Raw genomic sequence first — 115,343 nt, 5'->3', positions numbered from 1 at the left:
TGACGTGATGCTGCAGGGCCCTGGCGGTGTGCGCATCGTCCCGGCGGCCTCGGGCACCCAGAGCATGGTGCACCTGGCCCCGGCCCAGCATGCCGGGTTGATCCAGGCGTTCAGCGAAATCGGCGACAACCTCGACGTGCTGGTGATCGACACCGCTGCCGGTATTGGTGACTCGGTGGTCAGCTTCGTCCGCGCGGCCCAGGAAGTGCTGCTGGTGGTGTGTGACGAACCCACCTCGATCACCGATGCCTACGCCCTGATCAAGCTGCTCAACCGCGACTACGGCATGAACCGCTTCCGCGTGCTGGCCAACATGGCACAGAGCCCGCAGGAAGGGCGCAACCTGTTTGCCAAGCTGACCAAGGTCACCGACCGCTTCCTCGACGTTGCCCTGCAGTACGTGGGCGCCGTGCCGTATGACGAATGCGTGCGCAAGGCCGTGCAGAAGCAGCGCGCCGTCTACGAAGCCTTCCCTCGCTCCAAGTGCGCCCTGGCATTCAAGGCGATTGCGCAGAAGGTCGACAGCTGGCCGCTGCCGGCCAACCCGCGCGGTCACCTGGAATTCTTTGTCGAGCGCCTGGTGCAACCCACCAGCGCGGGACCCGTGTTATGAATGCGAGTGGTTTCAAGATGTACAGCCGAGCATCGAAAGACGCGCAGTACGAGCTGATCGAGCGCTACGCCCCGTTGGTCAAGCGCATCGCCTACCACCTGTTGGCGCGATTGCCGGCCAACGTGCAGGTCGAGGACCTGATCCAGGCCGGCATGATCGGCCTGCTGGAAGTGGCCAACAAGTACGATGCCAGCAAGGGCGCCAGCTTTGAAACCTACGCCGGTATCCGTATTCGTGGGGCCATGCTCGACGAAGTGCGCAAGGGAGACTGGGCGCCACGTTCGGTGCACCGCAACACGCGCATGGTCAGTGACGCGATGCGTGCCGTGGAGGCCAGAACCGGGCGTGACGCTAAAGATCATGAAGTTGCTGCCGAACTCCAGTTGAGTCTCGATGATTACTACGGGATCTTGAACGATACCCTGGGCAGCCGCCTGTTCAGCTTCGACGACCTGCTGCAGGACGGCGAGCACGAAGGGCTGCATGAGGATGGTGCCAGTGGTCAGGTCGAACCTGCACGTGGCCTGGAGGACGAGCGCTTCCAGGCGGCCCTGACCGAGGCCATCGCCAACCTGCCGGAGCGTGAGCGCCTGGTGCTGGCGCTGTACTACGACGAAGAGCTGAACCTCAAGGAAATCGGTGAGGTGCTTGGGGTCAGCGAGTCGCGAGTCAGCCAGTTGCACAGCCAGTGTGCCGCGCGCCTGCGCAGCCGCCTGGGCGAATGGCGGGCGCGTTGAACCCGGTGTCGTTGCAGTCGTTTTCCACGTTGTACCCAATTGATTGAATGCGTGCTCGGGGCCGAGCGCGTTAGAGACTGCTTGGAGGTCTACTTGAACAAAGACATGAAAATCCTCATCGTTGACGACTTTTCGACGATGCGGCGGATCATCAAGAACCTGTTGCGTGACCTGGGCTTCACCAACACGGAGGAGGCCGATGACGGCATCACGGCGCTGCCGATGCTGGAGAACGGCCACTACGATTTCCTGGTGACCGACTGGAACATGCCCGGCATGTCCGGCATCGACCTGCTGCGCAAGGTGCGTGCCAGCGACAAGCTGAAAGCCATGCCGGTACTGATGGTGACCGCCGAGGCCAAGCGCGACCAGATCATTGAAGCGGCCCAGGCCGGGGTCAATGGCTATGTGGTCAAGCCGTTCACCGCCCAGGTGCTCAAGGAAAAGATCGAGAAGATCTTCGAACGCGTCAACGGCTGAGTCTCGTCAGGGGGGCGCCATGGATTCATCACAAACCTCTTTGGGCGAGTTCGAGTCGACCCTGAAGAAGCATGCCCAGGAACTGGTCGCAAGCCTCGAGCACGGCCGCTTCGGCGAGGCGGTGCAGCTGATCCACGAGCTGAACCAGACCCGCGACCGCGGCCTGTACCAGGAAGTCGGCAAGCTCACCCGTGAGTTGCACAGTGCCATCGTCAGTTTCCAGATCGACCCGACCATGCCGCAGGCCGAGGAGGTGTCGCAGATAACCGACGCCACCGAGCGCCTGTCCTACGTGGTCAGGCTCACCGAGGGCGCGGCCAACCGCACCATGGACCTGGTCGAGGAAAGCACCCCGGTGCTCAACGACCTGGCCAGCGAGGCTGCGGCCCTGAGCAGCGACTGGCAGCGTTTCATGCGTCGTGAAGTGGCTGCGCCGGAGTTTCGCGACCTGGTGAAGCGGGTTGACAGTTTCCTGACGCACAGCGCCGAAGGTAACCGCAAGGTCGCCGGCCACCTCAACGACATTCTGCTGGCCCAGGACTATCAGGACCTGACCGGCCAGGTGATCAAGCGCGTCACCGCGCTGGTGACCGAAGTGGAAAGCAACCTGCTGAAACTGGTGCTGATGGCCAGCCAGGTCGACCGCTTTGCGGGCATCCAGCATGACCACGATCAACTGCGCGCAGAAAAAGATCGAGAAAAACATCCGACTCGGGGTGAAGGTCCGCAGATTCATGCCGATAAGCGTGAAGACGTCGTGTCCGGTCAGGACGATGTCGATGATCTGCTGTCCAGCCTGGGTTTTTAAGGAGCACCTTTGATGAGCTTCGGCGCCGATGAAGAAATCCTCCAGGATTTCCTGGTAGAAGCCGGCGAAATTCTTGAGCAACTGTCCGAGCAACTGGTCGAGCTGGAAAGCCGGCCCGACGATGCCGACCTGCTCAATGCGATCTTTCGCGGTTTCCACACTGTAAAAGGGGGCGCCGGCTTCCTCCAGCTCAACGAGCTGGTGGAGTGCTGCCATATCGCCGAGAACGTGTTCGACATCCTGCGCAAAGGTGAGCGCCGGGTCGATGCGGAACTGATGGATGTGGTGCTCGAGGCACTGGATACGGTCAACAGCATGTTTGGCCAGGTGCGCGAACGCAGCGAAGTGACCCCAGCCACCCCCGAGCTGCTGGCGGCGTTGTCGCGCCTGGCCGAGCCGGGCGCCGCGCAAGAAGCCGAAGCGCCTGCCGCTGCGGCAGCGGAGCCGGTTGTCGAGGCTGCCGCCGAAGAGCAGGACATCACCGACAGCGAGTTCGAGCAGTTGCTCGACTCGCTCGATGCGGTCAAGGCGCAAGCTGCGGCCGACGAGCAGTTGCAGGGCGAGACCGTCAGTGGCGGAGGTGACGAGATCACCGACGCCGAGTTCGAATCGCTGCTCGACCAGTTGCACGGCAAAGGCCAGTTCAGTGCCGAGCTTGCCGCGCCAGCAGTCGCCAGTGCGCCGGAAGCGGCCAGCGACGAGATTACCGACGCCGAATTCGAATCGCTGCTCGACCAGTTGCATGGCAAGGGCACGTTCCAGGCTGATGCCTTGCCGGCCGCCAAGGCCTCGGCGCCTGCCGCCGCTGCCCCTGGCGCCGGTGGTGACGAAATCAGCGAGCACGAGTTCGAGGCGCTGCTGGACCAGTTGCACGGCAAGGGCAAGTTCAGCGGCGAAGTGGCCGCTGCCGAAGCCCCCGCTGCGGCCAAGGTGCAAGCACCGGCTGCGGCCAAGGCCGACAGCCAGCCAGCGGCCAAGCCTGCTGCAGCGCCAGCGCCAGCGCCAGCCCCAGCTGCGGCTCCGGCAGCAGCCAGCAAGCCTGCTGCGGCACCACGCGCGCCGGCCCCGGCTGCCGACAAGCACGGCGCCAGCGAAGCGGAAACCACGGTGCGGGTCGATACCGCGCGCCTGGACGAGATCATGAACATGGTCGGCGAACTGGTGCTGGTGCGTAACCGCCTGGTGCGCCTGGGCCTGAACAGCGGCGACGAGGCCATGTCCAAGGCCGTGTCCAACCTCGACGTGGTCACCGCCGACCTGCAGACCGCGGTGATGAAAACCCGCATGCAGCCGATCAAGAAAGTCTTCGGCCGCTTCCCGCGCCTGGTACGTGACCTGGCCCGCCAGTTGAAGAAAGAGATCAACCTGGAGCTGGTCGGTGAAGAAACCGACCTCGACAAGAACCTGGTCGAGGCCCTGGCCGACCCGTTGGTGCACCTGGTGCGCAACGCGGTCGACCACGGCGTGGAAATGCCTGACGAGCGTGAGGCTGCAGGCAAGCCGCGGATGGGCCGGGTGGTACTGTCGGCGGAACAGGAAGGCGACCACATCCTGTTGTCGATCTCTGACGACGGCAAGGGCATGGACCCCAACATCCTGCGCGCCAAGGCCGTGGAAAAGGGCCTGATGGACAAGGACGCCGCCGATCGCCTGAGCGAATCGGACTGCTACAACCTGATCTTCGCCCCGGGCTTCTCGACCAAGACCGAGATTTCCGACGTGTCCGGCCGTGGTGTCGGCATGGACGTGGTGAAGACCAAGATTTCCCAGCTCAACGGCTCGATCAACATCTTCTCGGCCAAGGGCCAGGGCTCGAAGATCGTCATCAAGGTGCCGCTGACCCTGGCGATCATGCCGACCCTGATGGTGATGCTGGGCAACCAGGCGTTCGCCTTCCCGCTGGTCAACGTCAACGAAATCTTCCACCTCGACCTGTCGCGCACCAACGTGGTCGACGGCCAGGAAGTGGTGATCGTACGCGACAAGGCACTGCCGTTGTTCTACCTCAAGCGCTGGCTGGTCCAGGGCCAGGTGCACGAAGAGCAGCACGAGGGTCATGTGGTGATCCTGTCGGTCGGCACCCAGCGCATCGGCTTTGTCGTCGATCAACTGGTTGGCCAGGAAGAAGTGGTAATCAAGCCGCTGGGCAAGATGCTGCAGGGCACCCCGGGGATGTCCGGGGCCACCATTACCGGCGACGGTCGCATCGCGTTGATTCTCGACGTCCCGAGCATGCTCAAGCGTTACGCCGCACGGCGTATTTGATTTCGGTGGCGCACCCTGGCGGGTTGCGCCACCTAACGGAGTGTTTATGGCAGTCAAGGTCCTGGTGGTGGATGATTCCGGTTTCTTCCGCCGCCGCGTCTCGGAAATCCTCGCGGCGGATCCGACGATCCAGGTGGTGGGTACCGCGACCAACGGCAGGGAAGCAATCGACCAGGCGCTGGCGCTCAAGCCCGATGTCATCACCATGGACTACGAAATGCCCATGATGGACGGCATCACCGCAGTGCGGCACATCATGCAGCGCTGCCCGACGCCGGTGTTGATGTTCTCCTCGCTGACCCATGAAGGCGCCCGCGTCACCCTCGACGCACTGGATGCCGGGGCGGTGGATTACCTGCCGAAGAATTTCGAGGACATCTCGCGCAACCCGGAAAAGGTCAAGCAGCTGCTGTGCGAAAAGGTGCATACCATTTCCCGCAGCAACCGCCGCTTTGGCAGCTACGCCAGCCCCGCGCCAGTGGCTACGCCGGCGCCTGCCAGCAGCTTCGCCAGCCCGGCCCCGGCACGTACGCCGGTAACTACCCGTGCGGCGGCCCCGGTCGCCGCGCCAACGCATGCGCCAGCGCCCAAGCGCAAGCCTTACAAGCTGGTGGCCATCGGCACCTCCACCGGTGGTCCGGTTGCCCTGCAGCGTGTGCTGACCCAGCTGCCAGCCAACTTCCCGGCACCGATCGTGCTGATCCAGCACATGCCGGCGGCGTTCACCAAGGCTTTTGCCGAACGCCTGGACAAGCTGTGCCGCATCAGCGTCAAGGAAGCCGAGGACGGCGACATGCTGCGCCCCGGCCTGGCCCTGCTGGCCCCCGGTGGCAAGCAGATGATGATCGACGGCCGTGGCACGGTGAAGATCCTGCCCGGTGACGAGCGCCTGAACTACAAGCCGTGCGTAGACATCACCTTCGGCTCGGCGGCCAAGTCGTATGGCGACAAGGTGCTGTCGGTGGTGCTCACCGGCATGGGCGCCGATGGCCGTGAAGGCGCACGCCTGCTCAAGCAGGGCGGCAGCACGGTGTGGGCCCAGGATGAAGCCAGCTGCGTGATCTATGGCATGCCCATGGCCATCGTCAAGGCCAACCTTGCCGACGCGGTGTACAGCCTGGACGATATCGGCAAGCACCTGGTGGAGGCGTGCGTCTGATGGACGTGCTCAGCCTGATCGGCCTGATCCTCGCGTTTGTCGCCATCGTCGGTGGCAACTTCCTCGAAGGCGGCCATATTGGCGCGCTGATCAATGGTCCTGCGGCGCTGATCGTGCTCGGCGGCACCCTGGCGGCAGCCTTGCTGCAGTCGCCGCTGGCGTCGTTCAAGCGCGCCTTGCAGATTCTGCGCTGGATCCTGTTTCCGCCACGGGTCGACCTGGCCGGCGGCATCGATCGCGTGGTGAGCTGGAGCCTGACGGCGCGCAAGGAAGGCCTGCTGGGCCTGGAAGGGGTGGCCGATGCCGAGCCCGACCCGTATGCCCGCAAAGGCTTGCAACTGCTGGTGGACGGCGCCGAGCCGGAGGCAATCCGCAGCATCCTCGAGGTCGATTTCCTGACCCAGGAAAGCCGTGATATCCAGGCCGCCAAAGTGTTCGAGAGCATGGGCGGCTACGCGCCGACCATCGGCATCATCGGCGCGGTGATGGGCCTGATTCACGTGATGGGCAACCTGGCGGACCCGTCGCAACTGGGCAACGGCATTGCCGTGGCCTTCGTCGCCACCATCTACGGTGTGGCCAGCGCCAACCTGGTGTTGCTGCCGATCGCCAACAAGCTCAAGGCCATCGTCATGCGCCAGTCGCGCTACCGCGAGATGTTGCTCGAAGGCCTGCTGTCGATTGCCGAAGGCGAGAACCCCCGCTCGATCGAGCTGAAGCTGCAAGGCTTCATGGAGTAACCCATGCGTCGCCGTCGTCATGCCGAGGAACACGAAAACCACGAACGCTGGCTGGTGTCGTACGCCGACTTCATCACCTTGCTGTTCGCCTTCTTCGTGGTGATGTACTCGATTTCCTCGATCAACGAGGGCAAGTACAAGGTCATTTCCCAGGCCTTGCTCGGGGTGTTCAACGACCCCGAACGCAGCATGAAGCCGATCCCCATCGGCGACGAGCGGCCGCTGAGCGTGCGCCCGGCCGAGCCCCTGGTGAAGGACAGCGAACAGACCGATGCGGCCCTGGCGGCGAGCACTGCCGACCCGCTGAAAACCATCAGTGATGATGTGCGCGATGCCTTTGGCGACCTGATCAGCAGCGACCAGATGACCGTGCGCGGCAATGAATTGTGGATCGAGATCGAACTCAATTCCTCGTTGTTGTTCGGCAGCGGCGATGCCATGCCCAGCGACAAGGCATTCGCCATCATCGAAAAGGTCGCCGGCATTCTCAAGCCGTTCGCCAACCCGGTGCACGTCGAAGGCTTTACCGACAACTTGCCGATCCGCACCGCGCAGTACCCGACCAACTGGGAGCTGTCGTCGGCGCGCGCGGCGAGCATCGTGCGCCTGCTGGCCATGGAAGGGGTCGACCCGGCACGCATGGCCTCGGTGGGCTACGGCGAGTACCAGCCGGTGGCCAGCAACGACACGGCCGAAGGCCGCGCGCGTAACCGCCGCGTGGTGCTGGTGATTTCGCGCAACCTCGAAGTGCGCCGCAGCCTGACTGGCTCGGGCAGCGCCAATGCCAAGCCGGACGCGGCATTGCGCCGGGCTGGCACACAAAGTGCACCGGCAACGCCAGCAACGGTGGCGGGGCAGTGATCCGTCAATTCCCCGACGCTGCGACGCACATGATATTGGATGTGGCGCTGTCAGCTGTGGGAGCGGGCGTGCCCGCGAAGCAGGCGATGCGGTGAATGGCACCGTCTGCGCCGGTGTTCGCCGGCTCGCCCGCTCCCACACCGGCCGCGCGAGCTTTCGAATTTTGCGCAAGACAGTTGCCCCCGCAGTGTTCCTGCCAAATCTATAGATAGAGTTTGCTTGATGAGAGTCTGGGCAGTAGCCAATCAAAAAGGTGGCGTCGGCAAGACCACCACTACCATCGCCCTGGCCGGCCTGCTGGCCGAGGCCGGCAAGCGCGTGGTCGTCGTCGACCTCGACCCGCACGGCTCGATGACCAGTTACTTCGGGCACAACCCGGATGCCCTGGAGCACAGCTGCTACGACCTGTTCCTGCACAAGGGCGCGGTGCCCGAAGGCCTGCCCGGGCAATTGCTGCTGCCCACCAGTGACGAGCGCATTTCGCTGTTGCCGTCGAGCACCGCGCTGGCCGTGCTCGAGCGCCAGTCGCCAGGGCAGAACGGCCTGGGCCTGGTCATCGCCAAGAGTCTGGCGCAGCTGTGGCAGGATTTCGACTTCGCCCTGATCGACAGCCCGCCGTTGCTCGGCGTGCTGATGGTCAATGCCCTGGCGGCCAGCCAGCAGCTGGTGATCCCGGTGCAAACCGAGTTTCTCGCGGTCAAGGGCCTGGAGCGCATGGTCGGCACCCTGGCCATGGTCAATCGCTCCCGCAAGCAGGCGCTGCCGTACCAGATCGTGCCGACCCTGTTCGACCGGCGGACCCAGGCCTCGCTGGGTACCCTCAAGCAGCTGCGGGACACTTACGGCCAGCATGTGTGGCAAGGCTATATCCCGGTGGATACGCGCCTGCGCGATGCCAGCCGCAAGGGCGTCACACCCTCGCAATTCGACAGCAAGAGCCGCGGCCTGGTGGCCTACCGGGCGCTGCTCAAGCACCTGCTGACCTACAAGACTGCGGCGCAGGTGGCCTGATGACCCAGACCCGAACAACCAGCAGCCGGCCACAGATGGCCCTGCAATCCTACCTTGACGGCCTGCTGCAGGACGCCACCGAGGCCGAAGAGCTGCTCGCGGCGCCCGCAGCGGCAGATGAATTCGCCGACGCGGTGCGCGAAGAACAGGCGCGTGATGCCCAACAGGCCAGGCCTGCAGCGCTCCAGGCCAGCGCCAGCCCGGCGCTGCGGCCGTTCGCCGAGCCCACGCTGGCGGTATTGCCCAGCGTGATGCCGGTGGACGCCCCGGTGGTGTCGGTGGTCGAGCGCGAGGTCGTGGCCGAGGCCAGCATTCCGGTGCTGATCGAAGAACCCAGCGTGGCGGTGCCATTGGTGGATGTGCACCTGCCGGCGCCCAACCTGCCCGTGCCGCCGACCACTGTCGATGGCCGCCCGGCCTGGGCGGCCGAGCCATTCGAATGCCTGCTGTTCGACGTGGCCGGCCTGACCCTGGCGGTGCCACTGGTGTGCCTGGGCTCGATCTATTCCCTGGCCGGCCAGGAGCTGACGCCCTTGTTCGGCCAGCCTGACTGGTTCCTGGGCATCCTGACCTGCCAGGCCGGCAACCTGAAGGTGCTGGACACGGCGCGTTGGGTCATGCCTGACCGCTACCGCGATGATTTTCGCCAGGGCCTGCAGTACGTGATTTCCGTACAGGGCTATGAATGGGGGTTGGCCGTGCATCAGGTCAGCCGCTCGTTGCGCCTGGACCCGGCCGAGATCAAGTGGCGCAGCCAGCGTGGCCAGCGCCCGTGGCTGGCCGGCACGGTTATCGAACACATGTGTGCATTGCTCGACGTCGCTGCGCTGGCCGAGCTGATCGCCAGCGGTGCAGCCAAGCAATTGCATGCGAAACAGAAATGACACCGAACACACCGCCACTGGCGGATATTGAGGGTAGGGGAATGAAAAAGTCGTCTGCACAAGGTTCCGAAGATCCGATCCTGCAATGGGTTACCTTCCGTCTGGACAACGAGTCCTACGGCATCAATGTGATGCAGGTGCAGGAAGTGTTGCGCTACACCGAGATCGCCCCGGTACCGGGTGCGCCAAGCTACGTGCTGGGCATCATCAACCTGCGTGGCAACGTGGTGACGGTGATCGACACCCGTCAGCGCTTTGGCCTGATGCCGACCGAAGTCACCGACAACACCCGCATCGTCATCATCGAGGCCGACAAGCAAGTGGTCGGCATCCTGGTCGACAGCGTGGCCGAGGTGGTGTACCTGCGCCAGTCCGAGATCGAGACCGCGCCGAACGTGGGCAACGAAGAGTCGGCCAAGTTCATCCAGGGCGTGTGCAACAAGAATGGCGAGCTGCTGATCCTGGTTGAACTGGACAAGATGATGACCGAGGAAGAGTGGTCCGAGCTGGAGAATATCTGAGTTGATCCTAGAGGTTGCTGTCATCTTCCTGGCGCTGGCCTGGGCTGTGAGCCTGTGGTTTTTCCTCAACTACAGCAAGCGCCAGCGCGAGCTGGCCGCACAGCAGGCGGTGGGGGATGCGCTGCGTGACCAGCGTATCAAGGACCTGGCCAAGCGCCTGGACGACTACCAGAACGGTACCGTGCGCATGGGCGAGGCGCTGCACGCGTTGAGCGTGTCGGTTGCGCCACTGCCGGACAGGATCCAGCAGCTGGAGCAGCGCGACCCTGAGAACGTCACCTTCACCCAGGCGGCCAAGCTGGTGGGCATGGGCGCCAGCGTGGCCGAACTGACCGAAAGCTGCGGCCTGACCCAGGCCGAGGCGGAGCTGATGCGCAAGTTGCATCGCGGTGAGTGATTCTTGCTGAGCGAAGGGCGGTTGGCCCGATGCCCGGGTGGGCTCGTTCGCCGGGCATGATGCGTTATAAGTATCTCCGCGAGGAATAAAAGAAGCCAGGGCAATGTCCTGGCTTCGATGCGTTCAATGGCTGAGCCGACTGGCCATGCAAGGTCAGCGCTTGGCAACCGGCTGAACCTTAACTGGCTCGATATGCCCTGGCTCATTTTTTTGCCGTATATCGAAATAGGTTTCTACGCGATCTTGTGTGGCTCTGATGAGTACGTCGACTTTCGGATTCATAAATTGTCCTTCTTTAAAGCGGAAATCCGAACTTGATACATAAGCAGAGATTAGCGCGGGGTCTGTGATTTCATAAGGCTGGTCAAAGTGGATAGTTAGCATTGCGGGGTACGATTCTTTGCCGTGGGCTGGATCAGTTTTCGGGGGAGACGCCACTGCGTTGAGGTAGTATTCCATTTTGACCGCTTTAGCATCGCCTGCCACTATCACATTATCCACCCGACCTCCCACGATTCTGTTGTTAGCCATTACAGTGACCGTGTGACCTGGTTTTATCAGAGCCAGGTACCTGACGGCCTCATCATGACCAGGGATATCGAGAGGCACATCACCAGGAAATAAAAAATGGATGCTCATGATTCACTCTCTTGAGTAGCTAGTGTTAAGGTACAAAACTTGGTTGGCATTTCGATATTTAATATTGTTCATTGGTAGGAGGTCTGCAACTGACAGAAATGATAGTTGCAGTTCAAATGGTTTATGGTAGGGCAAGCAATGGCAGTCGGCTTCGTTCCAGCTACGAAGATGGGGAACCTTGAAAACCTGGAGGGGTGCTGGTTACTTCGTCGACCTGTTCAGGCCTGAGTTCTGTCCCCAAGGCTCTGCACGACAATGATTGATGACGAAGGCGACCACGGGGCCGCCTTTTTTGTGGATGCTCAGGGGCGTGCCCAGGCGTTGAAGCTGCCGATCCGGGCGAAGCGGTTCAGCGGTAGCAGCTCACGCAGCGCGGCGTGGTAGTGGTCGAGGTTGACGAACTGCCAGGAATTGAGGCGTTGGATGGAGTACAGGTTCGTCACCTGGCGCAAGGTCCGCAAGGCCGGCAGGTGCTGGTCGACCACCGCCGTGAGCAGTGCCGGCCCGGTGAGTCGGCTGAGGCGCTGGGCGTAGTCATAGAAGCCATTGGGGTCATCGCGCAGGGCTGGCCGATGGTTGTAGAACTCCGGTTCGGCCTGGTAGCGGGTGCGCATCTCCTCGGCAATTGCAAGCAATGTCGGGTTGCCGCGATGGCTGCCGATCAGGCTGGTGTTGTAGAGGCAATTCATGCTGAGCGCTTCATTGGACATTGGCGGTGACAGCAGCAGGCCATCTGGCGTGGCGAGCAACGGCACCTGGTCAATGGCTTCGCCGGCCTCGGCGGGGGGCAGCAGCGTATCGTCAACATCCATGTACAGGCCCCCTTCGTGGTGCAGCATCGGGTAGCGCAACACGTCTGACGCCGAAGAGTAGTGGCGGGCCACTCCGCCGTTACCGTCCAGGGCCGCCTGGTACTGCGCGTGGTAGGGCCCCTGGCGAAAATCACCGAAGAACGCTTGCTCCTCCAGCGGCAGCACCTGCACGCCGGGCGCCTGTGCGGCCAGCAGGCGCAGGTTTTCGGCGTAGGCGGCAGGCCAGGCGTTGGAGAGCAGCAGGCGCAGGGAGTATTCGCTGTCGGCCAGGCGAGCGGCATTGTTGGCCAGGTTGGCGATCAGGCTCTGGGCGATGACCCGATCGCCCACCCACAGGCAGCTGATCTGCTTCGGGATCGGCGTGCTCTGCTGGCTCAGGGCAGGCAATTCGACCGGTAATGGCAAGTCGATGCCGAGCGCGCGCAGGCTGCGGGTGCGCATGGCGTTGTCGACCTGACGTGGCGCATCGAGCGGGTGCAGGTTGCTGCTTTGCGGGCGGGCAACGTAACCCACCGGCTCGACCTCGTTGATGGCATCTGCCTGGATGAAAAGGTCGGCAGCCATGTCGTAGATCACCCGGGTCTGGTAGCCGCCGATGCTGGTAACGAGGGCGTCCGGGCCGCCATCGTAACGGGGGGTGCGGACGATCGAGCCGGCAATCGCCTGGTCACCGCCGGGCAAGGGGGCGATGGGGTCATGGATGCGGAAGAAGGGGGCGACGTCGAGGTCCGGCAGGTGCGGCGCCATCATCGGGCTCAACGGGTAGCCGATCTGCTCGTTGATGCGGCTGGGCGCCACGAAACGGGCGTTCCTGCTCTCGAACAGGACTTTGCTGCTGGCTGCGCCGTGCAAGACCAGGGGCAGGGCGTTGAACAGCCCCCAGGTGATGTTGGCCGTACCCTGCTGCTTTTCCGTCAGGTCTTTGCCGTTGATGACCTGGTCCAGGCCGAAGCCGAGCTGGGCGATACCGCCCAGTGCAAGCAGCGGTGCCAGGCCCGGCACCACCAGGCTCAGCGGCGCTATCAGGTTGAGCGTGGTGGCCAGATAACCACGCCAGCGCGCCTTGGTGACTGCGCTGTCGGGGGTGATGATGAAGTCGGCGTCATCGTAGCTGCGCTGGCGTTGGCGCTCGGCCAGGGCCTGGAACACATCACCGGTAATTCTCGGGTTGTATCTGCCCGGTCGGTAATTCACGTAGACCTGGGGTGACCACACCCCATCGTCATTGAAAAAGCCGTGCTGCGGTGGCAAGCGATGGCTGTGCGGGTAGTCGGCCAGGCCTTCCAGGGCGGTATCAAGGCCACTGAAGTCCAGGCCCTGTGGGCCGTCGGCCAAGCGGAAGTGCTGCCTGAGTGCCTGGCGCCGTGCGGGGTCCTTGCATTGTTCGCCGACCCAGTCCTTGAGCAGACGTTCGCTGGCGAACTCCAGCAGTGGTGCGCTGTTACCTGGTGCGTAGAGCAGCGTCAGGTCGCTGCTGGCGTCGTTGATATACAGCAGGTCGGTCGCCGCATAGCCATAGATGCTCAAGGTGCTCAGGCGCAGGCCCTCGCCGCGCGGTAGCAGCTCGGCGGCACGCCAGGCCAGCTGGCGCGCGGAATCGCTGAGGCTGCCGTGTGCCACCTGGATATTGCAGGCCGCAATGAAATTGAGCTTGCAGGACAGCCGGTAGGCGTCCAGGTGGTCGCGCCAGTAGCTGTCCAGCATGGCCTTGAATGGCGTATGGAAATCCAGCGTTTCGATGAATTGCTGGAAGGCCTCGGCCGCGATCGGCAGATGTGTCGAAGCGTCATAGCGGGCTGGCTCGGTGCGGCGGAACAGGCCATTGAATACCTGGTAGGCGGCACCGTAGTGGTTGAAGGGCAGTGCTGGCAAGGTCTCGACGATACGCATCGCGCCGTGGGGCAGAGCGCCGGCCCAGGGCGCATCGAACAAGGCGCCGATCAGGTTGTTGGCGGATTCGCCTTGCCAGTTGCCCAGCAACGCCTGGGTCAGGCTCTGCCGCTGAGTTACCGCTGCGAGCGGGGTGCCGAGGCTGTCGGCGCGCCAGTGCAGGGTGACGACGTCGATCTGTTGCGGGTCGAGGTCGAAACCATGCTGCGCGAGCCACCGGCGGATCAGCCGGTTGGCCTCGCGGTCCGGGCGAGGAATGTTGCTCAGGTGGTCACGGACGAATTGCACGCCGCTTGCGTTGATTCTGCTGGTGGACATGCGGTTCACCTTGCTTGGTTGGGGGACTGGCAAGGCTGCGCTGTCGGCGCTCGGGTGTGGCGGTAGATATCTACAGGCTGCGGCGCGGCGGCAAGCACAATAGAGCGGGGAGGGGCTGCAGGTTCTGTCGTCTCCCTGGGGGAGGCCTGTTTTCGAGCGCTGACGTCAGTGTGAATCAGGGGGGCCGGGCGCCACGTGCGACAACCGCTTGACGGCAGGGGTGATCTCGCGTTCGCCAGCGGGCTCGTCGCTGAAGCCAACCGGTACCTTGCCACGCAGTTGCCAGGCAAACGCGATGATTTCGGCAATGGTCAGGTACAGCGCTTCAGGGATCTGCTCGCCCAGTTCCAGGCGTGCCAGCAGCCGCACCAGTTCGGCGTTTTCATAGATCGGCACCTCATGTTCGCGGGCCAGGGCCAGGATTGCCTCGGCCAGGTCGTCGTCACCCTTGGCGGTCAGGGTCGGGGCTTGCTCGCCGTCGTAGCTCAAGGCGATCGCCTGGCGCGGTTGTCTGTCGATCATGCGGTCTCGTCTACCCAGCGTTGTTCGATGCGCGTGTGCGGGCCCTGTGGCGGGATGCCCGGTCGGCATTCCAGGTCGCCGACCTCCAGGCCACGTGCCAGCAGGCGGGCACGCAAGTCGCCGAGCTGGCTCTCGATCAGCCGTGCGGTCTGTTCGCGCTCGGCCCACAATTGGCCGCAGAGGCGTCCCTGTGCCAGCTGCGCCTGGACCTGCAGCGGGCCCAGCGGGGCCAGGTCGAAGGCCAGGTCGACCCGCCACAGTGCCTGCAGCGGGTCGGGCTGTTCACGCTGCTGGCGTTCGGCCTGTTGCTCCGGGGTTTCTTCGCGCTGCAGCTTCACTTGCAGGGGGATGAACTCCTGCCCGTGGCGGACCGGGACTTCGGTCTGCCAGGTAGTCTGCAGGTTGCCGTTTTCCAGCGTGCCGGATTGTTGCAGGCTGCTCAGCGCGTGGCTCTGCAGGCGCGAGATGGCAGCAGCAGCCAGGCGCAGCAACTGTTGCAGGTCGCCTTCGTTCTCCATGGCCTGGAGCAAACGCGATGGCAGCGGGAAGGCACCCGGCGGTGTCCGTGGGCTGACCCGGTCGAGCAAGCCCAGCGCGCTGCGGGCCATGGCCGGCAGTGCCTGGGCCAGGGTCGCCGTGGCGATTACCGGGTTGGCCGGGGCATTGACTGATGCCTGGGCTACCAGCCGCACCAGTTGCGCCTTGAGGTCGGTAGCCACGCTGGCGCTCAGGCCGCCGAGCAGTTTGCCCTCGAGGAAGGCACCGCTGTTGCTGATGGCCTGGGCAAGGGTTTTGCCGTCACTGAGCTGGCGGGCATCCGCCAGGCTGGCGAGCAGGGTATTGGCGGTGCTGCGCAGCTCGCTATCGCTGCCCTGGGCGTTGGCAATCTGCTGCAAGGCGTTCAGCAGGCCGGGCAGGGACGCCTGCCTGCCTTGCTGGGTGAGCAGCTGCTGGGCGATGTTCAATTGTTCCTGGCGACCGCTCAGCGGTACGAAGCGCAGCGACTGGTCACCTTGGACCACGGCGCTGAGCAGGCTGCCGACCGGCAGCGGGCGCGGGCTGTCGATGGTCAGGGTGGCACCGGCCTGGGCGCTGTTGAGCAGGCTGACCAACGAGCGGAAGCTGGCTGTTTCGCCCGCCTGCACCGGCAATGGCTGGTTGGTCAGCACCTTGCCTTGCAGCAGGGTACCGACGGCCACCTGGCTGGTGTCGAGCCGGGTCAGGGTGGCGATATTGCTGGCGTTGGCCTGTTGCACGAGGATGGCCAGGCGGTTGCTTTCAGGCTGGCTGACCGTGACCTGGCTACCCGGCGGAATCGGCTGGCTGGCAGTGGCCTGGACCTGGGTCTGGCTGCCGTTGGCCTGGATCACCTGCAGCACCAGCTGGAAGGTGGCTCCGCTCTGGCGCATCGACAAGACCTCGGCCTGAGCGGCTTCGCCGGGTTTCAGCAGGCCCGGCTGGGTCTCGGTCAGGTCGAGCAGTGCACCGGTCAGCTGGGCCTTGAGCGCCTGCGCATTGACCGCGGTTTGTGCGCCAAGACTATTGATTTCAGTCATGATTGTATACAACCTGTGGAGCCCGCCCTCTTGGCAGCGTGGCCGCACATGCAATAATGCAGGCCGCCCGCCCTAGCCAGTATAACGGCAGCAAGGGGGGCGACTTGAGAAGCATCTAGATAAGGCGAATCCGTGACCCTTCACCTCCAAGCCGTGGGCCTGGCCTGCGAGCGCGACTTGCGCCTGCTGTTCGAGCACCTGGATTTCGAGCTGCGCCCTGGCGACATGCTGCAGATCAGCGGCCCCAACGGCAGCGGCAAGACCAGCCTGCTGCGCCTGCTGGCCGGGCTGATGCAACCCACCGCCGGGCAGATTCTGCTGGGCGGGCAGCCGCTCGGCGAGCAGCGCCATGCCCTGGCCAGCATCCTGCTGTGGATCGGCCATGCGGCGGGCATCAAGGACCTGCTCACCGCCGAGGAGAACCTCAGCTGGCTCGGCGCCCTGCATCAGCCGGCCACCCCCGAGGCCATCTGGGCGGCACTCGCAGCGGTCGGCCTGCGCGGTTTCGAAGATGTGCCCTGCCACACCCTGTCGGCAGGCCAGCAGCGCCGCGTGGCGTTGGCCCGGCTGTACCTGGCCAGCCCGCCGCTATGGATTCTCGATGAACCTTTCACCGCCCTCGACAAGCAAGGCGTGGCGCAGCTTGAAGCGCACCTGGCGGCCCACTGCGAGCAGGGCGGCACGGTGGTGCTGACCACCCACCACACGCTGGCGCGCAAGCCCTCCGGCTACCGTGAACTGAACCTGGGGCAATGGGCGGCATGAGCGTATTCATCCTGTTGTTGCGCCGCGAAGCGCGGCTGCTGTTCCGCCGCCCGGCCGAGCTGGCCAACCCGCTGGTGTTCTTTGCCATCGTGGTGGCGTTGTTCCCGTTGGCGGTCGGCCCGGAAAGCCAATTGTTGCAAACCTTGTCGCCAGGCCTGGTCTGGGTGGCGGCACTGCTCGCGGTATTGCTGTCGCTGGACGGCCTGTTCCGCAGTGATTTCGAGGATGGCTCGCTGGAGCAATGGGTGCTGTCGCCGCATCCACTGGCGTTGCTGGTGCTGGCCAAGGTGCTGGCGCACTGGATCTTTTCCGGGCTGGCACTGGTATTGTTGGCGCCGCTGCTGGCACTGATGCTGGGGCTACCGAGCCATTGCCTGCCGGTGCTGCTCGGCTCGCTGCTGCTGGGCACGCCGGTCCTGAGCCTGCTGGGCGCCGTCGGCGCGGCGCTGACGGTCGGGCTGAAGCGCGGTGGTTTGCTGCTGGCATTGCTGATTCTGCCGTTGTATATCCCTGTATTGATCCTGGGCAGTGGTGCGTTGCAAGCGGCGTTGCAGAATATGCCGGCAACCGGCCACCTGCTCTGGCTGGCCAGCCTCACGGCCCTGGCCGTGACCCTGGCACCCTTTGCGATAGCGGCTGGCCTGAAGATCAGCGTCGGCGAATAACGAGTCCCGGGCTTTCAAGCCCGGCCAATACCCTGGATGTACCCTGATGAAAATAAGCTGGACGTGGTTCCACAAGCTGGGCTCCCCGAAATGGTTCTATGCCATCAGCGGCCGCATGCTGCCGTGGCTTGCTGGCGCTGCCGTGCTGCTGCTGCTGGTCGGCATCACCTGGGGCCTGGCCTTCGCCCCCCAGGACTACCAGCAGGGCAACAGCTTCCGCATCATCTACATCCATGTGCCGGCGGCGATGCTGGCGCAATCCTGCTACGTGCTGCTGGCCGTGGCCGGGGTGGTGGGGCTGGTGTGGAAGATGAAACTGGCCGACGTCGCCCTGCAGTGCGCCGCACCGATTGGCGCCTGGATGACCGCCGTGGCGCTGGTCACCGGTGCCATCTGGGGCAAGCCGACCTGGGGCAGCTGGTGGGTCTGGGATGCCCGGCTGACGTCCATGCTCATCCTGTTGTTCCTGTACTTCGGCATTATTGCGTTGGGCCAGGCGATCAGTAATCGTGACAGTGCAGCCAAGGCCTGCGCGGTGCTGGCGATTGTCGGTGTGGTGAACATCCCGATCATCAAGTATTCGGTGGAGTGGTGGAACACCCTGCATCAGGGTGCCACCTTCACCCTCACGGAAAAACCGGCGATGCCCGCCGAAATGTGGCTGCCGTTGCTGTGCACGGCGCTGGGCTTCTACTGCTTCTTCGGTGCGGTGCTGTTGCTGCGCATGCGCCTCGAAGTGCTCAAGCGCGAGGCGCGCGCCAGTTGGGTCAAGGAGGAAGTATTGAACAGCCTGGGGCGGAGGGCCGCACCATGAGTTTTGCCACCTTCGGTGACTTTCTCGCCATGGGCCAGCATGGCCTGTACGTGTGGACGGCCTATGGCATCTGCCTGGCAGTGCTGGCGCTGAATGTCGCCGCACCCGTGCTGGCCCGCCGTCGCTACCTGCAAGATGAGGCGCGCCGTTTGCGCCGGGAGAACAACCAGTGAATCCGCAGCGCAAGAAACGCCTGTTGCTCATCGTCGGCCTGCTGGTCGGCGTCGGGGTTGCCGTCGGCTTTGCCTTGAGCGCATTGCAGCAGAACATCAACCTGTTCTACACCCCGACCCAGATCGCCAACGGCGAGGCACCGCTGGATACGCGCATTCGCGCTGGCGGCATGGTCGAGAAGGGCTCGGTGCAGCGTTCTGCCGATTCGCTCGACGTGCGCTTCGTGGTCACCGACTTCAACAAGTCCGTGCCGATCACCTACCGCGGCATCCTGCCGGACCTGTTCCGTGAAGGGCAGGGCATCGTCGCCCTCGGCAAGCTCAACGGCGACGGCGTGGTGGTCGCCGACGAAGTGCTGGCCAAGCACGACGAGAAGTACATGCCGCCCGAAGTGACCAAGGCCCTGAAGGAAAGCGGCCAGGCAGCCGGTGGCATGGAGGCCAGGCCATGAACGCGGCGCTGGTGATCCCCGAGCTCGGCCAGCTGGCCATGATCCTGGCGATCTGTTTTGCCGCCGTGCAGGCCACGCTGCCGCTGCTGGGCGCGTGGCGTAACGACAGCCTGTGGATGAGCCTGGCGCGCCCGGCAGCCTGGGGCCAGTTCGCGTTCCTGGCCTTTGCCTTCGCCTGCCTGACCCACGCGTTCATGACCGACAACTTCTCGGTCGCCTACGTGGCCAGCAACTCCAACAGCGCCTTGCCGTGGTACTACAAGTTCAGCGCCGTCTGGGGCGCCCACGAAGGCTCCTTGTTGCTCTGGGCGTTGATCCTCGGCGGCTGGACCTTTGCCGTGTCGATCTTCTCGCGCCAGTTGCCACAGGTGATGCTGGCCCGTGTGCTGGCGGTGATGGGCATGATCAGCGTCGGCTTCCTGAGCTTCCTGATCATCACCTCCAATCCGTTCCAGCGCCTGTTGCCGCAGGTGCCGAGCGATGGCCGCGACCTCAACCCGCTGCTGCAGGACTTCGGCCTGATCGTCCACCCGCCGATGCTGTACATGGGCTACGTCGGTTTCTCGGTGGCCTTTGCCTTTGCCATCGCCGCGCTGCTCGGCGGGCGCCTGGACGCCGCCTGGGCGCGCTGGTCGCGGCCGTGGACCATCGTCGCCTGGGCTTTCCTCGGCGTGGGGATCACCCTGGGTTCGTGGTGGGCCTACTACGAACTGGGCTGGGGCGGCTGGTGGTTCTGGGACCCGGTCGAGAACGCCTCGTTCATGCCTTGGCTGGTGGGCACCGCGTTGATCCACTCGCTGGCGGTGACGGAAAAGCGCGGGGTGTTCAAGAGCTGGACCGTGCTGCTGGCGATTGCCGCGTTCTCGCTGAGCCTGCTGGGTACCTTCCTGGTCCGCTCCGGGGTGTTGACCTCGGTGCACGCGTTTGCCGCCGACCCGGCGCGTGGCGTGTTCATCCTGATCTTCCTGCTGTTCGTGGTCGGCGGTTCGCTGACCTTGTTCGCCGTGCGCGCGCCGGTGGTCAAGAGCCAGGTCGGCTTTGCCCTGTGGTCGCGGGAAACGTTGCTGCTGGCCAACAACCTGATCCTGGTGGTCGCTGCTTCGATGATCCTGCTCGGCACCTTGTACCCGTTGGTACTCGACGCCCTCAGCGGGGCCAAGCTGTCGGTCGGCCCGCCATACTTCGATGCCTTGTTCCTGCCGTTGATGGCGCTGCTGATGGTGGTGCTGGGCGTGGGCGTGGTGGTGCGCTGGAAAGACACCCCGGGCAAGTGGCTGGCGAGCATGATGACCCCGGTATTGATCGGCAGCGCAGTGCTGGCGCCGCTCGCCGGCTTCATCGTCGATGATTTCGACTGGCCAGCGCTGAGCGCCTTCGCCCTGGCTGCCTGGGTGGTGCTCGGCGGGTTGCGCGACATCTTCGACAAGACCCGTCACAAAGGCCTGGTCAAAGGCGTGCTGGGCCTTTCGCGCAGCTACTGGGGCATGCAGCTGGCGCACCTGGGCCTGGCGGTGTGTGCCTTGGGCGTGGTGCTGTCGAGCAACAACAGCGCCGAGCGCGACCTGCGCATGGCGCCGGGCGAAAGCGTCGAGCTGGGCGGTTATCACTTCCTGTTCGAAGGCGCCAGGCACTACGAAGGGCCGAACTTCATCTCCGACAAGGGCACCATCGTGGTCAGCCGCGATGGCCGCGAAGTGACCACCCTGCACCCGGAAAAGCGCCTGTACAGCGTGCAGCAGTCGATGATGACCGAAGCCGGCATCGACGCCGGCTTCACCCGCGACCTGTATGTTGCCCTTGGCGAGCCGCTGGAAAACGGCGCCTGGGCAGTGCGCGTGCACATCAAGCCTTATGTCCGCTGGATCTGGCTGGGCGGTCTGCTGACCGGCCTGGGCGGGTTGCTGGCGGCCCTCGACCGGCGCTACCGCGTCAAGGTCAAGACCCGGGTGCGTGAAGCCCTGGGCGTGTCTGGAGCAGCTGCATGAAGCGTTGGATCATGGTGGTGCCATTGGTGGTGTTCCTGCTGATGGCGGTTGTCCTCTACAAGGGGCTGTTCCTCAAGCCCGACGAGCTGCCGTCGGCAATGATCGGCAAGCCGTTCCCGGCGTTTTCCCTGGCCTCGACCCAGGGCGACCGTACCCTGACCCAGGCTGACTTGCAGGGCCGCCCGGCGCTGGTCAACGTGTGGGCGACCTGGTGCCCGTCGTGCAAGGTCGAACACCCGTACCTCAACCAGCTGGCCGAGCAGGGCGTGGTGATCCACGGCATCAACTACAAGGACGACAACGCCGCCGCACAGAAGTGGCTGGCCGAATTCCACAACCCGTACCAGCTGGACATCCGTGACGAACAGGGCAGCCTGGGCCTGGACCTGGGCGTGTACGGCGCGCCGGAAACCTTCCTGATCGACGCCAAGGGCATCATCCGCTACAAGCACGTCGGCATCGTCGATGCCACGGTATGGCGCGAACAGCTGGCACCGCTGTACCAGGGCCTGGTCGACGAGGCCAGGCCATGAAGCGCTGGTTGGCAGCGGCCGTGCTGGGCATGAGCCTGGCCGGTGTGGCCAAGGCGGCCATCGATACCTACCAGTTCCGCGATGACGCCGAGCGCGAGCGTTACCAGCAGCTGACCAAGGAACTGCGTTGCCCCAAGTGCCAGAACCAGGACATCGCCGACTCCAACGCACCGATCGCCGCCGACCTGCGCCGGGAAATCTTCCGCATGCTCGGTGAAGGCAAGAGCAACCAGCAGATCGTCGACTTCATGGTCGACCGCTATGGCGACTTCGTGCGCTACAAGCCGGCACTCAGTGGCCGCACCTGGTTGCTCTGGTTCGGCCCGGGGATCTTGCTGGTCGGCGGCTTCGTGGTGCTGGCGGTGATCGTGCGCCGTCGCCGTGGTTCGGCCACCCAGGCTGCGCAGGAGCTGTCCTTCGAAGAACGCGAGCGTCTCGCCAAACTGCTGGAAAAAGAACAGACCCATGACTGAATTCTGGCTTAGTGCGGGCCTGCTGCTGCTCGCTGCCATCGGCTTTCTGCTGATCCCGATCCTGCGTGGCCGTCGCCAGCAGCAGGAAGAAGACCGCACCGCCCTGAACGTGGCGCTGTACCAGGAGCGTATCGCCGAACTGGCGGCGCAGCAGGCCGCTGGCGTGCTCGACGACACGCAGATGGCCAAGGGCCGCGACGAAGCCGCCCGCGAGCTGCTGGCGGACACCGAAGGTGCCGAACCTGCGCGCCAGGGCCACCTGGGCAAGGCGTTGCCAGTGCTGGCGGCGCTGCTGGTGCCGCTGATGGCGCTGGGGCTGTACCTGCATTTTGGCGCGGCGGACAAGGTGGCCCTGACCCAGGAATTTGCCGAGGCGCCGAAGTCGATGGAAGAGATGACGACGCGCCTGGAGCGGGTGGTGCAGGCCCAGCCGGATTCGGCCGAGGCGGTGTACTTCCTGGGGCGTGCCTACATGGCCGAACAGCGCCCGGGCGACGCCGCGCGCACCTTCGAGCGCGCGGTGGCCTTGGCCGGGCGCCAGCCTGAATTGCTCGGGCAGTGGGCCCAGGCGTTGTACTTCGCTGCTGGCAAGCAGTGGAGCGGGCAGTTGCAGGCGCTGACGGACGAAGCACTGAAAGCCGACCCCAACGAAGTGACCAGCCTGGGGCTGCGTGGTATCGCTGCGTTCGAGGGCGAGCGTTACCAGGAAGCGATCGATTACTGGAAGCGCTTGCTGGCCCAACTGCCGGAAGGCGACGCATCGCGTGCCGCCCTGCAGGGCGGCATCGACCGCGCTGCCGAGCGCCTGGGTGGCTCGCCGGGCCAGGCCGCGCAAGCCGCGCCGGTGGTGGCGCGCCTGAAGGTGCGGGTGGAGCTGGCTGCGGCGTTGAAAGACAAGGTTCGGGCGAACGACACGGTGTTCATCTTCGCCCGCGCCAGCAATGGGCCGCCGATGCCGTTGGCGGCCAAGCGGGTGACGGTGGCGCAGTTGCCGATCGAGGTGGAATTGTCCGATGCTGACGCAATGATGCCGCAGATGAAACTGTCGGACTTTGCCGAAGTCCAACTGGTTGCACGTGTCTCGCGTGCTGGCCAGCCTACCCATGGCGAGTGGATTGGCCAGGGCGCGCCACTGCCCAGCGCCACGCAGGCCACCCAGCACCTGACCATCGACAGCCCCGACCCGTAAGAGAGCAATGCCATGCACAGCACCGTCCGCCTGACCCTGATCACCCTGGCCCTGGGTTTGTCTGCGTGTACGGTGCATGAGCCGTACGAGCAGCCGGAGCCGCCGATCGAGCGGTTGCCGCAGCAGGGGCCGGTGGTCAAGCCGGTGCCGGGTGGGCAACCGTCCACTGCGCCGAGCAAGCCGGCGGCCATTCCCAAGCCGATGCCGCGTACTTCGGCCAGCTTCGCGCCACCGCCTGGCGGGGCGAGCCATTGGGACCCGAAACTGGGTGTATACGTACTTGAGAAGCAACCCAATACCTTCTACCGCCAGCGTACCTACTACCGGTTCGATAACGGCTGGAGTTGGTCGCTGAGCCCGAATGGGCCTTGGCAGGAAACGGACAGCAGTGGCGTACCGGGTGGCTTGGGACGCGCATTCGCCCAGTAGTTGCAGCGTTAACGTTGCTTTTGCTTTTGCTTTTGCTTTTTGCTCTTGCTTCTAAGCGCGCGATAGTTCAGGCGCCGCCGAATGCGACTTCAGGAGGCCGAGCGAAGGGCTTGCGGAGGGAGGTGACGGGCATGGATGCCCGTCAAGCGCTGAGGCCCCATGGATGGGGCCTGCAGCGCGTCCTCCCGGGAGCAAGCCCGTAGCGAGGGGACCCCGGAGCGCAGCGTAGGGGCCGGATGATGGGAGCCAGCGTTTTTTGGTTACTTTTTGCCGCGTTTGGCAAAAAGTGACCCGCCGTAAGGGCGGAAAGGTGACGAAGCGCCGCCTTCGAAAATGAATGTTGACCTCATTGTTGAAGCCCACGCTTGAAAGCGAAAAGCGAAAAGCGAAAAGCGAAAAGCGAAAAGCGAAAAGCGAAAAGCGAAAAGCGAAAAGCTTGAAGCGGGATAGCGCTGGTTTTTATCGCGCGCAAAGTCCATTGGCGATGGCGACGCTGACTCACCTTTTCGCCCTTACGGCGAGTCACTTTTTGCCAAACGCGGCAAAAAGTAACCAAAAAACGCTGCGCTCCCATCATCCGGCCCCTACGCTTCGCTACGGGGTTCCCTCACTCCGGCCTTGCTCCCGGGAGGACGCGCTGCAGGCCCCATCCATGGGGCCTCAGCGCTTGACGGGCATCCATGCCCGTCACCTCCCTCCGCAAGGCCTACGTTCGGCCTCCTGAAGTCGCGAAGATCAAGATCAAGATCAAGATCAAGATCAAGATCAAGATCAAGATCAAGATCAAAAGCAGAGCAAGAGCAAGAGCAAGACAGGGGCAAGAAGCCATGCTGAGCAGAACAGTGCAGTTTTGCCTCATTATTTCGGTTGACTGTACTGGTCGGTGATTCCGCATAATGCCACCTCGAATTGATCCGGAGGTGGCATGCGCAAGACAGTCCTGGTCCTGGTAGAAACCGTCGACGATTACCTGCCCTTGCTGGAGCAGGCTGGCTATCAGCTGATTCGTGCCCCCACACCGCAACTGCGCGCCGAAGCCATTCGGCACCACGCCGATGAAATCGATGCGGTACTCACCCGCGGCCCGCTGGGCCTGACAGCCGGCGAAATCCAAACCCTGCGCCGTTTACAGATCATCTGCGTGATCGGCGCCGGCTACGAGCAGGTCGATCTGGCCGCCGCAGCCGCCCGCGGCATCACCGTCACCAACGGTGCCGGGGCCAATGCCAACGCGGTCGCTGACCACGCCATGGCATTGATGTTGGCGCTGCTGCGCGACATTCCCCGCGCCGATGCCAGTATCCGCCACGGCGAATGGAACCGAGTGATCAGCCCCTCGGTGACTGGCAAGCGCCTGGGCATTCTCGGCCTCGGTGCGGTCGGGCAGGCTATCGCCAGGCGCGCCCATCAGGGCTTCGACATGCCCATCAGCTACCACAGCCGCACGCCACGCCAGGATCTGCCCTACACCTGGTACGACAGCCCGCTGCACCTGGCCGAGGCCGTCGACATCCTGCTGGTGGCTACCCCCGGCGGTGCCGAGACCCGCCATCTGGTCGATGCCGCGGTGCTCGATGCGCTGGGCGCCAAGGGCTACCTGGTAAACATCGCCCGCGCCAGCGTGGTCGACACCCAGGCGCTGGTTACCGCCCTGCAGCAGGGCCGGCTGGCCGCTGCCGCGCTCGATGTGTTCGATGACGAGCCACAGGTGCCGGATGCGCTCAAGGCCCTCGCCAATACCGTGCTCACGCCCCATGTAGCCGGCCAGTCGCCAGAGGCGGCACGCGACACGGTAGCCTTGGTACTGCGCAACTTGCAGGCGTTCTTTGCCGGTGAGCCGGTGCTCACCCCCGTTCTACCTTGACCCATTCGATATCCCCGGCACTGCCCGGCCCATAAGGAGCGTTTGCATGCAACTCGAGATCTTCCAGGTCGATGCTTTTTCCGCCGAACCCTTCGGTGGCAACCCGGCAGCGGTGATTCCGCTGGACACCTGGCTAGCGGATGACCTACTGCAGCGCATCGCCGAAGAAAACAACCTGTCGGAAACCGCCTATTTCGTGCGCAACGGTGACACGTTCGACCTGCGCTGGTTCACCCCCAGTGTCGAGGTAGACCTGTGCGGCCATGCCACCCTGGCGTCGGCCTACGTGCTGTTCGAGCAGTTGGGCGAGCAGGCGCAGGTGCTGCGCTTCAACACCCGCAGTGGCGAACTGCGTGTCAGCCGCAGCGGCGATGGGCTGCTGGCCATGGACTTTCCAGCCAGGCAACCGGTCGCCGTGGACCTTCCCGCGGGCCTGCTGCAGGCGCTTGGGCTGAGCCAGGCGCAAGCGGTGTTCCGTAGCGATGACTATGTGGTGGTGATCGATGATGCCTTGTTGCTCGATCGTTTGCAGCCGGACTTCGTCGCCCTGGCGCGCTTCGACGTGCGCGGTATCGCAGTGACGGCGGCAGGCCGCGGCTTTGATTTCGTTACCCGCTGGTTCGGCCCGCGAGTGGGCGTCGACGAAGACCCGGTGACCGGTTCGGCGCACACCTCACTGGCGCCGATATGGGCCGAGCGCCTGGGCAAACAGGTGCTCAGCTGCGAGCAGGGTGGTGCGCGCAAAGGGCACCTGCAATGCGAAGTGCCGGGCAACGGCAGGGTGATCATCAGCGGGCGGGCAGCATTGTACCTGCGTGGTACGGTATACCTCTGACCCGGACATCCGCCTTGCGCTGCCTGCGCCGGCGATGTGGCCGGCACAGGCGTCTATAATTGCTGGCCCATCTTCAGCTGAAGGAGCCAGCCATGTCCCTGGAAAAACACGGCACCTGCCTGTGCGGCGCCACCCGGCTCACCGCTATCGTCGACAACACCCACATCAGCGCCTGCCATTGCAGCATGTGCCGCAAGTGGACCGGCGGCCCGCTGCTGGTCGTGCACTGCAGCCAGCCACCGGTAATCGAAGGGCGTGCGCCCAGCGTCTACGATTCGTCCGATTGGGCTCAGCGCGGTTTCTGCGGCCAGTGCGGCACCCATCTGTATTACCGGCTCAAGGCCAACGACTTCCATGCCGTGCCGGTCGGCCTGCTTGACGGTGACCAGGAATGGGCGTTCGACCTGCAGATTTTTGTCGAACAGAAACCCGCCTGGTATTGCTTCGCCAACCAGACCAGGGAATTGACCGGGCAGCAGGCCTTCGAGCAGCTCGGCTGATCCAGGCCTGTGGCAGCGGGCGGCACTGACGTCGATGCCATGCGAACTTGCCAAACAGGCGCATTCCTGAGAAAAGGGCGGCTTTGTTTCCAGTGTTGGAGTGTGCCCCGTGAGCCAAGAACTGCAGATCACCGACCTCGCCGAAGGCGACGGCAAGGCCGTCGTCAAAGGCGCCCTGATCACCACCCAGTACACCGGCTGGCTGGCCGATGGCAGCGAGTTCGACTCATCCTGGTCGCGCGGTAAACCGTTCCAGTGCGTGATCGGCACCGGCCGGGTCATCAAGGGCTGGGACCAAGGCCTGATGGGCATGCGCGTGGGTGGCAAGCGCAGGCTGCAGGTGCCGGCGCAGTTGGCCTACGGCGAGCGCAGCGTGGGTGCGATCCCGCCGCATTCGGACCTGACCTTCGAGATCGAGTTGCTGGAAGTGCTGACGCGCGATGACTGAAAGCGCCCGGCCACTCGCCAGGCGCATGCAACCGCAGGTTCTTTTGCCCTACACAATTCGGCAACACCCATTCCCTAGCATGGCCTCGTCCAGGGAGGGCACCCGACTTCAAGGAGGAACCAAACGGGTTCAGGGCACTCTGACTCTCACTCGTTGCCAAGGATGGCACCCACTACAAAGGGTGTCTCGCCTTGATCAAGTTGCCTACGTTCTTTTCCCGTCATCGTCACCTGCTGCTGGGCCTGGTGCTCAGCGCTGCCGCCGTGCCGCTGTTGCTGGAGGCTGTTGAAAGCCGGGCGCAACCGGCGGATGGCACGCAAACCCTGGTGTTCCTGCGCCACGCCGAGAAGCCGGAAGAGGGCTTGGGCCAATTGAACTGCCAGGGCCTCAACCGGGCGCTGGATCTGGCCAGCGTGCTGCCCGAACGCTTCGGCAAAGCCGACTACGTGTTCGCCGCCAACCCGTCGCGGCATGTCGAGGAAGGCAGCAAGCAGGAAAGCTACAGCTACATCCGCCCGCTGATGACCATCACCCCCAGCGCCATTCGCCTGGGCCTGCCGGTGAACATCGATTACGGCGCCAACGACACCGAAGCGCTGGCCGACGAGCTGCTGCGCGACAAGTACCGCAACGCGACCGTCTACACCGCCTGGTCGCACGGCTACCTGCCCGAGTTGATCAACACTGTCGCCGGCAAGGCCCTGGGCGACCAGCGGGTGATCACCGAGGACTGGAACGGTGACGATTTCGATACCCTCTACGTGCTCAAGCTGACCTGGCACGACGGCAAGGCCAGCCTGCTCAGCCGCAACGTGCGCCAGGGGCTGGATGGTCGGGCTCGGGGCTGCCCGACCTGAGCCGCGGGTGACGGCTTGACCGTACCAGGAATCAACGACCGCAGCGCATCGGCCAACCCAGCACCTTCTTCGCCCGCGGCGTGGCATAGGTACGCACCTTGGAGGTACTCAGGCCCATGCGCACCAGCGCTTCGGCAACGGTAACCGCCGCGCTGACGCCATCCACCACCGGCACGCCCGTGCGCAGGCGGATCTGCTCGTCCAGCCCGGCCATGCCGCCGCAACCCAGGCAGATCACCTCGGCCTTGTCGTCATGCACGGCGCGTTCGGCCTGTTCGACGATCGCCTCCACGGCGCGCTGCGGGTCGGCCTCCAGTTCCAGCACCGCCAGGCCACTGGCGCGCACCGAGGCGCAGCGGTCATACAGCCCGGACAGCTTCAGGCGGTCTTCGATCAGTGGCACGGTGCGGTCCAGGGTGGTCACCACCGAATAGGCGTGGCCCAGGTACATCGCGGTGCTGGCGGCAGCGTCGGTGATGTCCACCACCGGTACGTCCAGCAACTCCTGCAGGCCCTCGCGGCCATGCTCGCCATAGCCGGCCTGGATCACCGCATCGTACGGGCCGTCGTAGGCCAGCACCCGGTCCATCACGGCGATGGCGGCCAGGTAGCTTTCGAAATTGCCTTCCACCGATTCGGCGCCGAACCATGGGGTCAGGCCGATGATTTCGGTACCGGGCGCGGCCACGCTGCGGGCCTGTTCGGCGATGGCTTCGGTGATGGCTGCGGTGGTGTTGACGTTGGCAATCAGGATACGCATGTGTAGCCCTCCCTGGTCAGTGGCTGCTGTGGTCGACGGCGATGCATTCGCCGCTGACGTCGTGGTATTGGCGGTTGCGCGGCGCGATCAGCAGGTACACCGCAGCGGCGATGCCGGCGCCGATCAGCCAGGAGAACGGCGCGATGCCATGGAAGTTGGGCACCAGGGCCAGGACGATGGCCAGCAGCGCGGCCGGCACGAAGGCTGCCACGGCGCGCAGGTTGATGCCCTTGCTGTAGTGGTAGGCCCCGGCCGGGTGCTCGGTGTACAGCTCCGGCACGTTGATGCGGCCTTTGCGCAGCAACCAGTAGTCGGCCATGATCACTCCGTACAGCGGGCCGAGCAGCGCGCCCAGGCCGGACAGGAAGTACACGATCACCAGCGGGCTGTTGTACAGGTTCCACGGCAGGATCAGCACCGCCAGGGTGGCGCTGATCAGCCCGGCACGGCGGAAGTTCAGGTGGCGCGGCGCGAGGTTGCTGAGCACGAAGGCCGGCGCGACGAAGTTGGCCATGATGTTCACTGCCACGGTGACGATCAGGAAGGCCAGGCAACCGAGCACCAGGAACGGCGTGCTGGGGATGCTGGCGACGATCTGCGTCGGGCTGTCGATGACCTGGCCGTTGATCTGGAACTGCGCACCGCATAGCACCACGGTGATCATGGCGAACACCAGGATATTCACCGGCAGGCCCCAGAAATTGCCCACGCGAATGGTCTTGCGGCAGGGCGAGGAGCGGGCGAAGTCGCAGAAGTTCAGCACCAGGGTGCCGTAGATGGCCAGCCACAAGGCGCCGCCGGCAAAGATGTTGCGCCACATCTCGTAGCCGCTCAGCGGCGCGGCCACCGACCAGGCGATGCGGGCGTCAGCCTGGACGTACATGAACACCGCCAGGGCGGCAACCGTCAGCAGGATCACCGGGCCGGCGAAGGCCTCGTAGCGGCGCACCATCTCCATGCCGTAGGCGAGGATTACCAGCTGCACCAGCCAGATCGACACGAAGCACACCCAGCCCAGGCTCGACAGGCCGAGGATGCTGTCGTGGTCGTAGGCGGCCAGGTGCGGCCACACGGCAGTGAGTAGCACCCGCAGCACCACCGATGCCAGGTAGGTCTGGATGCCGAACCAGGCGATGGCGATGACCGCGCGGATCAGTGCCGGGATCTGCGCGCCGTGGATGCCGAAGGCGATGCGGCTGATGACCGGGAACGGCACGCCGGTTTTCTGCCCCATGTAGCCGGACAGGTTCATGAAGAAGTACACCAGCGCTGCGCCGATGGCCAGCGACAGCAGTATCTGCCAGCCACCCAGGCCGAGGGCGAACAAGCCCATGGCGAACGAGTAGTTGGCAATGTTGTGCACATCGTTGGTCCACAGCGCGAAGATGCTGTAGCGGCCCCAGCGGCGGCCGTGGAGGCGCGTCGGGGCGAGGTCGCGATTATGCAGGCGTGGGCTCAGGGCAAGTGCCGGCTGGCTGTCGGCGAGTGGCGAGGCGGGGTGGGTGCTGGCGACGGATAGTTCAGGGGCAAGGTCGAGGCTGGTACTCATTCCGGCGGGCTCCTGATGCACGTGGACTGCGATGAGCGGGCATGCGCACGGGCTCGCCATCTCGTCGGTGCAGCGTTGGCATCACTGGGTTCTGGGCGCGGCGGCCGCTGTTGGGGCGGCGTCGCGGGTTCTTGTGTATTTATGTTTTGTTCAACTTGTATACAAAACACGAACACACAAAAGCGAGTTCCGTGCCACAGGAACACCAACCAGGTAGATGCCATTATTTTGAATCTGTCGTTACAGCCGATAACTTTATGAAATATGGAAAATATAATTTGACCGATTGAACAAGTTTAAATTTTTTACGTACTACTTAGTTGATCGATTGGTCAAGCTTTGAGGTGGGCGTGGTGTAACGTATTGGGGCGCCAAATTGGAAACTGCACACAAAAATGGCACTTATGGTGACATTCTTGTGTACAAAAATTAGTCAGCTTTTCTGTGCCGGCGTCTTTGCGGGTTGCGCGCAGAGAGGCCGGCTCAGACTTGGTTCAGTCCATCGGCGGCAACCGCCGCTTCACCGGGCTTTTCTTGATGATTGCGGTATTGGTCTCGGCCACCGTATAGAGGCGGTCGAGCAGAGTGTCCAATTGTTCCATCGAACGCACATGCAGCCGGGCAATGAAACAGTCATCGCCGACGACCTTGTCGCACTCGGTGAACTCGGGGATGGCAATGATCTGCCGCTCCACCTCCTGCAACTGCCCGGGCAGCGGGCGGATGCGCACGATCGCTTGCAGCTGGTAGCCAAACGCGCGCGGGTCGACCTCCACGGTGTAGCCACGCAACACGCCACGCTCCTCCAGGCGGCGCAAGCGTTCACTGACGCTGGGCGCAGACAACCCGCTGATCTGCGCCAAGGCCTTGAGCGAACGGCGTGAGTCTTCCATCAGTGCATTGATCAGCAGTTGGTCGATGGCATCGGTCATGTTCACCTCGTAAGGTCGTTTGGATGATTTGCCTTGATAGTAAAGGTAGCTCGGCAAATCTGCCTTCGATATTCGCTGGAAGGCCTCCCGGAAACATTTGCATACTGTTGCCATCATCGACAGGAGGTGTGAAATGGACAGTTCGTTGCGCCGTGGTTCGCTGGAAATGGTGGCCGCCATGCTTATTTCCGGGACCATCGGCTGGTTCGTGCTGGTGTCTGGCCAGCCGGTGCTCGAGGTGGTGTTCTGGCGCTGCGTGTTCGGTGCCGTGACCTTGCTGGCCATCTGCGCAGGCTTTGGCTTCTTGCGGCCGGGCGTTATCAGCCGCACGGCATTTCTGCTGGCGATTGCCAGCGGTGTGGCTATCGTCGGCAACTGGGTGCTGTTGTTCGCGTCCTACTCGCGGGCATCGATTGCCATCGGCACGGCGGTGTACAACGTGCAGCCGTTCATGCTGGTGGGGCTGGCGGCGGTGTTCCTGGGCGAAAGGATCACCTTGGCCAAGGTCACCTGGCTGAGCGTGGCGTTCCTTGGCATGCTGGCGATCGTCAGTGCCCATGGCAGCGGGCAGGGTGGTGGTGACGATTATCTGCTGGGCATTGCCCTGGCGCTGGGGGCGGCCTTCCTGTATGCCATCGCGGCACTGATCATCAAGCGCCTGAGCGGCACCCCACCGCACCTGATCGCGTTGATCCAGGTGACTACCGGCGTGCTGTTGCTGGCGCCTTGGGTCAAGCTGGGCGGGTTGCCGGGCGAAGTGCCGGCGCTGGCCAGCCTGGTGACCTTGGGCATGGTGCACACGGGCTTGATGTATGTGCTGCTGTACAGCGCCATCCAGCGCTTGCCCACGGCATTGACCGGGGCGCTGTCGTTCATCTACCCGATTGCAGCGATATTGGTCGACTGGGTGGCCTTTGGGCATCGTCTGGCACCGCTGCAGTGGCTGGGGGTGGCGCTGATCCTGCTGGCGGCGGCGGGGATGCAGCAGGGCTGGTGGTTCCGGCCTGTGCGGGTTGTGGCCGAGGAGTGAGGTGGTAGGCGGGCAAACCCGCTTCCAGGGCCGGCACAGCCCTGTGGGAGCGGTTTTACCCGTGAAAGGGCGCGCAAGGTAGAATGGCGTTTTTTTGCCAGCTTGCGACCCCTGATGATTTCGCCAATCCAGACTCTTGAGCACCACCTGCTCACCGCCCTCGACCCTGCCCCGCAGGAAACCCGCCGCCTGTTCCACGGCCGTGGCCGCTGCTGGGCGGGCCTGGAGCAGGTCACCGTCGACTGGCTGCAGGGTGTACTGTCGGTGGCGCTGTTCCGCGAGCCGCCCGAAGGCCAGCTGGCCGAACTGGAAGCCATGTTGCGCAGCCTCGCCGAGCGCCCACAGTGGACCGGCCAGGCCATCCTCCTCCAGCACCGTTACCTGCCCGACAGCCCGGGCCAGTGGCTGCTGGGCGAGCCGTGCCAGCAACGCGAAGTGATCGAAGACGGCCTGGCCTACCTGCTGGACCTGGGTGTGCGGCAGAACAACGGCCTGTTCCTCGACATGCGCTATGGCCGACGTTGGGTGCGCGAGCAGGCGGCGGGCAAGCGTGTGCTGAACCTGTTCGCCTATACCTGCGGTTTTTCGGTGGCGGCAATTGCCGGCGGCGCCGAGCAGGTGGTGAACCTGGACATGGCCAAGTCGGCATTGTCGCGCGGGCGCGACAATCATCGGCTGAATGGCCATGACCCGTCGCGCGTGGCGTACCTGGGGCACGAGCTGTTCAAGTCGTGGGGCAAGGTGCGCAAGTACGGGCCTTATGACCTGATCATCATCGACCCACCGACCTTCCAGCGCGGCAGCTTCGTGCTGACCCAGGACTATGCGAAGATCCTGCGCCGCTTGCCGGAGCTGTTGAACCCGGGCGGCACGGTGCTGGCGTGCGTGAACGACCCGGGGATCGGGCCGGAGTTTCTGGTCGAGGGCATGGCGCAGCAGGCGCCGTCGCTGGCGTTTGTCGAGCGGCTGGAGAACCCGCCCGAGTTTCCCGATGCGGACCCGGCGGGCGGGCTGAAGGCCTTGGTGTTCCGCCAGGGCTGAGGTTGCCTGTACTGGCCGGCGACAGGGCCGGCCAGGCCTGCAGCCATTACTGATTGGTATAGATCTGGTCGAACACCCCACCATCATTGAAGTGGGTCTTCTGCACGGTGCGCCAGTCGCCGAAGGTCTTCTCCACCGACAGGAAGTCCACTTTCGGGAAGCGGTCGGTGTACTTGGCCAGTACCGTTGCATCACGCGGGCGCAGGTAGTTCTGAGCGGCAATTTCCTGGGCCGCTGGCGACCACAGGTATTTCAGGTATTCCTCGGCCACCGCCTGGGTGCCTTTGCGCGCCACAACCTTGTCGACCACGCTCACTGGCGGCTCGGCTTCGGCCGATACGCTCGGGTAGACCACTTCGAACTGGTCGCGGCCAAATTCGCGGGCGATCATCTCGGCTTCGTTCTCGAAGGTCACCAGCACGTCGCCGATCTGGTTGGTCATGAACGTGGTGGTTGCGGCGCGGCCACCGGTGTCGAGCACAGGCGCCTGCTTGAACAGCTTGCCGACGAAGGCCTTGGCCTTGTTCTCGTCGCCGCCTTGCTTGAGTACATAGCCCCAGGCCGACAGGTAGGTGTAGCGACCGTTACCCGAAGTCTTCGGGTTGGGCACGATTACCTGCACGCCGTCCTTGAGCAGGTCGGGCCAGTCCTTCAGGGCTTTCGGGTTGCCCTTGCGCACGATGAACACGGTGGCCGAGGTGAACGGCGCGCTGTTGTTCGGCAGGCGGCTTACCCAGTTGTCCGGCACCAGCTTGCCGTTGTCGGCCAGGGCGTTGATGTCGGTGGCCATGTTCATGGTGATGACATCGGCCGGCAGGCCATCGATCACTGCACGCGCCTGCTTGCTCGAGCCGCCGAAGGACATCTGCACGTTGACCTTCTCGTTGTGCTCGGCTTCCCAGTGCTTCTGGAAGGCCGGGTTGTAGTCCTTGTAGAAGTCGCGCATCACGTCGTAGGAGACATTGAGCAGGGTGGGGGCGGCCTGGGCAAGGTTGCCCAGGGCAAGGCCTGCGGCGAGCAGCGAGGCGGTGAAGAGTTTTTTCACGTTGCTTCCTTGTTGTCGAAAAGGTATTGGCAATTTGCCTGCGACTATAGCGGGCAGGTCCGTGGCGGTTAAAGAACAAAAAACACTTTGGTTATGCTTCTGCCTGCTCTGGCAACAGGGCCGGGGCAGGCAACATCATTGTTTAGGGAACAGCGCATTGCCACAGCGCGAACAGAACGCTGCCGCAGGTTCATGGCTCTTCTTGCTGCAGGTGGGGCAGTCATGCTGCACCTGCTCGCCGCGCATGGCGTTGGCCAGTTCGGCGGTGAATATCCCGGTCGGCACGGCAATGATCGAATAACCGATGATCATCACCAGCGACGAAATCACCTGCCCCAGCGGGGTCTTCGGCACGATATCGCCAAAGCCCACGGTGGTCAGGGTGACGATGGCCCAGTAGATGCCTTTGGGGATGCTGGTGAAACCGTGCTGCGGCCCTTCGATCACGTACATCAGGGTGCCGAACACGGTCACCAGGGTGGAAACGGTGACCAGAAACACGATGATCTTCTGCTTGCTGCCGCGCAGCGCGTCGATCAGATAATGCGCCTGCTTGAGGTATGGGCTGAGCTTGAGCACGCGGAAAATCCGCAGCATCCGGATCACGCGGATGATCAGCAGGTACTGGGCGTCGCTGTAGTACAGGGCGATGATCCCCGGCACGATCGCCAGCAGGTCGACCAGGCCGTAGAAGCTGAAGGCATAGCGCAGCGGCTTGGGCGAGCAGTACAGGCGGGTGAGGTACTCGGCCAGGAAGATCGCGGTGAAGCCCCATTCGATAGCGGCCAGCAGGCCGGCGTAGCCCTGGTGTACTTCGTCGATGCTATCGAGGATGACGGTGACCAGGCTGGCCAGGATGATCAGCAAGAGGATCTTGTCGAAGCGTCTTCCAGCCACGGTGTCGGTCTGGAAGACGATGACGAAGAGCCGCTCGCGCAGGCTCGCGGGGTTGTTCATGGGCTCGTTCCAAAATTGCGATGGGCTGAGCCTAGGGGTTGCCTTTCAGCTGTGCAAGCGGCTGGCGTTGCGCTGCCTGGGCTGGGCCAGGTGGCTGCCCAGGTGCATCAGCCAGCAGGCGGCGACGAAGGGCGCGGTCAGGCCGGGCAGCGGCAGCCATTTGAACAGCGGTTGCATCAGCAGGGCGAGGACGATGGCCAGCAACGTCACCCAGGGCTTCTCACCTTGCCTGCTGAAGGCCAGTGCCGCCAATGCCGCGTTGAAGCCGTAAAGGCCCAGCCACGCAGCCTGTGCCTGATCGGTGAGCAACGCCAGGCCGCCACCGATGGCCGAGCCGAGCACTGCCCACAAGGCGGCATAGGGGTTGGCAAGGAACATGCCGACGATGATCAGCAGGCCGGCCAGCGGCTGGTCGAGCAGAAAAATCTGCCCCACCCCGCGCGCCAGGGCATACAGCGGGTCGGCTTCGACGAAGCCTGCCGGCGCGGGCGTAGCGATCAGCAGGGTGACCCAGCCGAGCAGTACGAAGGGTGCGGTGTAGGCAACCAGCAGCTTGCCGCCACGCTTGCGCCATTGGTGGGTGATGATGCTGGACAGGCCGCCGGCGGCGATGATCAGCGGTGGCAGGATGGCCGACCAGGGCAGCACGGCGCTGATCAGGATGCCGATCAGTACGCCGTTGTAGCTGTACAAGCCGGCCTGGCGATCGGCGCGGTCGTAGCCGCGGGCCTGGGCGGTGAGCAGCCCGGCGAGAGAGCCGAGCAGGGCGCCACCAACCAGGTTGGGCGCAGTGAGCAGGATAGCCAGCAGGCAACACAGGCCGCACAGGGGGTTGCGCAGCAGCAGCACCTGGCTGAAGCCGTTGAGCAGCGCCGTGGCCCAGTCGGGGCACGGGTTGACGAAATTCTTGGTGTACATCGGGGCAGTCAGTGAGGTTGATGGGGAGCGGTGGGCCTCTTTGGGCCTCGGGTTTTCCGCAGTTGTGTGCGACACCACCGACCCTGTGGGAGCGGGCGTGCCCGCGAATGCGTCAGCTCAGGCAACATCGTTGTCCCTGCTGGCCTCTTCGCGGGCACGCCCGCTCCCACAGGAGAGATGCGCTGATTCAGATCAAGGTTTCGATCCGCAGCGTATTAGTCGACCCCGGCTTGCCGAACGGCACACCGGCGGTGATCAGCAGCGTGTCGCCACGGCTGGCCATGCCTTGCGCCTGGGCAATCTCCAACGCGGTGGACACCACCTCGTCCACCTGGCGCAGGCGGTCGTTGACCACCGAGTGCACGCCCCACGCCACGCTCAGGCGGCGCGCGGTGTTCAGGTTCGGCGTCAGGTTGAGGATCGGTGCCCGTGGGCGCTCGCGCGCAGCACGCAAGGTCGAGGCGCCCGACTCGCTGTAGTTGACCAGCACCGCCACCGGCAGGATGCCGCTGATCCGGCGGATCGCGCAGCTGATGGCGTCCGACACGGTGGCTTCGGCCTTCGGCCGACCCACGTCGAGCTGGGCTTGGTAGTCCGGGCCATTCTCCACCTGGCGGATGATCTTGCTCATCATCTGCACGGCTTCCGCCGGGTAGTCACCCGAGGCGGTCTCGGCCGACAGCATCACCGCGTCGGCACCCTCGGCCACGGCATTGGCCACGTCGGTGACTTCGGCACGGGTCGGGGCCGGCGAGAAGCGCATGGATTCGAGCATCTGCGTGGCCACCACCACCGGTTTGCCCAGCTGGCGGCAGGTGCCGATGATGCGCTTCTGGATCTGCGGCACGCTTTCCGCCGGCACTTCCACGCCGAGGTCGCCACGGGCCACCATGATCGCGTCCGACAGCTCGGCGATGGCTTGCAGTTGCTCGACTGCCGACGGCTTCTCGATCTTTGCCATCAGGTAGGCGCGGTCACCGATCAGTTGGCGTGCTTCGGTGATGTCTTGCGGGCGCTGGACGAACGACAGGGCCACCCAGTCCACGCCCAGTTCCAGGCCGAAGGCCAGGTCGCGGCGGTCTTTCTCGGTGAGCGGCGAGAGGTCGAGTACCGCTTGCGGCACGTTTACCCCTTTGCGGTCGGACAGCTCGCCACCGGCCAGCACTTCGGTGTCGATGGCGTCGCTGTGCTTGGCGGTGACGCACAGGCGCAGCTTGCCGTCGTCGAGCAGCAGGTCCATGCCTGGCTCGAGGGCGGCAATGATTTCGGGGTGCGGCAGGTTCACCCGGCGGCTGTCGCCCGGGGCCTTGTCCAGGTCCAGGCGCAGGGCCTGGCCGCGTTGCAGCTGGACCTTGCCTTCGGCAAAGCGGCCAACGCGCAGCTTCGGCCCCTGCAGGTCCATGAGAATGCCCAGCGGGTAGTTCAGTTGCTGCTCGACCTCGCGAATCCACTGGTAGCGCAGCGCGTGGTCGGCGTGTTCGCCGTGGCTGAAGTTGAGGCGGAAGATGTTCACCCCGGCTTCGACCAGTTGGCGGATATCGTCGATGCCTTTGATCGCAGGGCCGAGGGTGGCGAGGATCTTCACTTTTTTATCAGGCGTCATGATTGGGCAGTCTCGAGAATCAGGATGGCGCGGAAGTCGTTGACGTTGGTGCGGGTTGGCTCGGTGACGATCAGCGCATCCAGCGCGGCGAAGTAGCCGTAGCCGTTGTTGTTGTCCAGCTCGTCGCTGGCCGACAGGCCCAGCGCTTCGGCGCGGGCGTAGCTGCCCGGGGTCATCAAGGCACCGGCGTTCTCTTCCGAGCCATCGATGCCGTCGGTGTCGCCGGCCAGGGCATACACCCCTGGCAGGCCCTTGAGGCTCTCGGTCAGGCTGAGCAGGAATTCGGCGTTGCGCCCGCCACGGCCATTGCCACGCACGGTGACGGTGGTTTCGCCACCGGAGAGGATCACGCACGGCGCCTTCAGCGGCTGGCCATGCTGGACGATCTGCCGGGTGATGCCGGCATGCACCTTGGCCACTTCGCGCGACTCGCCTTCCAGGTCGCCGAGGATCAGCGGGCTGAACCCGGCCTGGCGCGCCTTGACCGCAGCGGCCTCGAGCGACTGCTGGGGCTTGGCGATCAGCTGGAAGTGGCTGCGGGCCAGGGCCGGGTCATCGGCCTTGACGGTTTCCGAGGCTGGGTTGTTGAGCCAGTCGATGACCGCTTTGGGGGCCTCGATGTTGTAGCGCTTGAGGATGGCCAGGGCATCGGCCGAGGTGCTCGGGTCGGCCACGGTGGGGCCGGACGCGATCACCGTGGCGAGGTCGCCCGGTACATCGGAAATCGCATAGGTATAGACCGTGGCCGGCCAGCAGGCCTTGGCCAGGCGGCCGCCCTTGATCGCCGAGAGGTGCTTGCGCACGCAGTTCATCTCGCCGATGGTGGCGCCGGACTTGAGCAGCGCCTTGTTGACCTGCTGCTTGTCGGCCAGGGTCAGGCCCTCGGCGGGCAGGGCCAGCAGCGCCGAACCACCGCCAGACAGCAGGAAGATGACGCGGTCGGCTTCGCCGAGGTTGCTGACCAGCTCCAGCACGCGCTTGGCCACGGCCAGGCCGGCGGCATCGGGGACCGGGTGAGCGGCTTCGACCACTTCGATCTTCTGGCAGTTGGCGCCATGGCCGTAACGGGTGACGACCAGGCCGGAGACTTCGCCCTGCCAGCTTTTCTCGACCACTTCGGCCATGGCGGCGGCGGCCTTGCCGGCGCCGATGACGATGACCCGGCCGCTACGGTCGGCGGGCAGGTAGGGTTCGAGGACTTGGCGCGGGTGGGCGGCGGCGATGGCTGTGTCGAACAGCTCGCGGAGAAGTTTTTGCGGATCGACCGACATGGCAGGCTCCCAGTTTATTGTTGTTCTGCACAATCAAGAACGCCCCTGGAACTGCCTCCGTGCAGGCTGAACCAGGGGCGGGTGTTGCTCGGAGTCACCGCTGAGACTGTGGTCGCAGGTTCAGCGGTGTGGGTCTGCAATCCTGGGGGCGCTTTGCGCCCCTTTCGCGACGCAAGGCCGCTCCTACAGGGAATCGCGTACCGCTTGTAGGGGCGGCCTTGTGTCGCGATAGGGCTGCGTAGCAGCCCCCGGATTCAAATTACTTGTCGTCGCGGATCGAGAAGTTGGCCATGTGCTCCAGGCCTTTGATCAGCGCCGAGTGGTCCCAGTTGCCGCCGCCCAGGGCCTGGCAGGTGTTGAACACTTGCTGGGCATTGGAGGTGTTGGGCAGGTTGATGCCCAGTTCCTTGGCGCCTTGCAGGGCCAGGTTGAGGTCCTTCTGGTGCAGGTTGATGCGGAAGCCTGGGTCGAAGGTGCCCTTGATCATGCGCTCGGCATGCACTTCGAGGATCTTCGACGAGGCGAAGCCACCCATCAGCGCTTCACGCACCTTGGCAGGATCGGCACCATTCCTGGCGGCGAACAGCAGGGCTTCGGCCACGGCCTGGATGTTCAGGGCAACGATGATCTGGTTGGCCACCTTGGCGGTCTGGCCGTCGCCGTTGCCACCCACGCGGGTGATGTTCTTGCCCATGGCTTCGAACAGCGGCAGGGTGCGCTCGAAGGCCTTCGGGCAGCCACCGACCATGATGCTCAGGGTGGCGGCCTTGGCACCCACTTCACCACCGGACACCGGGGCGTCCAGGTAGGCAGCGCCAGTGGCCTTGATCTTCTCGGCGAAGGCTTTGGTCGCGGTCGGCGAGATCGAGCTCATGTCGATCACTACCTTGTTCGGGCCCACGCCCTCGGCCACGCCGTTTTCACCGAACAGGACGCTTTCGACCTGTGGGGTGTCCGGCACCATGATGATGATGAACTCGGCTTCCTGGGCCACTTCCTTCGGGTTGGCCAGGGCCACTGCGCCAGCGGCGATCAGGTCCGCTGGGGCGGCGTCGTGGTGGGTGGAAACGAAGATGCTGTGACCTGCCTTTTGCAGGTTCTGCGCCATGGGCTTGCCCATGATGCCGGTGCCGAGGAAACCGATTTTAGCCATGAGAATGTGCCTCTTTGTATTTGTGATATCTCAAGCGAGCCTTGGCCCCCCTGTGGGAGCGGGCTTGCCCGCGAAGCAGACAACTCGGTGGGTGGCACCGGCTTCGCCGGTGTTCGCGGGCATGCCCGCTCCCACAGTGTTCCGCGTTGTTTGTTAAATTGCGTTATGGGTCTTCAGCCAGCCCAGGCCCGCTTCGGTGGTGGTCAGCGGCTTGTACTCCGCGCCCACCCAGCCCTGGTAGCCGATGCGGTCCAGGTGCTCGAACAGGAAGCGGTAGTTGATCTCGCCGGTGCCAGGTTCGTTGCGCCCCGGGTTGTCGGCCAGCTGGATGTGGTTGATCAGCTTCAGGTTGGCTTCCATGGTCCGCGCCAGGTCTCCTTCCATGATCTGCATGTGGTAGATGTCGTACTGCAGGAACAGGTTGTCGCTGCCCACTTCGGCCTGGATTTCCAGGGCCTGTTTGGTGGTGTTCAGGTAGAAGCCGGGGATGTCGCGGGTGTTGATCATTTCCATGACCAGGCGAATCCCGGCGGCTTTCAGCTTGTCGGCGGCGTAGCGCAGGTTCTCCACGAAGGTCTTGCGCACGGTGGCGCAGTCCGGGCCTTGTGGGCGAATGCCGGCCAGGGCGTTGACCTGGGTGTTGCCCAGCACCTTGGCGTATTCGATGGCCTTGTCGACCCCGGCGCGGAACTCCGCGACGCGGTCCGGGTGGCAGGCGATGCCACGCTCGCCTTTGGCCCAGTCGCCGGCCGGCAGGTTGAACAGCACCTGGGTCAGGCCGTTGGCCTCCAGCTGCTGCTTGATCTCGGCGGCGCTGAAGTCATACGGGAAGAGGTATTCGACGCCGCTGAAACCAGCATCGGCGGCAGCCTTGAAGCGGGCCAGGAAGTCCTGTTCGGTGAACAGCATGGACAGGTTGGCAGCGAAGCGAGGCATGGTGTGTCTCCTTGCGGTGAAGGCCCCCGGCGCCCCTGCAACAGGGGCCGGCACGGGGGCGTCAGGCGATCAGTCCAGCAGCGAGATGGCGGTTGGCGCGTCGTTGCCGACCAGGGCCAGGTCTTCGAACTCGTTGACCGCGTTGATCTCGGTGCCCATGGAAATGTTGGTGACGCGCTCGAGAATTACTTCGACCACCACCGGTACGCGGAACTCTTCGGCCATCTTCTGCGCCTTGAGCAGGGCAGGGGCGATGTCTGCCGGCTCGAACACGCGGATGGCCTTGCAGCCCAGGCCCTCGACCACGGCAACGTGGTCGACACCGTAGGTGGCGGCGTCGGTGGCGTTGATGTTCTCGAACGCCAGTTGTACACAGTAATCCATGTCGAAGCCACGCTGCGCCTGACGGATCAGGCCGAGGTAGGCGTTGTTCACCAGCACGTGCACGTACGGCAGGTTGAACTGCGCGCCCACCGCCAGTTCTTCGATCATGAACTGGAAGTCGTAGTCACCCGACAGCGCGACCACCTTGCGTTTCGGGTCGGCCTTGACCACGCCCAGGGCAGCAGGGATGGTCCAGCCCAGCGGGCCGGCCTGGCCGCAGTTGATCCAGTGGCGTGGCTTGTACACGTGCAGGAACTGCGCACCGGCGATCTGCGACAGGCCGATGGTGCTGACGTAGCAGGTGTCCTTGCCGAACACCTGGTTCATCTCTTCGTAAACGCGCTGCGGCTTGACCGGCACGTTGTCGAAGTGGGTCTTGCGCTGCAGGCTGGCCTTGCGCTGCTGGCAGTCTTCCAGCCAGGCCTTGCGGCACTTCAGCTTGCCAGCGGCCTTCCACTCGCGGGCCACTTCGAGGAACACGTCCAGCGCCTTGCCGGCGTCGGAAACGATACCCAGGTCGGGGGTGAACACCCGGCCGATCTGGGTCGGCTCGATGTCGACGTGGATGAACTTGCGGCCTTCGGTGTAGACGTCGACCGAGCCGGTGTGGCGGTTGGCCCAACGGTTACCGATGCCGAACACCAGGTCGGATTTCAGCAGGGTGGCGTTGCCATAGCGGTGCGAGGTCTGCAGGCCGACCATGCCGACCATCTGCGCGTGGTCGTCAGGGATGGTGCCCCAGCCCATCAGGGTCGGGATGACCGGTACGCCGGTCAGTTCGGCGAACTCGACCAGCTTGTCGCTGGCGTCGGCGTTGATGATGCCGCCACCGGCAACCAGCAACGGGCGCTCGGCGTCATTGAGCAGGGCCAGGGCTTTTTCGGCCTGTACGCGGGTGGCGGATGGCTTGTGCACGGGCAGCGGTTCGTAGGCGTCGATGTCGAACTCGATCTCGGCCATCTGCACGTCGAACGGCAGGTCGATCAGTACCGGGCCTGGGCGGCCGGTGCGCATTTCATAGAAGGCTTTCTGGAACGCATAAGGCACCTGGCCCGGTTCCAGAACGGTAGTGGCCCACTTGGTTACCGGCTTGACGATGTTGGTGATGTCGACCGCCTGGAAGTCTTCCTTGTGCAGGCGCGCGCGCGGCGCCTGGCCGGTGATGCAGAGGATCGGGATGGAGTCGGCCGAGGCACTGTACAGGCCGGTGACCATGTCGGTGCCGGCCGGGCCGGAGGTACCGATGCACACGCCGATGTTGCCCGGGTTGGCGCGGGTGTAACCCTCGGCCATGTGCGAGGCACCTTCGACGTGGCGAGCGAGGACGTGATCGATGCCACCGACTTTCTTCAGGGCCGAGTACAACGGGTTGATGGCAGCCCCCGGGATGCCGAACGCGGTATCTACACCTTCACGGCGCATGACCAGAACGGCTGCATCGATTGCTCTCATTTTGCTCATGGTTTGTGCCTCATCGATTTTGTAATTGTATACAACTTGCTTTGCGCCAGAGTGTATTCATGGCTGGCCGCTCAGGTCAACGGGTTTTCGTCGGCAGTGGATGCTTTCGTTCGAGCGCCCAAGAAAACGGGCGTTTGCATCATCGCATACGATCGTTTCAAAATATTGTATACAAAAATGCAACTCGTTGTGTTCTATTGGTCCTATTGTTTTCAACTGCCCTCAGGGCTTCTCACAACAAGAAGAGGACCTTTCCATGAACGCTTTGAACCTGAAAGTCGCGGTCAGCCTGGTGAATGCCGCGCTGGCGGCGGGCCGCAAGATCAATGCTGCACCGCTGACCGTGGCGGTGCTGGACGCCGGCGGCCACCTGCTGGCGCTGCAACGCGAAGACGGTGCCAGCCTGATTCGCCCGCAGGTGGCTACTGGCAAGGCCTGGGGCGCGATTGCGCTGGGCAAGGGGTCGCGCTTGCTGGCGCTGGATGCGCAGCAACGGCCAGCGTTCTTTGCCGCGCTGAACGGCTTGGGTGAACGGCCGGTGGTGCCGGCGCCGGGTGGCGTGCTGGTGCGTGATCAGGACGGCAAGGTGCTGGGGGCGGTGGGGATCAGCGGCGATACCTCGGATATCGACGAGCAGTGTGCGATCAGTGCGATCGAAGAGGTGGGGTTGCGGGCGGATGCCGGGGTAGCAGCCTAGCGCTCTATTACCTGTTCCGGCCTATTCGCGGGCGCGCCCGCTCCCACAGGGCCCCCACAGCCTTCCGAACTGTGGTGATCCTGTGGGAGCGGGCGTGCCCGCGAATGGCCTTTGGGGGCTCAGGCTACTTCGGGCTCACAACCCTTGAGCACCATGCGGATGATGGTTTCGGCCGCCGCGTCATAATCGCTGTCGGCCAGCTTGGCCTTGCCGGTCACCGCCGAAATCTGCCAGTCGAAATCGGCATAGGTCTGGGTCGCTGCCCAGATGCTGAACATCAGGTGATGCGCGTCGACGTGGGCGATCTGCCCGCGGTCGATCCAGCGCTGGATGCACTCGATGTTGTGCCGGGCCTGCTCGTTCAGTTGCGCCACCTGGTTCGGCGACAGGTGCGGGGCGCCGTGCATGATCTCGCTGGCGAACACCTTGGACGCATGCGGCAGGTCGCGCGAAATGCGGATCTTCGAGCGAATGTAGGCACTCAGCACTTCTTTCGGGTCACCGTCGGCGTTGAACGGGGTCGAAGCCTGCATGATCGGCGCGATGATGCTTTCCAGCACCTCGCGATAGAGGTTGTCCTTGGACTTGAAGTAGTAGTACACGTTCGGCTTGGGCAGGCCGGCCTTGGCCGCGATATCGCTGGTCTTGGTGGCGGCGAAGCCCTTGTCGGCGAATTCCTCGCTGGCCGCGCGCAGGATCAGTTCCTTGTTGCGCTCGCGAATGGTGCTCATGGTCAGGGATCTTCCTCGTGTCTGGCCACCTCTAAGAGGGATCGGGCATGGTAGCACCGGGCTCGACGGGGGCTCAAGGCAGCGGCTTTGCGCTAGAATCGGCAGCATTCATTCATGCGGAAGCAGACAAACATGGCAGGAAGCAGTCTACTGGTACTGATCGACGACATCGCCACGGTGCTCGATGACGTCTCGCTGATGACCAAGGTCGCAGCAAAAAAGACCGCAGGTGTGCTGGGCGATGACCTGGCGCTGAACGCCCAGCAGGTCACTGGCGTGCGCGCCGACCGCGAGCTGCCGGTGGTGTGGGCGGTGGCCAAGGGGTCGCTGCTGAACAAGGCCATCCTGGTACCGGCGGCGCTGTTGATCAGTGCGTTCATACCCTGGGCGGTGACCCCGCTGCTGATGCTGGGCGGTGCCTACCTGTGCTTCGAGGGTTTCGAAAAGCTGGCGCACAAGTTCCTGCACAGCAAGGCGGAGGACGAGGCCCAGCACGAGGCGCGCAAGGAGGCGTTGGCGGATGCCAATGTCGACCTGGTGGCCTACGAGAAGAGCAAGATCAAGGGCGCGGTGCGCACCGACTTCATCCTTTCCGCGGAAATCATCGCCATTACCCTGGGCATCGTTGCCGATTCACCGTTGAGCCAGCAGGTCATCGTGCTGGCGGGCATTGCGGTAGTCATGACCATCGGTGTGTACGGGCTGGTGGGCGGCATCGTCAAGCTCGACGACCTCGGGCTGTGGATGACGCGCAAGGCATCCCGCCTGGCCCAGGCAGTGGGTAACGGTATCTTGTGGGCCGCGCCGTACATGATGAAGAGCCTGTCGGTGATCGGCACTGCGGCGATGTTCCTGGTCGGCGGCGGGATCCTGGTGCATGGCATCGCGCCACTGCATCACGCCATCGAGGCGTTCAGCGAGGGGCGTGGCGGGGCGTTGACCATGGCGCTGCTGAACGGCGGCGTCGGGGTTGTGGCTGGTGCGGTGGTGCTGGCCCTGGTAAGCCTGGCAGGAAAGCTGTGGCGGGCGGTTCGGCCTGCCAATTGAAGTGCGTGGCCGGGGCGAAGCCCCGGTTCGCGGGTAAACCCGCTCCTACAGGGTGCGCTGCGCCTGTGGGAACGGGGTTGGCAGCGAATGGGCCGCAACGCGGCCCCGAAGGTTCAACTCAGAAATGAACCTTGAGCAAGAAGCTCATGGTGTTCTGGTCAGTGGTAAAGGCATCGGAATCCTTGATGCCGTACTTGTTCTTCCAGTAGTCGTATTCCACACCTACGTACAACTGCTTCTCACCCAGGTGCAAGGCCTTGCCCAGGTCGTACTTGATCTGCGGGTTGAAGTGCAGGTTGGCCTGGTAGGTGCCGCGACGGTTCTCGTCGTTGTCCACCACCCAGTCCATGAAGCCGTCGATCAGCAGGTCGGAAGAACCGACCGGGATGGTGTACGACCACACCGGGGTAATCTGCCATACGTTGTCGCCAGCGCGGCTGCCATCGGTGGTGCGGTTGTAGAAGTTCAGCTGGAAGTAGTCGAACCCGGGGATGGCCAGGTCGAAGCCGGGGCCGATCAGGTACGACTCGGTGTCACCCTCGCCGAACTCGTAGGTCATCGCCAGCAACACATCCTTGACCGGGCCGAACTCGAGCTTCTGATCGAAGATCTTGCCGAAGGACAGGCGCGGGCTGATCTCGCCATAGTAGGTGTTCGGGCCGTTGCCGGCGTCTTTCTGGCCCTGGTAGAAAATCTTGTCGACGAAGATGAAGTTGTCGCCGTACTTCCAGGCGTCGGCGTGCTCGAAGGTGAGCGTTTGCTGGATCGCCGGGTTGACCTTGAAGTTCTTGCCCCACAGGTAGGTCAGGCTGTTGTTCTGCCATTGCAGCAGGTCGCCGCCAAAGGTGGTGCCGCAGGCCAGCAGGCCGCCGGCGAGGATCAGGCTGTTGATGGTACGCATTGCGAGTTTCGCTCCCTTGATTGATCTGTTGTCAGCGCGTTATCGCGCTTTTTTTGTCTTTCGAGTCAGTTTTTTTCGATAGGCCACAGCTGTTTGGCAAGGGTTGAGCCAACTTTCCCGGGCTGGCAAAACCTTCCTGCTCGACTTCGTTCTGAACGGATGAAAAGGGTCTTTCAGGCTGGCAACACGTTGGCCAACCGCCCGTATTCATTGACTGAGCGGTCAGTAAACGCAGGCAGAATCCGTTCTGCCCTGATCGAGGGGGCGCGCAGATTACTGGCTTGCGCGCCTTGCCTCAAGTGCTCCGTCCTGGAGCGCGACGGACCAAACTTGTGCGTTTGGTCAGTTTTTTAGAAGTGCACCTTGACCAGCGCACTGGTGACGCTCTGGTTGCTGTCGACGTTGCCTTGGCTGTCGATGCCGTACTTGTCCTTCCAGTAGCTGTACTCGATGCCCACGTACAGCTGCTTGGCGCCCAGGCCGAGGGCTTTGCCCAGGTCGTACTTGACCTGCGGGTTGAACTGCAGGTTGGCGTGGTAGGTCCCGCGACGGGTCTGGTCGTTGTCCACCACCCAGTCCATGTAACCGTCGATCAGAATGTCGGACTTGCCCACGGGCACGGTGTAGGACCAGGCCGGGGTGATCTGCCAGACGTTGTCACCGGGGCGGCTGCCTTCGGTGTTACGCAGGTAGAAATTCAGGGTGAAATAGTTGAAGCCGGGGATGGCCAGGTCAAAGCCAGGGCCGATCAGGTAGGCCTCGTTGTCGCCCTCGCCGCGCTCGTAGGTCATGGCGACCAGCACATCCTTGATCGGGCCCAGTTCGAACTTGTGGCCGGTGATCTTGCCCAGCGACAGGCGCGGGCTGAACTCCCCGTAGTAGCTGGTGACGCCTTTGCCGGGGTCGGCCTTGCCGTTGTAGAAGACCTTGTCGACGAACATGAAGGTGTCGCCGTACTTCCATTTGTTGGCGTGCTCGAAGGTGATCGTCTGCTGGATGCGAGGGTTGACCTTGAAGTCCTTGCCATACAGGTAGGTCAGGCTTTCGCCGTGCCACTGCAGCCATTCCCCGGCGTGGGCGGGGAGGGTGGCCAGCAGGCTGCTGCCCAGCAGGAGGGACGAGGTGATGCGTTTCATGTTGTGGTTCCCGGACTTATTGTTTTTGTTGGGTTTTTTTGGCGCGCAGGCGCCCCGGGCGGCCCATTCCGGCGGGCCGACGGTGCAGCGTTTACGACGAGGTCGAGGCAGGGGCGGCAGTGCGCCGCCCCCTGTTGCTCCAGGCGGGTTGCTTCAGTGCTGATGGCAGGCGTTGTGCGCCGCGCGATCGGCACCGCCGAGGATGTTGAACAGCACGTTCAGCACCAGCGCACTGACCGTGGCCATGGCGATGCCACTGTGGGTGATGGGTTCCATCCACTGCGGCATCTGGGCAAAGAACTCCGGGCGTACCACAGGGATCAGCCCGAAGCCGACGCTCACCGCAACCAGCAACTGGTTGCGGCGGTCGCCAATGTCCGCCTCCTGCAAAATCTTGATCCCGGTGGCGGTAACCATGCCGAACATGGCGATGGAGGCGCCGCCCAGTACCGCAGGCGGGATCGAGGCAATCAGCAAGGCCGCCTTGGGCAGCAAGCTGAGCAGGATCAACAGCGCGCCGGCCACCACGGTGACATAGCGGCAACGTACCCCGGTCATCTGCACCAGGCCGATGTTCTGGGCGAACGAGGAGTGGGTGAAGGTGTTGAAGAAGCCGGCGACGAAGGAGGCCCCGGCATCGCACAACAGGCCGCGACGCAGCATGCCTGGGGTCACTTCACGGCCGGTCACCTTGCCCAGCGCCAGGAACATGCCGGTGGACTCGACGAAGATGATCACCACCACCAGGCACATGGACAGGATCGGTGCCAGGCTGAAGGTCGGCATGCCGAAGTGCAGTGGGGTGACCACTTGCAGCCACGGTGCCTGGCCCAGGCCCGACAGGTCGACCATGCCGATGGCACCGGCCAGGATATAGCCCAGGCCCATGCCTACCAGCACCGACACGTTGACCCAGAACCCACGCATGAAGCGGTTGATCAGCAGGATCACCGCCAGCACCAGGCCGGCCACCAACAGGAAGATCGGCGCACCGAAGGTACCAGCCTGCTGGCCGCCGCCGGCCCAGTTGACCGCCACCGGGAACAGTGACAGGCCGATCGAGGTGATCACCGTGCCGGTGACCAGGGGTGGGAAGAACCGTACGACCTTGGACATGAACGGCGCGATCAGCATGCCGAAGAACCCGGCGGCGATGGTCGCGCCGAAGATCCCCTGCAGGCCCACGCCGGGCATGCCGGCCATGGCCACCATGCTGCCGACGGCAGCGAAACTGGCCCCCATCATCACCGGCATGCGGATGCCCACTGGGCCGATACCGAATGACTGGATGATGGTGGCGACACCCGCTACCAGCAGGTCGGCGTTGATCAGGAAAGCGACTTCTTCACGGGACAGCCCGGCGGCCTGGCCAATGATCAGCGGCACGGCGATCGCGCCACCGTACATCAGCAGGACATGTTGCAGGCCAACCAGGATCAGCTGGAGCAGGGGCAAGGGCTCTCGCGGCGGCGCAACAGGGATATACGCCTTGCGTGACTCGGACATGCAGCACCTCGAGTTTTGTTTTTATTCTCGGATCCAAGCGCCGGCACCAAGCGGCAGGCTCTCGCTGAGGAGAGCCTGGGGTTCCCGCCTGGGGCTGACGCTCGATGCTTGCTTGTTGCATCAATCTTCAGGTTCGAGGCCGGGTCTGCCGGCCTCTTCGCGGGTAACCCCGCTCCCACAGGAAGCGGTGTTGCCCCGACAGGGGTGTTTCAGTTGACCGGCGCGCCCTTGGCGATCCAGTCACCGACAAGCTTGCGCTCTTCGGTGGTCATCTGGGTGATGTTGCCCAGCGGCATGATCTGGCTGGCGACCGCTTGCGCCTGGATGCGCGCGGCCTGGGCCTGGATCTGCTGCGGGGTGTCGAACATCACGCCGGCAGGCGCGCTGCTGAACAGTGGGCTGGTCGGCTTGGACGAGTGGCACACGGTGCAGCGTTCCTGGATGACATTGTGGATCTTGTCGAAGCTCTCGCCGCCCGCCTGGGCCGTGGCCTGGGCTGGGGCTTCGGCGGGCGCGGCAGGTGCTGCGGCAGCCTTGGCGGCGTCCTCGGCGCGTTGCTCGGCAGCGGTCTTGCCACCGACCGCGGTCGCCGGCAGCGGCTGGTACTCGATCTTCGCTGCGGCCTGCTCTGGGCTGGTAGGCATCGGCTTGGGGCCGGTCACGTAGGCCAGGCAGATCATCGCCAGGGCACCGACCGGCAGGGTCCAGGCGTACTTGTTGCTGTCATGGCGGGTGTTGAAGTAGTGGCGGATGAGTACCGCGGCTACTGCAATACCGGCCAGGATCAGCCAGTTGTACTGGCTACCGTAGGTGCTCGGGAAGTGGTTGCTGATCATGATGAACAGCACCGGCAGGGTGAAGTAGTTGTTGTGGCGCGAGCGCAGCAGGCCCTTGGCCGGCAGTACCGGGTCGGGCGTCTGGTTGTTCTCGATCGCCGCCACCAACTGGCGCTGGGCCGGCATGATGATGCGGAACACGTTGCCGACCATGATGGTGCCGATGATCGCGCCAGTGTGCAGGTACGCACCACGGCCGCTGAACACCAGGCTGAAGCCCCAGCAGGCGGCGATGATCAGCACGAACAGCACGGCACCGAGCAGCGCTGGCTTCTTGCCCAGGGGCGAGTCGCACAGGAAGTCGTAGATGAACCAGCCGGCGATCAGCGAGCCGATACCGATGGCCACGCCTTCGGCACCGCTCAAGGTGCTGCCAGGGGCCAGCAGGTACAGCGTCGGGTTCCAGTAGAACACCACGCACAGCAGGGCGATACCGGACATCCAGGTGAAGTAGGCTTCCCATTTGAACCAGTGCAGGTTCTCGGGCATTTTCGGTGGTGCGAGCTTGTATTTCTCCAGGTGGTAGATACCACCGCCGTGAATTGCCCAGAGATCACCCGACAACCCATCGCGCGGGTTGCTTCGGTTCAGGTGGTTCTCCAGCCAGACGAAGTAGAACGATGCACCGATCCAGGCTACGCCGGTGATCATGTGAACCCAGCGAATGCTCAGGTTCAGCCATTCGTGAAGGTGTGCTTCCACAGTATGTACCTCTTGCCGGTCACCCGCTCAGGCTGGGCCGTTGCATGACCGACCTTTTCTTATTGGTGGGGATTGAGGATCAGCATCTGTTCCTCGGTGAAGTAATGCTCGTCGCAGTTGTTGCCAGAACCGCTGCGATCAACCACCAGGAAGTCATCCCGCTTTTCGATCGTCAGCACCGGGTGGTGCCAGACGCCGCGATGGTAATTAACGCCCTGCCTGCCATTACTGCGGAAGGCTCGGACCAAGCCTGATACAGGTGCATCGCCAACCGGCGCGACCACGATCAGAAAGGGGTTGCCGAGCAGCGGGATGAAAGCCTGGCTGCCCAGCGGATGGCGTTCCAGCATGCGCACGGTCAGCGGCATGTCCAGCGCGTCGGCGCGGAAGATGCTGATGATCGCCTTGTCTTCAGGCTCGGCGGTTTCCACCGTGGCGAGCTTGTGGAAGCGCATGGTCGAGCCGTTGTTGATCATGAAGTGGTCGCTGCCATCGGTTTCGATCACGTCTCCGAAGGGGGCGAAGGCTTCTTTGCTCAGGGGCTCGATCATCAGGGTGCGCATGCGGATATCTCTTCTATGTTCGTTGTTCTGGTTCAGGTTCAAGCGTTGCCGCGCCGGTTACAGCTGCAGCAGGCGGAACAGCGCGATCAGGTTGATCTGCGCCAGGGCTTCCTTGAATTCGGCATCGGCGTCGTTGTGGATGCGCTTTTCGAAAGCGGCGAGGATCTGGTGCCGGTTGCTGCCTTTTACCGCCATGATGAACGGGAACTGGAATTTGGCCTTGTAGGCGTCGTTCAGCTCGGTGAAACGGGCGAATTCTTCCGCGGTGCACTGGTGGATACCGGCGCCGGCCTGCTCATTGGTGCTCGACTCGGTCAGTTCGCCCTGGATGGCTGCTTTGCCGGCCAAGTCCGGGTGCGCGTTGATCAGCGCCAGCTGCTCGGCGTGGCTGGCGCTGAGCAGGATGTCGCTCATGCGCTGGTGCAGCGCCTCGATCTCGTCCAGTTCAGCCAGCTGGCCCAGGTCGTAGGCTTTTTCCGCAACCCAGGGCGAGTGCTCGTAGATGTCGGCGAAGGCCTTGACGAAGGCTTCACGGTCCAGGGCGGATGGCTTGAGGGTCTTGAAGGCGGTCATCAGGCGTTCTCTTTCTGGTACGGGTGGGTGGTGTGCCAGTGGCGGGCGATGTCCACGCGACGGGCGAACCAGACCTGGTCATGGCTTTTGGCGTAGTCGACGAAGCGCTTCAGCGCGGCCAGGCGCGCCGGGCGCCCGACCAGGCGGCAATGCAGGCCGATCGACAGCATTTTCGGTGCTTCGGCACCTTCGGCGTACAGCACATCGAAGGCATCCTTGAGGTACTGGAAGAACTGCTCGCCGCAGTTGAAGCCTTGTACCTGGGTGAAGCGCATGTCGTTGGTGTCGAGGGTGTAGGGGATCACCAGGTGCGGCTTGCCGGTGGGGTTGTTCGGCTCCCAGTAGGGCAGGTCGTCGTCATAGGTGTCGCTGTCGTAGAGGAAGCCACCTTCCTCCATCACCAGGCGACGGGTGTTCGGGCCGGTGCGGCCGGTGTACCAGCCCAGCGGGCGTTCGCCGGTGATTTCGGTAAGGATGCGGATGGCTTCGAGCATGTGCTCGCGCTCCTGGGCCTCGTCCATGTACTGGTAGTCGATCCAGCGGTAGCCGTGGCTGCAGATCTCATGGCCGGCTTCGACCATGGCACGGATCACGTCGGGGTGGCGCTGGGCGGCCATGGCCACGGCGAAGATGGTCAGCGGTACGCCGCTGTCCTTGAACAGCTTCAGCAGGCGCCACACGCCGGCGCGGCTGCCGTACTCGTAGAGCGATTCCATGCTCATGTTACGCACGCCCTGCAGCGGCTGGGCAGCGACCATTTCGGAGAGGAACGCTTCGGATTCCTTGTCCCCGTGCAGAATGTTGCGTTCGCCGCCTTCCTCGTAGTTGAGGACAAAAGACAGCGCGATGCGAGCGTTGCCCGGCCATTGCGGGTGAGGAGGGTTGTTGCCGTAACCGATCAGGTCGCGAGGATAGTCAGCGCTCACTGCAGTCTTCCTTCTTGTGCGTTTGTGCGGGGGTGGGCGGGCCGCGTCGGGATGTCGCACCACCGGATGGGCTGATTGTATACAACTTCTGAAATCATTTGTAAGCCTGTTTTTCCGCATTTCTTCCCTTTTGTCGCTTGGCAGCGGCCCGGAATTTCATTGCAAGAAACCTGCCTGATTGGTCAGCTTGTGACGTTGTCGTCGGCTCGGAGCCTGAGTTGCCTGTGTATTTGCCAACAAAAGGGAGTGGCTGGACGGGAAACGCCCGGTGAAGCGGATTGGTTCAAAAAATTGTGTACAATCTTTCGTTCAAATGTCTTAATGGTGTCCTTCCCGCGCATCGATGGCCTTTGCCGTGATGCTGGCCGTGTATTTTTTGCCCACAGATTGAACAAGAGGCGACAAGCAATGGGACGTTTGACCACACACGTACTGGATGCCGCGCATGGCTGCCCGGGCAGCTCGATCAAGGTCGAGCTGTACCGTGTCGAAGGCCAGCAGCTGGAGCTGGTGAACACTGCCCTGACCAACAGCGATGGCCGCGTCGACGCGCCGCTGCTGCAGGGTGACGACTACCGCACCGGTGTCTACCAACTGCAGTTCAGTGCCGGCGATTACTACCGCGCCCGCGGCGTGCAGCTGCCGGCCCAGGCGTTCCTGGATGTTGTCGTGCTGCGTTTTGGCATTGACCAGCAGCAAGAGCACTACCACGTGCCACTGCTGATCTCGCCGTACAGCTATTCGACCTATCGTGGAAGCTAGTTGGTCGCTAGAAGAATCTTCGTAGGTCCTTGGCCCGCTCTCACACTGGCGGGCTTTTTTTCGTCTGCTGTTTGTCGCCGGCCAGCCAGTTGCCATCTGATCGCTAGCGCGGGCCCTTGTAGGAGCGGCCTTGTGTCGCGAAAGGGCTGCGCAGCAGCCCCGGCAATTTGTGCATCTGCGCTGCAACCCTGGGGCTGCTGCGCAGCCCTTTCGCGACACAAGGCCGCTCCTACAAAAGCCAGCAGATTGATGCCGGCCAAATAAAGAAAGGGCGCCGAAGCGCCCTTGGTTGCTGCAGCTGGGGTCAGAGGAACACGAACTTGGCAATGAAGATCGCGCACAGCACCCACAGGCTGGCGGAGATTTCCTTGTACTTGCCGGTACCCGCCTTCAGCGCCACGTAGCTGATGAAGCCCAGGGCGATACCATCGGCAACGGAGAAGGTCAGCGGCATCATGATCACCGTGACGATCGCCGGAATGCTGTCGGTAGCTTCGTCCCAATGGATGTGGGCCATGCTGCCCATCATCAGCATCGCCACGTAGATCAGCGCACCGGCAGTCGCGTAGGCGGGAATCATCCCGGCCAGTGGCGCGAAGAACATCGCGGCAATGAACAGCACGCCGACCACCACCGCCGTCAGCCCGGTGCGGCCACCTGCGGCGACGCCGGCAGCACTCTCCACGTAACTGGTCACCGGCGGCACACCGACCACGGCACCGAACACGCTCGAAGCACTGTCGGCCTTCAACGCCCGCGACAGGTTTTCGATGCGCCCGTCCGGCGCCACCAGGTTGGCCCGCTGCGCCACGCCCATCAGGGTGCCGGCCGTGTCGAACATGTGCACGAAGAGGAACGCCAGCACCACGCTGATCATGCTGACGTTGAACACCCCGGCCACATCCATGGCCATCCAGGTCGGGGCCAGGCTCGGCGGCATCGACATTACCCCGCCAAACTTGACCAGGCCCAGGCCCCAGCCCGCCAGGGTGACGCCGATGATGCTGATCAGGATCGCGCCGAACACCCGCTTGTAGCTGAGGATGGCGATCAGCAGGAAGCACAGCGCCGCCAGCAGCGGCCCCGGCTCATGCAGCGAGCCCAGCTTGATCAGGGTGGCGGGGCTGTCGACGATGATGCCTGCCGTCTTCAGGCCGATCAGCCCGAGAAACAATCCGACGCCGGCCCCCATGGCATGGCGCAGGCTGACCGGGATGCTGTTGAGCAACCATTCGCGCACTTTCGACAAGGTCAGGAACATGAACAGCACGCCCGAGACGAACACCGCCCCGAGTGCCGTTTCCCAGTTGTAGCCCATGGTGCCGACCACGGTGTAGGTGAAGAAGGCGTTGAGGCCCATGCCGGGCGCCAGGCCCACTGGCCAGTTGGCATACAGGCCCATCAGCAGGCAGCCCAGTGCGGCGGCGATACAGGTGGCGACGAAGGCGGCGCCGTGGTCGATGCCGGCGTCGGCCATGATGTTGGGGTTGACGAAGATGATGTAGGCCATGGTGATGAAGGTGGTCACCCCGGCGATCAGTTCGGTCCTGACGGTACTGCCGTGTTGCTTGAGTTTGAAAATCCGCTCCAGCCAGCTCGTTTCGAGCGGTGGGGCGAGATCCAGCGTAGGGGCTTCGGATTTGCGGCTTTCCACAGCAGGTACTCCTCAAGTCTTTCTTGTTGTTCTTGGGCCCGGTTCCTGCGCAATGCACTTGGCGGCCCCGCGAGGGAAGGCAGACGTCTGACCGCTTTTTGTTGACTTGCAGGTCAAGAAGTTGCTCGGTGGATTATGCTTTTGTGTACAAAGAATGCAAATAATGTTTTATCTTTTGTGTGCGCAATGTGGCGTACAACGGCTATATAGGTAAAAGGCCACCTGCAGAATCGGCTCAGCCTGTGTACAATGGCGCCATACTTTCCTTCGTGCCTCGAGAGCCCATGAACGAACAGCTGCAACCTCTGAAGAAACCTGCGCGCAACGGCAAGGCCGGCCGCAGTGGTACCCAGGACGACATCGTCTACGCGCATATCTTCGAGGCGATCCTCGAGCAGCGTCTGGCTCCGGGCACCAAGTTGAGCGAGGAAGCGCTGGGCGAGATCTTCGGCGTCAGCCGCACCATCATCCGTCGTGCCTTGTCGCGCCTGGCCCACGAAAGCGTGGTGCTGCTGCGGCCGAACCGTGGCGCAGTGGTGGCCAGCCCCACGGTGGAAGAAGCCCGTCAGGTGTTCTTCTCGCGACGCATGGTCGAGCGGGCCATCACCGAGCTGGCGGTGCAGCACGCCACGCCAGAGCAGCTCAACGAACTGCGGCAGATGGTGCGCGACGAGCGCGACAGCTTTTCCCGCGGTGACCGGGGCGCCGGCATCCGCCTGTCCGGCGAGTTCCACCTCAAGCTGGCAGAGGCTGCCGGTAACGCGCCACTGGTCAGCTTCCAGCGCAGCCTGGTGTCGCAGACCTCGCTGATCATCGCCCAGTACGAAAGCGGCAACCGCTCGCACTGCTCGTATGACGAGCACATGCAACTGATCGATGCCATCGAGGCGCGTGATGCCGAACAGGCCGTGAGCCTGATGATGCACCACATGGACCACATCGACAGCAAGCTCAACCTGGACGAGGAAAGCGCCTCGGACGACCTGCATGCGGTGTTTTCGCACCTGCTGAAAAAGCCCAAGGCAGCCGCCAAAGGTTGATCGTTTGCCGAAATGAACGAAGGGGCCGCTTGCGGCCCCTTTGTATTATCAGCGCTGGTGCACGCAACGCCCGGCGGCGTAGGTTTCGCGCACGGTGCGATCGTCGCCCAGGGTAGTGAGCACGAACAGCGTCTCTTCAATGCTGTTGGACTGCTGGATCCGGTAGTCCAGCAGCGGCGTGGCCTTGTAGTCCAGCACCACGAAGTCGGCATCGTTACCCGGGCGCAGGCTGCCGATGCGGTCGTCCAGGCGCAGCGCCCGGGCGCCGCCGAGGGTGGCCAGGTACAGCGACTTGTACGGGTGCAGGCGCGCGCCCTGCAGCTGCATCACCTTGTACGCTTCGTTGAGGGTGTTGAGCAGCGAGAAGCTGGTGCCGGCGCCGACGTCGGTGCCCAGGCCCACGTTGACCTTGAAGCGCTCGGCCTGCGGCAGGTTGAACAAGCCACTGCCGAGGAACAGGTTGGAGGTGGGGCAGAAGGCCACGGCCGAGCCGGTTTCCGCCAGCCGCTGGCATTCCTCGTCGCACAGGTGCACGCCATGGGCGAACACCGAGCGTTCGCCCAGCAGCTCGAAGTGGTCGTACACGTCGAGGTAGCCCTTCTGCTCGGGGAACAGTGACTTGACCCAATCGATTTCCTTGAGGTTTTCCGACAGGTGCGTGTGCATGTACACGCCCGGGTGCTCCTTGAGCAACTGGCCGGCCAGGGTCAGCTGTTGCGGGGTGCTGGTCGGGGCGAAGCGCGGGGTGACGGCATAGTGCAGGCGGCCCTTGCCATGCCAGCGCTCGATCAGCGCCTTGCTTTCGGCGTAGCCGGACTCGGCGGTGTCGGTCAGGTAGTCCGGCGCGTTGCGGTCCATCATCACCTTGCCGGCGATCAGGCGCAGGTCCAGGCGCTCGGCCTCTTCGAACAGGGCATTGACCGATTCCGGGTGCACGCTGCCGAACACCAGCGCAGTGGTAGTGCCGTTGCGCAGCAGTTCCTTGAGGAAGATCTTCGCGACCTGGTCGGCGTGATCCTTGTCGGCAAACTGCTTTTCGCAAGGGAAGGTGTAGGTATTCAGCCAGTCCAGCAGCTGTTCGCCGTAGGAGCCGATCATGCCGGTCTGCGGGAAGTGGATATGGGTGTCGATGAAGCCTGGGGTGATCAGCGCGTCCTGGTAGTGCTCGACCGGGATGTCGGCATCCAGGCTCGGCAGCAGTTCGCTGGCATGGCCAACGGCGCGGATGAGGCCATCGTCGACCACCAGCAGGCCGTCCTCGAAGTACTCATGGGAGGCCTCCAGGCCCACCTCGGCCGGGTCGGCGATGCTGTGCAGGATGGCGGCACGGTAGGCTTTGCGGGTAACGGTCATAACACACTCGTCAATGGGCTTGGCTGCGCCGGGAGGGCGGCAGCAACTGGGCAATGGGGCCGGCATTGGCCGCAGCGTCGTGCTGGCCGAAGCAGGCGTTGTAGGTGGCGATGATCTCGGCGGCGATGGACACGGCGATTTCGATGGGCAGCTTGCCCTTGACCTCGGCCAGGCCCATCGGGCAACGCATGCGTGCCAGCACGGCCTCGTCGTAGCCGCGCTCGCGCAGGCGGTGTTCGAACTTGACCCGCTTGGTCTTCGAGCCGATCAGGCCGAACCAGGTGAAGTCGTTGCGCTTGAGGATGGCGGCGCTCAGCTCCAGGTCGAGCTGGTGGTTGTGGGTCATGACGATGCAGTAGCAGCCCGCTGGCAGGCTGGCGACTTCGTCGACCGGCTCCTCGCTGACCACCTTGGTTACCCCGTCGGGCACCAGGGCCGGGAATTCCTGCTCGCGCGAATCGATCCAGCGCACCCGGCAGGGCAGCGCGGCGAGCAAGGGTACCAGAGCGCGGCCGACATGGCCCGCGCCGAACACGGCGATTTGCGCCTGCACGGCGGCCATGGGCTCGAACAGCAGCACGGTGACGCCGCCGCAGCACTGGCCCAGGCTGGCGCCGAGGCTGAAGCGCTCCAGGTGCGGGGTGCTGCGCTGCTCCTCGAGCATCTGCCGGGCGATGTGCAGCGCCTTGTATTCCAGGTGGCCACCGCCGATGGTGTCGAACAGGCCGGTGGCGCTGACGACCATTTTCGAGCCAGCGTTGCGCGGGGTCGAGCCGCGCTCCTCGATGATGGTGACCAGCACGCAGGCTTCGCCACGGGATTGGTGGTCGGCGAGGGCGTTGATCCATTGGTGCATGATGCAGATCCTCTCCAGGGCAACGCGGTCCGCTTTGTGTAGGAGCGGCCTTGTGTCGCGAAAGGGCTGCGCAGCAGCCCCAGAAAGCCATGTTGCTGTTCGAATTTTGGGGCCGCTGCGCGGCCCTTTCGCGACACAAGGCCGCTCCTACAAAAAAAGCGGGCCGGCGGCGTTACTGCGGGACGCTTTCCAGTTCCGGCTCGGCAGGTTGCGCCGCAGCCACCACCTTGCGCATCTGCTCGCAACCCCACAACACCCGCTCCGGCGTCGCCGGCGCATCGATGGCGGGCTGCACGCGGTAGTCGGCGATGCTGGCCACGGCGTCCTTGATCGCGCACCAGGCGGCGATGCCGAGCATGAACGGCGGCTCACCCACGGCCTTGGAGTGGAACACGGTGTCCTCCGGGTTCTTGCGGTTTTCCACCAGCTTCACCCGCAGGTCCAGCGGCATGTCGGCCACGGCGGGGATCTTGTAGCTGGCCGGGCCGTTGGTCACCAGCTTGCCCTTGGCGTTCCACACCAGTTCTTCGCTGGTTAGCCAGCCCATGCCCTGGATGAAGCCGCCTTCCACTTGGCCAATGTCGATGGCCGGGTTCAACGAAGCGCCCACGTCATGCAGGATGTCGGCGCGCAGCATCTTGTACTCGCCGGTCAGGGTGTCGACGATCACCTCCACGCAGGCGGCGCCGAAGGCGAAGTAGTAGAACGGCCGGCCACGCGCCTGGTTGCGGTCGTAGTAGATCTTCGGTGTGCGGTAGAAGCCAGTGCTGGACAGCGACACCTGGGCGAAGTAGGCCTGCTGCACCAGTTGCTCGAAGCTGACGATCTGGTCGCGCACGCGCACATGGCCGTTACGGAACTCGACGTCTTCCTCGGTTACCTGGTAGTGCCGCGCGGCGAACTCGGTCAGGCGCTGCTTGAGGATTTCGGCGGCATTCTGCGCAGCCTTGCCGTTCAGGTCGGCGCCACTGGAGGCGGCGGTCGGCGAGGTGTTGGGCACCTTGTCGGTGTTTGTGGCAGTGATCTGGATGCGGCTGAAATCGACCTGGAACACCTGCGCCACCACCTGGGCCACCTTGGTGTTCAGGCCCTGGCCCATCTCGGTGCCGCCATGGTTGAGGTGGATGCTGCCGTCGGTATAGATGTGGATCAGCGCACCGGCCTGGTTGAGGAAGGTGGCGGTGAACGAGATGCCGAACTTCACCGGGGTCAGCGCCAGGCCCTTTTTCAGCACCGGGCTGTTGGCATTGAAGCGGCGGATCGATTCGCGGCGCTCGGTATAGTCGCTGCTGGCTTCCAGTTCGGCGGTCATTTCCTCGAGCATGTTGTGCTCGACGGTCTGGTAGTAGTGGGTGACGTTGCGCTCGCGCTTGCCGTAGTAGTTGGCCTTGCGCACCGCCAGCGGGTCGCGGCCCAGGTGACGGGCGATGTGGTCCATCACCTGCTCGATGGCGACCATCCCCTGCGGGCCGCCAAAGCCGCGGTAGGCGGTGTTGGAGGCGGTGTTGGTCTTGCAGCGGTGGCCGTGCACGGTGGCATCGCCCAGGTAGTAGGCGTTGTCGGAGTGGAACATGGCGCGGTCGACGATCGAGCCGGACAGGTCGGGTGAGTAGCCGCAGTTGCCGGCCAGGTCGAGGTTGATGCCATGCAGGCGGCCGTCGTCATCGAAGCCCACGTCGTACTCGACATAGAAGGGGTGGCGCTTGCCGGTCATGGTCATGTCCTCGACCCTTGGCAGGCGCATCTTGGTCGGTTGCCCGGTCAGGCGCGCAATGACGGCGCACAGGCACGCCGGGCTGGCGGCCTGGGTTTCCTTGCCGCCAAAACCGCCACCCATGCGGCGCATGTCCAGCACCACCTTGTTCATCGGCACGTCGAGCACTTCGGCGACCAGCTTCTGCACTTCGGTAGGGTTCTGCGTGGAGCAGTAGACGATCATGCCGCCATCTTCGGTGGGCATTACCGAGGAGATCTGCGTTTCCAGGTAGAAGTGCTCCTGGCCACCGATGTGCAGGGTGCCCTGGAGGCGGTGCGGGGCGGTGGCCAGGGCGGCAGCGGCGTCGCCACGCTGGTGGGTGTGGCTGTCGAGCACGAAGTGCTTCTTGCGCAGTGCTTCGACCACATCCAGCACTGGCTCCAGGTCTTCGTACTCGACGATCGCGGCCATCGCCGCACGGCGTGCGGTGTCGAGATCGCGCGCGGCCACGGCGAGCACCGGCTGGCCGAAGTACTCGACCTTGTCGATGGCCAGCAACGGGTCGCCGGCCACTACCGGGCCGATGTCCTTGAGGCCGGGGATGTCTTCGTGGGTGATGGCGATGCGCACCCCGTCGAAGGCATAGCAGGGCGTGGTGTCGATGCGCAGGATGCGCGCATGGGCGCGATCGGAGGTGCGCGCGTAGACGTGCAACTGGTTGGGGAATTCCAGCCGATCATCGATGTACACCGCCTCGCCGGACACATGCTTGTCGGCGCTGTCATGCTTGACGCTGCGGCCAACCCCGGTGGTCAGGTCCTGGCTGAACAGTGCGGCCATCTCGGCCTGGCTCTTGGCTACGTGATGGTTAGACATAAGCGGTCACCCGGGTTTCGATGTGCGGCGTTTGCTGTTCGATGAAGTACTTGCGCAGCAGGTTCTGCGCGGTCAGCAGGCGGTATTCCTTGCTGGCGCGGAAGTCGCTGAGCGGGGTGAAGTCTTCGGCCAGGGCCTGGCAGGCACGCTCGACGGCGGCCTGGTTCCACGGCTTGCCGCGCAACGCTGCCTCGCAGGCGCGGGCGCGCTTGGGGATGGCCGCCATGCCGCCGAACGCGATGCGCACGCCGCTGACCACACCGTCTTCGATGCTCAGGTTGAAGGCCCCGCACACCGCGGAGATGTCGTCGTCCAGGCGCTTGGATACCTTGTAGGCGCGGAACGCCCAGTCGCGGGTGGCGCGTGGCACGATGATCTTCTCGATGAACTCGCTGTCCTGGCGGGCAGTGATGCGGTAGTCGATGAAATAGTCTTCCAGGGCCATCACCCGCTGGCGCTCGCCCTGACGCAGGACGATCTGCGCATCCAGGGCAATCAGCAGGGGTGGCGAGTCGCCGATCGGCGAAGCGTTGCCGATATTGCCACCCAAGGTGCCCTGGTTGCGGATCTGCAGCGAGGCGAAGCGGTGCAGCAGGGCGCCGAAGTCGGGGTACTCCTCGTTGAGCGCGCCGTAACAGTCGGTGAGTGGGGTGGCGGCGCCGATTTCCAGATGGCTGTCGGTCTTCTCGATGCGCTTGAGTTCGGCCACGTGGCCGACGTAGATCATCACCGGCAAGGTCTTGTGGAACTGGGTGACTTCCAGGGCCAGGTCGGTACCGCCGGCCAGCAGCCGCGCCTCGGGGTGCGAGCTGTACAGGTCGGCCAGGTCGGCCACGGTCAGCGGCACCAGGCAGCGTTTGTCGCCGCTGTTCAGCTCGCCGGTCTGGGTCGGTGCAATCGCCTTGAGGCGGCTGATGGTCTGGGCCTGCTGGGCATCGAACTGGTCGCGGCCCGGTTGCCGGCAGCTCTGCTCGGCGGCTTCCAGGATCGGCCGGTAGCCGGTGCAGCGGCACAGGTTGCCGGCCAGGGCTTCCTGGGCCTGGTGCAGGTCGGGGCCGTTGCTGTTCTTCTGCAGGGCGAACAGCGACATGACGAAGCCGGGGGTGCAGAAGCCGCACTGCGAACCATGGCAATCGGCCATGGCCTGTTGCACGCTGTGCAGTTGCCCTTGGTGCTTGAGCCCTTCGACGCTGATCAGTTGCTTGCCGTGCAGCGACGATACGAACGTCAGGCATGAGTTGAGGCTGCGGTAGCGCAGGCTGTCGTTGCCCTGGTCGTCCTGGGTCAGTTCACCGACCACCACGGTGCAGGCGCCGCAGTCACCACTGGCGCAGCCCTCCTTGGTGCCAGGTTTGCCCAGGTGCTCGCGCAGGTACTGCAGCACCGTCATGTTCGGGTCCAGGGCATGCTCACTACGCAGCTCCTGGTTGACGAGAAACTGGATCACGGGGATGGCCTCGCAATGGTTTTATTGTTGTTGGGCGGACTCTAAGCAAGAGCTGTCCTGCTGGTCAATAATTTTCTGACTCAAAGGTCAGGAAATTGTACATGTCGCTGCCCAACGGTTCACATTGCCCATATGCCAAGCATAGATCGCGCCGGGCGCGGGGTTGCCTGGCGGGTCAAATAAACCACCTGGCCCCTCTGCGCGATTACCGGGCAAGTGCGCTACAATCCGCTGCTTGTGCCCAGTTCACTGATTTTGAAGGACAACCATGACGTTCAAGGCCCCGGACAGCCTCTCCGAGCAGATTGCCGATTACCTGGCCGAACGCATCATCCGCGGCGAACTGGCGCCAGGCGAGCGTATCCAGGAGCTGAAGGTCACCCAGGCGCTCAACGTCAGCCGTGGCTCGGTGCGCGAAGCGCTGCTGATCCTCGAACGCCGGCACCTGGTGGCGATCCTGCCGCGCCGCGGTGCCCACGTGACCGAACTGGACGAGCGCGGGGTCCGCAGCCTGTGTGCGCTGATGAGCGAGTTCTACATCCTGCTGGGCAATGCGGTCGCGCAAAAATGGCGCACCGATGCCGACCTGCGCCCGTTCCTGGACATCCAGCAGCGCCTGCAACGTGCCCATCAGCAGCTTGATATCAAGGCCTTCGTCGCCGACAGTTTCGCGGTGATGCGCGCGGCCTATCCATTCGCCGACAACCCGTTCCTGCAGGAAACCGTGGAAAACCTGCAGCCGGCCATGAGCCGCGCCTACTACCTGGCACTGGACCAGCGCCAGGCCAGCATGAGCGATTACCTCGACCTGTTCGCCCGCCTGCTCGACGCCGTGGTCGCCCGTGACCTGCCGCGCATTCGCGAGGTGCTGACCGCCTACTGCCAGCGCAGCTGCGAACTGGTGCTGGCGGCGCTGGCCCGAGGCTGACCGATGCGCCTGAAGTGCATTCGCCTGGCCGGGTTCAAGTCGTTCGTCGACCCGACCACGGTCAATTTCCCCAGCAACATGGCGGCCGTGGTCGGCCCCAACGGCTGTGGCAAGTCCAATATCATCGATGCCGTGCGCTGGGTGATGGGCGAGAGTTCGGCAAAGAACCTGCGCGGCGAGTCGATGACCGACGTCATCTTCAACGGCTCCAGTGGCCGCAAGCCGGTCAGCCAGGCCAGCATCGAGCTGGTGTTCGACAACAGCGAAACCACGCTGGTCGGCGAATATGCCGCCTATGCCGAAATCTCGATCCGTCGCAAGGTCACCCGTGACGGGCAGAACAGCTACTACCTCAATGGCACCAAGTGCCGGCGCCGCGACATCACCGACATCTTCCTCGGTACCGGCCTGGGGCCGCGCAGCTACTCGATTATCGAACAGGGCATGATCTCCAAGCTGATCGAGGCCAAGCCGGAGGAACTGCGCAACTTCATCGAGGAAGCGGCCGGCATTTCCAAATACAAGGAACGCCGCCGCGAAACCGAGAACCGCATCCGCCGCACCCAGGAGAACCTGGCGCGCCTGACCGACCTGCGCGAAGAGCTGGAACGCCAGCTGGAGCGCTTGCACCGGCAGGCCCAGGCCGCCGAGAAGTACCGCGAGTACAAAGCCCAGGAACGCCAGCTGAAGGCCCGCCTGTCGGCCTTGCGCTGGCGCGACCTGGACGCCCGCGTGCGCCAGCGCGAGGCAGTGATCGGTGACCAGGACGTGTCCCATGAAGCGTTGGTCGCCGAGCAGCGCAACGCCGATGCCAGTATCGAGCGCCTGCGCGATAGCCATCACGAATTGTCCGAGCGCTTCAACCAGGTGCAGGGCCGCTTCTATTCGGTGGCAGGGGATATCGCCCGGGTCGAGCAGAGCATCCAGCACGGCCAGCAGCGCCTGCGCCAGTTGCAGGACGATTTCAAGGAAGCCGAGCGCACGCGCCTGGAGACCGAATCGCACCTGGGCCACGACCGCACCCTGCTGGCGACCCTGGGCGAAGAGCTGGCCATGCTCGAGCCCGAGCAGGAAATGACCTTGGCCGCTGCCGAAGAAGCCGCCGCTGCCCTTGAAGAGGCCGAACTGGGCATGCACGGCTGGCAGGAGCAGTGGGACAGCTTCAACAGCCGCTCCGCCGAGCCGCGCCGCCAGGCCGAAGTGCAGCAGGCGCGCCTGGTGCAGCTGGAGGCCAGCCTGGAGCGCTTGGCCGAACGCCAGCGCAAGCTGGGCGAGGAGCGCGAGCAGTTGGGCAGCGACCCGCAGGACGCCGCCATGCTGGAATTGTCCGAGCAGTTGGCCAGCAGCGAAATGTTGCTCGAAGAGCTGCAGTTGTCCGAAGAGCAGGTGGTCGAGCGCCTGGAAGGCCTGCGCCAGCAACTGCACCAGGCCACCCAGGCCCAGCAGCAGGCGCAGGGCGACCTGCAGCGCCTGGGCGGCCGCCTGGCATCACTCGAAGCCTTGCAGCAGGCGGCGCTGGAGCCGGGCGCGGGGGCGGCCGACTGGTTGCACGGCCAAGGCCTTGAACAGCAACCCCGCCTGGCTGAAGGGCTGCGCGTGGAGCCGGGCTGGGAGCTGGCCGTGGAAACGGTGCTTGGTGCCGACTTGCAGGCGGTGCTGGTGGACGATTTCAACCGCCTCGATTTTGCCGGCCTGGAGCAGGGCGAGTTGCGTCTGCTGCTGGCCAGCGGCGACAGTCCTTCGCTGCCCGGCAGCTTGCTGGAAAAGGTCTCCGGCGGTATCGACCTGGCGCCCTGGCTGGGCCAGGTGCGGCCCGTCGAAGACCTGGCACAAGCGCTGGCGCAGCGCGCCTCGCTCGGTGAAGGCCAGAGCCTGGTCAGCCGCGATGGCTATTGGGTAGGCCGGCATTTCCTGCGCATACGCCGTGGTGGTGAGGCCGAAGGCGGGGTGCTGGCGCGCGGCCAGGAAATCGAACGCCTCGGCCACGAACAGGCGCAGCAGGAAGCGGCGCTCGAACAACTGGAGCAGCAGTTGCAGGCCCTGCGCGAGCAACAGCTGGGCCTGGAGGAGCAGCGTGAACAGCTGCGCCGCCGCACCCAGGAAGAAAACCGCCTGCACGGTGAGCTGAACGCCAGCCTGTCGGCCGGCCGCGCGCGCGCCGAGCAGGTCGAGCTGCGTCGCCGGCGCCTGCAGGAAGAACTGGCCGAGCTTGAAGAGCAGCGCGCCCTCGAGCACGAACAACTGGGCGAAGCACGCCTGTTGCTGCAGGAAGCCTTGGAGCTGATGGCCCAGGACACCGAGCAGCGCGAGCAGTTGATGGCCCGCCGCGACACCCTGCGCGAAAGCCTCGACCGCGTGCGCCAGGAAGCTCGCCAGCACAAGGACCACGCCCACCAGCTGGCCGTGCGCCTGGGCTCGCTGCGCGCCCAGCACGATTCCACCCGGCAGGCCCTGGAGCGCCTGGAGCAGCAGGCGGCGCGCCTGACCGAGCGCCAGGAGCAATTGAGCCTGAACCTGGAAGAAGGCGCGGCGCCGCTGGAAGAGTTGCGCCTGAAGCTCGAAGCGCTGCTGGAGCAGCGCATGGGCGTCGACGAGGAAATGCGCCTGGCCCGCCTGCACATGGACGAAGCGGACCGTGAGCTGCGCGACGCGGAGAAGCGCCGCACCCAGGCCGAGCAGCAAGCGCAGCTGCTGCGTGGCCAGCTGGAGCAGTTGCGCCTGGAGTGCCAGGGCCTGGACGTGCGGCGCAAGACCCTGCAGGAACAGTTGCTGGCCGATGGTTACGACCTGCAAGGCGTGCTCGCCACCCTCGAGGCCGACGCCACCGAGCAAGGCACTGAACAGGAGCTGGAGCAGCTCGATGCGCGAATCCAGCGCCTGGGGGCGATCAACCTGGCGGCCATCGAAGAGTACCAGCAGCAGTCCGAGCGCAAGCGCTACCTGGATGCCCAGGACGCCGACCTGGTCGAGGCGCTGGAGACCCTGGAAAACGTCATCCGCAAGATCGACAAGGAAACCCGCAACCGCTTCAAGGATACCTTTGATCAGATAAATGCCGGATTACAGGCACTTTTCCCAAAAGTTTTCGGTGGTGGCAGCGCTTATCTGGAACTGACGGGCGAAGATCTACTCGATACAGGGGTAACGATCATGGCGCGGCCACCGGGCAAGAAGAACAGCACCATCCATCTGCTGTCCGGCGGCGAAAAGGCACTGACCGCATTGGCGCTGGTGTTTGCCATCTTCAAGTTGAACCCCGCACCGTTCTGCATGCTCGACGAGGTCGATGCGCCGCTGGACGATGCCAACGTCGGGCGTTATGCCCGCCTGGTCAAGGAAATGAGTGAAAGCGTGCAGTTCATCTACATCACCCATAACAAGATCGCGATGGAAATGGCCGACCAGCTGATGGGCGTGACCATGCATGAACCGGGCTGTTCACGGCTGGTAGCGGTGGATGTGGAGGAGGCCATGGCCATGGTCGATGCCTGATAGGCGGCGACGGGGCATATTCTGAAGCGAAATGCCCCCGCCATGTGCGACAGACGGTGTAAAGTTGTCTTTGGTCGTGCTAGCTTAATGTCACTCGTTTTTTGCGTGGGTAAAAACGCCTGTCAGAACATAGAGTTGGCGCCACGTGTTAAAGGGCTTTGAACCCTTTGTTTTCAAGCATATTTTTATAGAGGCACGGGATTACATGGAAATCGGTCTGCGCGAGTGGCTGATCGTCATCGGCATCATTGTCATTGCCGGGATTCTTTTCGACGGCTGGCGCCGCATGCGCGGCGGCAAAGGCAAGTTGAAATTCCGTCTGGATCGCAGCTATTCCAACCTGCCGGACGAAGAGGGCAATGCCGAAGTGCTTGGCCCGTCGCGGGTGCTGGAAACCCACAAGGAGCCTGAGCTGGACGAAAGCGACCTGCCGTCGCTCAGCGCTTCTGCTCGCGACCGCGAGCGTGAACCCAAGCCGGCCAAGGCCAGCAAGCGCGGCAAGCGTGCCACGGCTGCTGCCGAGGCCCAGCAGGGCGACCTGAACCTGAGCGCCGAACCGCGTGAAGCCGACCTGTTTGCCGACAACGACGAAGACTTTGCCGCACAGAACACCCGCAGCAGCAACCCGGCGCCTGCCAGCAGCAGCGTCAAGGAACTGCCACCGGCCGAGGAAGTGCTGGTGATCAGCGTGATCTCCCGCGACGAGGGTGGCTTCAAGGGCCCGGCCCTGCTGCAGAACATCCTGGAGAGTGGCCTGCGCTTCGGCGAAATGGACATCTTCCACCGGCACGAAAGCATGGCCGGCCACGGCGAAGTGCTGTTCTCCATGGCCAACGCGGTCAAGCCTGGCGTATTCGACCTGGACGATATCGACCACTTCAGCACCCGTGCGGTGAGCTTCTTCCTCGGCCTGCCGGGCCCGCGTCATCCGAAGCAGGCTTTCGATGTGATGGTGGCTGCGGCGCGCAAGCTGGCCCACGAACTGAACGGCGAGCTCAAGGACGACCAGCGCAGCGTGCTGACCGCCCAGACCATCGAGCACTATCGCCAGCGTATCGTCGAATTCGAGCGCCGTGCGCTGACGCAGAAGCGCTGACAGATCCAGACGAAAGAGCAGCCTGAGGGCGTGCTGGGCGGTGCGGGTGTTGCTGTTGCCTGTATCGGCCCCGTCGCTGGCAAGCCAGTTCCCACAGGAGCATCACTGCCTTCCAGGCCTGTGGTGGGCCTGTGGGAGCTGGCTTGCCGGCGGCAGGGCCGGGGCAGGCAATACAAACCAGCCCCCATGCACTACTTCTCAGGCTGCTCTTTTGCTTTGCAAGAGAAGACAACCCCATGACCGCCGAATCCCGTATCCACGAACTCCGTCACCAGCTCGACCAGCACAACTACCGCTACTATGTGCTCGACGAGCCCAGCGTGCCCGACGCCGAATACGACCGCCTGTTCAACGAGCTGAAGGCGCTTGAAGCCGAGCACCCGCACCTGGTGACCCCCGACTCGCCGACCCAGCGCGTCGGCGGCGCGGCCCTGGCTGCGTTCAGCCAGGTGCGCCACGAAGTGCCGATGCTGAGCCTGGGCAACGCCTTCGAAGAAGCCGACCTGCGTGAGTTCGGCCGCCGTGTGGTCGATGGCCTCGACCAGCCCGGTGCAATCGACTACAGCTGCGAGCCCAAGCTCGACGGCCTGGCCGTGAGCCTGCTGTACCGTGATGGCCTGTTGGTGCAGGGCGCCACCCGTGGCGACGGCACTACCGGCGAAGACATCAGCGCCAACGTGCGCACCGTGCGCAACATCCCGCTCAGGCTGCAGGGCGAGGGTTGGCCGGCGGTGCTGGAAGTGCGTGGCGAGGTGTACATGAGCAAGGCCGGTTTCGAGCGGCTCAACGCCGCCCAGGCCGAAGCCGGTGGCAAGACCTTCGCCAACCCGCGCAACGCCGCCGCCGGTAGCCTGCGCCAGCTGGACTCGAAGATCACCGCCAGCCGCCCGCTGGAGTTCTGCTGCTATGGCGTCGGTCAGGTGTCCGCGAGCATCGGCGACAGCCACATCGGCATCCTCGAGCAGCTCAAGGCCTGGGGCTTGCCGATCAGCCGCGAGCTCAAGCACGCTGCCGGCATCGAAGAGTGCCTGGCCTACTACCGCGACATTGGCGAGCGACGCAACAGCCTGCCCTATGAGATCGACGGCGTGGTATTCAAGGTCAACAGCCTGGCGGCTCAGCGTGAGCTGGGCTTCCGCGCCCGTGAACCGCGCTGGGCGATCGCCCACAAGTTCCCCGCCATGGAAGAGCTGACCGAGGTGCTGGACGTCGAATTCCAGGTCGGCCGCACCGGCGCGGTGACCCCGGTGGCCCGCCTGAAGCCGGTCAAGGTGGCGGGCGTGACCGTGTCCAACGCCACCCTGCACAACATGGACGAGATCGCGCGCCTGGGCCTGCGCATTGGTGATACGGTGATTATCCGCCGCGCCGGCGACGTGATCCCGCAGGTGATGCAGGTAGTGCTGGAGCGTCGCCCGGCGGAGGCCCGCCCGGTGCAGGTGCCGAGCGAGTGCCCGGTGTGCGGCTCGCAGGTCGAGCGTACCCGGCTGGTCAAGCGCAGCAAGGGCAAGGAAACCACCAGCGAAGGCGCGGTGTACCGCTGCGTCGGTCGCCTGGCCTGCGCCGCCCAGCTCAAGCAGGCGATCATCCATTACGTGTCGCGCCGCGCCATGGATATCGACGGCCTGGGCGAGAAGAGCGTCGAGCAACTGGTCGACGAAGGCCTGATCGGCTCGCCGGCGGACCTGTACAAGCTGGAGTTCGAGCAGATCGTCGGCCTGGAAGGGTTCGCCGAAGTGTCCAGCCGCAAGCTGCTGGATGCCATCGAAGCCAGCAAGCGCCCGAGCCTGGCGCGCTTTATCTATGCCCTGGGCATTCCGGACGTCGGCGAAGAAACCGCCAAGGTGCTGGCCCGTTCGCTGGGCAGCCTGGCGCGCGTCCAGCAGGCGCTGCCGCAAGTGCTCACCTACCTGCCGGACATCGGTCTGGAGGTGGCTTACGAAATTCACAACTTCTTCGAAGACGAGCATAACCAGAAGGTCATCCAGCAACTGCTCGACAGTGGCATGCAGTTGCAGGACGAAGGCGAGCTGGCTGCCGAATTCGCTGCCAGCACGACCCTGGCGGGCATGATCGCCAAGCTCGACATCGCCTCGGTCGGCCCGACCGGTGCTGAAAAGCTGGTGGCCAGGCTCGACAGCCTGGACAAGATCATCGCCGCCGACGGCATCGACCTGCGCCAAGCCTTGGCGGCCAAGCAGGCTGACGCGGTGCGCGAGTTCTTCAAGGATGAAGCCAACCAGAAACTGGCGCGGGACATCGAGGCGCAGTTGCTGGCGTTCGGCATGCACTGGAGCAATGAGAAGAAGGTCGCCGAAGGCTTGCCACTGGCCGGCCAGACCTGGGTGCTGACCGGCACCCTGGAGCGCATGAGCCGTGACATTGCCAAGGAAAAGCTGGAAAGCCTGGGAGCCAAGGTGGCTGGTTCGGTGTCAGGCAAGACCCACTGCGTGGTGGCGGGGCCAGGGGCGGGCTCCAAGCTGGCCAAGGCCAGCGAACTGGGAGTGAAGGTACTGGACGAAGACGCCTTCGTTGCCTTCCTGGCCGAGCAGGGCATAGCCGTCTGACGCCCTGCGCAATTTCCTTGTAGGAGCGGCCTTGCGTCGCGAAAGGGCCGCAAAGCGGCCCCGGCAATGTTGGCTCGAGACCCACGTCCAGGCTTGCACGGAAGCCCTATCTTGCTCAGGCTCTGTCAGGTGACGCGCCCCGTGAAGGTGCGCGCCAATCCGCGAAGAGGCCCGCCAGGCCTTCTCAATCCGGACAAGTCATTGAGAAATGATGACTTTTTCTCGCCCCAGAGGTTGTATCTGCTCCCAAGACCGGTACAATGGCGCCACTCGCTGCTCAGCGAGCTCTGTAGTGGTGGTCCCATCGGTCCCCCCGCATTGATTACCCGTTAACCTGGTCAGGCCCGGAAGGGAGCAGCCATAGCGGGAACATCGAGTGCCGGGGTGTGGCTGGTGGGGCTGCCTCCATTACGCAAGCCCTTGAATTCTCAAGGCTTTCTCGCTCAAAAATCTCGAAGTGTGACAGCGTTTAGGTACACCTGAGTGGTGCACTGTAAGCGGCATGTTAGCTTGTCTCTGGCTTTTCTCAAATCCACTGGCCAATCCCATCTTCCTCACCTGTTGCTGAGTGGCATTCTGCCGTCTACTGTATATGTGTACATGCAGGGGTGGTAGCTTGCATGTCGTAGCGCACTACCGGCGAAAGCAGTCAGGAGGGGTGGTGAATGAGTTGGGAGCAAAATGTGGCGGACCCAGTGAATGGCATGGCTGAAGAGATCGCTGAGATTAGGAAATTTCAAGCGGCCTGTGAGAGAGATAGGGATCTTGGGACGCTAATGCAGCTCAACGAGAAGCTGATGACTCAGGCCTCAAGCTACACGAACCTAATCATGGTGGCGGGGTATGCGGGGCTCTTTGGGCTATGGTCTACCTTGGTTGAGCGTCTGCCTCAATGGCTTTATGCCCTGTGCGGTCTGCTGGCGTTGCTATCTCTTCTCTTCTTCGTTTCTTGGGAAATTATCAAGATGGTGTGGGGCAGTCTGTACATTAAGCGTACCAACCAGATGATAACAACGATCGCCAGAGGGGCAAATCAGATAGATATGTATCAATCGGCAATGTCCCTCTACAGCGTCAAGGTGCATAAGGTTTGGTTGTGGTTTTTCGTACCAACCGTAGCGTTGGGAATGGGGGCTGGGCTTTTGCTTGTCGGTTACTTCAGTTATGAGGTGTGGTGCTCGGTGAGCTGATATGCACACAGTAGAGCTATAGAAATAGTTGGCGAATGGGGTGACTCTGGGTGGGGTTCATTCGACGTTTATGACAAAGGCGGCCACGACAGAAGCGGGATGCTATCAAAAGCTGCTACTGGGTTAGACGCACCTTGATTGCTGCGGATCATCTTGCAGGCATAGTCGTCGAGGTGAGCAGCCGATTCAAATTCCGCTACAGTTCGCCGCCATCAATGTGCACGGATAGGCATCGACCGCACCGTTTTTTGTAATAGGGTTCGCACCCGAAAAATTCTGCTCCGGGCGGCAAAACGCAGAAAAATACTGCAAACCACTTGGCACAAGGCCTACAGCGAATGCCCACCATTCACTCACAAAGTGCGCACAAGTTATCCACAGGCGCTCGCCTTGCAAAGCCCCAAATACCGCATTATCTTGTATCCCGAACACGAAGAAGGCACTACATATAGTGCTCGTGTCAGCTGCTGACCTCGAATGAGGTAGGAAGTAGTGTCTGCGAGTGATTGCGTTCTAAGTTGTAGGAGACCGAAGCGCAACCACTCGCACCATCCGAAGCCGACAGTAGCTACTGAAAGCGCCCGGGGGGGGCATTGGGCCAAAGTTTGACGACTCCGTCAACAGCTGGCTGCTGGGCGGCAATCCCTCTTAGGGCTGGTAAACCATCCAACCTTAGAGAAACAAATCTTATGAACACCAAGAAATCATCCGCAAACGCCGCCACTCTGGCCTCGGAAACTCTCCGCGACCCAAACGCATCGGCAATCGCAAAAAGCTTAGCAGCATCCGTGCTCTCCCAGTCGTCCTCGACTAAGGAGACGGGCAAGGCCATGGAAGCTAAAGCGTCTCAGGTGCTCCAGTCCGAGAGGTACAGCGACACAACCAAAAGCCTCGCAGGCTCCGTCCTCTCTCAGTCCAATAAGCAACGCTAAGGGGGGCGCGATCATGGCCCTGTACTTCATCGAATACGACCTGCGAAAGCAGCGGAACTACCAAACCTTGTACGACGAATTGGCCAGCTTCAGAGCTGTCCGGGTTCTGGAATCGCTGTGGTGCTTCAACCGTGTCAACACGACCGCCGCTAACCTACGCGATCACTTCAGACGGTTCATTGATAATGACGATGGGATCATGCTCTCGGAGGTATCGAACTGGGCGAGCTGGGGCGCTAAAGGAAACCCGAACAATCTGAAGTAGATGCGATGAGGCGAGCACTAAATCTCAGTGCTCGCTTCGCAACCTGTAACTCCCAGATTGAATTCGAGGTCGAAATGAAAACGCCTACCAATTTGGTGATCCTCCGACTCATCTACAAGCTCTACTACGAAGAGTGAATTAGACTCAGCAAGCTCAATCACCACGACCAGGCAAGCGCCCATGCTTATTCATGCGTTCGACCCAACTGACTTCATGGTCTGCCATAACTTGGCAATCCAGCCCCTCATAATGTCACCGAGCTGCATTGCGTCGGTTGATCAGGGCGTACAAGCGATACACATGCGGGTCGAGGACCTGAGTCTTGAGGCTGTTCGTGAGGGGCAGCTCTACTCAGCTCTCACCCCTCGCGCCCGTGTGTTCCTGCTCGGTTTCATGCTGAGCAGGAGAATGACAATCACCGATGGATACGGCTCGCAGCGAGGATGGAGTTCCGAAGACCTCCTGATTAGGATCTATGGGGCGGAGCTTCAGATGGAGGAAGTGCGGCGGCGTGTTGCTCCGACCGCTCCATCAAGGCTTGGCTGCATTTGGGTCGCTGAAGAAGGGCCTGCTTCCCGTGCAATGCTGAGCAGGATGTTCGGAACCGATCGGCGTATCGTTTCAGTAGCTATCGTTCACTCAATCAACTTGCTCAGAGCTGACGCGAGCCTTTACGACCGATTCGCTGAAACTGGTGACCTGAACGCTGCGGAGCTCTACTGGCAGGGGCACGAGCTTAATGGGCACTGGGAAATTCTTTTGGATGGTGCTATCCGAATCACCAGCGATGATGAGCTTCAGATGCTATTACAGGACTGTCGAGATGCAGGGCACTGCATGCCATCGCCTACGTGAGGCATTCACTAATAGGTAAAAGATGTAGCAGAGCTATCGTCGCTGGCTGAGCTACCTTTCATATCTCAACCAAAATCCAATTGTTGGCTCGATCACATAGCTTGAATGCAGAAACCTCGTGGATACTTGCATCACACGTTGAGCGCGCTCAAATTGGCTAACCTCAGTTAGTAGTAAAGCCAAAACATGAAGCGCCTCTAAACCGGCCTAATGATGTCGCCTCCAATTTGGCGCCATCATAGCTCCTGAAATGCAAACATATTAGGCCGGCTCACCTGCGCTTAGTCCACCTCCGTGAACCGCCGCCGGGTCAGGAACAGTACCGTACCCAGCGGTATGGCCAGGAGCATCAGCAGCTCCAGGTCAAAGCCCAGCACCTGCTGCTGGCCGACTTTGAAAATGCCGACCGAGCCCGTTGCGAGCAACGTTACGCCCAGCCACTTGCGTAGCGGATAGGGTTTCAGGAATTTTACGACGACTGCGCCCGCTACCAGAAGGAGGGCGGCTTGCATGAAGTAAGGCATGTAGAGCACCTCAGGCCCTGATGACCGTCCTCACGGTAGAACGCTGCGGGTCAATCCCTCCATTTCCTTCATCGGTCTCGTACTGCCAAGTCTTTTCGAACTGCATGCGCGTATCCATTCGTGCATAAAAGAGGGGATTTTCCCTAGGCGATCGCTGAGATGCAAACGGTCTTTCTAGAGCTGGCGCCAGCGAACTTCAATTGCATAGACGCTTTTGCTCAGCAATGCCGCTGAAACGTAAGTACTGTTCTCGGTGCGCGGCGTTGACGGTTCTACCCTGGGTGTTTCGAGATAGATGTCGATCTGCCCCGCTGTTTTCCATACCCCGCTGCCGATAACTTCATCAGCCGCTGGAATGTCGGGCATGCCAGGTGATCCGCTTCCGGGCACTGCGCCGCATGCCGCAGGCCCTTGCTCATTGCCTGCAAGCGCCTGATCCGTGCATCCAGCTCGTCGGCCTTGGCAATCAGCAACTGCCGGTCGACCTGCAAGTCCACCAGCATCGCTCCCACTTCATCCAGCGAAAACCCCGCCGCCTGCCCCAGGGCGATCAGTGCCAGGCGGTCTGTCACATCGGCGGCAAACTGCCGGCGCTGGCCACGCCCGGCAAGTGACTTGAGCAAGCCTTTCTTTTCGTAGTAACGCAGTGTCGAGGCGGGTACGCCTGTGCGTCTGGCGACGTCGGCAATGTCCATTTCGGGCCCTTGACTTGAAGTTGACTTCAACTTCTATGCTGCGCGGCGTAGTGACGACCGTCAATCATCGAGGGCTTTTCAATGACGTTTACTGCGATGCTTTCAGCGGCCTTGCCGATTGGTTTGGGTGCCACGCTGGTCATGGACGTGTGGGGGTTGTTGCTGCGGCGCCTGGGTGTTGCCGCGCCGAACTTCGCCATGGTCGGGCGCTGGGCGGGGCATCTGTGGCAAGGGCGTGTGCGCCACGGGGCGATTGCCAGGGCGGAGCCTGTGCGGCACGAACTGATGTGGGGCTGGTTGATTCATTACGCCATCGGGGTGCTGTTCGCGCTGCTGCTGGTAGTGATTGTCGGCGAAGGCTGGTTGCTGGCGCCAACCTTGTGGCCTGCGCTGGCGGTTGGGGTGGGGACGGTGGTGGCGCCGCTGTGCCTCATGCAGCCGGCGATGGGGGCGGGGTTCTTTGCAGCGAAGACACCGACACCTGTGCGTAACTGCTTGAAGAGCCTGGTGACGCATGGTGTGTTCGGGCTGGGCCTGTTCCTCAGCGCAAGCCTGGTTGCGCCTGGGTGAGAGGCTTCAGGTAGACGTGACGTGCTCAAGGTCGGGCTACGGGCATCACCGCCTGGTGGCCCTGCCCGCCATAGCGCTGCACGATCCGCTCGATCTGCCCCGACTGTTTCATGCGCGCCAGCGCCCGCAGCAAGGCCTGGGTCGGTAGCGCCGGATCGTTGCGTACCATGCACCCCAGCTGCTGCTCGTCCAGTACCGTCAGCGCCTGCAGGCGCTGCCCGTCCGGCAGGCCCCGGTTGAACCACTGCAACGACAGCTGGTTGCTGACTGCGTGGCGATAGCGGCCGGCTTGCAGCTTCTGCAATACCAGCAACTGGTTGCGGCTGTCTTCGCGCTGCAAGCGGCCCTGGTCAAGCAACGGCTGCAAGCCCGGGTAGGTGAAACCCAGCACTGTACCGATCGCCTGGGGTGGCAGTTGCTCGGCGGATATCGCCGTGCTGTCGCCCGGGCGACCGACCAGCAGGTCGCGCTGGTTGATCAGTGGGACGCTCCAGATGAAATTCCTTGGTGGGGCATCGAACCACTGGCTGCTGACATAGCAGCGCACATCGATATCGCCATGCTCCATAGCCTCCTGCAGGCGCAGGCGGGCCATGACGTGGTACACAGGGCGCGCGCCCACCTCGCTGGCCAGCGCCTGCGTCAGGTCGTACAGCAGGCCCTCCACTGGCTGGTCGGCTTCGATGCGCACCAGCGGCATGCTCCAGCTCTCGGCCACGGAAAAACGCAGCACCGCCTGTTCGGCGAGACATTGCGAGGTCCACAACAGCAGCAAGGCCAGCAGTCTTGGCAAAGGCATATCCTCCCTGGACAGCACATACAGTTTCTAGCTTAGACGAGCCGCGCGGGGTGCATTTTTGCCCCCGCTCCGCTAGCATTAGCGATCTTCCGCTCGATCAGGCTACGATGGTTTTTCGATGAGTTATCAGGTCCTTGCACGTAAATGGCGTCCGCGCTCGTTCCGCGAAATGGTCGGCCAGGCCCATGTGCTCAAGGCTTTGATCAACGCCCTGGACAACCAGCGCCTGCACCATGCCTACCTGTTCACCGGTACCCGGGGCGTGGGCAAGACCACCATCGCCCGGATCATTGCCAAGTGCCTGAACTGTGAAACCGGCATCACCTCGACGCCATGCGGCACCTGTTCAGTGTGCCGGGAAATCGACGAAGGCCGCTTCGTCGACCTGATCGAGATCGACGCCGCCAGCCGGACCAAGGTCGAGGATACCCGCGAACTGCTCGATAACGTGCAGTACGCCCCAAGCCGTGGGCGCTTCAAGGTCTACCTGATCGACGAAGTGCACATGCTGTCGACCCACTCGTTCAACGCCTTGCTCAAGACGCTGGAAGAGCCGCCGCCCTACGTCAAGTTCATCCTCGCCACCACCGACCCGCAGAAGCTGCCGGCCACCATTCTGTCGCGCTGCCTGCAGTTCTCGCTGAAGAACATGAGCCCGGAGCGGGTGGTCGAACACCTCAGCCACGTACTGACCGCGGAAAACGTGCCATTCGAGACGGATGCCCTGTGGTTGCTGGGCCGCGCCGCCGATGGTTCGATGCGCGATGCGATGAGCCTGACCGACCAGGCCATCGCCTTTGGCGAAGGCAAGGTGCTGGCCGCCGATGTGCGGGCGATGCTCGGCAGCCTTGACCATGGCCAGGTCTATGGCGTGTTGCAGGCACTGCTCGAGGGGGACGCGCGAGCTTTGCTCGAGGCCGTGCGCAACCTGGCCGAACAGGGCCCGGACTGGGCTGGCGTACTGGCCGAGATGCTCAATGTGCTGCACCGCGTAGCCATCGCCCAGGCTTTGCCGGAAGCCGTGGACAACGGCCAGGGCGACCGCGACCGAGTACTGGCGCTGGCCGCGGCATTGCCGGCCGAGGACGTGCAGTTCTATTACCAGATGGGCCTGATCGGTCGCCGTGACCTGCCCCTGGCGCCGGACCCGCGTGGTGGCTTTGAAATGGTCCTGCTGCGCATGCTGGCGTTCCGCCCGGCCGACACCGACGACGCGCCGAAACCGGTGCTAAAGCCAGTGGGGATCAGCCAGGCCACAGCTGATCCTGCAACCCCGGTGGCAGCGCCAGCGGTTGCCGCGGTGCCGCCAGCCGCTGCCGTGCAACCTGCTGCAGCGGTTGCCGCGCCGCAGCAGCAGGCCCCCACGCCGGTGGCGCCAGCACCACAGCCGGTTGATGCACCTGTGCCGCAGGCTGAGCCTGCCGCCGTTGTCGAACCCGAGCTGCAAGCCAAGCCCGAGCCGGAGCCAGCTGCAGTGGCAGAGGTGGTTGACCTGCCGTGGGAGGAGTCGGTACCCGTAGCGTCTGAGTCCATGCCTGCGCCGGCTCCTGCGCCCACGCCCGCGCCCGTACCGATGCCGGCGGCGCCGGCCCACGACGACGAGCCGCCCTTCGATCCGTCGGCCTATGCTGCCGTGGGCATGGACCGCGACGATGAGCCGCCACTGGACGAAGACTATTATGGCGGCGAAAGCGACCCGGTCGGCTTCAGCTACCTGGACGAGCTGGCCGAACACGTCCAGGAAGAGGCCCCCAAGCCGGTCGCCGAGCCGCTGCCAGCGGCCAAGCCGGCGACCGGCCTGGCCCTGCAATGGCTGGAAATGTTCCCCCAGTTGCCTGTCTCCGGGATGACAGGCAACATCGCGGCAAACTGCACGCTGGTGGCCGCCGATGGCGACGACTGGCTGCTGCACCTGGACCCTGGCCAGGGGGCGCTGTTCAACGCCACCCAGCAGCGGCGCCTGAACGAAGCGCTCAACCAGCACCTGGGGCGCGCGCTGAACCTGCGTATCGAGCTGATTCAGCCCGAGCAGGAAACCCCGGCCCAGGCCGCAGCGCGCAAGCGCAGGGAGCGTCAGCACGAGGCCGTGGTGTCGATCGAGCAGGATCCGTTGATCCAGCAGATGATCCAGCTGTTCGGTGCCAAGGTGCGGCAGGATACTATTGAACCTGTAGAGGCCCTGGCCAGTCAGGGCCAGTAACGGATAACCATGCGGCCGGCCGGGTGCCGGGCCGCATCACATGACCCAATCGAGGTATACCCCATGATGAAAGGTGGCATGGCCGGCCTGATGAAGCAGGCCCAGCAGATGCAGGAAAAGATGCAGAAGATGCAGGAAGAGCTGGCCAACGCCGAAGTCACCGGCCAGTCCGGTGGTGGCCTGGTGAGCGTGGTGATGACCGGGCGTCACGATGTGAAGCGCGTCAGCATCGACCAGAGCCTGATGTCGACCGACGCCGACGACAAGGAAGTGCTGGAAGACCTGATTGCCGCTGCACTGAACGACGCCGTGCGCAAGGTCGAGCAGAACAGCCAGGAAAAGATGGGCAGCATGACTGCCGGCATGCAATTGCCGCCGGGCTTCAAGATGCCGTTCTAAGGGCATTGCATTACCAAGAACCGCCGCTCACAACAGCGGCGGTTTTTTTGCGCCTTCTTGCAGCCTGCGCGGTCTTTGTAGGAGCGGCCTTGTGTCGCGATGGGGCGCGAAGCGGCCCCAGGTTCTCAGCTTCGCAGCATGGATTGCCGGGGGCTGCTGCGCAGCCCTTTCGCGACACAAGGCCGCTCCTACAGGGACCGCGCAAGCCTTACGCTGTACGCATGGTTGTTTGACGGCGTTGTCTGCGCTGGGTATAAACCGCCTCTTATTGAATTGTCAGGCCTTTCCCATGAGCTTCAGCCCTCTCATCCGCCAACTGATCGATGCCCTGCGTATTCTCCCGGGTGTCGGCCAGAAAACCGCCCAGCGCATGGCCCTGCAGCTGCTCGAACGTGACCGCAGCGGCGGCCTGCGCCTGGCCCAGGCCTTGACCCAGGCCATGGAAGGGGTAGGGCATTGCCGCCAGTGCCGTACCCTGACCGAGCAGGAGCTGTGCCCGCAGTGCGCCGACCCGCGCCGTGACGATAGCCAGTTGTGCGTGGTCGAGGGGCCGACCGATGTGTACGCGGTGGAGCAGACGGGCTACCGTGGTCGTTACTTCGTGCTCAAGGGCCACCTGTCGCCACTGGACGGCCTGGGCCCGGAGGCGATCGGCATACCGCAACTGATGGCGCGGATCGAGGAGCAGGGCACCTTCACCGAGGTGATCCTGGCGACCAACCCGACCGTGGAAGGGGAGGCAACTGCGCATTACATTGCCCAGCTGCTGAGCGAGAAGGGCCTGGTGGCCTCGCGCATTGCCCATGGCGTGCCGCTGGGTGGGGAGCTGGAGCTGGTCGACGGCGGGACCCTGGCCCATGCCTTCGCCGGGCGGCGGCCGATTTCGCTCTGATTCAGAATTGCCGGGGCCGCTTTGCGGCCCATCGCGACACAAGGCCGCTGCTACAGGAGGTTGCGTTCTGAGCTGCGCCCCAGATGGTGGACAGATGTCCAACATTAGCGGCGCAGCTCATTCCCCTGTTGGAGCGGCCTTGTGTCGCGATGGGCTGCAAAGCAGCCCTGTGGTCTCAGTATTCGCTGAGCGAAAATTCGGTCAGGCAGAACGTCGGCACACCCGCCGCCTGTAGCCGGCGCGACCCGTCCAGTTCCGGCAGGTCGATGATCGCCGCCGCCTCGAACACCTGGGCACCGGTCCGACGCACCAGGTTGGCCGCTGCCAGCAGCGTACCGCCGGTCGCGATCAGGTCATCGAAGATCAGTACCGAATCGCCTTCGCACAGGCTGTCGGCATGCACTTCCAGGAACGCTTCGCCGTACTCGGTCTGGTAGGCCTCGCTGAGCACATCGGCGGGCAGCTTGCCTTGCTTGCGGAACAGGATCAGCGGCTTGTTCAGTTGATGGGCGATGATCGAGCCGATCAGGAAGCCCCGCGCGTCCATGGCGCCGATGTGGCTGAACTCGGCCTCGACATAGCGCTCGATGAACTGGTCGGCGACATAGCGCAGCCCGCGCGGCGATTGGAACAGCGGGGTGATGTCGCGGAAGATCACGCCCGGCTTGGGGAAGTCCACTACCGGGCGGATCAGGGCTTTGAGGTCGAAGGCGTCGCTGTGCATTGGTGCGGGTATCCTGGGAAAACGAATGCCCAAGTATACCTGCTAAACCAGCCCTCAGGCCTCCATCGCACCGCCGGCCAGCGCGCACAGCTGGATCGGGTCGAGGATGTGCACTTCCTTGCCTTCGGCGCGAAGCAGGCCGTTCTGCTGGAAGCGGGTGAACACGCGCGACACGGTTTCCACGGCCAGGCCCAGGTAATTGCCGATTTCGTTGCGCGACATGCTCAGGCGGAACTGGTTGGCCGAATAGCCGCGGGCACGGAAGCGCGCCGACAGGTTGACCAGGAAGGTGGCGATGCGCTCGTCGGCGGTCTTTTTCGACAGCAGCAGCATCATTTGCTGATCATCGCGGATCTCCCGGCTCATGACCCGCATCAGTTGCCGCCGTAGCTGTGGCAACTGCACCGACAGCTCGTCGAGGCGCTCGAAGGGGATTTCGCACACCGAGGTGGTTTCCTGCGCCTGGGCCGACACCGGATAGGCCTCGGTGTCCATGCCCGACAGGCCGACCAGTTCACTGGGCAGGTGGAAGCCGGTGATCTGCTCTTCGCCGCTGTCGCTGAGGCTGAAGGTTTTCAGGGCGCCGGAACGTACCGCGTAGACCGAGCCGAAATTGTCACCCTGGCGGAACAGGAACTCGCCTTTTTTCAGCGGCCGTCCGCGCTTGACGATTTCGTCAAGTGCATCCATGTCTTCCAGATTCAACGACAGGGGCAGGCACAGGGGGGCCAGGCTGCAGTCCTTGCAATGGGCCTGGTTGTGTGGGCGCAGTTTGACTGGCTCGGACATTTTCTTCGATCCTTGTGGGAAAGCACACATAAGACGTAAGGGTAACTCACGGCATAGCTTGTAGGCCAGCGTGCGCTGTCGTGCAGCGAACTGGCCAGGCCCCGGCGGGTGTGCCGGGGCCGTCACTGCGCCCATAGTGTGCCTGGCAAGGAAGCTTGTCCATGCGGTTGAACGACTCGGTTTCAGATCACCCGCGAAAAGCGCTGGCGGTTGTGCAGCCCCAGGTAGGCATCGAACACCATGCACACCGAGCGCGCCAGCAGGCGGCCGGCCGGCAGGATGCGGATGCCCTTGTCGTCCAGGCGGATCAGGCCATCGCGCTGCAAGGTCAGCAGTTCTGGCCAGAGCTCGTTGAAATAGCCACGAAAATCGATGGTGAAGGCCTGTTCGATCGGCTCGAAGTCCAGCTCGAAATGGCAGATCAGCTGCTGGATCACCGCCCGGCGCAAGCGGTCGTCGTCGTTGCAGATCAGCCCGCGCTGGGTGGCCAGCTGGGCGTTGGACAGGCTGTCCTGGTAAGTGTTGAGGTCGCTGCTGTTCTGGCAGTACAGGTCGCCGATCTGGCTGATCGCCGACACGCCCAGGCCGATCAGGTCGCAGTGACCGTGGGTGGTATAGCCCTGGAAGTTGCGCTGCAGGGAGCCTTCTTCCTGGGCGATGGCCAGCTCGTCGTCGGGCAGGGCGAAGTGGTCCATGCCGATGTAGCGATAGCCGGCTGCAGTCAGCTGGTCGATGGTGGCATGCAGCATCTCCAGCTTGGCGGCTGCGCTGGGCAGGTCATTGCTGTCGATGCGCCGCTGCGGCATGAAGCGCTCGGGCAGGTGGGCGTAGTTGAATACCGACAGGCGGTCGGGTTGCAGGCGGATCACTTCTTCGACGGTACGGGCGAAGCCTTCCGGGGTCTGCTTGGGCAGGCCATAGATCAGGTCCAGGTTGATCGAGCGGAACTGCAGGGTGCGCGCGGCTTCGATCAGGGTCCGGGTCTGCTCCAGGCTCTGCAGGCGGTTGACGGCGCGCTGCACGGCCGGGTCGAGGTCCTGCACGCCGAGGCTCACGCGATTGAAGCCCAGTTCGCGCAACAGGCCCATGGTCGACCAGTCGGCCTCGCGGGGGTCGATCTCGATGCCGTAGTCACCGGAGTCGTCGTCCAGCAGGTGGAAATGCTGGCGCAGGGTGGCCATCAGCTGGCGCAGTTCCACATGGCTGAGGAAGGTCGGGGTGCCGCCGCCAAAATGCAGCTGTTCAACCCGTTGCTTGGGGTCGAGATGGCAGGCGATCAGCTGGATTTCCTGTTCCAGGCGCTGCAGGTACGGCGCGGCACGGGCGCGGTCCTTGGTGATGACTTTGTTGCAGGCGCAGTAGTAACAAATGTTTGCACAGAACGGCACGTGCACGTACAGCGACAGCGGGCGCACGGCCCGACGGCTCTCGCGCAGGGCGTGGAGCAGGTCGAACGAGCCCACTTCGCTGTGCAGCTGCACGGCGGTCGGGTAAGAGGTGTAGCGTGGGCCGGCCAGGTCGTAGCGGCGGATCAGGTCGGTATCCCAACGTAGGTCGTCGAGCATGAGGGCGGTCCCCGGAAAGAGCAGCAATGCACCGGAGTCTAGGGTTGTCTGTAGGAAACTGTGTTGATTTGTATCAAGGGGAATCGGCAGCAATCGGGGCGGCTGCAAAGCAGCCCCGCTCAGTGCCCCATCAACCAGTGCTGGTGCGGCCCTGGCAGGGTCCAGAGGCCAAACAACATCACCAGCACCCCGCCAGCCACGCGCACACTGCGTCGTTTCAACAACGTGTTCAGCCGTTCTGCCGCCAACCCGGTGGCCAGCAGCACCGGCCAGGTCCCCACGCCGAAGGCCAGCATCAACGCTGCGCTGTAGCCGGCATTGCCTTGGCTGGCCGCCCACAGCAAGGTGCTGTACACCAGCCCGCACGGCAGCCACCCCCATAGTGCCCCGAGCAGCAATGCGCGCGGCAGGCTGGACACCGGTAGCAAGCGCGATGCCACGGGCTGGATATGCCTCCACAGCCCCCGGCCCAGCGCCTCGATGCGGGTCAGCCCGCTCCACCAACCGGCCAGGTACAGCCCCATGACGATCAACAACAGCGCCGCCACCACCCGCAGCGCCAGGGCCGCGGGGCTGCTGGCCACGGCCCAGCCGGCCAGGCCCAGCAGCAGGCCGGCACAGCCATAGCTGAGCACTCGGCCAAGGTTGTAGGCCAGCAGCAGGCGCAGGCGCCGGCCGCGTTGTTCTGGGGGAATGGCCAGGGTCAGCGCGCCCATCAGGCCGCCACACATGCCCAGGCAGTGGCCACCGCCCAGCAGGCCAAGGATCAGTGCCGAGCCCAGCAGGGGAAGCAGTTCAGGCACGGGGTGGCGGTTCCTTGGCGGGGGCGGCCTGGCTGTCGTCAGGCGTCACGGCCGCCTGGTGGCGCGGGTCCTGGTCGTCGAACAGGATGCTATGGGCAGGGCTTTCGAGGTCGTCGTACTGGCCGCTGTCCACCGCCCAGAAGAAGATGTACACGGCCACGCCAACCAGCAGCAGTGCCGCGGGGATCATGACATAGAGGGCGGGCATGGTGACTTACTCCCAGGCAAGGACGCTTGATGGGTGGGCGCACCCGCTGCCGGCGGCAGGCGGGTCAGGCGCAGGGCATTGAGCACCACCACCAGCGAGCTGAGCGACATGCCGATGGCCGCCCACACCGGGGTGATCCAGCCGAGCGCGGCGAACGGCAACACCAGGCCATTATACAGGGTCGCCCACAACAGGTTCTGCAGGATATTGCGGCGGGTGCGGCGGGCCAGCTCGAAGGCTTGCACCAGCGCCGACAGGCGGTTGGACAGCAACACGGCATCGGCGCTGGTCTTGGCCAGGTCGGTGGCACTGCCCATGGCAATGCTGATGTCGGCGGCGGCCAGCACCGGCACGTCGTTGACCCCATCGCCCAGCATCAGCACCTTGTGCCCGGCGGCCTGCAGCGCTTTCAGCCGGTCCAGTTTGTCGTCCGGGCGCAGGCCGCCGATGGCCTGGTCGATGCCCAGCTGGGCGGCCGCTTCGGCAACCATCGGCGAGCTGTCACCGGAGAGCAGCAGCGTGCGCCAGCCGCGCGCCTTGCAAGCGGCCAGCAGGGCCGGGGCGTCGTCGCGCAGGCGATCGTCCAGGCCGAACCAGGCCAGCGGCCCCTGGCGGTCACCCAGCAGCAGCCACTGGCCGCGCGGCTCCGGCACGGCAGGAGGCTCTGCGCCGCCCAGGGCGCAGACGAAGGTGGCCTGGCCAATGCGCAGGCGCTGGCCGGCCACTTCGCCTTCCAGGCCCAGGCCCGGCACGCTCTGCACCTCGTCAGCCGGGCTGGCGCTGCGGCCGAAGGCGCGCGCGATGGGGTGTTCGGAGCGGTTTTCCAGGGCCGCGGCCAGGGCCAGGCAGCGGTCGGCCGGCAGGTTGCCGAGCGGGCGGATGCTGCGCAAGGTCAGGCGGCCCTCGGTCAGCGTGCCGGTCTTGTCGAAAATCACCGTATCGACCTGGTTCAGGCCTTCCAGCACATGGCCGCGGGTGACCAGCAGGCCAAGCTTGTGCAAGGTGCCGGTGGCAGCGGTCAGGGCCGTGGGCGTGGCCAGCGACAGCGCGCAAGGGCAGGTCGCTACCAGCATGGCCAGCACGATCCAGAACGCTCGCGCCGGGTCCAGGTGCCACCACCACAGGCCGATGGCCACGGCGGCCAGCAACGAGCACAGCAGGAACCACTGCGAGGCGCGGTCGGCGATTTCGGCCAGGCGTGGTTTTTCCGTCTGCGCGCGCTCCAGCAGGCGAACGATGGCCGACAACCGCGAATCGGCACCCAGGGCCTCGACTTGCACGTTCAGGGTGCTTTCGACATTCAGCGTGCCGCCGGTGACGCGATCGCCGGCCCGGCGTGGTTGCGGCAGGTATTCGCCGGTGAGCAACGATTCATCGACACTGGAGCGGCCGTCGACGATGCAGCCGTCGGCGGGGATCACCGCGCCTGGCAACACCTGGACCCGGTCGCCGCACTGCAGTTCGCTGAGCAGGATGCGCTCGCTGTGGCCGTGGGCATCCAGGCGCAGGCATGAAGCCGGCAGCAGGTTGACCAGCTGCGCAGTGGCCGCTGCGGTGCGTTCGCGGGCACGGCGCTCGAGGTAGCGGCCGGTGAGCAGGAACAGGGCGAACATGCCCACGGTATCGAAGTACAGCTCGCCGCCACCGGTGATGGCGGTCCAGATGCCGGCGCCGAAGGCCAGGCCAATGGCCAGCGACACCGAAACGTCCATGGTCAGGTGACGGGTGCGCAGGTCGCGCGCGGCGCCCTTGAAGAACGGCGCGCAGCTGTAGAAGACGATGGGGATGGTGAGAAACAGCGCCACCCACCTGAGGATGGTGTGCAGCTCGGGCGACAGGTCGATGTTGAATTCCGGCCAGGTGGCCATGGTCGCCATCATCGCCTGGAACCACAGCAGCCCGGCCACGCCCAGGCGGCGCAGGGCACTGCGGTTCTCGCGCGCCAGTTGCTCGGCGGCCTGGTCGGGCTGGTAGGGGTGAGCGGCGTAGCCGATCTGGCGCAGCTCGGCGAGCAGGCGCGACAGCGGCAGTTGCTGGTCGTCCCAGTTCAGCAGCAGCCGGTGGTTGGACAGGTTCAGGCGTGCTTCGGCGACACCGGGCAGGTTGCGCAGGTGTTTCTCGATCAGCCAGCCGCAGGCCGCGCAGCTGATGCCTTCGACCAGCAGGGTGGCTTCGGCCAGCCCGCCCTGGTGGCGGACGAAGGCTTGCTGCACGTCGTTGCGATCGTACAGGGCCAGTTCGTCCTGCAGTTGCCGAGGCAAGGCCTCAGGGTTGGCGCTGGTGTCGCTGCGGTGCTGGTAATAGTGTTCCAGGCCCCCGGAGACGATCGACTCGGCCACCGCCTGGCAGCCGGGGCAACAGAACTGCCGGGGCTCGCCCAGCACCACGGTGGTGAAGCGGCTGCCGCCGGTGACGGGCAGGGCACAGTGGTAGCACGGGGTGGGTTGGGTCATAAGGCAAGCACTGCTCAGGCACAAAGGAAACCCTGTGGGAGCGGGCATGCCCGCGAAAGCGTCAGGCCTGAAAACACCTTTGCCTGGGCTGTCGCATCGCGGGCATGCCCGCTCCCACAGGGGTTTGCGGTGTCGCTACTGCTGGTGCTCGGCACCTTGCAAAGCTTCATCACCCAGTTGCAAGGTCACACCATGCTCGACCTTCTCTTCTTCGAACAAGCGCCATACCTGGCCACCTTCGCTACCCAGCAATTCAACGAAACGACGCCCGTCAACCTTGTCCTCCAGCTGCCCCACATAGCGCCCGGCCTCGACCCGGCTCAGCAGCACCTTGCGGTCTTTCTCCGGCTGGGTGGGCGAAATCAGGTTCAGTTCCAGGCTCTGCGGGTCGCTGTTGCCGGCCAGGCGCACATCGACTTCGCCGGTCAGCTCGTCCAGGTGCACGCCGGCCTTCAGGCCCAGCGTCTGTGCCAGCAGTTCACGGTCCAGCGAGCGGTTGATGCCCTTGCCGGCCTCGTAGTAATTGTCGTTGACCAGGTTGTCCGGGTTGCGCACGGCGATGCTGACCATGCTCAGGCTCAGGCACACCGAGGTGGCCAGGATGCCGATGATGATCCAGGGCCAGAGGTGCTTGTACCAGGGGCTGGCGGCGGTGGCAGGCATTGTCGGTTATCTCTCTCAGCGGATCTGTGGGCCGATGAAACGGCTCTTGGCTTCAACCTGGGCGTCGCTGTCATCGGCGCTCTTGAGGATGAAGGTGACTTCGTTGGTGGTCGATGGCAGTTTCTCGGGGGCAATCGACAGTTGCACCGGCAGGCTGACGATATCACCGGCGGCCACGCGGATCTCGCGCTGGCCTTCGAGCCTGAGGTCCGGCAGGCCGGCGGCGTCCAGCACGTAGACGTGGTCGCGCTGGTCCTTGTTCATCACCTTCAGGCTGTACACGTTCTCGATCCGGCCCTGGGCGTTTTCGCGGTAGAGCACGCGGTCCTTGCTGACGTCGAAACCGACCAGCGAGCGGGTGGCGAAGGCGGTGGCCAGGCCGATGATCATCACCACCAGTACCAGCGCGTAGCCGATCAGGCGTGGGCGCAGCAGGTGGGTCTTCTGCCCGGACAGGTTGTGTTCGGTGGTGTAGCTGATCAGCCCGCGCGGGTAGTTCATCTTGTCCATGATGTTGTCGCAGGCATCGATGCAGGCGGCGCAGCCGATGCACTCGATCTGCAGGCCGTCACGGATGTCGATGCCGGTGGGGCAGACCTGCACGCACATGGTGCAGTCGATGCAGTCGCCCAGGCCATGGGCCTTGTAATCGAGGTCCTTCTTGCGCGGGCCACGGGTTTCGCCACGGCGCGGGTCGTAGGACACGATCAGCGTGTCCTTGTCGAACATCACGCTCTGGAAGCGCGCATACGGGCACATGTACACGCACACCTGCTCGCGCAGCCAGCCGGCGTTGCCGTAGGTGGCGAGGGTGAAGAAGCCGACCCAGAAGTAGGCCCAGCCGTCGGCCTGGCCAGTGAAGAACTCGATGGCCAGTTCGCGGATCGGCGAGAAGTAACCGACGAAGGTCATGCCGGTGACGAAACCGATCAGCAGCCACAGGCTGTGCTTGGCGAGCTTGCGCAGGAACTTGTTGCCGCTCATCGGCGCCTTGTCCAGCTTCATGCGCTGGTTGCGGTCGCCCTCGGTGACCTTTTCGCACCACATGAAGATCCACGTCCACACGCTTTGCGGGCAGGTGTAGCCGCACCACACGCGGCCGGCGAACACGGTGATGAAGAACAGGCCGAAGGCGGCGACGATGAGGATGCCCGAGAGCAGGATGAAGTCCTGCGGCCAGATGGTGGCGCCGAAAATGTAGAACTTGCGCTCGGGCAGGTTCCACCACACGGCCTGGTGGCCACCCCAGTTCAGCCAGACGGTACCGAAGTACAGCAGGAACAGCACGGCTCCGCCGACCATGCGCAGGCGCCGGAACAGGCCGGTGAAGGCACGGGTGTAGATCTTTTCCCGGGAGGCGTAGAGGTCGACGGAGTCCTTGCCCTTGCTGGCAGGCGGGGTGACATCATGTACCGGAATCTGCTTGCTCATCATCAAGTCCCACGGCAGTGGAGAAACGCCGCGGCCAGTGCGTGCCGGCCGCAGTCTGGCGCAATCTGCTAGCGCTCTGCGGCCCATGATACGCCGCTGATGGCAGTCTGGGGTCGCACTGCGACCTTTAGTCGCGTTGGGTTCGTGGTGTGAATCGTGTTATGGCGGGTGTCAATTGATCCAGGTCATCTGGTGTTGCTTTTGCTGGCCGCATCGCGGATGAATCCGCTCCTACAGGGACCGCATGTGTGTGTAGGAGCGGATTTATCCGCGAGAGGCCAGGCCTGCCTTACTCGGCCTGCTGGGCCGGTTCGGGCTGCTGCGACAGGCTATACACATAAGCCGCCAGCAAGTGCACCTTGTCGTTACCCTGCAGCTGTTGCTGGGCCGGCATCTGCCCCTGGCGGCCATAGCGGATGGTCTGCTGCAACTGAGCGAAGCTCGAGCCGTAGATGAACGCCTGCGGGTGGGTCAGGTTCGGCGCGCCCATGGCAGGGGTACCTTTGCCTTCCGGCCCGTGGCAGGCCACGCAGTTGGCGGCGAAGATCTTCTGCCCGTTCTCGACATCGGCCTTCGCGCCTTCCGGCAGGCTGCGGCCATCCAGCTTGCTGACCACGAACGCCGCCACGTCAGCCACGCCCTGGTCGCCGATCACCTCGGCCCAGGCCGGCATCACGCCGTGACGGCCGCCCATGATGGTGGTCTTGATGGTGTCCGGCTCGCCGCCCCAGCGCCAGTCGTTGTCGGTCAGGTTGGGGAAACCGAAGGCGCCCTTGGCGTCGGAGCCGTGGCACACCGAGCAGTTGGAGGCGAACAGCCGTGCGCCCATTTTCAGCGCCTGTGGGTCCTTGGCCACCTCCTCGATGGGCATCGCCGCGAACTTGGCGAAGATCGGCCCGAAGCGGGCGTCGGCCTTGGCCATTTCCTTTTCCCACTCGTGCACGCCCGTCCAGCCCGCCTGGCCGTTGGAAAACTCGGTCTGCTTGTCGTTGTCCAGGTACGAGTAGCCCGGCAGCACGCCTTTCCAGTTGCCCAGGCCGGGGTACAGCACCAGGTAGCCCAGGGCGAAGACGATGGTGCCGACGAACAGCCAGAACCACCATTTCGGCAGCGGGTTGTCGTATTCCTCGATGCCATCGAAGGCATGCCCGACGGTTTCGTCGGTGACCTCCTCGCGCTGGCCCTTGCGGGTCGACAGCAGCAGCCAGGTCAGCGAGAAAATGGTGCCCAGGGTCAGGACGGTAACGTACAGACTCCAGAAGGTTGTCATTGTTGTTTGCTCCCAGAAGCTTTTGCTTGCTCGACGTGCCGGCTGGCCTCGGGGTCATCCGCGAAGGGCAGTTGGGTCGCTTCGTCGAAGTCCTTTTTCCGCCGTGGGCTGAACACCCACAGTGCCAGGCCCACGAACGCCACCATCACCACGACGGTGCCCAGGCCGCGAATCATCCCGATATCCATCAGCCTCACCGTTTGCTCTTGATGATGGTGCCAAGACCTTGCAGGTACGCGACGATGGCGTCCATTTCGGTCTTGCCCTTGACCGCGTCGTGGGCCCCGGCGATGTCGGCGTCGGTGTACGGCACGCCGAGGGTGCGCAGCACTTCCATTTTCTTCGCGGTGTCCTTGCCATCGAGCTTGTGCTCGACCAGCCACGGGTAGGACGGCATCTTCGATTCCGGTACCACGTTGCGCGGGTTGTACAGGTGCGCGCGGTGCCAGTCATCCGAGTAGCGGCCACCGACCCGCGCCAGGTCCGGCCCGGTACGCTTGGAACCCCACAGGAACGGGTGGTCCCAGACGCTCTCGCCGGCCACCGAGTAGTGGCCGTAGCGCTCGGTTTCGGCGCGGAACGGGCGGATCATCTGCGAGTGGCAACCTACGCAGCCTTCACGGATGTAGATGTCGCGGCCTTCAAGCTCCAGCGCGGTGCGCGGCTTCATGCCTTCCACGGGTTTGTTGGTGACGTCCTGGAAAAACAGCGGGACGATCTGGGTCAGGCCACCGATACTGACGGCGATGACCATGAAGAAGGCCAGCAGGCCTATGTTCTTCTCGACGGCTTCATGCTTCATCAGTGCGCTCCCACGACGACGATCTTGGCGGCTTCCTCTGCCTGTGCCGGGTTGGCGGCACGGACGGTACGCAGCACGTTGTAGGCCATCAGCAGCATACCGCTGGCGAAGAACGCACCGCCCAGGGCGCGGACGATATAGCCAGGGTGGCTGGCCTGCAGGGCTTCGACGAAGGAGTAGGTGAGGGTGCCGTCATCGTTGATGGCGCGCCACATCAGGCCCTGGGTGATGCCGTTGACCCACATCGAGGCGATGTACAGCACGGTACCGATGGTGGCCAGCCAGAAGTGCGCATTGATCAGGCCGACGCTGTGCATCTGCTCGCGGCCATACAGGCGCGGGATCATGTGGTACACGGCACCGATCGAGATCATCGCCACCCAGCCGAGGGCGCCGGCGTGCACGTGGCCGATGGTCCAGTCGGTGTAGTGCGACAGCGAGTTCACGGTCTTGATGGCCATCATCGGGCCTTCGAAGGTGGACATGCCGTAGAACGCCAGCGACACCACCAGGAAGCGCAGGATCGGGTCGGTGCGCAGTTTGTGCCAGGCGCCGGAGAGGGTCATCATGCCGTTGATCATGCCGCCCCAGCTCGGTGCCAGCAGGATGATCGACATCACCATGCCCAGCGACTGCGCCCAGTCGGGCAGGGCGGTGTAGTGCAGGTGGTGCGGGCCGGCCCAGATGTACAGGGTGATCAGCGCCCAGAAGTGCACGATCGACAGGCGATACGAGTAGATCGGCCGCTCGGCCTGCTTGGGCACGAAGTAGTACATCATGCCGAGGAAGCCGGTGGTGAGGAAGAAGCCCACCGCGTTGTGGCCATACCACCACTGGATCATCGCATCAGTGGCCCCGGAGTAGGCCGAGTACGACTTGAACAGGCTCACCGGCAGCGAGATGTGGTTGACGATGTGCAGCATCGCGGTGACCACGATGAAGGCGCCGTAGAACCAGTTGCCGACATAGATGTGCTTGGTCTTGCGCTTGACGATGGTGCCGAAGAACACCAGCCCGTAGGTGACCCAGACGATGGCCAGGAGGATCGCCAGTGGCCACTCGAGCTCGGCGTATTCCTTGGTGGTGGTGTAGCCCATCGGCAGGGTGATCAGCGCGCCGACGATCACTGCCTGCCAACCCCAGAAGGTGAAGGCGGCCATGCTGTCGGAGATCAGCCGGGTCTGGCAGGTGCGCTGCACCACGTAGTAGCTGGTGCCGAACAGCGCACAGCCCCCGAAGGCGAAGATCACCAGGTTGGTGTGCAGCGGGCGCAGGCGGCCGAAACTGGTCCAGGGCAGGTCCAGGTTCAGTTGCGGCCACACCAGCTGCGAGGCGATGAAGACGCCGAGGCCCATGCCAAGGATCCCCCAGACCACCGTCATGATGGCGAACTGGCGGACGACCTTGTAGTTATAAGCAGTCGGACTGATTGCTGTGCTCATTGCTAAGGTTCCACGGTTTTGATGTTCTTGTTGGTCGAAAATCGGCGCCAGTATTGATAACCACCGGGGTTACCGCAACGCAACTTTGGTACGCCGACCCGTGCCCGAGCCCGTCAACTGATGTCCCGCAGTAATCGGGCCTGATCGATTGTACACAAATAAATATTTGTAATGTGTACCGTTTTTCATATTTTTCTGATCGATCGGTCAGGCTTTTGTCGGGACGGCGACAGGCCATGCGCCGCGTCTGCTCCGGTGCTTTCGCAGCGAAGCCCATTGAGGCAACAAGCTTAGTTCTGTTCGGAGGGGGTGCAAGGGGAGGGGTAGGGCTGGCAGGGCGCCGGGGAACGCAGCTGGAGGGTTTGATTTTTGCGGGGAGGCAGATATCGAGCGCCGCCCGCGCGGCGCATCGCGGATGAATCCGCTCCTACAGCCATGGCAGGCGACCATGGCACAACAGGTTCGGCACGTTGCAACTGTAGGAGCGGATTTATCCGCGATGCGCCGCGCGGGCGGCGCTCGCTCTCACAGGCGCCGAATTTCTTTCGGCGAACTCACTTGGCAGTCACGGTTTCGCCAGCAGCATCCTGCGACAGGCTATACACATAGGCCGCCAGCAGGTGCACCTTGTCGTTGCCCTGGATCTCAGCCTGCGCCGGCATCTGACCCTGGCGACCATAACGAATGGTCTGCTGCAACTGGGCAAAGCTCGAACCATAGATGAACGCCTGCGGGTGGGTCAGGTTTGGCGCGCCCATGGCCGGGGTACCCTGGCCTTCAGGCCCGTGGCAAGCCACGCAATTGGCGGCGAAGATGGCCTTGCCCTTGGCGGTGTCGGCCTTGGCCCCTTCCGGCAGGCTGCGGTGGCCGAGGTCGGTCAGCACGAACGCCGCCACATCCGCCACGCCCTGCTCGCCGATCACTTCGGCCCAGGCCGGCATCACGCCGTGGCGGCCGTTCATGATCGTAGCCTTGATGGTTTCCGCGTCGCCGCCCCAGCGCCAGTCCTGGTCGGTGAGGTTGGGGAAGCCATAGGCACCCTTGGCGTCGGAGCCGTGGCATACCGAGCAGTTGGAGGCGAACAGGCGGCTGCCCATCTTCAGTGCCTGGGGGTCCTTGGCGACTTCTTCCACCGGCATGGCCGCGTACTTGGCGAAGATCGGGCCGAACTTGGCGTCGGCCTTGGCCATTTCCTTCTGCCATTCATTGGCCCCGGTCCAGCCATTTTCATAACCCGGCAGGATGCCCTTCCAATTGCCCAGGCCCGGGTAGAGGATCAGGTAGCCGACCGAGAACACCAGGGTGCCGACGAACAGCCAGAACCACCACTTGGGCAGCGGGTTGTCGTACTCCTCGATGCCGTCGAAGCTGTGGCCCATGGTCTGGTCGGTGGTGCTGTTGCTCTGCCCCTTGCGGGTGCCGAGCAACAGCCAGGTCAGGCCGATCAGGCTGCCGATGGTCAGCACGCTGATGTAGGTACTCCAGAAGGTGGTCATTGCCCATTGCTCCTTACAGCAGGTTCCTGCCCGGCGGCGGGCAGGCGGTCGTCGACGAAGGGCAGCAGCCGCGCTTCGGCGAAATCACGGTCGCGGCGGCGGTTGAATACCCACAGGGTGAGGCCGATGAAGGCAATCATCACCACCAGGGTGCCGAGGCCGCGGATCATGCCGATGTCCATTACCATCGCACTCACCTCTTGTTCTTGATCGCGGTGCCGAGCACCTGCAGGTAGGCGACCAGGGCATCCATCTCGGTCTTGCCCTTGACCGCGTCGCGGGCCCCGACGATGTCGTCGTCGCTGTACGGCACGCCAAGGGTGCGCAGGGTGCGCATCTTGGTGTCGGTGTGGCTGTTGTCGACCGGTTGCGCCACCAGCCACGGATACGACGGCATCTTCGACTCCGGCACCACGTTGCGCGGGTTGTACAGGTGGGCGCGGTGCCAGTCGTCCGAGTAGCGGCCGCCGACCCGCGCCAGATCCGGCCCGGTACGCTTGGAGCCCCACAGGAACGGGTGGTCCCACACGCTTTCACCGGCCACCGAGTAGTGGCCGTAGCGCTCGGTTTCGGCGCGGAACGGGCGGATCATCTGCGAGTGGCAGCCCACGCAGCCTTCGCGGATGTAGATGTCGCGGCCTTCCAGTTGCAGCGCGGTGTAGGGCTTCATGCCTTCCACCGGCTTGTTGGTGACGTCCTGGAAGAACAGCGGGACGATCTGGGTCAGGCCGCCGATACTGACGGCGAACACCATCAGCAGGGCCAGCAGGCCGACGTTTTTCTCGATGACTTCATGTTTCATCAGGCAGGTCTCCTCAAGCCAGCTGGGCGTTCGCAGGGGCGACATCGAGCGCCGGCGAACGCACGGTGCGCCAGGTGTTCCAGGCCATCAGGAACATGCCGCTGAGGAAGATCGCACCGCCGACGAAGCGCACGATGAAACCTGGGTGGCTTGCCACCAGGGTTTCCACGAACGAGTAGGTGAGCGTGCCGTCGCTGTTGACCGCGCGCCACATCAGGCCCTGGGCGATACCGTTGACCCACATCGAGGCGATGTACAGCACGGTGCCGATGGTGGCCAGCCAGAAGTGCGCGTTGATCAGGCCGATGCTGTACATGCGCTCCTTGCCGAACACTTTCGGGATGGTGTGGTACAGGGCACCGATCGAGATCATTGCCACCCAGCCGAGGGCGCCGGCGTGTACGTGGCCGATGGTCCAGTCGGTGTAGTGGGACAGGGCGTTGACCGTCTTGATGGCCATCATCGGGCCTTCGAAGGTGGACATGCCGTAGAACGCCAGCGACACCACCAGGAAGCGCAGGATCGGATCGCTGCGCAGTTTGTGCCAGGCGCCGGAGAGGGTCATCATGCCGTTGATCATGCCGCCCCAGCTCGGTGCCAGCAGGATCAGCGACATCACCATGCCCAGCGACTGTGCCCAGTCGGGCAGGGCGGTGTAGTGCAGGTGGTGCGGGCCGGCCCAGATGTACAGGGTGATCAGCGCCCAGAAGTGCACGATCGACAGGCGATAGGAGTACACCGGGCGTTCGGCCTGCTTGGGCACGTAGTAGTACATCATCCCCAGGAAGCCTGCAGTGAGGAAGAAGCCCACCGCGTTGTGGCCATACCACCACTGCACCATGGCGTCGGTGGCGCCGGCATAGAGCGAGTACGACTTGGTCAGGCTGACTGGCAGTTCCAGGTTGTTGACCACGTGCAGCATCGCCACGGTCAGGATGAAGCCGCCGAAGAACCAGTTACCGACGTAGATGTGCTTGGTGTTGCGCTTCATCAGCGTGCCGAAGAACACGATGGCGTAGCTCACCCAGACGATGGTGATCAGGATGTCGATCGGCCATTCCAGTTCGGCGTATTCCTTGGAGCTGGTGTAGCCCAGCGGCAGGCTGATGGCCGCCAGCAGGATCACCAGTTGCCAGCCCCAGAAGGTGAACGCGGCCAGGCCCGGTGCGAACAGGGTGGTCTGGCAGGTGCGTTGCACCGAATAATAGGAGGTGGCGAACAGCGCGCAGCCGCCGAAGGCGAAGATCACCGCATTGGTATGCAGGGGACGCAGGCGGCCGAAGCTGGTCCAGGGGAGGTCGAAGTTGAGGAAAGGCCAGGCGAGCTGGGCGGCGATGAAGACGCCGAGCCCCATCCCGACGATTCCCCACACCACCGTCATGATGGCGAATTGGCGGACCACCTTGTAGTTATAGGCGGTACTGCTGGTTGTGTTCATGTATGGGTTCCCATCCACGGTTATTTGGCAGGCTTTACAGCGAGGCAAGCATGATTAATGGGCAAAGTGCCGGTATTGACGGGGATCAATGGGCGAAGGTCGGAAATGTCCCAGGCTTGCGCTGCGATCCCCCACAGGTTCACGGCAACGGTGGCTACAAGGGCTGCCTGATCCTGGCCCACGGCGCAGGTGCGCCGATGGATAGCGGGTTCATGGAGGAAATGGCGCAAAGGCTCGCGGCGCTTGGGGTGGCGGTGGTGCGCTTCGAGTTCCCGTACATGGCCGAGCGCAGGGTCGGGGGTGGCAAGCGGCCGCCGAACCCGCAGAAGGTGTTACTCGAATGCTGGCGCGAGGTGTACCGGCAGGTGCGACCTTTGGTCACGGGCCGGTTGGCTGTGGGCGGCAAGTCCATGGGCGGGCGCATGGCCAGCCTGGTGGCCGACGCGTTGGAGGTGGATGCGCTGGTGTGCCTGGGTTACCCGTTCCATGCGGTGGGCAAGCCGGAAAAGCCACGGGTCGAGCACCTGGCCGAACTGCAGACGCCGACGTTGATCGTGCAGGGCGAGCGGGATGCATTGGGCAACCGCGAGACGGTGGCAGGCTATGTGCTGTCGCCGGCCATCGAGGTGAGCTGGCTAGTGGCGGCGGACCATGACCTGAAGCCGCTGAAGGCTTCGGGGTTCAGCCATGAGCAGCACTTGCAGGCGGCGGCTGAGAAGGTTGCGGCATTCCTGAAGGATTAGTGCTGGATTCTTCGCGGGCAAGCCCGCGAAGAGGCCGGGTCAGGCTACCGCTTAGTCGCGGTACTCGCACAGGTAGGCGGTATCCACCTTCACCTGCAGCTGGAACTTGCTGTCGGCCGGCACGTTGAACTTGTCGCCGGCGTTGAAGGTTTCCCAGTTGTCGCTACCCGGCAGTTTCACGGTCAGCGCACCCGATACCACATGCATGATCTCGCGCTTGGCGGTACCGAACTCGTATTCGCCCGGGGCCATCACACCGACAGTGGCCGGGCCTTCTTCGCCAGCGAAGGCGATCGACTTGACGGTGCCGTTGAAGTACTCGTTGACCTTGAACATGGGCGACTCCTGAAAAAGGGATGAAAAAGGGCTGGCCAGTATGCCCAAGCCCACCAGCCCCGTCATCTGCTTTCAGGCGCCATTGGCGGGCAGGGTCAAGGGCAGCAGCCGTGCGGTATTGCGCGCATCTTCCAGGGCCCGGTGCTGCTGCCCGCAAAAGTGCATGCCGGCCAGTTGCAGGGCACCGTTCAGGCCGGTTGGCCGTTGCAGGTGGCGGGCCTTGGCGAAGCGTTGCTTGAGGTTGATGTGCGGCAGGGTCCGCAGCAGGCTGTCCAGCCCGTGCTGTTGCCATTCCTGGTGCAACTGCTGGCGGTCGTAGTCGCCCCAGCTGACCCAGGCCTGAAGCTGCCCACGGTGGTGCCCGAGCCAGCGCTCGAAACTTGCCCACACCTCGTGGAAGGGCGCGGCACTGTCCACGCTGGCCTGGCTGATGTGGGTCAGTTCGCGGCAGAACGGGGTGAGCTGTGGCCGCCGACGGGGTTTCACGAAGCGCTGGAAGTGGTCGACTTCGCGGCCTTCGCGGGTAACCAGGCTCGCGCCGATTTCAATGACTTCCATCTCTGTGACCGGCCACCCACGCACATCGGTGGTGGCTTCCAGGTCGATCACCAACCACTGGCCCATACCAGGCTCCCTTGCAGATCCTGCTAGAGCGTAGCCAAACTCGGGGCATCCGGCACCCCCTGGCAATTTGCCCCCGGGTTTGGCGCAACGACAGCGCAACCGGCAGTTGTGTCCAAGCGGGAAAACGCCTAGCTTAGGCGTACCCAGGCATGAACCGTATGAGTGTCCGTCTTGATTCCAACGCCCGGCCTCAAGGCCTTTTCCACACTGATACTGCTGGCTGTGTTCTGGCTGGCGGCGCCTGCCCGGGCGGCCGATGCCATCGAGGTCAAGGTCGGCGCGGCACACTTCCCGCCTTACACGGTGCGCCCCGAGCAGGGCGCCGACACGGGTTTGCTGCCTCAGCTGGTCGATGCACTGAACCGCGCGCAGCAGCAATACCGTTTTGTCCTGGTGCCTACGTCGATCCAGCGGCGTTTTGGCGATTTCCAGCAAGGCCGTACCGACATGGCCATTTTCGAGAACCCGCAATGGGGCTGGCAGCAGATTGCCCACCAGACCGTGGACATGGGCTTGGAAGATGCCGAAGTCTTCGTCGCCCGCCAGGCCAATGGCCGTGATCAGCATTACTTCGACGACCTGCGCGGCAAGCGCCTGGCGCTGTTCAACGGCTATCACTATGCGTTCGCCGGCTTCAACCCGGACCCGGACTACCTGCGCAAGACCTACAATGCGACCCTGACCTACTCGCATGACAGCAACCTGTTGATGGTGCAGGCCGGGCGTGCCGACATTGCCCTGGTCACGCGGTCCTACCTCAGCGATTTCCTCGCGCGCAACCCGGCCAGCCGCGAGCAGCTGTTGCCTTCGCAACGCATTGACCAGGTCTACCACCATTACGCCTTGCTGCGTCCTGGCGCACCGATCGGCGAGCAGTCGTTCGCGACGCTGCTGCGTGGCCTGCGCGACAGCGGCGAACTGGCGCGGATCTTCGAGCCCTACCGCATCACGCTGGTCCCCACGCGCGACTAAATTCCCGCCAGCTGGCAACGTTTTCAGCAGTGAGCCTTTTTCTTCATTGCCGTGAGCCAAGCCCATGCCGTTCGATGCCGCTTCGCAGCCCCAATCCGCGCCGCGCTGGCGCAGCCTCAGTGCCGAGGAGGGGAGCAACTGGTTGAGCCTGTCCCTCGACGGCCGCCCGTTGCTCCGCGTGCGCCTGGAGGCAGGCGCAACCTTGCAGCTTTATCCCGAACACATCTGTCCGCAGCGCCGCGAGCAGGCGTTATGGGCTGCCTGCTATTGGTTATTGTCCCGCGACAGCACTTGCCAGCGCCTGGCCTGGCACCTGCCAGAGGTGCCCACGCAGGCATTGCTCAGCGGCCTGCTGCTGGCTACCGAGCAACCTGGCCAGTACCTGTGCGAGCGCGCGCTGTTCTGGCAGTTGCCACAGCCCTGGCTGGGCGAGTCGGGCCGTGTGGCGTACCCCCAGCAGATGCAGCTCAGCAACGGCAAGCGCCACCCGCGCCGCGCGCCCAAGCCCCGCGGCGAGGTGTACCGGCGTTTCGATGCGCGCCTGGGCAGTTGGGTGTCGCTGCGCACCCTGGAGGTCGAGGCGGACCTGGAGCGTTTCAACCGCTGGCAGAACAACCCGCGCGTGGAGGCGTTCTGGCAGGAGGGTGGCACGCTGGCGCAGCACCGCGAGTACCTCGGCAAACTCCAGGCCGACCCGCATACCCTGACCTTGATCGGCTGTTTCGACGACGAGCCGTTTGCCTACTTTGAAGCCTATTGGGCCAAGGAAGACCGCATTGCGCCGTTCTACCCGGCCGATGACTACGATCGCGGCATCCACATGCTGGTGGGGGAGGAGCGCCACCGCGGTCCGCACAAGGTGGCCAGCTGGCTATCGGCATTGGTGCACTACCTGTTCCTCGACGACCCGCGTACCCAGCGGGTGGTGGCCGAGCCGCGTGCCGACAACGGCAAGATGATCGGGTACCTGCACGACCAGTGCTTCCACTGCGACAAGGAGTTCGACTTCCCGCACAAACGGGCGGCGCTGATGATTCTGGGTCGGGAGCGGTTTTTCGAGCGCTGCCAGCTGGTCTGAAGTCGCGGGTTGGTTCGTGGGCACTCATGGCCTCATCGCCGGCAAGCTGGCTCCTACATTGGCTACGTCGCGCTTGAGCCGTGCGCAGTTACTGTAGGAACCTGGCTTGCCTGCGATAGGGGGCGCAGCGCCCCCGCTGTCTAGCCTTGTTCAGGCTTGTCGGTTGGCGGTCTTGCGGCAATGTACCAGTGCATCGCGGATCATGAAGTTGACCAGCGTCGGCGACACCCCCAGTTCCTTGGCAATGTCCTTTTGCGGTACCCCGTGCAGGCGGTACATCTCGAACGCATAGCGGGTGCGCTGCGGCAGCTGGTTCAACGCCTCGGCAATGTCATCCAGCGCGGCCAGGTTGATGTGGGTGGCCTCGGGCGAGGCATTCTGCACCACCACATTCAGGCCTTCCTCCTCGCTGCCGGAGTACTTCAACTCCATCGCCTGCTTGCGGTAGTGGTCGATGGCTAGGTTGCGCACGATCTGGAACAGGTAGCTCAGCTGCGCCTTGAACGACGAGGTGATCTGCGGGGCCGCGCTGAGCCGGAAAAAGGCATCCTGCACCACATCTTCGGCGCGCGAGCGGCAGCCGGTGATGCGTGCGGCAATCTTGACCAGGATGCTGCGATTGTCGACGAAGGCCTGCAGTAATGGTGAATCGCACTTACTTGTGGATAGTTGTTCCGCCATGGAAATCACCTTGTCACAGAGGGGAAAGGAGGCTTCCAGCTGTGGGAAGCTTCCTATGACGTGCGACAACCTATTCATAGTGATAATGATTGTCAAATGAGAAATGTAATTATTACGACCTGGTTCTGGTTTCGGGGAGGCATGCCTTGGGAGGTGTGGCGCCTGGGAGATCGCGCGCCGCCCGCGCGGCGCATCGCGGATAAATCCGCTCCTACGTTTGTTTCGGGCCAGTAATGCCTGTGGCAGGTGCGCGCGACCGCCTGGTTCATACGACGCGATATCACGTGATGCGCCAGAGCGCCTTCGCGCAAATCCTCCAGGAATGATTGGCCTGAAACCAATGTAGGAGCGGATTTATCCGCGATGCGCCGCGCGGGCGGCGCGCGATCTCCGAGGCGCCACACCTGCCAAGCCAGACCCCGCTAATTTCTCCCCCTGCCCATACGTTCCCCTGTGTACATCCGGCCGCCGTACGCTGCTCGCCCAGGTTTGCGCAGCAGCCGGCCCGACCCACCCGACACTGGCAGGAACACCCCCATGACGGACGCCTTCGAACTCCCGCTCTCGCTGGTCCAGGCCCTGGCGCAACGCGCCGCACAGACCCCGGAGCGGATCGCCTTGCGCTTTCTCGCCGACGCTCCCGGCGAGCAGGCCGTGCTCAGCTACCGTGAACTCGACCAGCGCGCGCGCACCATCGCCGCTGCGTTGCAGGCGCGGGCCGGTTTCGGCGAGCGTGCGGTGCTGTTGTTCCCCAGTGGGCCGGACTACGTGGCGGCGTTCTTCGGCTGCCTGTATGCCGGCGTGATCGCGGTGCCGGCCTACCCGCCGGAGTCGACGCGCCAGCACCATCAGCAACGCCTGCTGTCGATCATCGGCGACGCCGAACCGCGCCTGCTGCTGACCGTGGCGGCGCTGGAAGGCAGCCTGCAAGGCCTGGAGGCGCTGAGCAGGGCCAACGCCCCTGCGCTGCTGGCGGTCGACCGCCTGGACCCGGCGCTGGCTGCGCACTGGCGCGAACCGGCCCTGAAGGGGGATGACATCGCCTTCCTGCAGTACACTTCCGGCTCCACCGCGCTGCCCAAGGGCGTGCAGGTCAGCCATGGCAACCTGGTGGCCAACGAGCAGTTGATCCGCCGCGGCTTCGGCATCGACCTCAACCCCGACGACGTCATCGTCAGCTGGCTGCCGCTGTACCACGACATGGGCCTGATCGGCGGCCTGCTGCAGCCGATCTTCAGCGGTGTGCCCTGCGTGCTGATGGCGCCGGGCTACTTCCTGGCCCGCCCGCTGCGTTGGCTGCAGGCAATCAGCGATTACGGTGGCACCATCAGCGGTGGCCCCGACTTTGCCTACCGCCTGTGCAGCGAACGGGTCAGCACGGCCGCCCTGGCCGGGCTCGACCTGAGCCGCTGGCGCGTGGCCTATTCCGGCTCCGAGCCGATCCGCCAGGACAGCCTGGCCACTTTCGCCGACAAGTTCCGCGCCTGCGGCTTCGACCCGCAGAGCTTCTTCGCCAGCTACGGCCTGGCCGAAGCGACCCTGTTCGTCAGCGGTAGCCGCCGTGGCCAGGGCATCGCCGCGCTGGAACTGGACGCCGAGGCCTTCGCCGCCAACCGCGCCGAGCCGGGCCAGGGCAGCGTGCTGATGAGCTGCGGCTACCCGCAGCCGGGGCATGCGCTGCGTATTGTCGAGCCGCAACGCCTGCAGGTGCTGGGCGACAACCAGGTCGGCGAGATCTGGGCCAGCGGCCCGAGCATCGCCCGGGGCTACTGGCGCAACCCGCAAGCCAGCGCCCGCACGTTCGTCGAAATGGACGGCCAGACCTGGCTGCGTACCGGCGACCTGGGCTTCATGCGCGAAGGCGAAGTGTTCGTCAGCGGGCGCCTGAAAGACCTGCTGATCGTACGCGGGCAGAACCTCTACCCACAGGACCTGGAAAAAACCCTCGAACGCGAAGTCGAGGTGCTGCGCAAAGGCCGAGTGGCGGTATTTGCCGTCGAGCAGCAGGGTGAGGAGGGCATCGGCGTGGCAGTCGAAGTCAGCCGCAACGTGCAAAAGGCGCTCAAGCCCGACGACCTGATCAAGACCCTGCGCCAGGTCGTCGCCGATGCCTGCCGCCAGGCCCCGGCGGTGGTCCTGCTGCTGAACCCCGGCGCATTGCCGAAGACCTCCAGCGGCAAGCTGCAGCGCTCGGCCTGCCGCACGCGCATGGCCGATGGCAGCCTGGATTGCTATGCCCGGTTCCCTGGGCAGAATCCAGCCGATGCCAGCCCGGCGACCGCTGATGCGCTACAGGCGCGCATCGCCAGCGTATGGTGCGACATCCTCAAGGTGCAGACGGTGGCGGCAGACGACCACTTCCTGCTGCTGGGCGGCAACTCCATTGCTGCCACCCAGGCCACCGCTCGCCTGGCCGACGAGCTGGGCATCTCGCTCAACCTGGCCACCTTGTTCGAGGCGCCCGTGCTGGCCGACTACAGCCAGGCAGTGGCCGCCCTGCTCGCTGCCGACGGCGCCCGAGCCACTGCCATCGCCCCACTGGCGCGCGCCCGGGCATTGCCCCAGTCACTGGCGCAAAACCGCTTGTGGCTGCTGTGGCAGTTGCAGCCGCAGGCGGCGGCCTACAACATTCCGGCTGGCCTGCACTTGCGTGGCGAGCTGGATGAAGCTGCCCTGGAAGCGGCCTTCCAGGCACTGGTGCAGCGCCATGAGTCACTGCGCACCGTGTTCAGCGAAGAACACGGCCAAGCCCTGCAACGCATCCTCCCGTCCGCGCCATTCCACCTGCGCCGCCTGGACCTTGCCGGCCAGCCGCCCGACCAGGTCATCGCCCAGCGCGAGGCAGAAGCCTGCCAGCCCTTCGACCTGACCCTGGGCCCGCTGCTGCGGGTGACCCTGGCGCGCCTCGGTGATGAAGACCATCAGCTGTGGGTGACCCTGCACCACATCGTTGCTGACGGCTGGTCACTGAATATCCTGCTGGAGGAGTTCGCCAGGCTATATGCTGCCCACTGCCAGGGCCTGCAGGCCAACCTGGCGCCGCTGCCCCTCGGCTACGCCGATTACGCCAGCTGGCAACGGCAATGGCTGGCCGCCGGCGAGGCCGAGCGTCAGTTGCACTATTGGCAGGCGCGCCTGGGCGAGGAAGCGCCGGTGCTCGATTTGTGCACCGACCAGCCGCGCACCAGCCAACGCGACCAGCGGGCCGCCCGGTTGCAGGTGCAGGTGCCAGCCGGCCTCGCCGAGGCGCTCAGGGGCTTGGCGCGCGAGCAGCAAGCCAGCCTGTTCATGGTCTTGCTGGCCGGCTGGCAGGCGCTGCTGCACCGCTACAGCGGCCAGGCCGACATCCGCGTCGGTGTGCCCAACGCCAACCGCCCGCGCCTGGAAACCCAGGGCCTGGTCGGTTTCTTCATCAATACCCAGGTGATGCGTGCGCAACTCGATGGCCGCCTGCCGTTCAGCCAGTTGCTGGCCCAGGTGCGCCAAGCCACCCTGGCAGCCCAGGCCAACCAGGACCTGCCGTTCGAGCAACTGGTCGAAGCCATGCCCGAGGCGCGCGAACAAGGCCTGTTCCAGGTCATGTTCAACCACCAGCAACGCGACCTGTCGGCCCTGCGCCGCCTGCCTGGCCTGCTCGTCGAAGAATTGCCGTGGCACAGCCGCGAGGCCAAGTTCGACTTGCAGCTGCACAGCGAAGAAGACCACCAGGGCCGCCTGAGCCTGGCCTTCGACTATGCCGCCGGGCTGTTCGAAGCCACTACCATCGAGCGCCTGGCCGAGCACCTGCTGGCCCTGCTGGAGCAAGTCTGCGCTGCGCCGCAACGGGCCTTGGGCGAGGTGCAACTGCTCGACGAGCCAGGCCGCAGGCAACTGCTGGGTTGGGGCCAGGCACCGGCCGTAGCGCCGCAGCGCCTGCTGGTCGAGCAGCTCAATGATCAGGCGCGCCAGACCCCGCAGCGCACCGCGCTGGTCTGGCAGGGGGGCAGCCTGGACTATGCCGAGCTGCACCAGCAAGCCAACCGCCTGGCCCATTACCTGAGGGACAAGGGGGTTGGCCCCGATACCTGTGTGGCCATTGCCGTCGAGCGCTCGCCGCAACTGTTGGTCGGCCTGCTGGCGATCCTCAAGGCCGGTGGCGCCTATGTGCCGCTGGACGTCGACTACCCGGCCGAGCGCCTGGCCTACATGCTCGCCGACTGCGGCGCCGGCTTGCTGCTGAGCCACAGCGGCCTGCTGGGCAAGCTGCCGCAGGTCGATGGGGTCAGCGCCATCGCCCTCGACCAGCTGCACCTGGACAGCTGGCCCAGCCATGCACCCGGGCTGCACTTGCACGGCGACAACCTGGCATACGTGATCTACACCTCCGGCTCCACCGGCCAGCCCAAGGGCGTAGGCAACACCCACGCGGCATTGGCCGAGCGCCTGCAATGGATGCAGGCCACTTATGCCCTGGACGACAGCGACGTGCTGCTGCAGAAGGCGCCGGTCAGCTTCGACGTTTCGGTGTGGGAGTGCTTCTGGCCGCTGGTCACGGGCTGCAAGCTGGTGCTTGCCGGCCCCGGCGAGCACCGTGACCCGCAGCGTATCGCCGCGTTGGTGCAGGCCCATGGTGTGACCACGTTGCATTTCGTGCCGCCCCTGCTGCAGGTGTTTGTCCAGGAACCGCAGGCACAGGCCTGTACCAGCCTGCGCCGGGTGTTTTCCGGGGGCGAGGCGTTGCCCGCCGCGTTGCGTGACCGCGTGCTGCAGGTGCTGCCACAGGCGCAGTTGCATAACCGGTACGGCCCGACCGAAACCGCCATCAACGTCACCCATTGGCACTGCCAGGCGGCGGATGGCGAGCGTTCGCCGATCGGCCGCCCGTTGGCCAATGTGCTGTGCCGCGTGCTGGACGACGAACTTGAACTCACTGCCCCCGGTGTGCCGGGCGAGCTGTACCTCGGCGGCGCCGGCCTGGCCCGTGGCTACCTGGGCCGCCCGGGCCTTACCGCCGAGCGCTTCGTGCCCCGGGCCGATGGCCATGGCGAACGCCTGTACCGCAGTGGCGACCGTGCCCGCTGGCAGGTGCAGAGCGAGGCCCTGGAGTACCTCGGCCGCCTCGACCAGCAGGTCAAGGTGCGTGGTTTCCGCGTCGAGCCCGAGGAAGTCCAGGCCTGCCTGCTGGCGCAAGCGGGCGTCGCACAGGCGCTGGTGCTGGTGCACCAGGATGCCGTCGGCGCGCAACTGCTCGGCTATTACTGCGGTAGCGCCCAGCCAGCCGAGTTGCTAGCCGTGCTGGCCGACCGGTTGCCGGCCTATATGGTGCCGGCCCAGCTCATCCCGCTGGCGCAGATGCCGCTGGGCCCCAACGGCAAGGTCGCGCGCAAGGCGCTGCCGGCCCCGGTGTGGCAGCAGCATGAGCACGTCGCGCCACACAGCGCGTTGCAGCAGCAGGTCGCGGCCATCTGGTGCGAGGTGCTGAACCTGCCGCGCGTCGGCCTGCAGGACGACTTCTTCGCGCTCGGTGGCCACTCGCTGCTGGCCACCCAGATCGTGTCGCGCACGCGCCAGGCCTGCGATGTCGAGCTGCCGCTCAAGGCCCTGTTCGATGCCAGCGAACTGGGCGCCTTCTGTGCCCAGATCGCCCGTATCCGCGCCGCCGGCGAGCGCAACCTGCAAGGCGAAATCGCCCGCGTCGACCGCCGCCAGGCCGTGCCGCTGTCGTACTCGCAGCAGCGCATGTGGTTCCTCTGGCAGATGCAGCCGGACAGCCCGGCGTACAACGTCGGTGGCATGGCGCGCCTGCGCGGCACCCTGCATGTGGAGGCCTTCGAGCGTGCACTGCAGGCCCTGGTGGTGCGTCATGAAACCTTGCGTACTACCTTCCCGAGCATCGACGGCGTGCCGTACCAGTGCGTGGCGCCAGACGCCAGCCTGCACCTGGACTGGCACGACTTCAGCGCGTTGCCTGAGGCCACCCGCCAGCAACGCCTGCGGCAACTGGCCGACGATCAGGCGCACCAGCCCTTCGACCTGGAGCACGGCCCGCTGCTGCGCGCCTGCCTGGTCAAGGCCGCAGAGCGTGAGCATTGCTTCGTACTGACCCTGCATCACATCGTCACCGAGGGCTGGGCCATGGACATCTTCGCCCGCGAACTGGGCGAGCTGTACGAAGCCTTCGTCGATGACCGCGAATCGCCACTGCCGCCGCTGCCGGTGCAGTACCTGGACTACAGCCTGTGGCAACGGCAATGGCTGGAAAGTGGCGAAGGTGCGCGCCAGCTGGCCTACTGGCGGGCGCGCCTGGGCGATGAGCACCCGGTACTCGCGCTACCCGCCGACCGCCCACGCCCGCCGGTGCAGAGTCACCGTGGCGAACTGTACCGCTTCGAACTGGCCCCGGCGCTGGTCGCCCGCGTGCACGCCTTCAACCGCCAGCGCGGGTTGACCCTGTTCATGACCGTGACCGCCACCCTGGCCGCCTTGCTGCATCGCTACAGCGGCCAGCGCGACCTGCGCATCGGCGCGCCGGTGGCCAACCGCATCCGCCCGGAAAGCGAAGGCCTGATCGGCGCGTTCCTCAATACCCAGGTGCTGCGCTGCGAGGTTGACGGGCAGATGACTGCCCATGCCCTGCTGGAGCAGGTGCGCCAGGCTGCCATCGAGGGCCAGTCGCACCAGGACCTGCCATTCGAGCAGTTGGTGGAAGCCCTGCAGCCACCGCGCAGCAGCGCCTACAACCCGCTGTTCCAGGTGATGTGCAACGTCCAGCGCTGGGCTTTCCAGCAAAGCCGTACGCTGGCCGGCATGCAGGTGGATTACTTGGTCAACGATGCCAGCGCCACCAAGTTCGACCTGTACCTGGAGGTGACCGACCTCGATGGCCGCCTCAACTGCTGCCTGACCTACAGCCGCGACCTGTTCGACGAGCCGCGCATCGCCCGCATGGCCGAGCACTGGCAGCAGCTGCTGGGCGGCCTGCTGGACGACCCGCAACAGCGCCTGTGCGAGCTGCCGATGCTGGTCAGCGCCGAGCAGCAGGTGCTGGCGGGCCAGTTGCCCGGCGAGCATGCGAACCTCGACCAGACCTTGCATGGCCTGTTCGCCGCCCAGGCAGCGCGCACCCCGCACGCCGCTGCGCTGACCTTCGCCGGCCAGCACCTCACCTATGCCGAGCTCGACCAGCAAGCCAACCGCCTGGCCCGCGCCCTGCGCGAGCGTGGAGTGGGCCCGCAGGTGCGCGTGGGCCTGGCGCTGGAGCGCTCGCTGCACATGGTGGTCGGCTTGCTGGCCATCCTCAAGGCCGGTGGCGCCTACGTGCCGCTCGACCCCGAGTACCCGCTGGACCGCCTGCGCTACATGATCGAAGACAGCCGCATCGGCCTGCTGCTGAGCCAGCGCGCGCTGCTGCAAAGCCTTGGCGAGCTGCCCGAAGGGGTGGTGTGCTGGAGCCTGGAAGACGACTCCGCCAGCCTGTCGGCCTACAGCGCTGCGCCGCTGGACAACCGCAACCTGGCGCAGCACCCGGCCTACCTGATCTATACCTCCGGCTCCACCGGCAAGCCCAAGGGGGTCGTCGTCAGCCACGGCGAATTTGCCATGCATTGCCAGGCGGTGATCTCGGCATTTGGCATGCGCAGCGACGACTGCGAGCTGCATTTCTACTCGATCAACTTTGATGCCGCCAGTGAACGCCTGTGGGTGCCACTGCTGTGCGGCGCCCGTGTGGTGTTGCGCGCCCAGGGCCAGTGGGCGGCAGAGGATATCTGCCAGCTGGTACGCGAGCAGCAGGTCAGCATCCTCGGCTTCACGCCCAGCTACGGCAGCCAGTTGGCGCAGTACCTGGCCGGGCAGGACGAGCAGTTGCCGGTACGCCTGGTGATCACCGGTGGCGAAGCGCTGAGCGGCGAGCACCTGCAGCGCATCCGCCAGGCGTTTGCGCCGCAGCAGCTGTTCAACGCCTATGGCCCGACCGAAACGGTGGTCATGCCGTTGGCCTGCCTGGCACCGCACACGCTGCCGGCGGAGCTTGGCAGCGTGCCGATCGGCCGTGTCGTCGGTAGCCGCACGGCCTACATCCTTGACGAAAACCTTGCCCTGTTGCCGCAAGGTGGCATCGGTGAACTGTATGTTGGCGGTGCCGGCCTGGCCCAGGGTTACCACGACCGCCCGGGCCTCAGTGCCGAGCGCTTCGTCGCCGACCCGTTCAGTGCCGCCGGCGGGCGCCTGTACCGTACCGGTGACCTGGTGCGCCTGGGCAGCGATGGCCTGGTCGAGTACCTTGGCCGTGCCGACCAGCAGGTGAAGCTTCGCGGCTTCCGCATCGAACTCGGGGAAATCGAAAGCTGCCTGCAGGCGCATGCCGAGGTCGACCAGGCCGTGGTGCTGGCGCTCGACCTGCCGGGTGGCAAGCAACTGGTGGGGTACCTGGAGTGCCGGCAGGCGGCTGCCGACAGTGCGGCCCAGGGCCGGCTGCGTGAAGCGGTGAAGACCCATGCCCGGCGGCACCTGCCGGACTACATGGTGCCCGCCCAGCTGGTCCTGCTCGACCGCCTGCCGCTGATGGGCAACGGCAAACTCGACCGCCGCGCGCTGCCGCTGCCAGAGCTGGAGCAGGCTGGCCAGCACTACCAGGCCCCTGGCAATGCGGTTGAAGCGCAACTGGCGCAGATCTGGTGCGCCGTGCTGAACCTTGCCCGGGTCGGCGTGCAGGATAACTTCTTCGAACTGGGTGGCGATTCGATCCTGTCGATCCAGGTGGTCAGCCGGGCCCGCCAGGCCGGGTTGCAGTTCACCCCGCGCGACCTGTTCCAGCACCAGACCATCCAGGCCCTGGCGGCCGTCGTTCGCCACAGCGAAGCCACCAGCAGCATCGACCAGGGCCTGCGCCAGGGACCGGTCGGCATGACCCCGATCCAGCACTGGTTCTTCGCCACCGACCTGGCGCAGCCGCAGCATTGGAACCAGGCGGTGTTGCTGCAAGCCCGCCAAGCGCTGGACGAAGCGGCACTGGAGCAGGCCCTGGCCGCCCTGGTGCGGCACCACGACAGCCTGCGCCTGCGCTTCAGCCAGGCCAACGGCCGCTGGCAGGCCGCCTACGCCCAGCCTGGCGCCGGGCAGTTGCTGTGGAGCGCGACGGTTGCCGACTTCGCCGATTGCCAGGCGCTGTACACCGACCTGCAGCGCAGTCTCGACCTGCAGCAAGGTCCATTGCTGCGCGCGCTGCTGGTGCGTGACGGGCAGGGCAGCCAGCGCCTGTTGCTGGCGATCCATCACCTGGTGGTGGATGGCGTGTCCTGGCGGGTGCTGCTGGAAGACCTGCAGGCGTTGTACCGTGGCCAGCCGCTGCCGGCCAAGACCCACACCATGGGCGACTGGGCGGCCCGCCTGGCCAGCTATGCCGGCAGCGACTCGCTGCGCGACGAACTGGGCTGGTGGCAAGGCCAGCTGGCGGGCGTGCGTCGCGAACTGCCGTGCGATCACCCGCAGGGCGGCAACCTGCAGCGCCATGCCCGCACCCTGGCCATCGGCCTGGATGCGCAGCAGACCCGGCAGTTGTTGCAGCAGGCCCCGGCGGCGTACCACACCCAGGTCAACGACCTGCTGTTGACTGCGCTGGCGCGCACCGTATGCCGCTGGAGCGGCGATGAGGCAGTGTTGGTGCAACTCGAGGGCCATGGCCGCGACGGGCTGTTCGAAGACATGGACCTGACCCGCAGCGTCGGCTGGTTCACCAATGCCTACCCACTCAGCCTGCGCCCACTGCCGGGCGAGGACGATGCGGCGCGGGCCGCTTCGATCAAGTGCATCAAGGAGCAACTGCGCCAGGTGCCGCACAAAGGCCTGGGCTACGGCGTGCTGCGCTACCTGGCCGATGCGACGGTACGCGAGCAGATGGCGGCCTTGCCGCAGGCGCGTATCACCTTCAATTACCTGGGCCAGTTCGACCAGCAGTTTGACGGCGCGACGCTGTTCCAACCGCTGGACGCCCCGGCCGGCCAGGCCCACGCTGCCGATGCGCCGTTGCCCAACTGGCTGAGTGTCGATGGCCAGGTGTATGGCGGTGCCCTGCAATTGCGCTGGACATTCAGCGCCGAGCGCTATGACGAGCGCACCATCGCCAGCCTGGCCGAGGCCTATCGCCAGGAGTTGCTGGCGCTGGTAGAGCATTGCCTGGCCGATGGCAACGGCAGCTTCACGCCGTCCGACTTCCCGCTGGCGCACCTGACCCAGGCGCAGATCGACGCCTTGCCGGTGCCGGCTGCGCAGATCGAGGACGTCTACCCGCTGACGCCGATGCAGGAAGGCATGCTGTTGCACACCCTGCTGGAACCGGGCACCGGCCTCTACTACATGCAGGACCGCTACCGCATCAACAGTGCCCTCGACCCTGAACGCTTCGCCCAGGCCTGGCAAGCGGTGGTGGCACGGCACGAGGCGTTGCGCGCATCGTTCAGCTGGAACAGCGGCGAGGCGATGCTGCAGATCATCCATAAACCCGGCAACACGCCACTGGATTACCAGGACTGGCGCGACCTCGATGAGGACGCCCAGGAGCAGCGCCTGCAGGCCCTGCACAAGCAGGAACGCGAGGCTGGCTTCGCCTTGCTCAGCGAAGCGCCGTTCCACCTGCGCCTGGTGCGCGTGGCCGACGAGCGCTACTGGTTCATGATGAGCAACCACCACATCCTGATCGATGCCTGGTGCCGCTCGCTGTTGATGAACGACTTCTTCGAAATCTACCAAGCCCTCGGCGAGGGCCGGCAGGCGCAACTGCCGGTGCCGCCGCGCTACCGCGACTACATCGGCTGGCTGCAACACCAGGGCCTGGACGATGCCCGCGCCTGGTGGCAGGCCAGCCTGGCCGGCTTCGAGCGCGCCACCGCCATTCCCAGCGACCGCCCGCTACGCCACGACCACGCCGGCAGCGGCATGGTCGTAGGTGACTGCCATACCCGCCTGGCGGTAGACGACGGCGTGCGCCTGCGCGAACTGGCCCAGGCTCACCAACTCACCGTCAACACCTTTGCCCAGGCGGCCTGGGCCTTGGTGCTGGCGCGCTACAGCGGCGACCGTGACGTGGTGTTCGGCGTGACCGTGGCCGGGCGGCCGGTGAGCCAGCCGCAGATGCAGCGTACGGTCGGCCTGTTCATCAACAGCGTCGCCCTGCGCGTGCAGTTGCCGGCGGCCGGCCAGCGTTGCAGCGTGCGCCAGTGGCTGCAAGGCCTGCTGGAGCGCAACATGGAGCTGCGCGAGTACGAATACCTGCCGCTGGTGGCGATTCAGGAGTGCAGCGAACTGCCCAAGGGCCAGCCGCTGTTCGACAGCCTGTTCGTGTTCGAGAACGCGCCGGTCGAAACCGCCGTGCTCGACCATGCCCAACAGCTCAACGCCAGTTCCGACTCGGGCCGCACCCACACCAATTTCCCGCTTACAGCGGTGTGCTACCCGGGGGATGAGCTGGGCCTGCACCTGTCGTTTGACCAGCGCTATTTCGACTACCCGACCGTCGAGCGCCTGCTGGCCGAGTTCAAGCGCCTGCTGCTGGCGCTGGTGCAAGGCTTTGCCGGTGAGGTGAGTGCGCTGCCGCTGCTGGGCGCCGAGGAACAGCGTTTCCTGCTCGAGGACTGCAACCGCACCAGCCGCGCCTACCCGCTGCAGCAGAGCTATATCGCCCAGTTCGAGGCGCAGGTGGCGGCGCACCCGCAACGTACCGTGGCGCGCTGCCTGGAGGCGACCTATGACTATGCCGGGTTGAACCTGGCGGCCAACCGCCTGGGCCATGCCCTGGTGGCCACCGGTGTGCAGGTGGACCAGCCGGTGGCGCTGCTGGCCGAGCGCGGGCTGCCATTGCTGGGCATGATCGTCGGTAGCTTCAAGGCCGGCGCCGGCTACCTGCCGCTGGACCCGGGCCTGCCGTCGGCGCGCCTGCACAGCATTCTCCAGCTCAGCCGCGCCCCGGTGCTGGTGTGCAGCGCGGCCTGTGCCGGGCAAGCTCGGCACTTGCTGGAAGCGCTGGAGGCAGCGGCACGCCCGCAATTACTGGTGTGGGAAGATGTCCAGGCGAGCCCGCTGGCCAGCCACAACCCTGGCATCCATAGCGCGCCGGGCAACCTTGCCTATGTGATCTACACCTCGGGCTCCACCGGCCTGCCGAAAGGGGTGATGGTCGAGCAGCGCGGCATGCTCAACAACCAGCTGAGCAAGGTTCCCTACCTGGCGCTTACCGAGCACGACGTGATCGCCCAGACTGCCTCGCAGAGCTTCGACATCTCGGTATGGCAGTTCCTTGCCGCGCCGCTGTTCGGCGCCAGGGTGGAGATCGTGCCGAACGCGATTGCCCATGACCCGCAGGCCCTGCTGGCGCATGTACGGGCCACCGGCATCAGCGTGCTGGAAAGCGTGCCGTCGCTGATCCAGGGCATGCTGGCAAGCGACCACCAGGCCCTCGACAGCCTGCGCTGGATGCTGCCGACCGGCGAAGCCATGCCGCCGGAGCTGGCCGCGCAATGGTTGCAGCGTTACCCGCAGATCGGCCTGGTCAATGCCTACGGCCCGGCGGAGTGTTCCGACGACGTGGCATTCTTCCGCGTCGATGCTGCCTCCACCCACGGCAGCTACCTGCCGATTGGCCGGCCGACCGACAACAACCGCCTTTACCTGTTCGACCAAGAGCTGGCGTTGGTGCCGTTGGGGGCGGTGGGTGAACTGTGCGTGGCCGGCACCGGCGTTGGCCGCGGTTATGTCGGCGACCCGGCGCGGACCGCGCTGGCGTTCATCCCGCATCCGCATGGCGCAGCAGGCGAACGCTTGTACCGCACCGGTGACCTGGCGCGGCAGCGCCCGGATGGCGTGCTGGCGTACATCGGGCGCATCGACCATCAGGTGAAGATCCGTGGCTACCGCATCGAACTGGGCGAGATCGAAGCGCGCCTGCACGAGCAGGCCGAGATCCGCGACGCTGCGGTTGGCGTGCAGGAGGGCGTCAATGGCAAGTACCTGGTCGGTTACCTGGTGGCGCATCAGGGCATCAGCGCCGATGCCGCGTTGCTGGAGCAGCTCAAGCAGCGCCTGCGTGGCGAGTTGCCGGAGTACATGGTACCGCTGCACTGGGGCTGGTTTGCCAGCCTGCCGCACAATGCCAACGGCAAGCTCGACCGCAACGCCTTGCCGGCCATCGACATCGCTGGCCAGCACAGCCAGGCGTACCAGGCACCGCGTAATGAGCTGGAGGCACTGCTGGCGGATATCTGGGCCGATGTGCTCAACGCCGAGCGGGTTGGGGTGCACGACAACTTCTTCGAGCTGGGCGGGCATTCGCTGCTGGCTACGCGGATCGCCTCGCAGGTGCAGAAGCAGCTGCAGTTGAACGTGCCGCTGCGGGCGATGTTCGAGTGCAGCACGGTGGCGGAGTTGGCCGAACATGTGCAGGGCCTGCAGGGCAGTGCGCTGGATGAGGACAAGGTCGATCGGCTGAGCGACCTGATGGCCGAGCTTGAGGGGTTGTGACCTGAATAGACAAGACCTGCGCTGTCCCTGTGGGAGCGGGTTTACCCGCGAACACCGGCGCAGCCGGTGCCATGCAGCGCGCTGGATTCTTCGCGGGTGAACCCGCTCCCACAGGTATTGCACCGACCTTGTGAGCGGCGCTGCACCTGGGGCAGCGGGCTGCCCGCGAATAGGCCGGAACGGGCGGCCAATCGCTCAGCGCTTGCCGAGAATCTTGCCCAGCAGCTCCGGCCGCGGCGCCCCTTGCTGGCTCTGCAGGTTGCCCTGTTCATCCTGATAGAAGATCGCCGGGGTTGCCTGCAGCCCCATTTCTTCCATCAAGGCCATGTTCGCCGCCAGTTTCTGCTGCACCGCCTCCGGCACCTGTGTCAGCGGCTTCAACGTGCTGGCCTTGCCGGCCTTTTCGTGTTCGTGCAGGGCCTTGGCCGGGTCTTTCGCCGCCAGCAGCGCGGCCGACTTGCCTGGGCTGTCCTCGCGGATGATGCCGACCATGATATGGCGCAACTGCACCTTGCCCGACTCCACCCACGGCCGCGCCTGTTCCCAGAACATGTTGCAGTACGGGCAGTTGGGGTCGCTGAACAGGTAGACCTTGCGTGGCGCGTCATCCTTGCCATCGGCAATCCACGCGGTTTTTTCCATCTTCGCCCAGAGGGCTTTGCTCATCGGCGCGTACACCAGCTGTTTCAGCGGCTCGGCGCTGAGGTCCTTGCCCTGTTCGTCGAACAGGCTGCCCACCAGTACATGCTTGCCGTCCGGGGTGAGGTACAGGGCCAGGGCGTTGTTCTGGTACTGGGCGGCGTACCCGCGCAGGCCGTCGGGCGCAGCGAAGCTGCCCTTGATCACGGCACCCTTGGCTTGCAGTTGCTGAATCGCCTTGGGCAACTCTTCGGCCTGCAGGGCCGGGGCAGCCAGCAGGGCCAGGGACAGGGGCAGCAGTGCAGTCAGTCGCATGTCAGTTTCCTTGTGCGGCAGGTGCGGGCGCGGTGGCCCGGTCGAAAGGTTCCAGGGCGTGACGCAGGCTGGCCCGCGACAGCTCGCCGAGGTGGCTGCCGATCAGCCGCCCGTCGGCGCCGTAGAACAGGGTGGTGGGCAGGGCCATGGAACCGACGCGCTGGGCCAGCAGGCCGGTACCATCGAACAGCACATGGGTCAGGCTCAGGCCGGTGGTGGCGAGGAAGGTGCTGACGTTTTCCGGGGTTTCGCCCTGGTTGACGAACAGGAAGGTCACATGCGGGTAATCGCCTTGCGCCTGTTGCAGCACCGGCATCTCGCGCCGACAGGGTGGGCACCAGGTGGCCCAGAGGTTGATCACCAGCGGCTTGCCGCGGTAGCCGTGCAGTGCCACGGATTGCCCGCTGGCGTTGCGCAGGTTCAGTTCGGGCAGTTCGGTGCCCTTGCTGTACAGGTGCCCGGCGAGGCTGGCCAAGCCCCAGAACAGTGCGCCGCTGAACAGCGCCCAGCCCAGCGGGCGGCGCAGCCCGGGATGACGCCAGCCTTGCCACAGGGTGCCGAGCACGATGCCGGCAAGCCCTGACCAGAACAGGAAGCCACCATCGCGGATGTCGATGATCTGCAGCAGGTCGTCCTGGTA

General features: G+C 64.3%; 102 protein-coding genes and 1 other RNA gene (2 of these 103 only partly in view). 51 read left to right on the top strand and 52 right to left on the bottom strand.

What is annotated here, in order from left to right; translation table 11 throughout:
* The 12 genes from fleN to HG549_RS17970 form a co-directional block, all read left to right on the top strand.
* On the top strand, nt 1-613 hold the 3' portion of the coding sequence (fleN, locus tag HG549_RS18025; protein ID WP_170034241.1) for a flagellar synthesis regulator FleN. The gene continues 230 nt to the left of window position 1, outside the view; only the last 613 of its 843 coding nucleotides appear in the window; its start codon lies beyond the left edge, outside the window; its stop codon occupies nt 611-613.
* Nucleotides 610-1,350 carry an RNA polymerase sigma factor FliA gene (fliA, locus tag HG549_RS18020; RefSeq protein WP_046614576.1) on the top strand — a complete coding sequence of 247 codons (741 nt, stop codon included), beginning with the start codon at nt 610-612 and terminating at the stop codon, nt 1,348-1,350. Before fleN ends, fliA begins: the two co-directional genes overlap by 4 nt.
* Nucleotides 1,351-1,455: 105 nt before the next feature.
* Nucleotides 1,456-1,830, top strand: a complete 375-nt coding sequence (locus HG549_RS18015; RefSeq protein ID WP_170031088.1) for a chemotaxis response regulator CheY — start codon at nt 1,456-1,458, stop codon at nt 1,828-1,830.
* A gap of 19 nt (nt 1,831-1,849) precedes the next feature.
* A complete protein-coding gene (locus tag HG549_RS18010; protein ID WP_170031087.1) occupies nt 1,850-2,638 on the top strand; it encodes a protein phosphatase CheZ in 789 nt (262 codons plus the stop codon).
* 12 nt (nt 2,639-2,650) lie between these two features.
* Nucleotides 2,651-4,903: a chemotaxis protein CheA gene (locus HG549_RS18005; protein WP_170031086.1), complete on the top strand. Its 2,253-nt coding sequence runs from the start codon at nt 2,651-2,653 to the stop codon at nt 4,901-4,903.
* A gap of 46 nt (nt 4,904-4,949) precedes the next feature.
* Entirely contained in the window at nt 4,950-6,062 is a 1,113-nt protein-coding gene (locus HG549_RS18000) for a chemotaxis response regulator protein-glutamate methylesterase (protein ID WP_170031084.1), read from the top strand.
* The gene (locus tag HG549_RS17995) at nt 6,062-6,802 is read left to right on the top strand and encodes a flagellar motor protein (protein ID WP_170031082.1); all 741 of its coding nucleotides are present in this window, start codon (nt 6,062-6,064) and stop codon (nt 6,800-6,802) included. Before HG549_RS18000 ends, HG549_RS17995 begins: the two co-directional genes overlap by 1 nt.
* Nucleotides 6,803-6,805: 3 nt before the next feature.
* A complete protein-coding gene (gene motD, locus HG549_RS17990) occupies nt 6,806-7,663 on the top strand; it encodes a flagellar motor protein MotD (protein ID WP_170031080.1) in 858 nt (285 codons plus the stop codon).
* Nucleotides 7,664-7,885: 222 nt separating this feature from the next.
* A complete protein-coding gene (locus tag HG549_RS17985; RefSeq protein ID WP_170031078.1) occupies nt 7,886-8,674 on the top strand; it encodes a ParA family protein in 789 nt (262 codons plus the stop codon).
* Complete coding sequence (locus tag HG549_RS17980) at nt 8,674-9,558, top strand: CheW domain-containing protein (RefSeq protein WP_170031076.1); 885 nt, start codon at nt 8,674-8,676, stop codon at nt 9,556-9,558. Before HG549_RS17985 ends, HG549_RS17980 begins: the two co-directional genes overlap by 1 nt.
* A 41-nt stretch (nt 9,559-9,599) precedes the next feature.
* Nucleotides 9,600-10,079, top strand: coding sequence for a chemotaxis protein CheW (locus HG549_RS17975; RefSeq protein WP_003254393.1), 480 nt, complete (start codon nt 9,600-9,602; stop codon nt 10,077-10,079).
* Between the two features lies 1 nt (nt 10,080).
* Nucleotides 10,081-10,476, top strand: coding sequence for a DUF2802 domain-containing protein (locus tag HG549_RS17970; protein WP_170031074.1), 396 nt, complete (start codon nt 10,081-10,083; stop codon nt 10,474-10,476).
* Between the two features lie 153 nt (nt 10,477-10,629).
* Here HG549_RS17970 and HG549_RS17965 read toward each other — a convergent pair whose 3' ends face one another.
* The 4 genes from HG549_RS17965 to HG549_RS17950 form a co-directional block, all read right to left on the bottom strand.
* Nucleotides 10,630-11,115, bottom strand: coding sequence for a hypothetical protein (locus tag HG549_RS17965; protein ID WP_170031072.1), 486 nt, complete (start codon nt 11,113-11,115; stop codon nt 10,630-10,632).
* Between the two features lie 302 nt (nt 11,116-11,417).
* Complete coding sequence (locus HG549_RS17960; protein ID WP_170031070.1) at nt 11,418-14,135, bottom strand: dermonecrotic toxin domain-containing protein; 2,718 nt, start codon at nt 14,133-14,135, stop codon at nt 11,418-11,420.
* A 165-nt stretch (nt 14,136-14,300) separates the two neighbouring features.
* The gene (locus HG549_RS17955; protein ID WP_170031068.1) at nt 14,301-14,657 is read right to left on the bottom strand and encodes an EscU/YscU/HrcU family type III secretion system export apparatus switch protein; all 357 of its coding nucleotides are present in this window, start codon (nt 14,655-14,657) and stop codon (nt 14,301-14,303) included.
* Nucleotides 14,654-16,213, bottom strand: coding sequence for a flagellar hook-length control protein FliK (locus tag HG549_RS17950; RefSeq protein WP_170031066.1), 1,560 nt, complete (start codon nt 16,211-16,213; stop codon nt 14,654-14,656). The genes HG549_RS17955 and HG549_RS17950 overlap by 4 nt, the downstream gene beginning before the upstream one ends.
* 132 nt (nt 16,214-16,345) lie before the next feature.
* On the opposite strand from HG549_RS17950, the gene ccmA reads away from it, so the two are divergent.
* The 16 genes from ccmA to HG549_RS17870 all read left to right on the top strand — a co-directional run bounded on the left by ccmA (nt 16,346) and on the right by HG549_RS17870 (nt 28,195).
* The gene (ccmA, locus tag HG549_RS17945) at nt 16,346-16,978 is read left to right on the top strand and encodes a cytochrome c biogenesis heme-transporting ATPase CcmA (RefSeq protein ID WP_170031064.1); all 633 of its coding nucleotides are present in this window, start codon (nt 16,346-16,348) and stop codon (nt 16,976-16,978) included.
* Nucleotides 16,966-17,643: a heme exporter protein CcmB gene (gene ccmB, locus HG549_RS17940; protein WP_013973563.1), complete on the top strand. Its 678-nt coding sequence runs from the start codon at nt 16,966-16,968 to the stop codon at nt 17,641-17,643. Before ccmA ends, ccmB begins: the two co-directional genes overlap by 13 nt.
* Before the next feature lie 46 nt (nt 17,644-17,689).
* Nucleotides 17,690-18,457, top strand: coding sequence for a heme ABC transporter permease (locus HG549_RS17935; protein ID WP_170031062.1), 768 nt, complete (start codon nt 17,690-17,692; stop codon nt 18,455-18,457).
* Nucleotides 18,454-18,630 carry a heme exporter protein CcmD gene (gene ccmD / locus HG549_RS17930; RefSeq protein ID WP_170031060.1) on the top strand — a complete coding sequence of 59 codons (177 nt, stop codon included), beginning with the start codon at nt 18,454-18,456 and terminating at the stop codon, nt 18,628-18,630. The genes HG549_RS17935 and ccmD overlap by 4 nt, the downstream gene beginning before the upstream one ends.
* Entirely contained in the window at nt 18,627-19,082 is a 456-nt protein-coding gene (gene ccmE, locus HG549_RS17925; protein WP_170031058.1) for a cytochrome c maturation protein CcmE, read from the top strand. The genes ccmD and ccmE overlap by 4 nt, the downstream gene beginning before the upstream one ends.
* Nucleotides 19,083-19,093: 11 nt before the next feature.
* Nucleotides 19,094-21,067, top strand: coding sequence for a heme lyase CcmF/NrfE family subunit (locus tag HG549_RS17920; protein ID WP_170034239.1), 1,974 nt, complete (start codon nt 19,094-19,096; stop codon nt 21,065-21,067).
* The gene (locus tag HG549_RS17915; protein WP_170031056.1) at nt 21,064-21,600 is read left to right on the top strand and encodes a DsbE family thiol:disulfide interchange protein; all 537 of its coding nucleotides are present in this window, start codon (nt 21,064-21,066) and stop codon (nt 21,598-21,600) included. Before HG549_RS17920 ends, HG549_RS17915 begins: the two co-directional genes overlap by 4 nt.
* Entirely contained in the window at nt 21,597-22,073 is a 477-nt protein-coding gene (locus tag HG549_RS17910) for a cytochrome c-type biogenesis protein (protein ID WP_170031054.1), read from the top strand. The genes HG549_RS17915 and HG549_RS17910 overlap by 4 nt, the downstream gene beginning before the upstream one ends.
* Nucleotides 22,066-23,262: a c-type cytochrome biogenesis protein CcmI gene (gene ccmI / locus HG549_RS17905; protein ID WP_170031052.1), complete on the top strand. Its 1,197-nt coding sequence runs from the start codon at nt 22,066-22,068 to the stop codon at nt 23,260-23,262. The genes HG549_RS17910 and ccmI overlap by 8 nt, the downstream gene beginning before the upstream one ends.
* Nucleotides 23,263-23,274: 12 nt before the next feature.
* Nucleotides 23,275-23,691 carry a hypothetical protein gene (locus HG549_RS17900; RefSeq protein WP_170031050.1) on the top strand — a complete coding sequence of 139 codons (417 nt, stop codon included), beginning with the start codon at nt 23,275-23,277 and terminating at the stop codon, nt 23,689-23,691.
* Between the two features lie 680 nt (nt 23,692-24,371).
* Entirely contained in the window at nt 24,372-24,578 is a 207-nt protein-coding gene (locus HG549_RS17895) for a hypothetical protein (RefSeq protein WP_170031048.1), read from the top strand.
* Nucleotides 24,579-24,616: 38 nt separating this feature from the next.
* Nucleotides 24,617-25,555, top strand: a complete 939-nt coding sequence (locus HG549_RS17890; RefSeq protein WP_170031046.1) for a 2-hydroxyacid dehydrogenase — start codon at nt 24,617-24,619, stop codon at nt 25,553-25,555.
* A 46-nt stretch (nt 25,556-25,601) separates the two neighbouring features.
* Nucleotides 25,602-26,390, top strand: coding sequence for a PhzF family phenazine biosynthesis protein (locus tag HG549_RS17885; protein ID WP_170031044.1), 789 nt, complete (start codon nt 25,602-25,604; stop codon nt 26,388-26,390).
* A gap of 92 nt (nt 26,391-26,482) precedes the next feature.
* Entirely contained in the window at nt 26,483-26,890 is a 408-nt protein-coding gene (locus HG549_RS17880; protein ID WP_170031042.1) for a GFA family protein, read from the top strand.
* Between the two features lie 109 nt (nt 26,891-26,999).
* On the top strand, nt 27,000-27,338 hold the full coding sequence (locus HG549_RS17875; protein WP_170031040.1) for an FKBP-type peptidyl-prolyl cis-trans isomerase: 339 nt from the start codon (nt 27,000-27,002) through the stop codon (nt 27,336-27,338).
* A gap of 194 nt (nt 27,339-27,532) precedes the next feature.
* Nucleotides 27,533-28,195 carry a histidine phosphatase family protein gene (locus HG549_RS17870; protein WP_170034237.1) on the top strand — a complete coding sequence of 221 codons (663 nt, stop codon included), beginning with the start codon at nt 27,533-27,535 and terminating at the stop codon, nt 28,193-28,195.
* Nucleotides 28,196-28,226: 31 nt separating this feature from the next.
* Here HG549_RS17870 and HG549_RS17865 read toward each other — a convergent pair whose 3' ends face one another.
* From HG549_RS17865 to HG549_RS17855, 3 genes are all read right to left on the bottom strand, one after another.
* Complete coding sequence (locus HG549_RS17865; protein WP_170031038.1) at nt 28,227-28,955, bottom strand: aspartate/glutamate racemase family protein; 729 nt, start codon at nt 28,953-28,955, stop codon at nt 28,227-28,229.
* A 16-nt stretch (nt 28,956-28,971) separates the two neighbouring features.
* Nucleotides 28,972-30,504, bottom strand: a complete 1,533-nt coding sequence (locus tag HG549_RS17860) for an NCS1 family nucleobase:cation symporter-1 (RefSeq protein WP_170031036.1) — start codon at nt 30,502-30,504, stop codon at nt 28,972-28,974.
* A 494-nt stretch (nt 30,505-30,998) separates the two neighbouring features.
* Nucleotides 30,999-31,436, bottom strand: coding sequence for an Lrp/AsnC family transcriptional regulator (locus HG549_RS17855; RefSeq protein WP_170031034.1), 438 nt, complete (start codon nt 31,434-31,436; stop codon nt 30,999-31,001).
* A 133-nt stretch (nt 31,437-31,569) separates the two neighbouring features.
* On the opposite strand from HG549_RS17855, the gene HG549_RS17850 reads away from it, so the two are divergent.
* Nucleotides 31,570-32,466, top strand: a complete 897-nt coding sequence (locus tag HG549_RS17850) for a DMT family transporter (protein WP_170031032.1) — start codon at nt 31,570-31,572, stop codon at nt 32,464-32,466.
* A gap of 114 nt (nt 32,467-32,580) precedes the next feature.
* Nucleotides 32,581-33,507 carry a class I SAM-dependent methyltransferase gene (locus HG549_RS17845; RefSeq protein ID WP_170031030.1) on the top strand — a complete coding sequence of 309 codons (927 nt, stop codon included), beginning with the start codon at nt 32,581-32,583 and terminating at the stop codon, nt 33,505-33,507.
* Nucleotides 33,508-33,553: 46 nt separating this feature from the next.
* Here HG549_RS17845 and HG549_RS17840 read toward each other — a convergent pair whose 3' ends face one another.
* The 8 genes from HG549_RS17840 to gcl all read right to left on the bottom strand — a co-directional run bounded on the left by HG549_RS17840 (nt 33,554) and on the right by gcl (nt 43,235).
* A complete protein-coding gene (locus tag HG549_RS17840; protein ID WP_170031028.1) occupies nt 33,554-34,552 on the bottom strand; it encodes a sulfate ABC transporter substrate-binding protein in 999 nt (332 codons plus the stop codon).
* Between the two features lie 135 nt (nt 34,553-34,687).
* A complete protein-coding gene (locus HG549_RS17835; protein ID WP_170031026.1) occupies nt 34,688-35,509 on the bottom strand; it encodes an ion transporter in 822 nt (273 codons plus the stop codon).
* A 45-nt stretch (nt 35,510-35,554) separates the two neighbouring features.
* Nucleotides 35,555-36,427, bottom strand: coding sequence for an urea transporter (locus HG549_RS17830; RefSeq protein WP_170031025.1), 873 nt, complete (start codon nt 36,425-36,427; stop codon nt 35,555-35,557).
* A 187-nt stretch (nt 36,428-36,614) separates the two neighbouring features.
* The gene (gene pyk / locus HG549_RS17825; RefSeq protein WP_170031023.1) at nt 36,615-38,030 is read right to left on the bottom strand and encodes a pyruvate kinase; all 1,416 of its coding nucleotides are present in this window, start codon (nt 38,028-38,030) and stop codon (nt 36,615-36,617) included.
* The gene (locus HG549_RS17820) at nt 38,027-39,301 is read right to left on the bottom strand and encodes a glycerate kinase (RefSeq protein WP_170031021.1); all 1,275 of its coding nucleotides are present in this window, start codon (nt 39,299-39,301) and stop codon (nt 38,027-38,029) included. Before HG549_RS17820 ends, pyk begins: the two co-directional genes overlap by 4 nt.
* 259 nt (nt 39,302-39,560) lie before the next feature.
* Nucleotides 39,561-40,454, bottom strand: coding sequence for a 2-hydroxy-3-oxopropionate reductase (locus HG549_RS17815; RefSeq protein ID WP_170031019.1), 894 nt, complete (start codon nt 40,452-40,454; stop codon nt 39,561-39,563).
* A gap of 153 nt (nt 40,455-40,607) precedes the next feature.
* The gene (hyi, locus tag HG549_RS17810; RefSeq protein WP_170031017.1) at nt 40,608-41,390 is read right to left on the bottom strand and encodes a hydroxypyruvate isomerase; all 783 of its coding nucleotides are present in this window, start codon (nt 41,388-41,390) and stop codon (nt 40,608-40,610) included.
* Nucleotides 41,391-41,459: 69 nt separating this feature from the next.
* On the bottom strand, nt 41,460-43,235 hold the full coding sequence (gene gcl / locus HG549_RS17805; RefSeq protein ID WP_170031015.1) for a glyoxylate carboligase: 1,776 nt from the start codon (nt 43,233-43,235) through the stop codon (nt 41,460-41,462).
* 256 nt (nt 43,236-43,491) lie between these two features.
* Between gcl and HG549_RS17800 the strand changes: the two genes are divergently transcribed.
* A complete protein-coding gene (locus HG549_RS17800; protein ID WP_170031013.1) occupies nt 43,492-43,932 on the top strand; it encodes a heme-binding protein in 441 nt (146 codons plus the stop codon).
* Nucleotides 43,933-44,051: 119 nt separating this feature from the next.
* On the opposite strand, the gene HG549_RS17795 is transcribed toward HG549_RS17800, so the two are convergent.
* Nucleotides 44,052-44,663 carry a TetR/AcrR family transcriptional regulator gene (locus HG549_RS17795; protein WP_013973538.1) on the bottom strand — a complete coding sequence of 204 codons (612 nt, stop codon included), beginning with the start codon at nt 44,661-44,663 and terminating at the stop codon, nt 44,052-44,054.
* Between the two features lie 132 nt (nt 44,664-44,795).
* Here HG549_RS17795 and HG549_RS17790 point away from each other — a divergent pair, with 132 nt between their 5' ends.
* Nucleotides 44,796-45,710: a DUF808 domain-containing protein gene (locus tag HG549_RS17790; protein ID WP_170031011.1), complete on the top strand. Its 915-nt coding sequence runs from the start codon at nt 44,796-44,798 to the stop codon at nt 45,708-45,710.
* A 118-nt stretch (nt 45,711-45,828) separates the two neighbouring features.
* Here HG549_RS17790 and HG549_RS17785 read toward each other — a convergent pair whose 3' ends face one another.
* From HG549_RS17785 to puuE, 7 genes are all read right to left on the bottom strand, one after another.
* On the bottom strand, nt 45,829-46,611 hold the full coding sequence (locus tag HG549_RS17785; RefSeq protein WP_170031009.1) for an outer membrane protein OmpK: 783 nt from the start codon (nt 46,609-46,611) through the stop codon (nt 45,829-45,831).
* 350 nt (nt 46,612-46,961) lie between these two features.
* Nucleotides 46,962-47,747, bottom strand: coding sequence for an outer membrane protein OmpK (locus HG549_RS17780; RefSeq protein ID WP_170031007.1), 786 nt, complete (start codon nt 47,745-47,747; stop codon nt 46,962-46,964).
* Between the two features lie 153 nt (nt 47,748-47,900).
* Complete coding sequence (locus HG549_RS17775; RefSeq protein WP_170031005.1) at nt 47,901-49,253, bottom strand: nucleobase:cation symporter-2 family protein; 1,353 nt, start codon at nt 49,251-49,253, stop codon at nt 47,901-47,903.
* 209 nt (nt 49,254-49,462) lie between these two features.
* The gene (locus HG549_RS17770; RefSeq protein ID WP_170031003.1) at nt 49,463-50,791 is read right to left on the bottom strand and encodes a urate hydroxylase PuuD; all 1,329 of its coding nucleotides are present in this window, start codon (nt 50,789-50,791) and stop codon (nt 49,463-49,465) included.
* Between the two features lie 59 nt (nt 50,792-50,850).
* A complete protein-coding gene (locus HG549_RS17765; protein ID WP_056801462.1) occupies nt 50,851-51,354 on the bottom strand; it encodes an ureidoglycolate lyase in 504 nt (167 codons plus the stop codon).
* Between the two features lie 57 nt (nt 51,355-51,411).
* Complete coding sequence (gene uraD / locus HG549_RS17760; protein ID WP_170031001.1) at nt 51,412-51,927, bottom strand: 2-oxo-4-hydroxy-4-carboxy-5-ureidoimidazoline decarboxylase; 516 nt, start codon at nt 51,925-51,927, stop codon at nt 51,412-51,414.
* On the bottom strand, nt 51,927-52,853 hold the full coding sequence (gene puuE, locus HG549_RS17755; RefSeq protein ID WP_170030999.1) for an allantoinase PuuE: 927 nt from the start codon (nt 52,851-52,853) through the stop codon (nt 51,927-51,929). Before puuE ends, uraD begins: the two co-directional genes overlap by 1 nt.
* A 408-nt stretch (nt 52,854-53,261) precedes the next feature.
* Between puuE and uraH the strand changes: the two genes are divergently transcribed.
* Nucleotides 53,262-53,615, top strand: coding sequence for a hydroxyisourate hydrolase (gene uraH, locus HG549_RS17750; RefSeq protein ID WP_170030997.1), 354 nt, complete (start codon nt 53,262-53,264; stop codon nt 53,613-53,615).
* A gap of 304 nt (nt 53,616-53,919) precedes the next feature.
* On the opposite strand, the gene HG549_RS17745 is transcribed toward uraH, so the two are convergent.
* Nucleotides 53,920-55,269: an NCS2 family permease gene (locus tag HG549_RS17745; protein WP_170030995.1), complete on the bottom strand. Its 1,350-nt coding sequence runs from the start codon at nt 55,267-55,269 to the stop codon at nt 53,920-53,922.
* Nucleotides 55,270-55,553: 284 nt separating this feature from the next.
* Between HG549_RS17745 and HG549_RS17740 the strand changes: the two genes are divergently transcribed.
* Nucleotides 55,554-56,309, top strand: a complete 756-nt coding sequence (locus tag HG549_RS17740; protein WP_170030993.1) for a GntR family transcriptional regulator — start codon at nt 55,554-55,556, stop codon at nt 56,307-56,309.
* A gap of 48 nt (nt 56,310-56,357) precedes the next feature.
* On the opposite strand, the gene guaD is transcribed toward HG549_RS17740, so the two are convergent.
* The 4 genes from guaD to xdhA form a co-directional block, all read right to left on the bottom strand.
* Nucleotides 56,358-57,662 carry a guanine deaminase gene (guaD, locus tag HG549_RS17735; protein WP_170030991.1) on the bottom strand — a complete coding sequence of 435 codons (1,305 nt, stop codon included), beginning with the start codon at nt 57,660-57,662 and terminating at the stop codon, nt 56,358-56,360.
* 10 nt (nt 57,663-57,672) lie between these two features.
* Nucleotides 57,673-58,518, bottom strand: coding sequence for a xanthine dehydrogenase accessory protein XdhC (gene xdhC, locus HG549_RS17730; protein ID WP_170030989.1), 846 nt, complete (start codon nt 58,516-58,518; stop codon nt 57,673-57,675).
* Between the two features lie 172 nt (nt 58,519-58,690).
* The gene (gene xdhB, locus HG549_RS17725) at nt 58,691-61,090 is read right to left on the bottom strand and encodes a xanthine dehydrogenase molybdopterin binding subunit (protein WP_170030987.1); all 2,400 of its coding nucleotides are present in this window, start codon (nt 61,088-61,090) and stop codon (nt 58,691-58,693) included.
* Nucleotides 61,083-62,537: a xanthine dehydrogenase small subunit gene (gene xdhA / locus HG549_RS17720; protein WP_170030985.1), complete on the bottom strand. Its 1,455-nt coding sequence runs from the start codon at nt 62,535-62,537 to the stop codon at nt 61,083-61,085. Before xdhA ends, xdhB begins: the two co-directional genes overlap by 8 nt.
* A 268-nt stretch (nt 62,538-62,805) precedes the next feature.
* Between xdhA and HG549_RS17715 the strand changes: the two genes are divergently transcribed.
* The 9 genes from HG549_RS17715 (at nt 62,806) to HG549_RS17680 (ending at nt 73,862) form a co-directional block, all read left to right on the top strand.
* On the top strand, nt 62,806-63,465 hold the full coding sequence (locus HG549_RS17715) for a GntR family transcriptional regulator (RefSeq protein ID WP_170030983.1): 660 nt from the start codon (nt 62,806-62,808) through the stop codon (nt 63,463-63,465).
* 3 nt (nt 63,466-63,468) lie between these two features.
* Nucleotides 63,469-66,957, top strand: coding sequence for a chromosome segregation protein SMC (smc, locus tag HG549_RS17710; RefSeq protein ID WP_170030981.1), 3,489 nt, complete (start codon nt 63,469-63,471; stop codon nt 66,955-66,957).
* A 205-nt stretch (nt 66,958-67,162) separates the two neighbouring features.
* Nucleotides 67,163-68,053, top strand: a complete 891-nt coding sequence (zipA, locus tag HG549_RS17705) for a cell division protein ZipA (protein ID WP_170030979.1) — start codon at nt 67,163-67,165, stop codon at nt 68,051-68,053.
* Between the two features lie 236 nt (nt 68,054-68,289).
* Nucleotides 68,290-70,620 (top strand): NAD-dependent DNA ligase LigA, encoded by a 2,331-nt coding sequence (ligA, locus tag HG549_RS17700; protein ID WP_170030977.1) that lies wholly within the window; start codon nt 68,290-68,292, stop codon nt 70,618-70,620.
* Nucleotides 70,621-70,922: 302 nt separating this feature from the next.
* Nucleotides 70,923-71,019: signal recognition particle sRNA small type (ffs, locus tag HG549_RS17695), an RNA gene on the top strand.
* Between the two features lie 266 nt (nt 71,020-71,285).
* Complete coding sequence (locus tag HG549_RS17690; protein ID WP_170030975.1) at nt 71,286-71,810, top strand: hypothetical protein; 525 nt, start codon at nt 71,286-71,288, stop codon at nt 71,808-71,810.
* A gap of 689 nt (nt 71,811-72,499) precedes the next feature.
* Nucleotides 72,500-72,742, top strand: a complete 243-nt coding sequence (locus HG549_RS26065; protein WP_256665950.1) for a hypothetical protein — start codon at nt 72,500-72,502, stop codon at nt 72,740-72,742.
* A gap of 13 nt (nt 72,743-72,755) precedes the next feature.
* On the top strand, nt 72,756-73,007 hold the full coding sequence (locus HG549_RS17685; protein ID WP_170030973.1) for a hypothetical protein: 252 nt from the start codon (nt 72,756-72,758) through the stop codon (nt 73,005-73,007).
* Between the two features lie 180 nt (nt 73,008-73,187).
* A complete protein-coding gene (locus tag HG549_RS17680) occupies nt 73,188-73,862 on the top strand; it encodes a hypothetical protein (protein ID WP_170030971.1) in 675 nt (224 codons plus the stop codon).
* Between the two features lie 281 nt (nt 73,863-74,143).
* Here HG549_RS17680 and HG549_RS17675 read toward each other — a convergent pair whose 3' ends face one another.
* Together HG549_RS17675 and HG549_RS17670 are read right to left on the bottom strand one after the other, a co-directional pair.
* The gene (locus HG549_RS17675; RefSeq protein ID WP_170030969.1) at nt 74,144-74,386 is read right to left on the bottom strand and encodes a hypothetical protein; all 243 of its coding nucleotides are present in this window, start codon (nt 74,384-74,386) and stop codon (nt 74,144-74,146) included.
* 272 nt (nt 74,387-74,658) lie between these two features.
* Nucleotides 74,659-75,081 carry a helix-turn-helix domain-containing protein gene (locus tag HG549_RS17670; RefSeq protein WP_170030967.1) on the bottom strand — a complete coding sequence of 141 codons (423 nt, stop codon included), beginning with the start codon at nt 75,079-75,081 and terminating at the stop codon, nt 74,659-74,661.
* Between the two features lie 81 nt (nt 75,082-75,162).
* On the opposite strand from HG549_RS17670, the gene HG549_RS17665 reads away from it, so the two are divergent.
* A complete protein-coding gene (locus HG549_RS17665; protein ID WP_170030965.1) occupies nt 75,163-75,651 on the top strand; it encodes a DUF2938 domain-containing protein in 489 nt (162 codons plus the stop codon).
* Nucleotides 75,652-75,676: 25 nt separating this feature from the next.
* On the opposite strand, the gene HG549_RS17660 is transcribed toward HG549_RS17665, so the two are convergent.
* Nucleotides 75,677-76,450, bottom strand: coding sequence for an ABC transporter substrate-binding protein (locus tag HG549_RS17660; RefSeq protein ID WP_170030964.1), 774 nt, complete (start codon nt 76,448-76,450; stop codon nt 75,677-75,679).
* A 118-nt stretch (nt 76,451-76,568) separates the two neighbouring features.
* On the opposite strand from HG549_RS17660, the gene dnaX reads away from it, so the two are divergent.
* The 3 genes from dnaX (at nt 76,569) to recR (ending at nt 79,941) form a co-directional block, all read left to right on the top strand.
* Nucleotides 76,569-78,650 (top strand): DNA polymerase III subunit gamma/tau, encoded by a 2,082-nt coding sequence (gene dnaX, locus HG549_RS17655; RefSeq protein WP_170030962.1) that lies wholly within the window; start codon nt 76,569-76,571, stop codon nt 78,648-78,650.
* A gap of 63 nt (nt 78,651-78,713) precedes the next feature.
* Nucleotides 78,714-79,049, top strand: coding sequence for a YbaB/EbfC family nucleoid-associated protein (locus HG549_RS17650; RefSeq protein ID WP_023381418.1), 336 nt, complete (start codon nt 78,714-78,716; stop codon nt 79,047-79,049).
* A gap of 289 nt (nt 79,050-79,338) precedes the next feature.
* A complete protein-coding gene (recR, locus tag HG549_RS17645; protein WP_170030960.1) occupies nt 79,339-79,941 on the top strand; it encodes a recombination mediator RecR in 603 nt (200 codons plus the stop codon).
* Nucleotides 79,942-80,116: 175 nt separating this feature from the next.
* On the opposite strand, the gene HG549_RS17640 is transcribed toward recR, so the two are convergent.
* From HG549_RS17640 to ccoN (HG549_RS17565), 16 genes are all read right to left on the bottom strand, one after another.
* Nucleotides 80,117-80,665, bottom strand: a complete 549-nt coding sequence (locus tag HG549_RS17640; RefSeq protein ID WP_027921268.1) for an adenine phosphoribosyltransferase — start codon at nt 80,663-80,665, stop codon at nt 80,117-80,119.
* Between the two features lie 54 nt (nt 80,666-80,719).
* Entirely contained in the window at nt 80,720-81,454 is a 735-nt protein-coding gene (gene fnrA / locus HG549_RS17635; protein WP_009683909.1) for a Crp/Fnr family transcriptional regulator FnrA, read from the bottom strand.
* A gap of 182 nt (nt 81,455-81,636) precedes the next feature.
* On the bottom strand, nt 81,637-83,019 hold the full coding sequence (gene hemN, locus HG549_RS17630) for an oxygen-independent coproporphyrinogen III oxidase (protein WP_170030958.1): 1,383 nt from the start codon (nt 83,017-83,019) through the stop codon (nt 81,637-81,639).
* 119 nt (nt 83,020-83,138) lie between these two features.
* Nucleotides 83,139-83,822, bottom strand: a complete 684-nt coding sequence (locus HG549_RS17625; RefSeq protein WP_170030956.1) for a sulfite exporter TauE/SafE family protein — start codon at nt 83,820-83,822, stop codon at nt 83,139-83,141.
* Entirely contained in the window at nt 83,815-84,030 is a 216-nt protein-coding gene (ccoS, locus tag HG549_RS17620) for a cbb3-type cytochrome oxidase assembly protein CcoS (RefSeq protein ID WP_170030954.1), read from the bottom strand. Before ccoS ends, HG549_RS17625 begins: the two co-directional genes overlap by 8 nt.
* The gene (locus HG549_RS17615; RefSeq protein WP_170030952.1) at nt 84,009-86,483 is read right to left on the bottom strand and encodes a heavy metal translocating P-type ATPase; all 2,475 of its coding nucleotides are present in this window, start codon (nt 86,481-86,483) and stop codon (nt 84,009-84,011) included. Before HG549_RS17615 ends, ccoS begins: the two co-directional genes overlap by 22 nt.
* Nucleotides 86,484-86,618: 135 nt before the next feature.
* Nucleotides 86,619-87,146, bottom strand: coding sequence for a FixH family protein (locus tag HG549_RS17610; RefSeq protein ID WP_170030950.1), 528 nt, complete (start codon nt 87,144-87,146; stop codon nt 86,619-86,621).
* A gap of 15 nt (nt 87,147-87,161) precedes the next feature.
* The gene (gene ccoG, locus HG549_RS17605) at nt 87,162-88,577 is read right to left on the bottom strand and encodes a cytochrome c oxidase accessory protein CcoG (protein ID WP_170030948.1); all 1,416 of its coding nucleotides are present in this window, start codon (nt 88,575-88,577) and stop codon (nt 87,162-87,164) included.
* Between the two features lie 289 nt (nt 88,578-88,866).
* Nucleotides 88,867-89,847, bottom strand: coding sequence for a cytochrome-c oxidase, cbb3-type subunit III (ccoP, locus tag HG549_RS17600; protein WP_170030946.1), 981 nt, complete (start codon nt 89,845-89,847; stop codon nt 88,867-88,869).
* Nucleotides 89,844-90,035 (bottom strand): cbb3-type cytochrome c oxidase subunit 3, encoded by a 192-nt coding sequence (locus tag HG549_RS17595; RefSeq protein WP_170030944.1) that lies wholly within the window; start codon nt 90,033-90,035, stop codon nt 89,844-89,846. The genes ccoP (HG549_RS17600) and HG549_RS17595 overlap by 4 nt, the downstream gene beginning before the upstream one ends.
* A 5-nt stretch (nt 90,036-90,040) precedes the next feature.
* Nucleotides 90,041-90,649, bottom strand: coding sequence for a cytochrome-c oxidase, cbb3-type subunit II (gene ccoO / locus HG549_RS17590; protein ID WP_008093485.1), 609 nt, complete (start codon nt 90,647-90,649; stop codon nt 90,041-90,043).
* The gene (gene ccoN / locus HG549_RS17585; protein WP_170030923.1) at nt 90,649-92,091 is read right to left on the bottom strand and encodes a cytochrome-c oxidase, cbb3-type subunit I; all 1,443 of its coding nucleotides are present in this window, start codon (nt 92,089-92,091) and stop codon (nt 90,649-90,651) included. The genes ccoO (HG549_RS17590) and ccoN (HG549_RS17585) overlap by 1 nt, the downstream gene beginning before the upstream one ends.
* Nucleotides 92,092-92,645: 554 nt before the next feature.
* A complete protein-coding gene (ccoP, locus tag HG549_RS17580) occupies nt 92,646-93,587 on the bottom strand; it encodes a cytochrome-c oxidase, cbb3-type subunit III (protein WP_170030921.1) in 942 nt (313 codons plus the stop codon).
* A complete protein-coding gene (locus HG549_RS17575) occupies nt 93,584-93,775 on the bottom strand; it encodes a cbb3-type cytochrome c oxidase subunit 3 (protein ID WP_170034235.1) in 192 nt (63 codons plus the stop codon). Before HG549_RS17575 ends, ccoP (HG549_RS17580) begins: the two co-directional genes overlap by 4 nt.
* 5 nt (nt 93,776-93,780) lie before the next feature.
* Nucleotides 93,781-94,389, bottom strand: coding sequence for a cytochrome-c oxidase, cbb3-type subunit II (gene ccoO, locus HG549_RS17570; RefSeq protein WP_170030919.1), 609 nt, complete (start codon nt 94,387-94,389; stop codon nt 93,781-93,783).
* A gap of 13 nt (nt 94,390-94,402) precedes the next feature.
* Nucleotides 94,403-95,827: a cytochrome-c oxidase, cbb3-type subunit I gene (gene ccoN / locus HG549_RS17565; protein ID WP_170030917.1), complete on the bottom strand. Its 1,425-nt coding sequence runs from the start codon at nt 95,825-95,827 to the stop codon at nt 94,403-94,405.
* Nucleotides 95,828-95,877: 50 nt separating this feature from the next.
* On the opposite strand from ccoN (HG549_RS17565), the gene HG549_RS17560 reads away from it, so the two are divergent.
* The gene (locus HG549_RS17560; protein WP_170030915.1) at nt 95,878-96,570 is read left to right on the top strand and encodes an alpha/beta family hydrolase; all 693 of its coding nucleotides are present in this window, start codon (nt 95,878-95,880) and stop codon (nt 96,568-96,570) included.
* A gap of 51 nt (nt 96,571-96,621) precedes the next feature.
* On the opposite strand, the gene HG549_RS17555 is transcribed toward HG549_RS17560, so the two are convergent.
* Nucleotides 96,622-96,906: a pyrimidine/purine nucleoside phosphorylase gene (locus HG549_RS17555; protein ID WP_054884096.1), complete on the bottom strand. Its 285-nt coding sequence runs from the start codon at nt 96,904-96,906 to the stop codon at nt 96,622-96,624.
* A gap of 72 nt (nt 96,907-96,978) precedes the next feature.
* The gene (locus tag HG549_RS17550; RefSeq protein ID WP_170030913.1) at nt 96,979-97,530 is read right to left on the bottom strand and encodes an exonuclease domain-containing protein; all 552 of its coding nucleotides are present in this window, start codon (nt 97,528-97,530) and stop codon (nt 96,979-96,981) included.
* 171 nt (nt 97,531-97,701) lie between these two features.
* On the opposite strand from HG549_RS17550, the gene HG549_RS17545 reads away from it, so the two are divergent.
* Both HG549_RS17545 and HG549_RS17540 read left to right on the top strand, forming a co-directional pair.
* On the top strand, nt 97,702-98,502 hold the full coding sequence (locus tag HG549_RS17545; RefSeq protein WP_170034233.1) for an ABC transporter substrate-binding protein: 801 nt from the start codon (nt 97,702-97,704) through the stop codon (nt 98,500-98,502).
* 64 nt (nt 98,503-98,566) lie between these two features.
* Entirely contained in the window at nt 98,567-99,580 is a 1,014-nt protein-coding gene (locus tag HG549_RS17540) for a GNAT family N-acetyltransferase (protein ID WP_170030911.1), read from the top strand.
* Nucleotides 99,581-99,730: 150 nt separating this feature from the next.
* Here HG549_RS17540 and HG549_RS17535 read toward each other — a convergent pair whose 3' ends face one another.
* The gene (locus HG549_RS17535; RefSeq protein WP_170030909.1) at nt 99,731-100,261 is read right to left on the bottom strand and encodes an RNA polymerase factor sigma-70; all 531 of its coding nucleotides are present in this window, start codon (nt 100,259-100,261) and stop codon (nt 99,731-99,733) included.
* A gap of 537 nt (nt 100,262-100,798) precedes the next feature.
* Here HG549_RS17535 and HG549_RS17530 point away from each other — a divergent pair.
* Nucleotides 100,799-113,749 (top strand): non-ribosomal peptide synthetase, encoded by a 12,951-nt coding sequence (locus HG549_RS17530; protein ID WP_170030907.1) that lies wholly within the window; start codon nt 100,799-100,801, stop codon nt 113,747-113,749.
* Nucleotides 113,750-113,944: 195 nt separating this feature from the next.
* Here the strand turns inward: HG549_RS17530 and dsbG are convergent, their stop codons facing one another.
* Both dsbG and HG549_RS17520 read right to left on the bottom strand, forming a co-directional pair.
* Entirely contained in the window at nt 113,945-114,703 is a 759-nt protein-coding gene (gene dsbG / locus HG549_RS17525; protein ID WP_170030905.1) for a thiol:disulfide interchange protein DsbG, read from the bottom strand.
* A 1-nt stretch (nt 114,704) separates the two neighbouring features.
* On the bottom strand, nt 114,705-115,343 hold the 3' portion of the coding sequence (locus HG549_RS17520) for a TlpA disulfide reductase family protein (protein WP_170030903.1). Its footprint extends 198 nt past the window's final position; 639 of the gene's 837 nt are visible here — the last part of the coding sequence; its start codon lies off the right edge, out of view; its stop codon occupies nt 114,705-114,707.

The organism is Pseudomonas sp. SK (assembly GCF_012975065.1).
Lineage (GTDB): Bacteria > Pseudomonadota > Gammaproteobacteria > Pseudomonadales > Pseudomonadaceae > Aquipseudomonas > Aquipseudomonas anuradhapurensis.
Note: the sequence above shows the minus strand (reverse complement) of the source record. Positions and strands in the feature narration are given on the sequence as shown.

Coding starts and splice junctions, on each gene's coding strand:
- fliA (WP_046614576.1), top strand. CDS start 610: ATGAATGCGAGTGGTTTCAAGATGTACAGCCGAGCATCGAAAGACGCG.
- HG549_RS18015 (WP_170031088.1), top strand. CDS start 1,456: ATGAAAATCCTCATCGTTGACGACTTTTCGACGATGCGGCGGATCATC.
- HG549_RS18010 (WP_170031087.1), top strand. CDS start 1,850: ATGGATTCATCACAAACCTCTTTGGGCGAGTTCGAGTCGACCCTGAAG.
- HG549_RS18005 (WP_170031086.1), top strand. CDS start 2,651: ATGAGCTTCGGCGCCGATGAAGAAATCCTCCAGGATTTCCTGGTAGAA.
- HG549_RS18000 (WP_170031084.1), top strand. CDS start 4,950: ATGGCAGTCAAGGTCCTGGTGGTGGATGATTCCGGTTTCTTCCGCCGC.
- HG549_RS17995 (WP_170031082.1), top strand. CDS start 6,062: ATGGACGTGCTCAGCCTGATCGGCCTGATCCTCGCGTTTGTCGCCATC.
- motD (WP_170031080.1), top strand. CDS start 6,806: ATGCGTCGCCGTCGTCATGCCGAGGAACACGAAAACCACGAACGCTGG.
- HG549_RS17985 (WP_170031078.1), top strand. CDS start 7,886: ATGAGAGTCTGGGCAGTAGCCAATCAAAAAGGTGGCGTCGGCAAGACC.
- HG549_RS17980 (WP_170031076.1), top strand. CDS start 8,674: ATGACCCAGACCCGAACAACCAGCAGCCGGCCACAGATGGCCCTGCAA.
- HG549_RS17975 (WP_003254393.1), top strand. CDS start 9,600: ATGAAAAAGTCGTCTGCACAAGGTTCCGAAGATCCGATCCTGCAATGG.
- HG549_RS17965 (WP_170031072.1), bottom strand. CDS start 11,115: ATGAGCATCCATTTTTTATTTCCTGGTGATGTGCCTCTCGATATCCCT.
- HG549_RS17960 (WP_170031070.1), bottom strand. CDS start 14,135: ATGTCCACCAGCAGAATCAACGCAAGCGGCGTGCAATTCGTCCGTGAC.
- HG549_RS17955 (WP_170031068.1), bottom strand. CDS start 14,657: ATGATCGACAGACAACCGCGCCAGGCGATCGCCTTGAGCTACGACGGC.
- HG549_RS17950 (WP_170031066.1), bottom strand. CDS start 16,213: ATGACTGAAATCAATAGTCTTGGCGCACAAACCGCGGTCAATGCGCAG.
- ccmB (WP_013973563.1), top strand. CDS start 16,966: ATGGGCGGCATGAGCGTATTCATCCTGTTGTTGCGCCGCGAAGCGCGG.
- HG549_RS17935 (WP_170031062.1), top strand. CDS start 17,690: ATGAAAATAAGCTGGACGTGGTTCCACAAGCTGGGCTCCCCGAAATGG.
- ccmD (WP_170031060.1), top strand. CDS start 18,454: ATGAGTTTTGCCACCTTCGGTGACTTTCTCGCCATGGGCCAGCATGGC.
- HG549_RS17915 (WP_170031056.1), top strand. CDS start 21,064: ATGAAGCGTTGGATCATGGTGGTGCCATTGGTGGTGTTCCTGCTGATG.
- HG549_RS17910 (WP_170031054.1), top strand. CDS start 21,597: ATGAAGCGCTGGTTGGCAGCGGCCGTGCTGGGCATGAGCCTGGCCGGT.
- ccmI (WP_170031052.1), top strand. CDS start 22,066: ATGACTGAATTCTGGCTTAGTGCGGGCCTGCTGCTGCTCGCTGCCATC.
- HG549_RS17900 (WP_170031050.1), top strand. CDS start 23,275: ATGCACAGCACCGTCCGCCTGACCCTGATCACCCTGGCCCTGGGTTTG.
- HG549_RS17895 (WP_170031048.1), top strand. CDS start 24,372: ATGCCCGTCACCTCCCTCCGCAAGGCCTACGTTCGGCCTCCTGAAGTC.
- HG549_RS17890 (WP_170031046.1), top strand. CDS start 24,617: ATGCGCAAGACAGTCCTGGTCCTGGTAGAAACCGTCGACGATTACCTG.
- HG549_RS17885 (WP_170031044.1), top strand. CDS start 25,602: ATGCAACTCGAGATCTTCCAGGTCGATGCTTTTTCCGCCGAACCCTTC.
- HG549_RS17880 (WP_170031042.1), top strand. CDS start 26,483: ATGTCCCTGGAAAAACACGGCACCTGCCTGTGCGGCGCCACCCGGCTC.
- HG549_RS17865 (WP_170031038.1), bottom strand. CDS start 28,955: ATGCGTATCCTGATTGCCAACGTCAACACCACCGCAGCCATCACCGAA.
- HG549_RS17860 (WP_170031036.1), bottom strand. CDS start 30,504: ATGAGTACCAGCCTCGACCTTGCCCCTGAACTATCCGTCGCCAGCACC.
- HG549_RS17855 (WP_170031034.1), bottom strand. CDS start 31,436: ATGACCGATGCCATCGACCAACTGCTGATCAATGCACTGATGGAAGAC.
- HG549_RS17850 (WP_170031032.1), top strand. CDS start 31,570: ATGGACAGTTCGTTGCGCCGTGGTTCGCTGGAAATGGTGGCCGCCATG.
- HG549_RS17845 (WP_170031030.1), top strand. CDS start 32,581: ATGATTTCGCCAATCCAGACTCTTGAGCACCACCTGCTCACCGCCCTC.
- HG549_RS17835 (WP_170031026.1), bottom strand. CDS start 35,509: ATGAACAACCCCGCGAGCCTGCGCGAGCGGCTCTTCGTCATCGTCTTC.
- HG549_RS17830 (WP_170031025.1), bottom strand. CDS start 36,427: ATGTACACCAAGAATTTCGTCAACCCGTGCCCCGACTGGGCCACGGCG.
- pyk (WP_170031023.1), bottom strand. CDS start 38,030: ATGACGCCTGATAAAAAAGTGAAGATCCTCGCCACCCTCGGCCCTGCG.
- HG549_RS17820 (WP_170031021.1), bottom strand. CDS start 39,301: ATGTCGGTCGATCCGCAAAAACTTCTCCGCGAGCTGTTCGACACAGCC.
- HG549_RS17815 (WP_170031019.1), bottom strand. CDS start 40,454: ATGGCTAAAATCGGTTTCCTCGGCACCGGCATCATGGGCAAGCCCATG.
- hyi (WP_170031017.1), bottom strand. CDS start 41,390: ATGCCTCGCTTCGCTGCCAACCTGTCCATGCTGTTCACCGAACAGGAC.
- gcl (WP_170031015.1), bottom strand. CDS start 43,235: ATGAGCAAAATGAGAGCAATCGATGCAGCCGTTCTGGTCATGCGCCGT.
- HG549_RS17800 (WP_170031013.1), top strand. CDS start 43,492: ATGAACGCTTTGAACCTGAAAGTCGCGGTCAGCCTGGTGAATGCCGCG.
- HG549_RS17795 (WP_013973538.1), bottom strand. CDS start 44,663: ATGAGCACCATTCGCGAGCGCAACAAGGAACTGATCCTGCGCGCGGCC.
- HG549_RS17790 (WP_170031011.1), top strand. CDS start 44,796: ATGGCAGGAAGCAGTCTACTGGTACTGATCGACGACATCGCCACGGTG.
- HG549_RS17785 (WP_170031009.1), bottom strand. CDS start 46,611: ATGCGTACCATCAACAGCCTGATCCTCGCCGGCGGCCTGCTGGCCTGC.
- HG549_RS17780 (WP_170031007.1), bottom strand. CDS start 47,747: ATGAAACGCATCACCTCGTCCCTCCTGCTGGGCAGCAGCCTGCTGGCC.
- HG549_RS17775 (WP_170031005.1), bottom strand. CDS start 49,253: ATGTCCGAGTCACGCAAGGCGTATATCCCTGTTGCGCCGCCGCGAGAG.
- HG549_RS17765 (WP_056801462.1), bottom strand. CDS start 51,354: ATGCGCACCCTGATGATCGAGCCCCTGAGCAAAGAAGCCTTCGCCCCC.
- uraD (WP_170031001.1), bottom strand. CDS start 51,927: ATGACCGCCTTCAAGACCCTCAAGCCATCCGCCCTGGACCGTGAAGCC.
- uraH (WP_170030997.1), top strand. CDS start 53,262: ATGGGACGTTTGACCACACACGTACTGGATGCCGCGCATGGCTGCCCG.
- HG549_RS17740 (WP_170030993.1), top strand. CDS start 55,554: ATGAACGAACAGCTGCAACCTCTGAAGAAACCTGCGCGCAACGGCAAG.
- guaD (WP_170030991.1), bottom strand. CDS start 57,662: ATGACCGTTACCCGCAAAGCCTACCGTGCCGCCATCCTGCACAGCATC.
- xdhC (WP_170030989.1), bottom strand. CDS start 58,518: ATGCACCAATGGATCAACGCCCTCGCCGACCACCAATCCCGTGGCGAA.
- xdhB (WP_170030987.1), bottom strand. CDS start 61,090: ATGTCTAACCATCACGTAGCCAAGAGCCAGGCCGAGATGGCCGCACTG.
- HG549_RS17715 (WP_170030983.1), top strand. CDS start 62,806: ATGACGTTCAAGGCCCCGGACAGCCTCTCCGAGCAGATTGCCGATTAC.
- smc (WP_170030981.1), top strand. CDS start 63,469: ATGCGCCTGAAGTGCATTCGCCTGGCCGGGTTCAAGTCGTTCGTCGAC.
- zipA (WP_170030979.1), top strand. CDS start 67,163: ATGGAAATCGGTCTGCGCGAGTGGCTGATCGTCATCGGCATCATTGTC.
- ligA (WP_170030977.1), top strand. CDS start 68,290: ATGACCGCCGAATCCCGTATCCACGAACTCCGTCACCAGCTCGACCAG.
- HG549_RS17690 (WP_170030975.1), top strand. CDS start 71,286: ATGAGTTGGGAGCAAAATGTGGCGGACCCAGTGAATGGCATGGCTGAA.
- HG549_RS26065 (WP_256665950.1), top strand. CDS start 72,500: ATGAACACCAAGAAATCATCCGCAAACGCCGCCACTCTGGCCTCGGAA.
- HG549_RS17685 (WP_170030973.1), top strand. CDS start 72,756: ATGGCCCTGTACTTCATCGAATACGACCTGCGAAAGCAGCGGAACTAC.
- HG549_RS17680 (WP_170030971.1), top strand. CDS start 73,188: ATGCTTATTCATGCGTTCGACCCAACTGACTTCATGGTCTGCCATAAC.
- HG549_RS17675 (WP_170030969.1), bottom strand. CDS start 74,386: ATGCCTTACTTCATGCAAGCCGCCCTCCTTCTGGTAGCGGGCGCAGTC.
- HG549_RS17670 (WP_170030967.1), bottom strand. CDS start 75,081: ATGGACATTGCCGACGTCGCCAGACGCACAGGCGTACCCGCCTCGACA.
- HG549_RS17665 (WP_170030965.1), top strand. CDS start 75,163: ATGACGTTTACTGCGATGCTTTCAGCGGCCTTGCCGATTGGTTTGGGT.
- HG549_RS17660 (WP_170030964.1), bottom strand. CDS start 76,450: ATGCCTTTGCCAAGACTGCTGGCCTTGCTGCTGTTGTGGACCTCGCAA.
- dnaX (WP_170030962.1), top strand. CDS start 76,569: ATGAGTTATCAGGTCCTTGCACGTAAATGGCGTCCGCGCTCGTTCCGC.
- HG549_RS17650 (WP_023381418.1), top strand. CDS start 78,714: ATGATGAAAGGTGGCATGGCCGGCCTGATGAAGCAGGCCCAGCAGATG.
- recR (WP_170030960.1), top strand. CDS start 79,339: ATGAGCTTCAGCCCTCTCATCCGCCAACTGATCGATGCCCTGCGTATT.
- HG549_RS17640 (WP_027921268.1), bottom strand. CDS start 80,665: ATGCACAGCGACGCCTTCGACCTCAAAGCCCTGATCCGCCCGGTAGTG.
- fnrA (WP_009683909.1), bottom strand. CDS start 81,454: ATGTCCGAGCCAGTCAAACTGCGCCCACACAACCAGGCCCATTGCAAG.
- hemN (WP_170030958.1), bottom strand. CDS start 83,019: ATGCTCGACGACCTACGTTGGGATACCGACCTGATCCGCCGCTACGAC.
- ccoS (WP_170030954.1), bottom strand. CDS start 84,030: ATGCCCGCCCTCTATGTCATGATCCCCGCGGCACTGCTGCTGGTTGGC.
- HG549_RS17615 (WP_170030952.1), bottom strand. CDS start 86,483: ATGACCCAACCCACCCCGTGCTACCACTGTGCCCTGCCCGTCACCGGC.
- HG549_RS17610 (WP_170030950.1), bottom strand. CDS start 87,146: ATGCCTGCCACCGCCGCCAGCCCCTGGTACAAGCACCTCTGGCCCTGG.
- ccoG (WP_170030948.1), bottom strand. CDS start 88,577: ATGAGCAAGCAGATTCCGGTACATGATGTCACCCCGCCTGCCAGCAAG.
- ccoP (WP_170030946.1), bottom strand. CDS start 89,847: ATGACAACCTTCTGGAGTCTGTACGTTACCGTCCTGACCCTGGGCACC.
- HG549_RS17595 (WP_170030944.1), bottom strand. CDS start 90,035: ATGGATATCGGGATGATTCGCGGCCTGGGCACCGTCGTGGTGATGGTG.
- ccoO (WP_008093485.1), bottom strand. CDS start 90,649: ATGAAGCATGAAGCCGTCGAGAAGAACATAGGCCTGCTGGCCTTCTTC.
- ccoN (WP_170030923.1), bottom strand. CDS start 92,091: ATGAGCACAGCAATCAGTCCGACTGCTTATAACTACAAGGTCGTCCGC.
- ccoP (WP_170030921.1), bottom strand. CDS start 93,587: ATGACCACCTTCTGGAGTACCTACATCAGCGTGCTGACCATCGGCAGC.
- HG549_RS17575 (WP_170034235.1), bottom strand. CDS start 93,775: ATGGTAATGGACATCGGCATGATCCGCGGCCTCGGCACCCTGGTGGTG.
- ccoO (WP_170030919.1), bottom strand. CDS start 94,389: ATGAAACATGAAGTCATCGAGAAAAACGTCGGCCTGCTGGCCCTGCTG.
- ccoN (WP_170030917.1), bottom strand. CDS start 95,827: ATGAACACAACCAGCAGTACCGCCTATAACTACAAGGTGGTCCGCCAA.
- HG549_RS17560 (WP_170030915.1), top strand. CDS start 95,878: ATGATTAATGGGCAAAGTGCCGGTATTGACGGGGATCAATGGGCGAAG.
- HG549_RS17555 (WP_054884096.1), bottom strand. CDS start 96,906: ATGTTCAAGGTCAACGAGTACTTCAACGGCACCGTCAAGTCGATCGCC.
- HG549_RS17550 (WP_170030913.1), bottom strand. CDS start 97,530: ATGGGCCAGTGGTTGGTGATCGACCTGGAAGCCACCACCGATGTGCGT.
- HG549_RS17540 (WP_170030911.1), top strand. CDS start 98,567: ATGCCGTTCGATGCCGCTTCGCAGCCCCAATCCGCGCCGCGCTGGCGC.
- HG549_RS17535 (WP_170030909.1), bottom strand. CDS start 100,261: ATGGCGGAACAACTATCCACAAGTAAGTGCGATTCACCATTACTGCAG.
- HG549_RS17530 (WP_170030907.1), top strand. CDS start 100,799: ATGACGGACGCCTTCGAACTCCCGCTCTCGCTGGTCCAGGCCCTGGCG.
- dsbG (WP_170030905.1), bottom strand. CDS start 114,703: ATGCGACTGACTGCACTGCTGCCCCTGTCCCTGGCCCTGCTGGCTGCC.